At 57.5% G+C, this 113,905-nt stretch carries 106 protein-coding genes, 1 tRNA gene, 1 other RNA gene and 1 pseudogene (1 of these 109 cut by a window edge); 67 read left to right on the forward strand and 42 right to left on the reverse strand.

Annotation, left to right across the window (positions count from 1 at the left end; translation table 11 throughout):
* From ASB66_RS04785 to ASB66_RS04795, 3 genes and pseudogenes are all read right to left on the reverse strand, one after another.
* Positions 1–372, reverse strand: a pseudogene (locus tag ASB66_RS04785) (recombinase family protein); the annotation flags it as partial.
* Positions 353–1,735 (reverse strand): MFS transporter, encoded by a 1,383-nt coding sequence (locus ASB66_RS04790; protein ID WP_060719464.1) that lies wholly within the window; start codon positions 1,733–1,735, stop codon positions 353–355. The pseudogene ASB66_RS04785 and the gene ASB66_RS04790, both read right to left, overlap by 20 nt.
* Positions 1,736–2,053: 318 nt before the next feature.
* Positions 2,054–3,001: a dihydrodipicolinate synthase family protein gene (locus ASB66_RS04795; protein ID WP_012654554.1), complete on the reverse strand. Its 948-nt coding sequence runs from the start codon at positions 2,999–3,001 to the stop codon at positions 2,054–2,056.
* A gap of 162 nt (positions 3,002–3,163) precedes the next feature.
* Here ASB66_RS04795 and ASB66_RS04800 point away from each other — a divergent pair, with 162 nt between their 5' ends.
* Positions 3,164–4,195, forward strand: coding sequence for a LacI family DNA-binding transcriptional regulator (locus ASB66_RS04800; RefSeq protein ID WP_060719463.1), 1,032 nt, complete (start codon positions 3,164–3,166; stop codon positions 4,193–4,195).
* An 81-nt stretch (positions 4,196–4,276) separates the two neighbouring features.
* On the opposite strand, the gene ASB66_RS04805 is transcribed toward ASB66_RS04800, so the two are convergent.
* Positions 4,277–5,281 (reverse strand): hypothetical protein, encoded by a 1,005-nt coding sequence (locus ASB66_RS04805; protein ID WP_081089147.1) that lies wholly within the window; start codon positions 5,279–5,281, stop codon positions 4,277–4,279.
* 307 nt (positions 5,282–5,588) lie between these two features.
* Positions 5,589–6,578, reverse strand: a complete 990-nt coding sequence (gene iolG / locus ASB66_RS04810; RefSeq protein WP_060719461.1) for an inositol 2-dehydrogenase — start codon at positions 6,576–6,578, stop codon at positions 5,589–5,591.
* A gap of 229 nt (positions 6,579–6,807) precedes the next feature.
* On the opposite strand from iolG, the gene ASB66_RS04815 reads away from it, so the two are divergent.
* The 6 genes from ASB66_RS04815 (at position 6,808) to iolB (ending at position 13,675) form a co-directional block, all read left to right on the forward strand.
* Positions 6,808–7,656, forward strand: coding sequence for a MurR/RpiR family transcriptional regulator (locus ASB66_RS04815; RefSeq protein WP_234613438.1), 849 nt, complete (start codon positions 6,808–6,810; stop codon positions 7,654–7,656).
* 127 nt (positions 7,657–7,783) lie between these two features.
* Entirely contained in the window at positions 7,784–9,688 is a 1,905-nt protein-coding gene (locus ASB66_RS04820) for a bifunctional 5-dehydro-2-deoxygluconokinase/5-dehydro-2-deoxyphosphogluconate aldolase (protein ID WP_060719496.1), read from the forward strand.
* A 131-nt stretch (positions 9,689–9,819) separates the two neighbouring features.
* Positions 9,820–11,643 carry a 3D-(3,5/4)-trihydroxycyclohexane-1,2-dione acylhydrolase (decyclizing) gene (gene iolD / locus ASB66_RS04825; RefSeq protein ID WP_060719459.1) on the forward strand — a complete coding sequence of 608 codons (1,824 nt, stop codon included), beginning with the start codon at positions 9,820–9,822 and terminating at the stop codon, positions 11,641–11,643.
* 1 nt (position 11,644) lies between these two features.
* On the forward strand, positions 11,645–12,547 hold the full coding sequence (iolE, locus tag ASB66_RS04830) for a myo-inosose-2 dehydratase (RefSeq protein WP_060719458.1): 903 nt from the start codon (positions 11,645–11,647) through the stop codon (positions 12,545–12,547).
* 106 nt (positions 12,548–12,653) lie between these two features.
* Entirely contained in the window at positions 12,654–12,860 is a 207-nt protein-coding gene (locus ASB66_RS04835; protein WP_060719457.1) for a hypothetical protein, read from the forward strand.
* Complete coding sequence (iolB, locus tag ASB66_RS04840; RefSeq protein ID WP_060719456.1) at positions 12,857–13,675, forward strand: 5-deoxy-glucuronate isomerase; 819 nt, start codon at positions 12,857–12,859, stop codon at positions 13,673–13,675. The genes ASB66_RS04835 and iolB overlap by 4 nt, the downstream gene beginning before the upstream one ends.
* Here the strand turns inward: iolB and ASB66_RS04845 are convergent.
* The gene (locus ASB66_RS04845; protein WP_060719455.1) at positions 13,672–14,151 is read right to left on the reverse strand and encodes a hypothetical protein; all 480 of its coding nucleotides are present in this window, start codon (positions 14,149–14,151) and stop codon (positions 13,672–13,674) included. The two genes, iolB and ASB66_RS04845, sit on opposite strands and share 4 nt — an antisense overlap.
* 13 nt (positions 14,152–14,164) lie before the next feature.
* Positions 14,165–14,566: a hypothetical protein gene (locus tag ASB66_RS04850; RefSeq protein ID WP_060719454.1), complete on the reverse strand. Its 402-nt coding sequence runs from the start codon at positions 14,564–14,566 to the stop codon at positions 14,165–14,167.
* Between the two features lie 112 nt (positions 14,567–14,678).
* Here ASB66_RS04850 and ASB66_RS04855 point away from each other — a divergent pair, with 112 nt between their 5' ends.
* The 3 genes from ASB66_RS04855 to ASB66_RS04865 all read left to right on the forward strand — a co-directional run bounded on the left by ASB66_RS04855 (position 14,679) and on the right by ASB66_RS04865 (position 16,787).
* On the forward strand, positions 14,679–15,395 hold the full coding sequence (locus ASB66_RS04855; protein ID WP_234613436.1) for an SDR family NAD(P)-dependent oxidoreductase: 717 nt from the start codon (positions 14,679–14,681) through the stop codon (positions 15,393–15,395).
* 67 nt (positions 15,396–15,462) lie between these two features.
* Positions 15,463–16,017, forward strand: coding sequence for a DUF3833 family protein (locus ASB66_RS04860; protein ID WP_060719452.1), 555 nt, complete (start codon positions 15,463–15,465; stop codon positions 16,015–16,017).
* Positions 16,017–16,787, forward strand: coding sequence for an SDR family NAD(P)-dependent oxidoreductase (locus ASB66_RS04865; RefSeq protein WP_060719451.1), 771 nt, complete (start codon positions 16,017–16,019; stop codon positions 16,785–16,787). The genes ASB66_RS04860 and ASB66_RS04865 overlap by 1 nt, the downstream gene beginning before the upstream one ends.
* A gap of 69 nt (positions 16,788–16,856) precedes the next feature.
* Here the strand turns inward: ASB66_RS04865 and ASB66_RS04870 are convergent, their stop codons facing one another.
* Genes ASB66_RS04870 through ASB66_RS04880 form a run of 3 tightly spaced genes read right to left on the reverse strand, consistent with a single transcriptional unit; the run spans position 16,857 to position 20,226 of the window.
* On the reverse strand, positions 16,857–18,071 hold the full coding sequence (locus ASB66_RS04870; RefSeq protein ID WP_060719450.1) for an SAM-dependent methyltransferase: 1,215 nt from the start codon (positions 18,069–18,071) through the stop codon (positions 16,857–16,859).
* The gene (locus tag ASB66_RS04875; protein ID WP_060719449.1) at positions 18,068–18,871 is read right to left on the reverse strand and encodes a DUF1365 domain-containing protein; all 804 of its coding nucleotides are present in this window, start codon (positions 18,869–18,871) and stop codon (positions 18,068–18,070) included. The genes ASB66_RS04870 and ASB66_RS04875 overlap by 4 nt, the downstream gene beginning before the upstream one ends.
* Positions 18,868–20,226 (reverse strand): NAD(P)/FAD-dependent oxidoreductase, encoded by a 1,359-nt coding sequence (locus ASB66_RS04880; protein ID WP_060719448.1) that lies wholly within the window; start codon positions 20,224–20,226, stop codon positions 18,868–18,870. Before ASB66_RS04880 ends, ASB66_RS04875 begins: the two co-directional genes overlap by 4 nt.
* Before the next feature lie 247 nt (positions 20,227–20,473).
* On the opposite strand from ASB66_RS04880, the gene ASB66_RS04885 reads away from it, so the two are divergent.
* The 11 genes from ASB66_RS04885 (at position 20,474) to ASB66_RS04935 (ending at position 30,739) form a co-directional block, all read left to right on the forward strand.
* Complete coding sequence (locus ASB66_RS04885) at positions 20,474–21,040, forward strand: sigma-70 family RNA polymerase sigma factor (RefSeq protein WP_234613425.1); 567 nt, start codon at positions 20,474–20,476, stop codon at positions 21,038–21,040.
* On the forward strand, positions 21,040–21,732 hold the full coding sequence (locus tag ASB66_RS04890; RefSeq protein WP_060719447.1) for a ChrR family anti-sigma-E factor: 693 nt from the start codon (positions 21,040–21,042) through the stop codon (positions 21,730–21,732). Before ASB66_RS04885 ends, ASB66_RS04890 begins: the two co-directional genes overlap by 1 nt.
* A 28-nt stretch (positions 21,733–21,760) precedes the next feature.
* Entirely contained in the window at positions 21,761–22,162 is a 402-nt protein-coding gene (locus ASB66_RS04895; RefSeq protein ID WP_060719446.1) for a DUF2177 family protein, read from the forward strand.
* A gap of 83 nt (positions 22,163–22,245) precedes the next feature.
* Positions 22,246–23,016 carry a DeoR/GlpR family DNA-binding transcription regulator gene (locus tag ASB66_RS04900; protein WP_060719445.1) on the forward strand — a complete coding sequence of 257 codons (771 nt, stop codon included), beginning with the start codon at positions 22,246–22,248 and terminating at the stop codon, positions 23,014–23,016.
* Positions 23,017–23,104: 88 nt separating this feature from the next.
* Positions 23,105–24,643, forward strand: a complete 1,539-nt coding sequence (locus ASB66_RS04905) for a glycerol-3-phosphate dehydrogenase (RefSeq protein WP_060719444.1) — start codon at positions 23,105–23,107, stop codon at positions 24,641–24,643.
* Positions 24,644–24,799: 156 nt separating this feature from the next.
* Positions 24,800–25,879, forward strand: coding sequence for an ABC transporter ATP-binding protein (locus ASB66_RS04910; RefSeq protein WP_060719443.1), 1,080 nt, complete (start codon positions 24,800–24,802; stop codon positions 25,877–25,879).
* Between the two features lie 3 nt (positions 25,880–25,882).
* Positions 25,883–26,977, forward strand: coding sequence for an ABC transporter ATP-binding protein (locus ASB66_RS04915; protein WP_060719442.1), 1,095 nt, complete (start codon positions 25,883–25,885; stop codon positions 26,975–26,977).
* Positions 26,974–27,861, forward strand: coding sequence for a carbohydrate ABC transporter permease (locus ASB66_RS04920; protein ID WP_060719441.1), 888 nt, complete (start codon positions 26,974–26,976; stop codon positions 27,859–27,861). Before ASB66_RS04915 ends, ASB66_RS04920 begins: the two co-directional genes overlap by 4 nt.
* A gap of 3 nt (positions 27,862–27,864) precedes the next feature.
* Positions 27,865–28,677 carry a carbohydrate ABC transporter permease gene (locus ASB66_RS04925; protein WP_081089146.1) on the forward strand — a complete coding sequence of 271 codons (813 nt, stop codon included), beginning with the start codon at positions 27,865–27,867 and terminating at the stop codon, positions 28,675–28,677.
* A gap of 13 nt (positions 28,678–28,690) precedes the next feature.
* The gene (locus ASB66_RS04930; RefSeq protein WP_060719440.1) at positions 28,691–28,972 is read left to right on the forward strand and encodes a DUF2160 domain-containing protein; all 282 of its coding nucleotides are present in this window, start codon (positions 28,691–28,693) and stop codon (positions 28,970–28,972) included.
* A gap of 45 nt (positions 28,973–29,017) precedes the next feature.
* Positions 29,018–30,739, forward strand: a complete 1,722-nt coding sequence (locus ASB66_RS04935; RefSeq protein ID WP_060719439.1) for an ABC transporter substrate-binding protein — start codon at positions 29,018–29,020, stop codon at positions 30,737–30,739.
* A gap of 153 nt (positions 30,740–30,892) precedes the next feature.
* Here the strand turns inward: ASB66_RS04935 and ASB66_RS04940 are convergent, their stop codons facing one another.
* Positions 30,893–31,450 carry a c-type cytochrome gene (locus ASB66_RS04940; protein WP_060719438.1) on the reverse strand — a complete coding sequence of 186 codons (558 nt, stop codon included), beginning with the start codon at positions 31,448–31,450 and terminating at the stop codon, positions 30,893–30,895.
* 169 nt (positions 31,451–31,619) lie between these two features.
* Here ASB66_RS04940 and ASB66_RS04945 point away from each other — a divergent pair, with 169 nt between their 5' ends.
* Positions 31,620–32,369 (forward strand): 3-deoxy-manno-octulosonate cytidylyltransferase, encoded by a 750-nt coding sequence (locus ASB66_RS04945; protein WP_060719437.1) that lies wholly within the window; start codon positions 31,620–31,622, stop codon positions 32,367–32,369.
* 10 nt (positions 32,370–32,379) lie between these two features.
* A complete protein-coding gene (locus tag ASB66_RS04950) occupies positions 32,380–33,234 on the forward strand; it encodes a prephenate dehydratase (protein ID WP_081089145.1) in 855 nt (284 codons plus the stop codon).
* 48 nt (positions 33,235–33,282) lie between these two features.
* On the opposite strand, the gene ASB66_RS04955 is transcribed toward ASB66_RS04950, so the two are convergent.
* From ASB66_RS04955 to ASB66_RS04965, 3 genes are all read right to left on the reverse strand, one after another.
* Positions 33,283–35,253 carry a glycoside hydrolase family 3 protein gene (locus ASB66_RS04955; RefSeq protein ID WP_060719436.1) on the reverse strand — a complete coding sequence of 657 codons (1,971 nt, stop codon included), beginning with the start codon at positions 35,251–35,253 and terminating at the stop codon, positions 33,283–33,285.
* Positions 35,254–35,547: 294 nt separating this feature from the next.
* Positions 35,548–36,513: an NAD(+) diphosphatase gene (gene nudC, locus ASB66_RS04960; RefSeq protein WP_060719435.1), complete on the reverse strand. Its 966-nt coding sequence runs from the start codon at positions 36,511–36,513 to the stop codon at positions 35,548–35,550.
* The gene (locus ASB66_RS04965) at positions 36,510–36,917 is read right to left on the reverse strand and encodes an HIT family protein (RefSeq protein WP_060719434.1); all 408 of its coding nucleotides are present in this window, start codon (positions 36,915–36,917) and stop codon (positions 36,510–36,512) included. Before ASB66_RS04965 ends, nudC begins: the two co-directional genes overlap by 4 nt.
* Positions 36,918–37,063: 146 nt before the next feature.
* Here ASB66_RS04965 and ffs point away from each other — a divergent pair.
* The 3 genes from ffs (at position 37,064) to ASB66_RS04980 (ending at position 39,551) form a co-directional block, all read left to right on the forward strand.
* Positions 37,064–37,160, forward strand: an RNA gene (gene ffs / locus ASB66_RS04970) — signal recognition particle sRNA small type.
* A 71-nt stretch (positions 37,161–37,231) separates the two neighbouring features.
* Positions 37,232–39,130 (forward strand): DNA polymerase III subunit gamma/tau, encoded by a 1,899-nt coding sequence (locus ASB66_RS04975; protein WP_114386295.1) that lies wholly within the window; start codon positions 37,232–37,234, stop codon positions 39,128–39,130.
* A 97-nt stretch (positions 39,131–39,227) separates the two neighbouring features.
* Complete coding sequence (locus ASB66_RS04980; RefSeq protein WP_012654590.1) at positions 39,228–39,551, forward strand: YbaB/EbfC family nucleoid-associated protein; 324 nt, start codon at positions 39,228–39,230, stop codon at positions 39,549–39,551.
* 36 nt (positions 39,552–39,587) lie between these two features.
* On the opposite strand, the gene ASB66_RS04985 is transcribed toward ASB66_RS04980, so the two are convergent.
* Complete coding sequence (locus ASB66_RS04985) at positions 39,588–39,911, reverse strand: Rdx family protein (RefSeq protein WP_060719432.1); 324 nt, start codon at positions 39,909–39,911, stop codon at positions 39,588–39,590.
* A gap of 168 nt (positions 39,912–40,079) precedes the next feature.
* Between ASB66_RS04985 and ASB66_RS04990 the strand changes: the two genes are divergently transcribed.
* The gene (locus tag ASB66_RS04990; RefSeq protein ID WP_060719431.1) at positions 40,080–40,268 is read left to right on the forward strand and encodes a YegP family protein; all 189 of its coding nucleotides are present in this window, start codon (positions 40,080–40,082) and stop codon (positions 40,266–40,268) included.
* Positions 40,269–40,317: 49 nt separating this feature from the next.
* On the opposite strand, the gene ASB66_RS04995 is transcribed toward ASB66_RS04990, so the two are convergent.
* Both ASB66_RS04995 and ASB66_RS05000 read right to left on the reverse strand, forming a co-directional pair.
* On the reverse strand, positions 40,318–40,842 hold the full coding sequence (locus tag ASB66_RS04995) for a GNAT family N-acetyltransferase (RefSeq protein ID WP_060719492.1): 525 nt from the start codon (positions 40,840–40,842) through the stop codon (positions 40,318–40,320).
* Between the two features lie 16 nt (positions 40,843–40,858).
* Positions 40,859–41,443, reverse strand: a complete 585-nt coding sequence (locus tag ASB66_RS05000) for a helix-turn-helix domain-containing protein (RefSeq protein WP_060719430.1) — start codon at positions 41,441–41,443, stop codon at positions 40,859–40,861.
* A gap of 184 nt (positions 41,444–41,627) precedes the next feature.
* Here ASB66_RS05000 and ftsZ point away from each other — a divergent pair, with 184 nt between their 5' ends.
* Both ftsZ and lepA read left to right on the forward strand, forming a co-directional pair.
* Positions 41,628–42,614 carry a cell division protein FtsZ gene (gene ftsZ / locus ASB66_RS05005; protein WP_049777113.1) on the forward strand — a complete coding sequence of 329 codons (987 nt, stop codon included), beginning with the start codon at positions 41,628–41,630 and terminating at the stop codon, positions 42,612–42,614.
* An 86-nt stretch (positions 42,615–42,700) separates the two neighbouring features.
* Positions 42,701–44,524, forward strand: a complete 1,824-nt coding sequence (lepA, locus tag ASB66_RS05010) for a translation elongation factor 4 (protein ID WP_060719491.1) — start codon at positions 42,701–42,703, stop codon at positions 44,522–44,524.
* A 79-nt stretch (positions 44,525–44,603) separates the two neighbouring features.
* Here lepA and ASB66_RS05015 read toward each other — a convergent pair whose 3' ends face one another.
* Both ASB66_RS05015 and ASB66_RS05020 read right to left on the reverse strand, forming a co-directional pair.
* A complete protein-coding gene (locus tag ASB66_RS05015) occupies positions 44,604–45,230 on the reverse strand; it encodes a ribonuclease D (RefSeq protein WP_060719429.1) in 627 nt (208 codons plus the stop codon).
* A gap of 203 nt (positions 45,231–45,433) precedes the next feature.
* Positions 45,434–46,960: an alkaline phosphatase family protein gene (locus ASB66_RS05020; protein ID WP_060719428.1), complete on the reverse strand. Its 1,527-nt coding sequence runs from the start codon at positions 46,958–46,960 to the stop codon at positions 45,434–45,436.
* 721 nt (positions 46,961–47,681) lie between these two features.
* Here ASB66_RS05020 and ASB66_RS05025 point away from each other — a divergent pair.
* The 3 genes from ASB66_RS05025 (at position 47,682) to ASB66_RS05035 (ending at position 50,824) form a co-directional block, all read left to right on the forward strand.
* The gene (locus ASB66_RS05025) at positions 47,682–49,106 is read left to right on the forward strand and encodes a phosphomannomutase (RefSeq protein ID WP_060719427.1); all 1,425 of its coding nucleotides are present in this window, start codon (positions 47,682–47,684) and stop codon (positions 49,104–49,106) included.
* A gap of 163 nt (positions 49,107–49,269) precedes the next feature.
* Positions 49,270–49,764 carry an acyl-CoA thioesterase gene (locus ASB66_RS05030; protein WP_060719426.1) on the forward strand — a complete coding sequence of 165 codons (495 nt, stop codon included), beginning with the start codon at positions 49,270–49,272 and terminating at the stop codon, positions 49,762–49,764.
* Positions 49,765–49,876: 112 nt separating this feature from the next.
* Positions 49,877–50,824 (forward strand): AEC family transporter, encoded by a 948-nt coding sequence (locus ASB66_RS05035; protein ID WP_060719425.1) that lies wholly within the window; start codon positions 49,877–49,879, stop codon positions 50,822–50,824.
* Positions 50,825–50,870: 46 nt separating this feature from the next.
* Here ASB66_RS05035 and ASB66_RS05040 read toward each other — a convergent pair whose 3' ends face one another.
* On the reverse strand, positions 50,871–53,048 hold the full coding sequence (locus ASB66_RS05040) for a hypothetical protein (RefSeq protein WP_060719424.1): 2,178 nt from the start codon (positions 53,046–53,048) through the stop codon (positions 50,871–50,873).
* Between the two features lie 403 nt (positions 53,049–53,451).
* Between ASB66_RS05040 and ASB66_RS05045 the strand changes: the two genes are divergently transcribed.
* The gene (locus ASB66_RS05045; RefSeq protein ID WP_234613423.1) at positions 53,452–54,855 is read left to right on the forward strand and encodes a nicotinate phosphoribosyltransferase; all 1,404 of its coding nucleotides are present in this window, start codon (positions 53,452–53,454) and stop codon (positions 54,853–54,855) included.
* A 53-nt stretch (positions 54,856–54,908) separates the two neighbouring features.
* Here the strand turns inward: ASB66_RS05045 and ASB66_RS05050 are convergent, their stop codons facing one another.
* Positions 54,909–55,277 carry a hypothetical protein gene (locus ASB66_RS05050; RefSeq protein WP_147274010.1) on the reverse strand — a complete coding sequence of 123 codons (369 nt, stop codon included), beginning with the start codon at positions 55,275–55,277 and terminating at the stop codon, positions 54,909–54,911.
* Between the two features lie 346 nt (positions 55,278–55,623).
* Between ASB66_RS05050 and ASB66_RS05055 the strand changes: the two genes are divergently transcribed.
* From ASB66_RS05055 to ASB66_RS05065, 3 genes are all read left to right on the forward strand, one after another.
* Positions 55,624–55,983 (forward strand): ArsC family reductase, encoded by a 360-nt coding sequence (locus ASB66_RS05055; RefSeq protein WP_060719421.1) that lies wholly within the window; start codon positions 55,624–55,626, stop codon positions 55,981–55,983.
* A 48-nt stretch (positions 55,984–56,031) separates the two neighbouring features.
* On the forward strand, positions 56,032–56,505 hold the full coding sequence (gene ybaK / locus ASB66_RS05060; RefSeq protein WP_060719420.1) for a Cys-tRNA(Pro) deacylase: 474 nt from the start codon (positions 56,032–56,034) through the stop codon (positions 56,503–56,505).
* Between the two features lie 194 nt (positions 56,506–56,699).
* The gene (locus ASB66_RS05065; protein ID WP_060719419.1) at positions 56,700–57,950 is read left to right on the forward strand and encodes an aminopeptidase; all 1,251 of its coding nucleotides are present in this window, start codon (positions 56,700–56,702) and stop codon (positions 57,948–57,950) included.
* A gap of 159 nt (positions 57,951–58,109) precedes the next feature.
* Here ASB66_RS05065 and ASB66_RS05070 read toward each other — a convergent pair whose 3' ends face one another.
* The 4 genes from ASB66_RS05070 to xseA all read right to left on the reverse strand — a co-directional run bounded on the left by ASB66_RS05070 (position 58,110) and on the right by xseA (position 61,342).
* Positions 58,110–58,490 carry a DUF6481 family protein gene (locus ASB66_RS05070; RefSeq protein ID WP_060719418.1) on the reverse strand — a complete coding sequence of 127 codons (381 nt, stop codon included), beginning with the start codon at positions 58,488–58,490 and terminating at the stop codon, positions 58,110–58,112.
* 33 nt (positions 58,491–58,523) lie between these two features.
* Positions 58,524–58,748 (reverse strand): hypothetical protein, encoded by a 225-nt coding sequence (locus ASB66_RS05075; protein WP_041697321.1) that lies wholly within the window; start codon positions 58,746–58,748, stop codon positions 58,524–58,526.
* A gap of 428 nt (positions 58,749–59,176) precedes the next feature.
* Positions 59,177–59,386 carry a cold-shock protein gene (locus ASB66_RS05080; RefSeq protein ID WP_025427963.1) on the reverse strand — a complete coding sequence of 70 codons (210 nt, stop codon included), beginning with the start codon at positions 59,384–59,386 and terminating at the stop codon, positions 59,177–59,179.
* Between the two features lie 324 nt (positions 59,387–59,710).
* Positions 59,711–61,342 carry an exodeoxyribonuclease VII large subunit gene (xseA, locus tag ASB66_RS05085; RefSeq protein WP_060719417.1) on the reverse strand — a complete coding sequence of 544 codons (1,632 nt, stop codon included), beginning with the start codon at positions 61,340–61,342 and terminating at the stop codon, positions 59,711–59,713.
* 153 nt (positions 61,343–61,495) lie between these two features.
* Here xseA and ASB66_RS05090 point away from each other — a divergent pair, with 153 nt between their 5' ends.
* The gene (locus tag ASB66_RS05090; protein WP_147274011.1) at positions 61,496–61,723 is read left to right on the forward strand and encodes a hypothetical protein; all 228 of its coding nucleotides are present in this window, start codon (positions 61,496–61,498) and stop codon (positions 61,721–61,723) included.
* Between the two features lie 47 nt (positions 61,724–61,770).
* On the opposite strand, the gene ASB66_RS05095 is transcribed toward ASB66_RS05090, so the two are convergent.
* Positions 61,771–63,636: a hypothetical protein gene (locus tag ASB66_RS05095; protein WP_060719415.1), complete on the reverse strand. Its 1,866-nt coding sequence runs from the start codon at positions 63,634–63,636 to the stop codon at positions 61,771–61,773.
* A 160-nt stretch (positions 63,637–63,796) separates the two neighbouring features.
* On the opposite strand from ASB66_RS05095, the gene ASB66_RS05100 reads away from it, so the two are divergent.
* Positions 63,797–64,801 (forward strand): glycosyltransferase, encoded by a 1,005-nt coding sequence (locus ASB66_RS05100; RefSeq protein WP_060719414.1) that lies wholly within the window; start codon positions 63,797–63,799, stop codon positions 64,799–64,801.
* Positions 64,798–65,172 (forward strand): GtrA family protein, encoded by a 375-nt coding sequence (locus ASB66_RS05105; protein ID WP_060719413.1) that lies wholly within the window; start codon positions 64,798–64,800, stop codon positions 65,170–65,172. Before ASB66_RS05100 ends, ASB66_RS05105 begins: the two co-directional genes overlap by 4 nt.
* A gap of 19 nt (positions 65,173–65,191) precedes the next feature.
* On the opposite strand, the gene ASB66_RS05110 is transcribed toward ASB66_RS05105, so the two are convergent.
* Positions 65,192–66,178, reverse strand: a complete 987-nt coding sequence (locus tag ASB66_RS05110) for a Gfo/Idh/MocA family protein (protein ID WP_060719412.1) — start codon at positions 66,176–66,178, stop codon at positions 65,192–65,194.
* Positions 66,179–66,320: 142 nt separating this feature from the next.
* Here ASB66_RS05110 and ASB66_RS05115 point away from each other — a divergent pair, with 142 nt between their 5' ends.
* Positions 66,321–67,274 carry an aldo/keto reductase gene (locus ASB66_RS05115; RefSeq protein ID WP_060719411.1) on the forward strand — a complete coding sequence of 318 codons (954 nt, stop codon included), beginning with the start codon at positions 66,321–66,323 and terminating at the stop codon, positions 67,272–67,274.
* 47 nt (positions 67,275–67,321) lie between these two features.
* Here ASB66_RS05115 and ASB66_RS05120 read toward each other — a convergent pair whose 3' ends face one another.
* A complete protein-coding gene (locus tag ASB66_RS05120) occupies positions 67,322–68,212 on the reverse strand; it encodes a LysR family transcriptional regulator (RefSeq protein ID WP_060719410.1) in 891 nt (296 codons plus the stop codon).
* Positions 68,213–68,314: 102 nt separating this feature from the next.
* Here ASB66_RS05120 and ASB66_RS05125 point away from each other — a divergent pair, with 102 nt between their 5' ends.
* On the forward strand, positions 68,315–69,316 hold the full coding sequence (locus ASB66_RS05125; RefSeq protein WP_060719490.1) for an aldo/keto reductase: 1,002 nt from the start codon (positions 68,315–68,317) through the stop codon (positions 69,314–69,316).
* Between the two features lie 77 nt (positions 69,317–69,393).
* Here the strand turns inward: ASB66_RS05125 and ASB66_RS05130 are convergent, their stop codons facing one another.
* Both ASB66_RS05130 and ASB66_RS05135 read right to left on the reverse strand, forming a co-directional pair.
* A complete protein-coding gene (locus ASB66_RS05130) occupies positions 69,394–69,951 on the reverse strand; it encodes a DUF992 domain-containing protein (protein WP_234613420.1) in 558 nt (185 codons plus the stop codon).
* 180 nt (positions 69,952–70,131) lie between these two features.
* On the reverse strand, positions 70,132–70,749 hold the full coding sequence (locus ASB66_RS05135) for an MOSC domain-containing protein (protein ID WP_060719408.1): 618 nt from the start codon (positions 70,747–70,749) through the stop codon (positions 70,132–70,134).
* A 56-nt stretch (positions 70,750–70,805) separates the two neighbouring features.
* Between ASB66_RS05135 and recR the strand changes: the two genes are divergently transcribed.
* Both recR and ASB66_RS05145 read left to right on the forward strand, forming a co-directional pair.
* Entirely contained in the window at positions 70,806–71,411 is a 606-nt protein-coding gene (gene recR / locus ASB66_RS05140; RefSeq protein WP_012654622.1) for a recombination mediator RecR, read from the forward strand.
* A gap of 33 nt (positions 71,412–71,444) precedes the next feature.
* Positions 71,445–72,704 (forward strand): lytic murein transglycosylase, encoded by a 1,260-nt coding sequence (locus ASB66_RS05145; RefSeq protein ID WP_060719407.1) that lies wholly within the window; start codon positions 71,445–71,447, stop codon positions 72,702–72,704.
* 42 nt (positions 72,705–72,746) lie between these two features.
* On the opposite strand, the gene ASB66_RS05150 is transcribed toward ASB66_RS05145, so the two are convergent.
* Complete coding sequence (locus ASB66_RS05150; protein ID WP_114386297.1) at positions 72,747–75,728, reverse strand: beta strand repeat-containing protein; 2,982 nt, start codon at positions 75,726–75,728, stop codon at positions 72,747–72,749.
* Positions 75,729–76,054: 326 nt separating this feature from the next.
* Between ASB66_RS05150 and ASB66_RS05155 the strand changes: the two genes are divergently transcribed.
* Positions 76,055–77,101, forward strand: coding sequence for a glycosyltransferase family 61 protein (locus ASB66_RS05155; RefSeq protein WP_060719405.1), 1,047 nt, complete (start codon positions 76,055–76,057; stop codon positions 77,099–77,101).
* Between the two features lie 72 nt (positions 77,102–77,173).
* Here the strand turns inward: ASB66_RS05155 and ASB66_RS05160 are convergent, their stop codons facing one another.
* Both ASB66_RS05160 and ASB66_RS05165 read right to left on the reverse strand, forming a co-directional pair.
* Complete coding sequence (locus ASB66_RS05160) at positions 77,174–79,678, reverse strand: calcium-binding protein (protein WP_060719404.1); 2,505 nt, start codon at positions 79,676–79,678, stop codon at positions 77,174–77,176.
* An 83-nt stretch (positions 79,679–79,761) separates the two neighbouring features.
* Positions 79,762–81,390 carry an MFS transporter gene (locus ASB66_RS05165; RefSeq protein ID WP_012654628.1) on the reverse strand — a complete coding sequence of 543 codons (1,629 nt, stop codon included), beginning with the start codon at positions 81,388–81,390 and terminating at the stop codon, positions 79,762–79,764.
* A 302-nt stretch (positions 81,391–81,692) separates the two neighbouring features.
* On the opposite strand from ASB66_RS05165, the gene rimP reads away from it, so the two are divergent.
* From rimP to ASB66_RS05210, 9 genes are all read left to right on the forward strand, one after another.
* Complete coding sequence (gene rimP / locus ASB66_RS05170; RefSeq protein ID WP_060719402.1) at positions 81,693–82,307, forward strand: ribosome maturation factor RimP; 615 nt, start codon at positions 81,693–81,695, stop codon at positions 82,305–82,307.
* A 58-nt stretch (positions 82,308–82,365) separates the two neighbouring features.
* Positions 82,366–83,982, forward strand: a complete 1,617-nt coding sequence (nusA, locus tag ASB66_RS05175; RefSeq protein ID WP_060719401.1) for a transcription termination factor NusA — start codon at positions 82,366–82,368, stop codon at positions 83,980–83,982.
* On the forward strand, positions 83,982–84,677 hold the full coding sequence (locus tag ASB66_RS05180; protein ID WP_234613418.1) for an RNA-binding protein: 696 nt from the start codon (positions 83,982–83,984) through the stop codon (positions 84,675–84,677). Before nusA ends, ASB66_RS05180 begins: the two co-directional genes overlap by 1 nt.
* 103 nt (positions 84,678–84,780) lie before the next feature.
* Positions 84,781–87,564, forward strand: a complete 2,784-nt coding sequence (gene infB, locus ASB66_RS05185) for a translation initiation factor IF-2 (protein ID WP_060719400.1) — start codon at positions 84,781–84,783, stop codon at positions 87,562–87,564.
* 165 nt (positions 87,565–87,729) lie between these two features.
* Entirely contained in the window at positions 87,730–88,143 is a 414-nt protein-coding gene (rbfA, locus tag ASB66_RS05190; RefSeq protein WP_012654633.1) for a 30S ribosome-binding factor RbfA, read from the forward strand.
* A 4-nt stretch (positions 88,144–88,147) separates the two neighbouring features.
* Entirely contained in the window at positions 88,148–89,077 is a 930-nt protein-coding gene (gene truB, locus ASB66_RS05195) for a tRNA pseudouridine(55) synthase TruB (RefSeq protein WP_060719399.1), read from the forward strand.
* A 203-nt stretch (positions 89,078–89,280) separates the two neighbouring features.
* On the forward strand, positions 89,281–89,550 hold the full coding sequence (gene rpsO, locus ASB66_RS05200; protein ID WP_060719398.1) for a 30S ribosomal protein S15: 270 nt from the start codon (positions 89,281–89,283) through the stop codon (positions 89,548–89,550).
* 434 nt (positions 89,551–89,984) lie between these two features.
* Positions 89,985–92,129, forward strand: a complete 2,145-nt coding sequence (gene pnp, locus ASB66_RS05205) for a polyribonucleotide nucleotidyltransferase (protein ID WP_060719488.1) — start codon at positions 89,985–89,987, stop codon at positions 92,127–92,129.
* A gap of 173 nt (positions 92,130–92,302) precedes the next feature.
* The gene (locus tag ASB66_RS05210; protein WP_060719397.1) at positions 92,303–93,319 is read left to right on the forward strand and encodes a class I SAM-dependent methyltransferase; all 1,017 of its coding nucleotides are present in this window, start codon (positions 92,303–92,305) and stop codon (positions 93,317–93,319) included.
* 72 nt (positions 93,320–93,391) lie between these two features.
* Here the strand turns inward: ASB66_RS05210 and fabI are convergent, their stop codons facing one another.
* Genes fabI through fabA form a run of 3 tightly spaced genes read right to left on the reverse strand, consistent with a single transcriptional unit; the run spans position 93,392 to position 95,977 of the window.
* Positions 93,392–94,198 (reverse strand): enoyl-ACP reductase FabI, encoded by an 807-nt coding sequence (gene fabI / locus ASB66_RS05215; protein WP_041697335.1) that lies wholly within the window; start codon positions 94,196–94,198, stop codon positions 93,392–93,394.
* A 5-nt stretch (positions 94,199–94,203) separates the two neighbouring features.
* The gene (fabB, locus tag ASB66_RS05220; RefSeq protein ID WP_060719396.1) at positions 94,204–95,427 is read right to left on the reverse strand and encodes a beta-ketoacyl-ACP synthase I; all 1,224 of its coding nucleotides are present in this window, start codon (positions 95,425–95,427) and stop codon (positions 94,204–94,206) included.
* Between the two features lie 34 nt (positions 95,428–95,461).
* Complete coding sequence (gene fabA / locus ASB66_RS05225) at positions 95,462–95,977, reverse strand: 3-hydroxyacyl-[acyl-carrier-protein] dehydratase FabA (protein ID WP_012654640.1); 516 nt, start codon at positions 95,975–95,977, stop codon at positions 95,462–95,464.
* A 307-nt stretch (positions 95,978–96,284) separates the two neighbouring features.
* On the opposite strand from fabA, the gene irrA reads away from it, so the two are divergent.
* Positions 96,285–96,701, forward strand: a complete 417-nt coding sequence (gene irrA, locus ASB66_RS05230; protein WP_060719395.1) for an iron response transcriptional regulator IrrA — start codon at positions 96,285–96,287, stop codon at positions 96,699–96,701.
* A gap of 30 nt (positions 96,702–96,731) precedes the next feature.
* Here the strand turns inward: irrA and ASB66_RS05235 are convergent, their stop codons facing one another.
* A complete protein-coding gene (locus tag ASB66_RS05235) occupies positions 96,732–97,367 on the reverse strand; it encodes a trimeric intracellular cation channel family protein (protein ID WP_060719394.1) in 636 nt (211 codons plus the stop codon).
* Between the two features lie 300 nt (positions 97,368–97,667).
* Here ASB66_RS05235 and ASB66_RS05240 point away from each other — a divergent pair, with 300 nt between their 5' ends.
* A complete protein-coding gene (locus ASB66_RS05240) occupies positions 97,668–98,138 on the forward strand; it encodes a hypothetical protein (protein WP_081089142.1) in 471 nt (156 codons plus the stop codon).
* Positions 98,139–98,219: 81 nt separating this feature from the next.
* Here ASB66_RS05240 and ASB66_RS05245 read toward each other — a convergent pair whose 3' ends face one another.
* Positions 98,220–99,599: an MFS transporter gene (locus tag ASB66_RS05245; protein ID WP_060719393.1), complete on the reverse strand. Its 1,380-nt coding sequence runs from the start codon at positions 99,597–99,599 to the stop codon at positions 98,220–98,222.
* A 910-nt stretch (positions 99,600–100,509) separates the two neighbouring features.
* Here ASB66_RS05245 and ASB66_RS05255 point away from each other — a divergent pair.
* Both ASB66_RS05255 and ASB66_RS05260 read left to right on the forward strand, forming a co-directional pair.
* Positions 100,510–100,797 carry a helix-turn-helix transcriptional regulator gene (locus tag ASB66_RS05255; protein WP_060719391.1) on the forward strand — a complete coding sequence of 96 codons (288 nt, stop codon included), beginning with the start codon at positions 100,510–100,512 and terminating at the stop codon, positions 100,795–100,797.
* The gene (locus ASB66_RS05260) at positions 100,798–101,706 is read left to right on the forward strand and encodes a reverse transcriptase family protein (RefSeq protein ID WP_081089141.1); all 909 of its coding nucleotides are present in this window, start codon (positions 100,798–100,800) and stop codon (positions 101,704–101,706) included.
* Positions 101,707–101,814: 108 nt separating this feature from the next.
* On the opposite strand, the gene ASB66_RS05265 is transcribed toward ASB66_RS05260, so the two are convergent.
* Positions 101,815–101,890, reverse strand: a tRNA-Ala gene (locus tag ASB66_RS05265).
* Positions 101,891–102,041: 151 nt separating this feature from the next.
* Positions 102,042–102,428 carry a TIGR02300 family protein gene (locus tag ASB66_RS05270; RefSeq protein ID WP_060719389.1) on the reverse strand — a complete coding sequence of 129 codons (387 nt, stop codon included), beginning with the start codon at positions 102,426–102,428 and terminating at the stop codon, positions 102,042–102,044.
* A 278-nt stretch (positions 102,429–102,706) separates the two neighbouring features.
* On the opposite strand from ASB66_RS05270, the gene cmk reads away from it, so the two are divergent.
* From cmk to mbfA, 3 genes are all read left to right on the forward strand, one after another.
* Entirely contained in the window at positions 102,707–103,342 is a 636-nt protein-coding gene (gene cmk / locus ASB66_RS05280) for a (d)CMP kinase (protein ID WP_060719486.1), read from the forward strand.
* A 166-nt stretch (positions 103,343–103,508) separates the two neighbouring features.
* Positions 103,509–105,212 (forward strand): 30S ribosomal protein S1, encoded by a 1,704-nt coding sequence (gene rpsA, locus ASB66_RS05285; RefSeq protein ID WP_060719485.1) that lies wholly within the window; start codon positions 103,509–103,511, stop codon positions 105,210–105,212.
* Between the two features lie 160 nt (positions 105,213–105,372).
* Positions 105,373–106,356, forward strand: a complete 984-nt coding sequence (gene mbfA / locus ASB66_RS05290; protein WP_060719387.1) for an iron exporter MbfA — start codon at positions 105,373–105,375, stop codon at positions 106,354–106,356.
* 65 nt (positions 106,357–106,421) lie between these two features.
* Here the strand turns inward: mbfA and ASB66_RS05295 are convergent, their stop codons facing one another.
* Together ASB66_RS05295 and ASB66_RS05300 are read right to left on the reverse strand one after the other, a co-directional pair.
* Positions 106,422–107,036 (reverse strand): transglutaminase-like cysteine peptidase, encoded by a 615-nt coding sequence (locus tag ASB66_RS05295; protein WP_060719386.1) that lies wholly within the window; start codon positions 107,034–107,036, stop codon positions 106,422–106,424.
* Between the two features lie 161 nt (positions 107,037–107,197).
* Positions 107,198–108,007: an alpha/beta hydrolase gene (locus ASB66_RS05300; RefSeq protein WP_060719385.1), complete on the reverse strand. Its 810-nt coding sequence runs from the start codon at positions 108,005–108,007 to the stop codon at positions 107,198–107,200.
* A 312-nt stretch (positions 108,008–108,319) separates the two neighbouring features.
* Here ASB66_RS05300 and infC point away from each other — a divergent pair, with 312 nt between their 5' ends.
* The 7 genes from infC to pheS all read left to right on the forward strand — a co-directional run.
* Positions 108,320–108,856, forward strand: a complete 537-nt coding sequence (gene infC / locus ASB66_RS05305; protein ID WP_041696081.1) for a translation initiation factor IF-3 — start codon at positions 108,320–108,322, stop codon at positions 108,854–108,856.
* Between the two features lie 825 nt (positions 108,857–109,681).
* Positions 109,682–110,155, forward strand: a complete 474-nt coding sequence (locus ASB66_RS05310) for a PepSY domain-containing protein (protein ID WP_081089140.1) — start codon at positions 109,682–109,684, stop codon at positions 110,153–110,155.
* Between the two features lie 156 nt (positions 110,156–110,311).
* Positions 110,312–110,980: a response regulator transcription factor gene (locus ASB66_RS05315; RefSeq protein WP_060719384.1), complete on the forward strand. Its 669-nt coding sequence runs from the start codon at positions 110,312–110,314 to the stop codon at positions 110,978–110,980.
* Entirely contained in the window at positions 110,974–112,329 is a 1,356-nt protein-coding gene (locus tag ASB66_RS05320) for a sensor histidine kinase (protein WP_060719383.1), read from the forward strand. The genes ASB66_RS05315 and ASB66_RS05320 overlap by 7 nt, the downstream gene beginning before the upstream one ends.
* 227 nt (positions 112,330–112,556) lie before the next feature.
* Complete coding sequence (gene rpmI, locus ASB66_RS05325) at positions 112,557–112,760, forward strand: 50S ribosomal protein L35 (protein ID WP_012654654.1); 204 nt, start codon at positions 112,557–112,559, stop codon at positions 112,758–112,760.
* Between the two features lie 39 nt (positions 112,761–112,799).
* Entirely contained in the window at positions 112,800–113,204 is a 405-nt protein-coding gene (gene rplT / locus ASB66_RS05330; RefSeq protein WP_060719382.1) for a 50S ribosomal protein L20, read from the forward strand.
* Between the two features lie 223 nt (positions 113,205–113,427).
* Positions 113,428–113,905 carry the start of a phenylalanine--tRNA ligase subunit alpha gene (gene pheS / locus ASB66_RS05335; RefSeq protein WP_060719381.1) on the forward strand. The gene runs 608 nt beyond the window's last position, so the window shows 478 of its 1,086 coding nt (coding positions 1–478); the start codon lies at positions 113,428–113,430; its stop codon lies beyond the right edge, outside the window.

The following is a 113,905-nucleotide window of genomic DNA, read 5'->3' on the forward strand; positions in this document are numbered from 1 at the left end:
GCTAGCGCGGCCGATCAAATCGTCTAGGATTGCCCGCTCGTTGAGAAACTCGGGCTTCCTCTTGCCAGATGCAAAGGTCAGGACCGCCGCAAGATCGCCCCGCAGCACGTTCACCAGTTCCGCCCCATCGGGCACGAGATCGATGCGGCTGACCAGCGTGCGGAGTTTGTCTGCGGCCAGTGCTCGCGTTTCTTCATTGTCCAACTGGTCGTGGAGAGCCGCGATCTCCTCATGATAATACTTGGACAGATTGGGATGGAGCAGGGGAGGCGGTTCCTCCGCGCTATCGAGGAAGGCGAAACATTTGCCAGATGGCTTGGCGGTGGTCGCCAAGCCATCCAGAGTCGTATTGTCAGGGTGAGAGTTCCTCAAGAACGCGGTCTTTGGTCTCCACTGCGAAGAGAGCCGTTACGAGAGCGCCAATTAGCAGAATTACCGCGAAAGCCCCGAAAACATATTGGATGCCCATTGAGGACATCACCCAGCCGACAGCGATTGGGCCAGCTGATGATCCGAGCCGTAACCAGGCGCTACCTGTGCCCGTGCCAATGGCACGCAAGCGTGTCGGGTAGATTTCCGAGGAATAAAGATAGAGCGAGAACGTGACAGTCTGGACGATCGCATAGGCAAGTCCGGCAAGCACCAGGACCTGAACGGCTGACGTCGCTCCTAGCAAGGCGAGAATGACCAGTGGGATCGGTGCGATTAGAAGGGCACCGGTGTACCAGCGTTTACGGCCCACTTTGTCGATGAGAAATGCGCAGATAATGGCAGCGATTACACCGCCGACCGAGGTGATAAAGCCGTAGAAGATACTTGTTTCAAGCGGCAGATTGAATGTTTGGCGATAAAGGGTCGGCAGCCAGGTGATCGTGCCATTGGCCACCATATAAGCGCAGAACCACATGGCCCATATCGATAAAGTGCGCTTAAGATAAATGCCCTGAAATAGCTCACGCCAGTCGGATTTGCGACGGATCGGGGCCGCGACGATTTTTGGTTCCGGTAGTTCGTTGCCAGCGGCTCGGGCACTGTTTTCCAACTTGGTGACGATACGGTCAGCTTCTTCATACCGACCGTTGGCGACCAGCCAGCGAGGCGATTCATGCAGGAACCAGCGTAGCGGGATCATCAGCATCGCAGGAACCAGGCCGACGACGAACATCGCTTTCCACCCATAGAGCGGAACCATGAAGTATCCGATCAAGCCTGCGCCCACCAGCCCAAGCAGAAACATGACCTCGTACAATAGAAAGAACCGGCCGCGCCCTTTAGAGCCGATCAGTTCATTGATATAAGCGCTGGCGACCGGCACTTCACCGCCGGTTCCAATGCCTTGTACGAAGCGGAATGCCATCATCATGCCGGCGCCTGCGGCAAACAAGCACGCAATATCCATGCTGACAAAAAGCAGAATAGTGAACAGCAGGACTTTCAAGCGACCAATCTTCTCAGCCATCCAACCGAAGCAGACCGCGCCAATCAACTGCCCGAGATAGCCCATGGACAGGATCATGCCGGTTTGTCCCGGGGTCAGGTTCCACTCGCGAACCAGAACCGGCATGGCATAGGCGATTGCGATGACGGTGTAGCCGTCAAAGAAGGTTGCAGCGCCGACAATGTTCCGCGCCCAGAAAACCTCCCTGGTGACCGGCAGCCTTTCAAGGCGCGCACTGATTTCAGCTTGCGGGTCAACAAGCGGCGACGCCGCTGTGATCCGTTGTTCAATATTCATGATATCCTCCCTCTGCCTGGCTCATTCTCCCAGCCGGCGTCGAACCTACGCGTTGATCGTCTCGACTTCTGGATTTGGACACAGGATGACCGAGAATCCGGAAGACGTGGCTCTTCACGGTGAGGTACGCACCAAGCATAGCAGTCGGTGCGGATGCGGTGCATCACTCCCAGATGCGGCCGCAATGTCCTCTCCTTTGGAATGCCCCCGCCTGATACGAACGATCATTGAAATGACCGTTCGTATTCTTTTTTTGCCCTCAAGGCGAAGATGCGAGAGCATCGTCACACCTTTTTGCGAGAAGCGGGGAGTTGCGGACTATTCAGCCGCCATCAGTTGCTCAACGCGGCCGATACCGGCAGCATCGAAGGCCGCAAAGATTTCAGCTTCGGCCTTCTCACCGAGATTCTTCAGGGGCTCGCGGATCGTGGCGTGCTCCAGAACACCACGATGGACGAGACCGAGCTTGAGAGCCACGGTGCCTTCCATGTGAGAACCCCGATGGTACACGGCTCGGGTAACCGGAAGAAGTTGCTCGAAAAGCTTGCGTGCTTCCGGATAGTTCTGTGCCTTGCCCGCCTTGATCAGGTCGATCAGGAGTTCAGGGGCGATATTTCCGTAGCCGACGAGTAGCCCGTCAACATCGAACATGGTCGGCAGCAACCATTCGTCGTGGCAGCTCAGGATTTGAAGGTTGGGATTGGCCTTTTTGAGTTCGGGGATCTCAACGTACCAGCGCTTCATGTTGCGCACACCATTCTTGGTGGCAACGACGCCATCCTGGGTCGCGATTGCGAGCTGGGTGTCCAGATCATAAGACGCTTTGGTCGCATCCGGATACTGGAAGAGAATGCATTGCAGACCGGATTCCTGCCAGATCGCCTTGTAGCGATCCTGCGGGGCGCCCTTCTGGAAGCCGAACCGGAGCCAACCATGGTTAGGATAGACCAGTGCGCCAGTTGCCCCGGCTGCCTTGCACTTCTTGGCTTCTTCAGCGGCGACCCGGGTGCCTTCACCGGTGATACCAGCAATGATCGGAATCCGACCGTCGACGGCCTCTACATAGGTGCGGATGAGCTTCAATCGCTCTTCTTCCGTCAGGAAAGTGCCTTCGCCGGCATGACCAAGAATGACAAGGCTTTTTACGCCGTCCATTCCTGCAAGCCACTTGGCGATGCGGGTATTGGCAGCATAATCCACCTCACCATCGCGGGTGAAGGCGGTGACTGGTGCCGGGCTGAGCCCTCTCATATCCATTGGTTGCATCGGGTATCTCCTCCTCAGATAGCCGCCGCCCGCTTTAGCGACCGGCGATAGGATCGTTAATGGGAACGTTCCCACTATCGGTTCTGATTTTACTGGAGTCAATATTTTTTTTAATGCATGGTTGAAACTGCAATTGCGCAGGGCTTCAGCGGAGAATGTGGAATGAACGTAAGGACCGAAGATGCCGGGCGTCTGGGACGTGTGACAATTCTCGATGTCGCGTCGGCTGCCGGTGTCTCAAAATCGACGGTATCGCGCATTCTCGATGAGCGTCTTCCCCGTTCCGATAACGATACGGCTCGCCGCGTCCGCAAGATTGCAGAAGAGATGGGGTATGTGCGGGATATATCGGCGGCGAGCTTGAGGCGTGGCAGCACGATGACGGTCGGCATCATCGTGCCCCGCTTGACCGATACGGTCATGGCCATGCTTTACGAGTCTCTGGCCAAGGCCTGTAGCAGAAGCGGCCGCTTTGCAATTGTCGCGACCACCGATGACAAGCCAAGGGCCGACAGGCTTGCTGCCGAATCACTTTTGAATCGCGGAGTGGATGGGCTCATCCTGTCGACAGCGCGGCTGGATGATGATTTTCCTGATGACCTCATCGCTCGGGGAGTACCCCATGTCTTCGCTCTGCGCACGGCTGGGGCAAGCCTCTGTTCCGTTGGCGATGACAGGTTGGGGGGATACTTGGCAACACGCCACCTGATAGACCTGGGGCATCGTCATATTGGGGTGATTGCAGGGCCATCCTATGCTTCCAGCGCGGTCGGGAGGGTGGAGGGTTACAGGCAAGCAATGCAAGAAGCAGGACTTCCGGTCTCTCCAGAGGCAATCGTTCCATCGACCTTCGGGATCGACGCCGGCGCGGAAGCCGCTGAATATCTCATGCGGCTGGACAATCGGCCGACAGCAATCTTTGCCGTCAACGACAATACGGCTATCGGTGCGCTCTCGGGCCTTTCGCGCCTTGGAATTTCCGTACCCAAAGAGGTTTCAGTGGTCGGGTATAATGATATTCCGATTGTCAATCATCTCCCCACTCCGCTGACAACGGTTCGGGTTCCCTTCGACCAGATCGCATCGCATGCTTTGGATCTCCTGTTGAGCGAGGCTGTTGCGGCTGAAGACAGGATACGGATCTCGGCCCCAACGCTTATCCCGCGCAAATCGACGTCGAAGCCGGCGCTGTAGCACGTTATATCCGTTGCATAATTTTCTCTTTCAACCGATGGAGGGAATGATACGAAGATTCATTGAAAATGACTCTTCGTATCAGTGAGACGGCACGTCGCAGATCGGAATGGGACGGGGTGGAGGTGCGGGGTGATCCATCTTGTATTGAGCGATAATCGGCTCGAGCTTTTCCTTGGGCCAGAATGTCGGGGCGCCAATTTCCTTCAGGCAGGCATTATTCCAATAGGTCTTATTCGCTGAAGAGGATCGGCCTGCCGCCAAGTCCCGGGACACTGCGTTGATGTCTCGCGACTCAGGATAGATGTAGAGGGTGGTGGGGTTATCCTTGACCAGCGACAGGACTTGAGGCGCGTCGTCAGGCGACCAACTTGTGCAGCCGTCACTGCGACCAGCGGGGTAAGTGACGAGATTACCGCGCGGGACATAGCCGTCTCGATTGGCATAGGTGCTCTCAGGCTTTTTCAGCATGCAAATCCCGGAGACCAATGCCGCCGCATGCCCGCCAATAGCCCGCTGGCGGGCATTGGCGGTCTCACCGGTGCCATCGAACTGGACGAAAGAACGCGTCAGGAAAGATTCCTGGTTGGCGGAGGTGCGGTAGTAGCCTTTGAAGGACGTCTTGATCTCGCTCGTCATGTAAGCGCCGCCCGCCGTCAGGTTTGAATCCAGAGCGTTACCAAAGTTCTTGGCGCATTCCCGCCCGTTTGAAAAATTGGCGGCGCCTCCGAGATTGCGCCCGCCGCCGTGTCCCGCTGAGATGACCCGAAAGGATCGCTCTGCTTCACAGATGACATAGAAGCGGCCTCCGGAGGCACCGTCAGTACGGTCGTTTGGCCGTGTGGCATCCATCGCGAAATAACATGCGTTCCTGACTTTTCCTTCCGCCACTCTCTCCAGATAAAGTGCCCGCGCCCGATCCAAGACCACAGGGGCGATCTGGCCGGTTCCTTCCCCCACGTGGTCTTTCAGCCAGTCTGGAAGGCGTGATGGTCCTTCTGCGGCCATAGCCAGGGAAGAGGCCGATGATAAAGCGAAGAGGGAGAGAAGCCTGATGAATTTGAAAAAATTGGGAGTGAATGTCATGCACATCTTCCTGAAACATCCGTTGCTTTGCAAATCTTACCCAGGATGAAACCCACTGGCAGGATGCGGTAGCACTTTAAATTTGCTGCATAATTCTCTCCTCAAATCGGGTCAGATTTAAGGAATGACGCAGTCAAGAATGTTCAGGCATTGATGATTGGCAACATGCCTTGCATAGGCCGCGTATAACGAGATTGTTGCAAATAACCGGATTTTTTCAAAACCCGGTTCTCAACCTTTGATCCGATGCTATTGGCCCCAGAGTTTGCATGGGGGCGCCATCGCAAACTCTGGGGTAAAATCTCGATTATAGCGTCACAACGATCTTTTCTTTCGCAGCCTTGACTGCCGCATCCGCCAGTTTCAGCGCGATCAACCCGTCTTCGATGGATGGCGATGGTGCCTTGCCGCTCTCGATGAAATCGAGAAACGCCGAGATTTCCGCCGCATAAGCCGCCGTGTAGCGGGTCATGAAGAAATCATGCAGCGGCGGGCGGGTGTAGCCGTCCTTGGTGGCGATCTCAATCGAGACCGGGCGCTGGTTTTCTGCCGCCACCGAGCCTTCCGAACCATGCACTTCAATGCGCTGGTCATAGCCATAAGTGGCGCGGCGGGAGTTGGAGATAATCGCCTGACGGCCAGACGCCGTGGTCAGCACCAAGCTGGCGCTGTCATAATCGCCCAACTCACCAATCTTCGGGTCTACCAGCACGGCAGCCGATGCCATGACGGAGGTGATTTCTTCGCCCAGCAGGAAGCGGGCAATGTCGAAATCATGGATGGTCATATCGCGGAAAATACCGCCGGAGACCTTGATATATTCTGGCGGTGGCGCGCCGGGGTCGCGACTGGTGATGGTGACCATTTCGACCTTGCCGATCTTGCCATCATCAATCGCCTTGCGAACCGCCTGAAAATGCGGATCGAAACGGCGGTTAAAGCCGAGCATCACCTTGCCGCCGTTGGCGCGCACCACTTCGGCGCAGGCTTCTGCCCGCTTCACATCCAGATCAATCGGCTTTTCGCAGAACACCGCCTTGCCGGCGGCGGTGAACCGTTCGATCAGGTCTGAATGGGTGTTGGTGGGGGTGCAGATCAATACGGCATCAATCGAGGCATCAGCCTCAATCTCTTCAATGGTCTTGACCTCGGCACCGTAGGCATCGGCAATCGCCTTGGCAGCCTCGGGGAAAGCATCCGCCACAGCGGCCAATTGGGCGCGCTTATCCTCGCCAATGGCCTTGGCATGTACTTTGCCGATACGGCCTGCGCCCAGAAGGGCCAGTTTCTTTACCATCGTTCTTCTCCTCCCTGGCCTGCACCCGATGGGGCGCAAAGCACACGACACGTTAAAATCTCGAACCAAACGACACGAGCGATGACAATTCGTCAGCTCTTGTGTCACTCCTCGTTTGGAATATACGTTCTATTTTGCTAGATTGGGATCGTGTTTATGTCAAGGCGGGCTGTGATGCCACCGAGACAGGTTTCACCCCCGCGCCAACAATTAAGGCCCTATATCCGCCATGTCAGACACAATGCCGCAGGACATCAATACCGACAGCATCAAGGCCCCAGACAGCGTCAAGGCGTTTGAAGAGCGGCTGGTGCAGGTGTCTGACACCTTGCCCAAGCGGCTGAAGCAATGCGCGGACTATGTGGCCGCCAATAAGGACCGAATCGCCGTCTCGACTGTGGCCGAAATGGCGGAAGGGGCGGGCGTGCAGCCCTCTGCCTTTATGCGATTTTGTCAAATCTTTGGTTTTTCTGGTTTTTCCGAGATGCAAAAGCTGTTTCGGGATTCCTTCGTCGGCGGCTGGCCGGATTATTCCACCCGCCTGCACCATTTGCGGGAAACCGCATCCGGCAGCCCATCGGCGCTTTTGGCGGAATTTGTCGAGGCGGGGCGTGTATCGCTGGAAGGGTTGCTGCAAACGGTCGATCCGCACCTGCTGGAACAGGCCGTGGAATGCCTCAGCACGGCTGGCATGATCCATATTGTCGGCTTACGCCGCTCTTTTCCGGTGGCAAGCTATATTGCCTATGCCTTTGAAAAAATGGCAGTTCCGGCCATGTTGCACAGTGGGGTTGGCAAGCTGGAGAGCCAGCACGCCATCCGCGATGGCGATGTGGTGCTGGCCATTACCTTTGCGCCCTATTCGACCGAGACACTGGATCTGGTCGAGCAGGTCTCAGCGCGTGGTATTTCCGTGGTGGCGATTACCGATACGGTGGTCAATCCCTTACGCAAACTGGGGGCGATAACTCTGTCGGTTGCCGAGGTCGATTTTGGCGCATTCCGCTCACTCTCTGCCACGCTCTGTCTGGCCATTGCGCTCTCGGTTGCGGTGGGAACGGCCCGGCAACAGGACTGAACATTTGTGTTGATGGGTTTAAAAATAGAATATATAGTCCATTTTTAAGCGATAATAGAATGACCTTCCGGGAGTGAGGTCATTGACGGCAGGCAAAGCAAGCCCTGTCGCGTCCAAGGAGGAAAGCGTGCCAAAACTTGACCTGATCACCATCGGCCGTTCGTCCGTTGATCTTTACGGCGCGCAAGTGGGTGGCCGCTTAGAGGACATGGCCTCCTTCAACAAATATATCGGCGGTTCCCCCACCAACATTGCGGCTGGCACTGCCCGGCTGGGTTTGAAGTCGGCTCTCATCACCCGCGTGGGCGATGAGCATATGGGCCGCTTTATCCGCGAACAGCTGGTGCGCGAAGGCGTGGATGTACGCGGCGTCAAGACAGACCCCAAACGACTGACAGCGCTGGTTTTGCTCGGCATTCGCGATGAGCATCAGTTTCCCTTGATTTTCTACAGAGAAAACTGCGCCGATATGGCGCTGTGCGAGGATGATATTGATCCGGCTTTTGTGGCCGAATCCGGGTGTGTTTGCGTCACGGGTACGCATTTGTCGCATCCCAATACCGAAGCTGCGGTGCTGAAGGCACTGCGATTGGCGCGCGAGAATGGTGCAAAGATGGCGCTGGATATTGATTACCGCCCCAACCTCTGGGGCTTGGCGGGTCATGGCGATGGTGAAAGCCGCTTTATCGAATCACAGGCAGTTACCGCCAAACTCCAATCGACCCTGCATTGGTTTGATCTGATTGTCGGCACGGAAGAAGAATTCCACATTGCGGGCGGCTCTACCAACACGGTGGAAGCGCTGCGGGCTGTGCGCAACGTGTCTGCGGCAACATTGGTGTGCAAGCGCGGCGCGTTGGGCGCTGTGGTGTTTGATGGTGCAATCCCTGATAGCCTTGACGATGGCCAGACCGGGGAAGGCTTCCCCATCGAGGTTTTCAACGTGCTGGGCGCTGGTGATGGTTTTATGTCGGGCCTTCTCAAGGGCTGGCTGACGGGCGAGGATTGGCCCACGGCCTTGAAATATGCCAATGCCTGCGGTGCCTTTGCTGTGTCGCGCCACGGCTGCACGCCTGCCTATCCCAGCCTTGAAGAGCTGGATTATTTCTTCAAAACCGGCATTCGCAACAAGGCACTGCGCAAGGATGCGGCGCTGGAGCAGGTGCATTGGTCTACTAACCGCGATGGAGAATGGCCGCAAATGCGGGTGTTTGCCTTCGATCACCGTATGCAGCTGGAAGCCATGTGTGATGAGGCGGGCGTTTCCCATGAGCGGATCGGTGCTTTCAAGCAGCTTTGCCTGAAAGCGGCGCAGCAGGTGGCCAATGGTCAACCCGGCTATGGCATTTTGTGTGATAGCCGTTTGGGTCGTGATGCGCTGTATCAAGCCTCCGGGTCTGGTCTTTGGATTGGCCGCCCCGTGGAATGGCCCGGCTCTCGCCCGCTGACCTTGGAGCCGGAACTGGGTGAGGATTTCGGTGGCCTCACCGAATGGCCCGTGGAAAATGTGGTCAAGGTTTTGTGCTTTTATCATCCCGATGATGATGCCTCCTTGAAGGAACAACAAGAAAATACGGTAAAACGGCTTTTCACGGCTGCACGCCGTAACCGGCTTGAAATGCTGTTGGAGATTATTCCGTCCAAGGTTGGCTCCACCGATGATGACACGGCGGCCACAATTATCCAGCGCTTCTACGACATTGGCGTCTACCCCGATTGGTGGAAGCTGGAGCCTATGAAAACCTCAGGTGCCTGGGCCAAGGCCGTTGATGCCATTTCCCGCAACGATCCCTATACGCGGGGCGTTGTGGTGCTGGGTCTGGATGCGCCCGCCGCAGAGCTGGAGGAGAGCTTTAAGACGGCAGCCAGCTTTGATCTGGTCAAGGGCTTTGCCGTTGGCCGCACGATTTTTGGCGATGCGGCCCGCAAGTGGTTGGCTGGCACACTGTCGGATGACGATGCGATTGCTGACATGGTGGGTAAATACGCATCGCTGTGTCAGGTCTGGGATAAGGCGCGCGCAAGCGCCTGATCCTCCTGCATCGATCCAAACGGAGGCGACAGCCGAGTTTGGAAAAATCGATGCATAAACAAAAGGCTAATGCACTATAGCATGAACGAAGTGAATGCGTCAGTGCACTAGGATTTCAGGGAGAGAGACACATGAAAACGGTGCGTTTGACAGCCGCTCAGGCTCTGGTGCGCTACCTTGCCAATCAGATGACGCCGGAAGGCGTGCCGTTTATTGCAGGCGTCTGGGCCATTTTTGGCCACGGTAATGTGGCGGGTCTGGGCGAGGCCTTGCAGGGTGCCAAGGACAGCATCACCACATGGCGCGGGCAGAATGAGCAATCCATGGCCCATGCCGCCATTGCCTATGCCAAACAGCTTGGCCGCCGCCGCGCCATGGCTGTCACCTCCTCCATTGGCCCCGGTGCGCTCAATATGGTCACGGCTGCGGCTTTGGCGCATGTTAACCGCCTGCCGGTTTTGCTTCTGCCCGGTGACGTGTTTGCCAATCGCGGACCTGATCCGGTGTTGCAGCAGGTGGAAGATTTCAATGATGGCGTGATGTCGGCCAATGATTGCTTCCGCCCCGTCAGCCGTTATTTCGACCGCATTTCCCGGCCTGAACATTTGTTGACCGCCCTTCCCCGCGCCTTTCGCACCATGACCGATCCCGCCGATTGCGGCCCGGTGACGCTGGCCTTTTGTCAGGATACACAGGCAGAAGCCTACGATTATCCTGAGAGCTTCTTTGCTCCAAAAATCTGGCACATCCGCCGTCCGCAGCCAGATGCGTTTGAGCTGGAAAGCGCGATTGCCGCCATCAAATCCGCAAAGAATCCGGTAATTGTCGCAGGCGGCGGCGTGCATTTTTCCGGCGCCACCCAAACCTTGCTGGATTTTGCGACAAAGCATCAGATTCCGGTGGTGGAAACACAGGCCGGAAAATCGGCTCTGCCATGGGATGATACGCTGAATTTCGGACCCGTTGGAGTGACGGGTGCGGCCAGTGCCAACACGATTTGCGAGGGTGCGGATCTCGTGATCGGTGTTGGCACACGGTTTCAGGATTTTACCACCGGGTCGTGGGCGCTGTTCAAGAACCCCAACCGCAAGATTCTGGCGCTGAATGTGCAGCCCTACGATAGTGCCAAGCATGATGCGCTGCCACTGGTGGCGGATGCTAAAATCGGTCTGGAATTGATCTCTTCCGCTTTGGGTGATCATCGTTTTGCGGCACCGGAAGCGGGTTTGAAGGCTGACTGGTTTGCCAAAGCCGATGCCGTCACCGCCCCGCCGAAGGATGGCAACAGCCTGCCCACAGACATGCAGGTGATTGGTGCCGTTCAGCGCACTTCCCGCGACAATACGGTGGTAATGTGCGCCGCTGGCACCATGCCGGGCGAATTGCACCAGCTTTGGAAATCCAAACTGCCGCTCTCCTACCATATGGAATATGGCTTTTCCTGCATGGGCTATGAGATTGCCGGCGGCATGGGCATCAAGATGGCCGAGCCGGAGCGTGACGTGATCGTCATGGTCGGCGATGGCTCCTATATGATGATGAATTCCGAGCTGGTCACCGCCTGCGCTCTGGGCGTGAAAATCACCGTGGTGATCACCGATAACCGGGGTTACGGCTGCATCAATCGTCTGCAAATGGGCACCGGCGGGGCCGAGTTTAACAATCTCTACGCCCATACCTCGCATATCCACGCGCCGCAGATCGATTTTGCCGCCCACGCTCGCGCCATGGGGGCAGATAGCCGCAAGGTCACCACCATTGCCGAGCTGGAAGCCGCGCTCAATAGCGCCCGCGAGGCCACAAGACCCACCGTCATTGTCATCGACACCGATCCTTATCCGACGCCAGAGGCTGGTGGCTATTGGTGGGATGTGGCGGTGCCAGAAGTATCAGACCGCAATGAAGTGCAACAGGCTCGCGCCCGCTACGAGGCAGCGCTCAAGGAAAGACATTAAGATGATTCTCTACGGAACCAACCCGATTGCCTGGTCCAATGACGATGACCGCACGCTGGGTGCCCATATCAGCCTCGACCAATGCCTTGATGAAACGTCGAAAATTGGTTTCGACGGCATTGAAAAGGGCCACAAATTCCCGCAGGAACCAGAAGCCCTGAAGGCTGTGTTGGAGCCACGCGGCCTTCGTTACGTCTCCGGCTGGCATTCGCTGAACCTGCTGACCAATTCCGTTGAAGACGAAAAGGCGGCGATGCAGCCTGCCCTCGATCTGCTGAAGGCCATGGGCAGCAAGGTGATCATTGTCTGCGAAACATCGAATGCTATTCATGGTGATGATAGCAAGCCGGTGAATGATCGCCCGAAACTGGCCGATTCTGAGTGGGCCAGCTTTGGCGCAGGCGTGGAAGCTTTGGCCGAATTTGCGGCGGCTCAAGGCATTGCTCTGGTGTATCACCACCACATGGGCACGATTGTCGAGAGTGAAGAGGAAATCGACAAGCTGATGGCCAACACCGGCCCACACGCCAAGCTGTTGCTGGATACCGGCCATTGCCTGTTTGGCGGCGGCAACCCGGAGCGCGTGGCAACCAATTATATGAGCCGCGTTGGTCACATCCATGCCAAGAACATCCGCCCCGTGATTGCCAAGCAGGTGCGCGATGAAAAGCTCTCCTTCCTTGAGGGCGTGCGTCGTGGGGTGTTCACGGTTCCGGGCGATAGCGAAGGTGGCGTGAATTTCCCACCGGTGCTGAAAATTGCTGGTGAACATGGCTATGAGGGCTGGTTGGTGATTGAGGCCGAGCAAGACCCGGATGTGCGCAATCCTTACGATTACCAGAGCTTGGGCCTTGCTTCGTTGAAGGCCATGGCTAAGGCTGCGGGTTTGGATAAGGCGGCTTGAGGAGAGATCGGTGGGGGCGAACTGGCGCAAACCTATGCTATATCCCTCCCACCACAGCCTCCAACGGTAAAGGGCCAGCCCTGATCCGAACACACAAGGTAAGCCCATGCAATTTCTCGATCCCCATCACCCGTTTTTCAAGCCGCTCTGGGTGCGCATTCTGGTGACACTGGTGCCGCTGATCTGGGCGGGGATCGAACTTTATAACGGGTCTCAAACCTGGTCGATGATTTCGCTGGCACTTGGGTTTTATGCCGGTCTGCAACTGTTCTGGGTGTTTTACAAAACACCGGGAAAGGGAGATGAAAAATGACCAATCTATTGCGCAAGCCCGTAGCCACCACTGGCAAAGTGCATGACATCACCCCGGAAAGCGCCAATTGGGGCTATGTCGGCTTTGGCCTTTATAAGCTGAAAGCAGGCGAGAAAGCCGCTGAACAGACGGGCGAGACGGAAGTGATTCTGGTGCTGGTCGAGGGCAAGGCCGAGATTAGCAGCTCTGGCAAAAGCTTCGGCGAGCTTGGCGACCGCATGAATGTGTTTGAGAAAAAGCCGCCCCATTGCATATACATCCCGGCAGGCAGTGACTGGAGCGCCACCGCCACCACGGATGTGACGCTGGCAGTCTGCACCGCCCCCGCAAAGCCCGGTCGCGAAGCACAAGTGATTGGCCCGGCAGGTGTGGCGCTGACCGAGCGCGGCAAGGGCGCCAACACCCGCTATATCTTCCCCATCGCCATGGAAGAGCGCGATGTGGCCGATAGTCTGCTGGTAACAGAAGTGTTTACCCCGCAGGGCAATTGGTCATCCTATCCGCCGCATCGGCATGATGAGGATAATTTTCCAGATATGACCTATCTGGAAGAGACCTATTATCACCGCCTCAATCCGGCTCAAGGCTTTGGCTTCCAGCGGGTGTTTACCGAAGACGGCGCGCTCGACGAAACCATGGCCGTCTCGGATGGAGATGTTGTTCTGGTGCCCAAGGGCCACCATCCCTGTGGCGCTCCCTATGGCTATGAGATGTATTATCTCAATGTCATGGCCGGGCCGATGCGCAAGTGGCGCTTTCAGAACCACCCGGATCACGACTGGATTTTCAAACGCGACAATCCACCCAAAACTTAATGGTCCTTCTCCCAAAACCTCCACCAGGGCCGGGGAGGTTTGAAAGATATTTCCCTGTATCCGGTGCCTGCAATATGATGCTGGTAGGCACCGGACGGCAAATTCTTGTTGGCTTCGAGCATAGGGAACGGTGAATGTCTGGAGAGGAGAATATTGTCTATTAAAAAGGACAATATTGCCGCATCATAAGCGTTATTGTCTCTTTGACAGACAGACGCGTCGACATAAGCATGTTTGACATTAAACGTGTTCGATTTTTCAGAAAAATCCACGCGATAGACAGCCGCTCCCGTCCAGCTCCGATGGAGAAACAGTGAGTGAGCGGCGAAGAAAATAACCCACTTATCCTCCATGCAATTTGGAATGAAGCCTTTCTTGATCGTTTCATATTCCGCCAGTGAAAACCGTGCGGTATAGGGAATCGGCTTCAATTTTCCAAACGGTTGAATGTCCCATTGATCGAAGGGCTCCACCATTTATCACCTCAGATCACAGGGATTGCCCGATCCGGGCTGTTCCCTTCTGGCCGTTGTCTCTGATCCAGTTGAGGCTTTTATCGCCGGTTTTATAGAGTTCGAAACACATCGGCGTGCCTTTGTACCAGGTGGTAAAGCGTTGGCAGAGGCGGTCGCCATTGATCCACCATTTGCCGGTGTCATTGGGTTTCACGAAGCGACCGAGCCCCAGAGCCTCTCCCGAGCCATCAACGACCCCACTTGTGCGATAGTTCAGCGGAAACTCCCCGCCCATCGGCGTGGCGAGATAAATGCGCTTGCCGATGATGTCGCTTTTGATGTCGGTGGAGGTGTAGCGGCTTTCATTGGCGGCCTGCACGGTGCCGGCGGCACAGGCGAGCAGGGCGATACTGATCAATAAACGTCGAAACGGCATGATTCCAATTCCTCCTGTGATCCATCGTTCTGAATAGAATCGTAGAGGTGTTACGCAGCCCATCAGCATTCGGATGACTGGCAGCATTATAAATGTCGCAAAGAGGTGGAAAATGCGTCGTTTTATATCAATGACATCGCTTCAGGCGGGCTATAGAGCACTCGTTATCGGCGCATCCGGCGGTATTGGTTCGGCTCTTTGCGAGGTTTTGAGGCAGGATAGTGCCTGCCAGGATGTGGTGACGCTGTCGCGCCGCGAGGACGGCTTTGATCTGACGGATGAGGCGAGCATCGCCGCTTGTGCGGAGCGTCTGGCTGGCCAGCAACACAGATTCGATCTGATCCTATGTGCAACGGGCGCTTTGGCCATTAACGGCGTTGGACCAGAAAAAGCTATCAAAGCCGTAACTTCTGAAGCAATGGCGGCCCAATTTGCTCTGAATGCCATTGGTCCAGCGCTGGTGCTCAAATATTTCACGCCGCTTCTGGCGAAAAATAGCCGATCGCTGATGGGTTTTCTGTCGGCCCGGGTCGGTTCGATTGGTGATAATCGGCTTGGCGGCTGGATTTCCTATCGTGCATCCAAGGCAGCACTCAACCAGATCGTCCACACTGCCGCCATCGAGATTGGCCGGACACGTCCGCAAGCGGTGGTAGTCAGCCTGCATCCCGGCAGTGTCGATACCGGGCTTTCTGCCAATTTCGCCGTGGGTCATGAGCGGTTTGCCCCGGATCATAGCGCGGGCCTGTTGCTGTCGGTGCTGGATAGTCTTTCGCCCGCCCAGACTGGTGGGTTTTTCGCCTATGATGGTTCTGTGATCGAGTGGTAGCAACCAATCCGGCAGCCCGTTTGGCGCGTAGTTTAGGGTACGATAGCAATGAACCGGAGATTTGATCATGTCGGGACTGAAATCTGCGCTTTTTGGCCTGGGCGTCGGGCTATTTTCTTCCGTTGGCGCCACAGCGGCAGCTGATTTTACCTTCGAGGACTATTTCGTCGGCAAGACCGTGGCCGAGGGACACTTCGCCGCCATCAATGGGGTCAGCCGCAAATTCACCGTCGATCTCACCGGAAAATGGGATGGTCATGTTCTGACGCTGCGGGAGGATTTCCGCTTCGAGGATGGCACGCGCGACCGTAAAACCTGGCGCTTCGTCAAGACCGGGCCGACGACTTACACCGGAACCCGTGAGGATGTGGTCGGCAATGCGCTGGTGCGACTGAGCGGTGATACCGCCCGTTTCAACTATCTCGTCTATCTCTCGCCCGAGACCCAGTCCAACAAGGTCAGGTTCTACGACAAGATGGTGTTGAAGCCGGATGGCACGGTGCTCAACACTGCCTGGGTCACGAAATTCGGTTTCCCGGTCGCCAAGACCACCGTGTCCTTCCATAAGGTCGGCCATGCCACCAAGATAAAGACGCAAAAGCGCGAAAGGATTGCGCAGTGATGGTCATGTCATCCTCTTCGCGCGCCAGGGTCGCCTGGATCACCGGCGCCAGTTCCGGCATCGGTCGCGCGCTTGCGCTGAAACTGGCGCGCCAAGGCTATGTCGTTGGCGTCAGCGCCCGGCGAACCGAGGATCTGCTGGCGCTGGCGGCTGAAAATCCGGATCGCATCCATGCTTTTCCGCTGGATATCACCGATGGGAATGCTGTGAAACAGGTGGTGGAAGACATCGAATCCAGGCTTGGCCCGATTGATATGGCGGTGTTTTCCGCAGGCTCCTATATCCGCGAAACTGCGGAGCGTTTCGAGGCCGAGCAGTTGCGCCGGATGGTCGATCTCAATCTTATTGGCACCGGCCATTGCCTGGAAGCGGTGATCGCCGTGATGGTAGCCCGCGGCAAAGGCCGGATCGGCCTTGTCGGGTCGGTCTCCGGCTATAGCGGCCTGCCGGGCGGTGGTATCTACGGCGCAACCAAATCAGCGGTGATCACCCTGGCCGAGGCCTTGCGTCCGGCTCTTGCCGAAAAGGGCGTGGCGATCAGCATCATCAATCCGGGCTTTGTCAAAACCCCGCTGACCGACAAGAATGACTTTCCCATGCCCTTCCTGGTGACGGCTGAACAGGCTGCCGATCACATCGAAAAAGGGATGGAGGCCGGAAAGTTTGAAATCGCCTTTCCCTGGCAAATGGTGTTGTCGCTCAAGCTGTTGAGGCTTTTGCCCTATCCGTTGTATTTCGCGTTGACGCGCAAAATGCTGCGGAAGACCTGAAATATGTCCACAGTGTCATGACGTGAAAAAGGGGGCCTTTGCCCCCTTTTTTGAATGATGATCGACCGTCTACTTCTCGAGTTCGAACTGCACCACATCGAGCCGTCCGGTTCGAAAGCCGGCGGCGCAGTAATGCAGATAATAGCGCCACATGCGGAAGAAGCGCTCGTCAAACCCCAGTGGTGTAATTTTCGACCAATGGGCAGTAAAGCTCTTGTCCCAGGTGAGCAGAGTGCGCTCATAATCAAGGCCAAAGCGGAAGGTGTCCCGGGTTTTTAGTCCGGCCTTCATCGCCGAGATTTCGAATCGCTCGACGGACGGAAGCATACCGCCTGGAAAAATATAGGTCTGGATGAAATCCGCTTCGCGCTGATATTGCTCAAAGCGGCCCTCATCCAGGGTGATGACCTGAACCACGGCCTTGCCGCCGTCTGCCAGCAGATCGCGTACCCGGTTGAAATAGACCGGCCAGTTTTCCTCACCGACCGCCTCGAACATTTCGATGGAAACGATCTTGGTGAACCGGCCCTGCACATCCCGGTAATCTTCCAGCCTTATATCGCACCGGTCGGCATATCCCGCGGCCTGCATTCGCTGACGCGCATAGGCGGCCTGTTCGGTGGAGAGGGTCAGGCCCGTTACCCGGCACCCGCTGGCGCGAATGGCATGTTCAGCAAAGCCACCCCAGCCGCAGCCGATTTCCAGCACATGATCCTCTGGCCCCAGGGCCAATTGCTCGACGATGCGCTGGTATTTGGCGGCCTGCGCCTCGCCAAGCGGTTGATGGGCGTGCGAGTAGAGCGCCGATGAATAGGTCATCGTCTCATCCAGCCAATGGCGATAGAAGGTGTTGCCGAGATCGTAATGGAAGGCGATGTTGCGACGGCTACCGGCCTTGGAATTGCGCCTCAGCTTATGGCGCAGCAAGGCGAGCTTGCCCAGCAGCGCGGAGGGGGACATCAGCCCATGCCAATTGCCCTCGTTGACAATGGCAAGTTCCAGAAATCCGGCAATATCGGGACTATCCCAGTCGCCGTCCATATAGCACCTGGAAAAGCCGAGCGTTCCCCCCGACATCACCCGCCAGACCGGACGGGCATTGTTCAACTTCAGGACGGCGGAGGGTCCGGCTTCGCGGCCGGTAACGTGATGTTCCTTGCCGTCAGGAAACAGCAGCGTCAGATGGCCATGGGTCAGGCGGCCCGCCCAGCCGCACAGCACCCTTTGCCACAGCGGCGCGGAGGTGAGAGAAAGTGTCGCGGTTTGCTGGTCGGCATGGGTCATGACGGGCTCCTTGCGTTTGCAGCCTCAGGCGGAATGATGGAACTGGCGATTGGGTTCTGCGCCTTGCGATGCCGATGCAATGGCACGCCTTTCACCCAGAGTTTAAGCGCTTCCCAATGGATGGCGCCCATGACTTTCAGTGTCATCAGTGGATAACGCACCAGAACCTTTGCCAAGGCCCGATCATCCAGGGTGCGGCGCTTTCCGCAAAACGATGCATAGAGCAATGGCCCCTGTTCATCGGCTTCGTTGATAGTGACGGTTACAGTGTCGCCCGGCGGCACGATTTTGAACCGGTAGAGGCATTCCATCGGCATGAAGGGTGAAACATACATTTGCTTGGCGCAGGCGTGGCGGATCGAGCCATCCTCTTCCACGCTGGCCGGAATGACATAGGTATGCCGCTCGTGAAACGTATTTTCAACCTCGTAAAGCAGGGCAAGCAGGGTACCGGACGGCTCATAGCAATAATAAAGCGTCAAGGGATTGAAAACATAGCCGAACATGCGCGGATAGCAGAGCATGGTCACTTTCATGCCCTCGGTGTTAAGACCGGCCCGCTCGACATGGTTGGCAACCCAGGCCTTCAAGCCTCCAGGAATGCCCAGGCCATGATCGCGGTCGTCAATCCTCAAGACCGCCCGGCGGTTATATCCGAGAAGCCAAAGCGATTTGTCTATAGCTGGCAGTTCATCGAGATCAACCAGCAGGCAGAACACCTGATATCGTAGGCTATGTTTTTTAGGCCGATGGCGTTGATGCACAACCGCACCGGTGAATATTGCCGATGACCAGCTCATTGCGCAGCCGCCAGGGCCGGTTCGACAAAAATCCGGCCTGATTGGTTTTCCACCGACCACGGACGGGCAATTCCAGACAGTTGTTCGGCAACAGCCAGACCGGACTGAAGGCCGTCCTCATGGAAGCCGCTGCCGAAATGCGCACCGCAGAACCAGGTCCTGTTGCGACCCTGCAATTGCCAGAGCTGGCGCTGGGCGGCGATTGCCTTGGCATCGAAAAGCGGATGGGCGTAGTTGAAGACCTGATGCACCTTGGACTCGTCGATGTCGCGCGAAGGATTGAGGGTTACGAACAGCGGAAGCGAGGCTTTGAGGCCCTGTAACCGGTTCATCCAATAGGTTACGCACAGCGGGCCTTCGCCAGCCTTGCGCTTTTCACCCATATAATTCCAGCTGGCCCAGACCTGTTTGCGTTTTGGCATCAGTCTGGTGTCGGAATGCAGAACGGCAACATTTTTGGTATAATCGAAGCAGCCAAGCAGCGCCCGTTCCAGCCCTTGCGCATCGTCCAGCAGCGCCAATGCTTCATCCGCATGGGTGGCGATAACAACCTGGTCGAAACGATCCTGATAGCCGCTTTGCGTGACGATCTTCACCCCCAGTGCACTGCGGATAATGGCCTTGACCGGATCGTTTGCCCGGAAGTCGGCCTTGGTCGCCTGCTTGATGCGCAGGACATATTCACGGCTGCCGCCCGTCACCGTGCGCCATTGCGGCCGGTTCTTCAACGTGACGAGACCGTGATTGATGAAGAACCGAACAAAGGCATGCAGCGGATAGGCCCGCATGTCGGCAGCCGTCGTTGACCAGATGGCAGCACCCATCGGCAGGAGGTGATCCTCGATAAAGGCACTGCTATAAGCTTCCAGATCGAGATAATCGCCAAGCGTTGCCACTGCCAGGTCTTGGCGCTCGAGCAACAAAGGCGCTTCCCGGTAAAAACGCATGATATCCACCACCATGCGCCAGAAGCGGGGACGAAACGCATTGCTGCGCTGGCCAAGCAGACCCGCCAGCCCGCAGCCGGAATATTCGAACCGTCCCGCATCCAGCGAGGCTGCGAAGGACATGTCCGAGGGTTGGTTTGGCACGCCAAGATGGTCGAACAGGGCAACCAGATTTGGGTAATTGCGGTCGTTATAGACGATAAACCCGGTATCAACAGCCACTGGCCCGTTTGGTCCTGCGACATTGACAGTATTGGCATGACCACCAAACCGGTTTTCAGCCTCGAACACCGTGACATCGAAACCCTTGGACAACAGCCATGCGCAGGACAAACCGGAGATTCCCGATCCCACAACCGCAATGCGCTTTGTGCCTGTGGTCAATTCGCTGTCTAATCCGATCTTCATAAGAGCGGTCGCCTCCCGGTTGTTTGTTTACAGCATTTACGAATGCCAGCGGAGGCTGGATTGCCGGAAGTGGATTTTTTTTCGGGCGGTGATCCAGTTTTCGCAAGAAGGCGTAGAAAGCGCCATGACAATAATCATTTCCCAAGCGGCTCTGGAATGCCACAATAGGACAGTGACGGCCCCGCGCCTTTTCAGGCGCAGCCGGTTGGGTGGGAGATCCGTGCCTTCTGGCGCAAACGGGATGATTATGAAGGCTGAAACTGAAGATATGTCTTCCATGCTCGCGGCAGTTGCTCGCGACCGGAATGTGGAAGCATTCGAAACATTGTTCCGCCATTACGGCCCGCGCGTGAAGGCCTATATGGCTCGTCAGGCGCGTGACCAGCAGGCGGCAGAGGAATTGATGCAGGAAACCATGATGGTGGTCTGGAACAAGGCCGCATTATTCGATCCGGCGCGGGGCAATGTCTCCGCCTGGATTTTTACCATCGCCAGAAATCTGCGGGTTTCGGCCTATCGCAAGCAGAACCGGCCGGAATTCGATCCAAACGATCCGGCCTTCGTGCCTGACGATGTGATGCCTGCCGATCAGGATCTGGAAAGCCGCCAGGACGCAGAAAGGCTGCACAAGGCCATGGGACAATTGCCGCAGGAGCAGTTGGAGCTGTTGCAACGGTCGTTCTTTCACGAAATTCCGCACAGTGCGCTTGCCAAGGAATTTAACCTGCCGCTCGGCACGGTGAAGTCGAGAATCCGCATGGCCTTTGCCAAACTTCGTACCGCGCTTGAAGACCGCTCAGAGGAGGATCGCTGATGACTGTTCACCATCATGTCAGCGATGAATTGCTGCTCGATTACGCCAATGGCAGTCTTGCCGAAGGCTGGAGTATTGCCATTGCCACCCATCTCGCCTTGTGTCCTAATTGTCGCCAGCGCCTTTCGACCATGGAGGCCACTGCCGGGGCGTTGTTGGAGACGGAAAAGCCAGTTGATGCCGATCGTAGCGTCGACCGCTCCTGGCAAGATATGCGAGCAAGGCTGACGGCCTCCGGCGAGCGGACCAGAGAAAGCACCGTAAGCAGGGTTGAGGCGTCGCCGGACGCCACCCACCGGCAGCGCGATGCGATCCTGCCGGAACCGCTTCGCTCCTATCTGGGGCAGGATATCGATGGTTTGAAATGGAAGTCGCTCGGGCGGGGTGCCTATCACATTCCGATCAAGACCCGCGATGGAGAAACCAGCGTGCGACTGCTGCGCATTCCGGCCGGAAAGCCGGTGCCGGAACATAGCCACGGCGGGCGCGAGTTGACGCTGGTGCTGAAAGGCAGCTTCCACGATGGACAGGGGCGGTTTGCCCGTGGCGACCTGGAGGAAGCCGACGAGCAGTTGGAACATCAGCCTATTGCTGAAGACGGCGAAGACTGCATTTGCCTAGCCGTGACCGACGCTCCTCTGCGGTTTAAAAGCCGCCTTGTCCGGCTGTTTCAGCCGATCCTCGGTATATAGCCGACACTCTAAAGGAAATGAAAATCATATGCGCAGCTATGCGATTGCCTATTTTGCCACGGCTGCGGTGTTTTTCACCTTGGATTTCCTATGGCTCAGCAAGATTGCTCTGGGTTTTTACAAGTCCCGCATCGGCGATATGATGCGGGATCAGCCCAATTTTACCGCTGCGGGTCTGTTCTATCTATTTTATATCGTCGGCATTGTTTATTTTGCGGTCGGTCCCGCCCTGCAAAGCGGCAGCCTGGTTACGGCTGTGGTCAGCGGCGCGCTTCTGGGGCTGATCGCCTATGGCACCTATGACATGACCAATCTGGCCACCTTGAAATCTTGGTCCCTGTCGCTCAGTCTGGTCGACATGGCCTGGGGCACGGTGCTGACGGCCACCGCAGCCGGGATTGGCTATCTGATTACCAGCCGGTTCGTCTAAACGTTTCACGTGAGACGTCAGGCGCATTGCACCGCTTTCGTTTTGGATTATGATGAAAGAAAAACGAAAACGGGGAGGGGTGCATGTTTTTGTCTGCCCGGCAATCCGACATTCTCGACATCGCCAAGGCGGAGGGCCGGGTGCAAGTGGATGACCTTGCGCTGCGCTTTTCGGTGACGCCGCAAACCATCCGCAAGGATCTCAACGATCTCTGCGAGACGCGCCGGCTTACGCGGGTCCATGGAGGAGCAATCTTTCCAAGCGGTGCCGAAAACGTTCGCTATGAAGCCCGCCGCTCGATGGCCGCGCCGGAAAAGCAGGCGATTGGCCGGGCTGCTGCCGAATTGATCCCCAGCAATGCATCACTGTTCATCAATATCGGCACGACGACCGAGGCGGTGGGCGAGGCATTGCTTGATCACAAGGACCTGATGGTCATTACCAATAATATCAATGTTGCCAATCGCTTGCGGGTCTTTCCAGGCATCGAGGTGGTAATCGCCGGCGGCGTCGTGCGTGGTTCCGATGGCGGGGTCGTTGGGGAGGCGGCGGTGGATTTCATCCGCCAGTTCAAGGTGGATTATGCGGTGATCGGCGCCTCGGCCATCGATCCTGACGGCGCCTTGCTGGACTACGATTACCGGGAGGTGAAGGTGGCGCAGGCGATTATCGCCAATGCCCGGCATGTGATTCTCGTGGCCGATTCCTCCAAATTCGAGCGCGCCGCCCCGGTGCGCATTGGCCATCTCAGCCAGGTTCACACCTTCATCACTGATGTCTGCGATATCGAGGGTCTTGCTGCTATTTGCCGTGAGCATGACGTGCGGTTGATCGAAGCATTCCGGGGCCCATAGCCGCCTGATCAATAGAGATTGCTAAACTTTCGTTTGACATTCGTTTTAAGTTCGTTTTAGCTATATCCAGTTTCGCATACGCACTATAATGCTGCATTGCGAAAGGGAGAGAAACGTGTCCGGCGATCCTGTCTTCGACATATTTGTTATTGGTGGTGGTATTAACGGCTGCGGCATTGCCCGTGACGCCGTCGGGCGTGGCTATAGTGTTGCGCTGGCGGAAATGAACGATTTCGCCTCTGGCACATCTTCCGGCGCCACCAAGCTGATTCACGGCGGGTTGCGCTATCTTGAACATTATGAATTTCGGCTGGTGCGCGAAGCGCTGATGGAGCGCGAAGTGCTCTGGGCCATGGCGCCGCACATCATCTGGCCGATGCGTTTCGTGCTGCCGTTCCACAAGGGCGGTATTCGTCCCGCCTGGTTGATCCGGCTGGGCCTGTTTCTCTACGATCATCTGGGTGGCCGCAAATTGCTGCCCGCCACCAAGACCTTAAACATGCGCAAGGACAAGGCGGGCAAACCGCTGAAGCCATTGTTTACTCGCGCCTTTGAATATTCGGATGGCTGGGTCGATGATGCCCGTTTTGTCGTGCTGAATGCCCGCGACGCTGCGGATCGTGGTGCCACGATCCTCAGCCGCAACCGCGTTATCGGCGCGCACCGGGATGGCGATCTCTGGATCATCGAGGTCGAAGACCGCGCCAGCCGCGCGCGCAGCACCTACAAGGCGCGGATGCTGGTCAATGCGGGCGGGCCATGGGTCGATAGCGTGCTATCCAATGCGGTCGGCAGAAATAATGTTCACAACGTGCGGCTGGTGCAGGGCAGCCATATCGTGGTAAAGAAGAAATTCGATGATCCTCGTGCCTATTTCTTCCAAAATCCGGACAATCGCATCATCTTCGCCATTCCCTATGAAACGGATTTCACCCTGATCGGCACCACCGATCAGGATTATCAGGGCGATCCGAAGGATGTGAAGATTTCGAAAGGCGAGGTCTCCTATCTTTGCGATGCCGCCAGCGAATATTTTGCCGAGCCGGTCCGGCCCGAGGACATTGTCTGGTCCTATTCGGCTGTGCGGCCGCTCTATGATGACGGCGCTTCCAAAGCGCAGGAGGCCACCCGAGATTACGTGCTGAAACTGGAAACGCCGGAAAAGGCAGCGCCGCTGCTCAACGTGTTCGGCGGCAAGCTCACCACCTATCGGCGTCTGGGTGAGCATGCACTGGAAAAAATTGGCGAGGCGATCGGCGTTAAGGGCAAGCCTTGGACGGCGACCAGCCATTTGCCGGGCGGTGATTTTCCAGCAACCGGCTATCTGACGGAAGTGGAGAGGCTGCAAAAGGCCTTTCCGTTCCTGGAGGATCGGTGCGCGCGCCGGCTTGTAAGGTGCTATGGAACCTTTGCCACGACGATCATCAATGGCGCCAAAAGCCTGGAGGGGCTGGGGCGCTATTTCGGGGGAACCCTGTATCAGGTTGAAGTCGATTGGCTGATTGCCCGTGAATGGGCGGCAACAGCGGAGGATATTCTCTGGCGCCGCACCAAACAGGGCCTGTTCCTGAGTGCCGAACAGGCACAGGTGCTGGAAGACTATATCGAGGAGGCGCGGGCGGCCTGACAGGCCAAGCGCGCAAGAGGGAGAGCTGCATGAGGACCTGGACCGTATCGGTCGAAGGGTTCGAAGGCGGCAAATACAAAAATGATAGCGGATGGATGTGTCGGTTCCGACGCAGACCGTTGTCATTGTCGGCGGGCGGAGGAGGCCTGACGCACAATGCTGGAATTGCGAAACCTGTCCAAGGTGGTGGCGGGGGATGTTCACATTCATCCCGTCAACCTGACCCTGCAACGCGGGTCGCTGAACGTTCTGCTTGGGCCGACCCTGTCGGGCAAGACATCCTTGATGCGGCTGATGGCCGGGCTGGACAAGCCGACATCCGGTTCCCTGCTGTTTGATGGCAAGGACGTCACCGGTGTGCGGGTGCAGGACCGGTCGGTTGCCATGGTCTACCAGCAGTTCATCAATTATCCGGCCCTCAGCGTCTACGAAAACATCGCCTCGCCGCTCAGGGTGCGCAAGGTCGATAGGGCCACCATTGATCGCGAAGTGAAAAAAGCCGCCGAGCTTTTGAAGCTGACGCCCTATCTGGAGCGCACGCCGCTCAATCTCTCCGGCGGCCAGCAGCAGCGCACGGCGCTGGCCCGCGCCATCGTCAAGCAGGCAAGCCTGGTACTGCTGGATGAGCCGCTGGCCAATCTGGATTACAAGCTGCGTGAGGAATTGCGCGAGGAATTGCCGAAGATCTTTGCCGAACTGGGGGCGATTTTCGTCTATGCGACGACCGAGCCGTCGGAAGCCCTGCTTCTGGGTGGATACACCGCAACGCTGTCGGAAGGCCGCGTCACGCAATACGGCCCGACCATTGACGTCTATCGCCGCCCGGCAGACCTGAAAACTGCCCGAACCTTTGCCGATCCGCCGTTGAACACTGTTCAGGCCATCCGCCGCGAGGGCCATTTCATGATCGGCGGCATTCCGGTTCTGACAGTGCCGAGGCACCTTTCGCATGTGCCGGAGGAGCCGTTGACGCTGGGCTTTCACCCGCATCACTTGTCGCTGGCGAGCGATGGTACAGGTGCTCTCACGGCCCGCTCGATGATCTCGGAAATTTCCGGCTCGGAAAGCTACATTCATCTCGACTATGCCGGGGAGCGCTGGGTGATGCTGGAGCATGGTATTCACGATATCGAACCGGGCCGCGACGTGCAGGTTCATCTCGATACCCGCCACCTGATGGCCTTCGATGCCAATGGCCGGGCGCTTGCTGGAAAGCTTGAAGGACAGGGGGAATAGACGATGGCCCGAATTTCCCTCGATCATATCCGCCACGCCTATGGCCCGAAGGGGCTGGCCAATCCGCTCTATGCGCTGAAGGAAGTGCATCACGAGTTTGACGATGGCGGTGCCTATGCCTTGCTCGGTCCCTCCGGCTGCGGCAAGACCACCCTGCTCAACATCATGTCCGGCCTGTTGCAGCCTTCGGATGGGCGCATTCTGTTCGGCGATAAGGATGTGACGCAACTGTCCACCGAGGCGCGCAACATTGCCCAGGTGTTCCAGTTTCCCGTCGTCTACGACACCATGACGGTTTACGACAATCTGGCCTTTCCGCTCAGAAATCGGCGTGTGCCGGAGGCGGAAGTCGATGCCAGGGTGCGCACCATTCTGAAGATGATCGATCTCGAAGCCTGGGCCAAGCGCAAGGCGCAGGGTCTGACCGCCGACCAGAAGCAGAAGATCTCGCTTGGTCGCGGATTGGTGCGCTCCGATGTCAATGCCATCCTGTTTGACGAGCCGTTGACGGTGATCGATCCGCATATGAAATGGATGCTGCGCGCCCAGCTCAAGCAATTGCATCGGGAATTCGCCTATACCATGGTCTATGTCACCCATGACCAGACGGAGGCCCTGACCTTCGCCGACAAGGTGGTGGTGATGTATGATGGACAGATTGTCCAGATCGGTACGCCAGCCGAATTGTTCGACCGCCCGAAACATACATTCGTCGGCTATTTCATCGGCTCGCCGGGCATGAATGTGCTAGCCGCCGGCATTGATGGCGATACTGCGATGATCGGTGGAGAGCGGGTCGCTCTGCCGGGCCGTCCGGTCATTCCCGGAGAAGCGCTCACCGAGCTTGGCATTCGCCCGGAATTCATTCGCCTTGGCCGCGAGGGCATGCCGGTGCAGATTTCCAAAGTCGAGGATATCGGTCGCCAGAAAATCGTGCGCGCCCGTTTTGCCGAACAGCCGATTTCTATCGTGCTGCGGGAGGATGCCGATATTCCCACTGAGCCGAAGGTGAGCTTCGATCCGGCCGCCATCAATATCTACGCAAATTCCTGGCGGGTCGATTTCGCCGGTGCCGGATTGGGAGGGGTACGGCCATGAACAAGACCTGGAACAACAAGGCCTGGTTTCTGGTGTTGCCGGTTCTGCTGCTGGTGGCTTTTTCCGCTGTCATTCCGCTGATGACGGTGGTGAATTATTCGGTGCAGGACACGTTTGGCAATAACGACTTCTTCTGGGCCGGTTCGGACTGGTTCACCCAGACCCTGCAATCGGAACGGTTCTGGGATGCGCTGTGGCGCAACCTGATCTTCTCGATGATCATTCTCGCCATCGAAGTGCCGCTTGGTATCCTGATCGCGCTGAACATGCCGAAGACCGGACTTGGTGTGCCGGTCTGCCTGGTGCTGATGGCTTTGCCGCTGCTGATCCCGTGGAATGTGGTCGGCACCATCTGGCAGGTGTTCGGACGCAGCGATATCGGCCTGCTCGGCTATACCCTCAACGCCATCGGTCTCGATTATAATTACGTGGCCAATCCATTCGATGCCTGGGCGACAATTGTCGTCATGGATGTCTGGCATTGGACCAGCCTTGTCGTGCTGCTGTGCTATGCCGGTTTGGTGTCGATCCCGGATGCCTATTACCAGGCGGCGCGGATTGATGGCGCCTCGCGCTGGTCGGTGTTTCGCTACATCCAACTGCCGAAGATGAAGCAGGTGCTGCTAATTGCCGTGCTGCTGCGCTTCATGGACAGTTTTATGATCTATACCGAACCTTTCGTCGTCACCGGCGGCGGGCCGGGCAATTCCACCACTTTCCTGTCGATCGATCTGGTGAAAATGGCACTCGGCCAGTTCGACCTCGGACCCGCAGCGGCCATGTCGATCATCTACTTCCTGATCATTCTGCTGCTGTCCTGGGTCTTCTACACTGTCATGACCCATAGCGACGCCCAGAACGCGTCAGCACCGAAGGGAGACTAAGCCATGAACAACAGCCGATCCCTTCGCCCGGTGCTGATTGTCAGTCTCTACATTTTGTTTTTGTTGCTGCCGATCTACTGGCTCGTCAACATGAGCTTCAAGACCAACCAGGAAATCCTGAGCTCCCTGACGCTCTATCCGCATGAGCCGACGCTGAAGAATTACATCACCATTTTCACCGACCGGTCCTGGTATTCGGGCTATATCAACTCGATCATCTATGTGGTGCAAAACATGGTGATTTCGGTCGTCTGCGCTCTACCGGCTGCCTATGCCTTCTCGCGCTACCGGTTTTTGGGCGACAAGCACCTGTTTTTCTGGCTGTTGACCAACCGCATGGCGCCGCCTGCGGTGTTTGCCCTGCCGTTCTTCCAGCTCTATTCGGCCTTTGACATGATCGACACGCATATTGCGGTGGCGCTGGCCCATTGCCTGTTCAACGTGCCGCTGGCGGTGTGGATTCTGGAAGGTTTCATGTCCGGTATCCCCAAGGAGATCGATGAAACGGCTTATATCGATGGCTATTCATTTCCCCGCTTTTTCGTGAAGATCTTCATACCGCTGATTGCCTCCGGCATCGGGGTCGCGGCCTTCTTCTGCTTCATGTTTTCATGGGTGGAACTGCTGATCGCCCGCACGCTGACCACGGTTGATGCCAAGCCGATTGCCGCTGTGATGACCCGCACTGTGTCTGCCTCTGGTGTGGATTGGGGTCTGCTGGCCGCCGCCGGTGTGCTGACGCTGATCCCCGGTGCGGTGGTGATCTATTTCGTCCGCAATTATATCGCCAAGGGCTTTGCCCTCGGTCGCGTCTGAGGAGGAGGACACGATGAACCTGTCATGGATGGCCTGGACCACGCCCACGGCGCTGTTCTTCATCACCATTCTGGCGTTGCTGATCGCCCTGTCGGTCTGGGAATATTTTTCGCCCGGCGGCAATCCCCGCGTCGGCATACTGCGGTTCGAGACGACACGCGGCGACAGGCTATTTGTGTCGCTGCTCGGCTCCGCCTTCATTCATCTCGCATGGTTGGGGCTATCCAGTCTCAGCCTGTGGTGGGCTCTTGGTCTTTCGGTCATCTACGCCATCGGCGTGTTCCGGACGGTTTAAAAGCTCAGTAAATACGCCTGCAATCGCAAACTCTGGGAGGACATGATGCGAAAGCACTTAATGACGACAACAGCGGCGATGCTGTTGGCCATGACCGGCGCCGCCTATGCCGGGATGGATGAGGCCAAGCAATTTCTCGATCAGGAGATCAAGGGGGAATCCTCGCTGTCGCGGGCGGATCAGGAAAAGCAGATGCAATGGTATGTGGATGCGGCCAAGCCCTTTGCGGGCATGGAAATCCATGTCGTCTCCGAATCGCTGACTACCCATGCCTACGAATCCAAGGTCCTGGCGCCGTGGTTCAGCAAGATCACCGGCATCAAGCTTATTCACGACGTCATTCAGGAGGGTGATGTCGTCGAGAAGATCCAGACCCAGATGCAGACCGGTCAGAACCTGTATGACGGCTGGGTCAACGATTCTGACTTCATCGGCACCCATTGGCGCTATGGCCAGGTTCGCAACCTGACCGACTGGATGACGGGCGAGGGCAAGGATGTCACCGATCCGATGCTGGACCTCAAGGATTATATCGGCCTGTCCTTCACGACAGCGCCGGATGGCAAGCTCTACCAGCTTCCCGACCAGCAGTTCGCCAACCTCTATTGGTTCCGCTACGATTGGTTCAACGATCCGAAGATCAAGGAAGAGTTCAAGAAGGAATACGGCTACGAGCTGGGTGTGCCGGTCAATTGGTCGGCCTATGAGGACATCGCCAAATTCTTCACCGGCCGCGAGATTGGCGGCAAGAAAGTCTATGGCAGCATGGACTATGGCAAGAAAGACCCCTCGCTCGGCTGGCGCTTTACCGATGCTTGGCTGTCGATGGCCGGCAATGGCGACAAGGGCCTGCCGAATGGCAAGCCCGTCGATGAATGGGGCATTCGCGTCAATGACAAGGACCAGCCGACCGGTTCCTGCGTCGATCGTGGTGGTGACACCAACGGGGCGGCCTCGGTCTATGCCGTTACCAAATATCTGGAATGGTTGAAGAAATATACACCGCCAGAAGCGCAGGGCATGACCTTCTCCGAATCCGGCCCGGTTCCCGCCCAGGGCAATATCGCCCAGCAGATCTTCTGGTACACGGCCTTTACCGCCGATATGGCCAAGCCCGGTCTGCCTGTTGTCAATGACGATGGTACGCCGAAATGGCGCGTCGCACCGTCGCCGCATGGTTCCTACTGGCATGAAGGCCAGAAACTCGGCTATCAGGATGTCGGCTCCTGGACATTGATGAAGTCCACGCCAACGGACCGGGCCAAAGCTGCCTGGCTCTATGCCCAGTTCGTTACCTCGAAAACTGTTGACGTGAAGAAAAGCCAGACCGGTCTGACTTTCATCCGCCAATCCTCAATCATGGACAAGACCTTCACCGACCGCGCGCCGAAACTCGGCGGTCTGGTGGAATTCTACCGATCACCGGCTCGCGTCCAATGGACGCCAACCGGAACCAATGTGCCTGATTATCCGAAGCTGGCGCAATTGTGGTGGCAGAATATTGGCGATGCGGCAGCCGGTGCCAAGACCCCGCAGGAAGCCATGGATGCCCTGTGCAAGGCCCAGGAGGGCATTCTCTCCCGTCTGGAACGCGCCAAGGTGCAGGGCGAATTCGGCCCCAAGCTGAACGAGCCGAAGGACGCAGCCTATTGGGAAAAATATGCCAAGGACCACGGCAGCTTGGCGCCGCAGCCCAAGCTGGCCAACGAAAAGGAAAAGCCGATCACCATCAATTACGACGAACTGGTGAAGAGCTGGCAGAAGTAAGAAACATCAATGATCGATGCCGCGCATAATGACGCGCGGCATCGAAAACTTTCTTCACAGCAGCAAAATACGGTACAAAAAACGCCCGGCAATGTTGCCGGGCGTTTTATCTAAATCATGCTTTTCCCCTGCCGCGTTTACGACAGCGGGCGATCAATTGGTCGGCAGCGCGACCGGATTGTCTGACTGGTTGTGCAGATACACCAACAGGTTGGCGCGGTCCTGTTCCTTGGGAAGTCCTGCAAAGCCCATCGCTGTGCCTGCCACGAATTTCTTTGGCGCGGTCAGGAAGTGGTTGAGGTTTTCAAAGGTCCAGTGTTCCGAACTGCCCTTGGAGAAATCCTTCATGCCGGCCGAATAGGCAAAACCTTCATGACTGGCGACAGGCCGGTCGACAACGCCCCAAAGGTTTGGTCCGACCTTGTTGGCTCCGCCCTTGTCGACGCTATGACAGGCTGTGCATTTCTTGAAAATCGCTTCGCCAGCCTTGACGTCTGCCGATGCCAGCAGTTCGGCAATCGGCTTGTCGGCTGCGGCTGGTGCCGCACCTTCGCCGCCGCCAGCGGCAGGCGCTTCGGCAGCCACGATGGCATAGCCTTCCTTTTCGGGGTTCGGCGCGTGGAAAATCCCCTCCGACGCAATGGACACTGACATCAGTACGAAGATTGTACCAAGCAATGCGCCTGCTCCCATATTCATGTAGGAATTCATTGGTTATCGCTCCCCATGCAGTCCGCGCAGTAGAAATCGGACAAGCCTCCATCTAAGAAAAGGCTAAGACTTTTGCTTGACAGTTGCAACCCGATTATGCTCCCCCGCCCTGAGACGTTTTGCCACTTACCTCGTTGCTTTCCCCCGCTGCTTTCAAAGGCGAATACCGATGTCTGACCATACACGCTTCAAGACCCTGGTTCTCATTCCTGCCCGCATGGCCTCCACCAGGCTCCCTGGCAAGCCGCTGGCCGATATTGCTGGTCTGCCGATGATCGTCCAGGTGGCAAAGCGTGCAGCGGAAGCCAATGTCGGACGTATCGTCGTGGCGGTGGATCATCCTGACGTGTTCGCCACGGTGACGGCAGCCGGTTTTGAAGCCGTGATGACCGGCGAGCAGCATCAATCCGGTTCGGACCGCATCCATGAAGCGCTGATGACGGTCGATCCGAAGGGCGAGGCCGAGATCATCATCAACGTGCAGGGCGACCTGCCCACCATTGACCCGGAGACGATCCGTGCCGCCCTTCGGCCCCTGGAAGATCCCGCAGTTGATATCGCCACGCTGACGGTGGAGATCGAGGATGAGGCGGAAAAGACCAATCCCAACGTGGTGAAGGTCGTCGGTTCGCCGCTGTCGGACAATCGCCTGCGGGCGCTCTATTTTACCCGCGCCACCGCCCCCCATGGCAAGGGGCCGCTTTATCATCATATCGGCCTCTACGCCTATCGCCGTGCCGCGCTGGAACGGTTCGTGGCGCTGTCTCCCTCGGTGCTGGAAAAGCGCGAATCGCTGGAACAGCTACGGGCGCTGGAAGCAGGCATGCGCATTGATGTCGAGATTGTCGATACTGTGCCGCTTGGCGTCGATACAGCGGCGGATCTCGAAAAAGCCCGCGCCATTCTGGCTGCAAAATAAGGATAAACTCGTGGTCACGCTCACCAACAAGATCTCTTTTCAGGGCGATTATGGCGCCAATTCCGACATGGCCTGCCGTGACATGTTCCCGGATATGGAGCCGCTGCCATGCCCGACGTTTGAGGACGCTTTCATGGCGTTGGAAAATGGCGAGGCGGATCTGGCGATGATCCCGATTGAAAACACGCTGGCTGGGCGGGTCGCCGATATTCACTATCTGCTGCCGCTGTCACGTTTGAAGATCATCGGTGAATATTTCATGCCGATCCGTTTCCAGCTCATGGTGCTGCCGGGCGTCAAGGCTGAGGAGATCCGCACGGTTCACAGCCACATCCATGCGCTCGGCCAATGCCGCAAGATCATCCGCAGCCATGGCTGGAAGGCCGTGGTGGCGGGCGATACGGCAGGGGCCGCCAAGCAGGTTGCGGAACTGGGCGACCGCTCCATGGCGGCATTGGCGCCGCGCCTTGCCGCCTCGCTCTATGGTCTGGATATTCTCGCCGAAAATGTCGAGGATTCAGAAAACAACATCACCCGTTTCGTCGTGCTGTCGCGCGATGAGGTGGCGTTGACGCGGACAGCTGAGGACGAGCGCTTCATCACCACCTTCGTTTTCAATGTCCGCAATATTCCGGCAGCGCTGTACAAAGCCATGGGTGGTTTTGCCACCAATGGGGTCAATATGACCAAGCTGGAAAGCTACCAGATTGGCGGCAAGTTCATTGCCACCCAGTTTTATGCCGATATCGAAGGCCATCCGGAGGATGCACCGGTCAAGCGGGCGCTGGAGGAATTACGCTTCTTCTCCGAGAAGGTTCACATTCTCGGCGTCTACAAGGCCCACGCCATGCGCGGAAAATTTTAATATGGAATGAAAGCAATGGCGGCGGGGTGCTGCCATTGCTCTGCGCACTCAATATTTCAGCGAATAGCCGATCTTGTAGAGCGGCTTTTTCGAATCATGCGGCGTGCTTGGCGCCTGTGCCTCGACGGCCTGCATGGAAGACGGCAGTTCAAACGGCAGCTTGCCCCGTGCCTTCTGCTTGCCCTCGATGACGTTGAACAGCGCTTCGTCACTTGCGCCGAAATTGCCGATCAACGCCTTTGTCTGGTCCTTCAGATCGGTGAGAATACTCGGGCGTGACAGAAACACCGTGGCAATAATCGGTGTCTTTCCGGCAATGGCGGTCACGGCGTCGTAATCGGGGTTGCCGGGCTTGAAGGACAGGTCGCCTTCCTCGTGCCGCGCTCCGAAGAAGTAATTCGGGTGCAGGCGCTCAAACGGTGCCATCAGACGGACAAGGGCAAAATCGGCCTCTTCCGGTCTTGTCACCACCTGATAACCGCGCTTCTGGGCGATAGCGGCATCGACATTGAAAAGATAGACCTTCTTTCCAGGCTTGACGGGAAGGATTTTCCCCTTGTTTTGCAGAACAACCATGGCGCGGGCCTGGGCCTTTTCGCCCTCGGCGACAAAATCCGCATTGCCAACGATGTCTTTGGCTTTTTGCGGGTCGGCATAGGGGTTTTCGAACAAGCCCTGCTCGAATTTCTGGATCAGCAACCCCTTGGCAGACTGATCGATCCTGATTTCGCTGACTTTCTTGTCTTCGACGGCTTTCACCAGGATATCGGAATTGGCGACGCCGCCGAATTGGTCGATACCGGCGTTAACCGCCTTGGCAAAACGGTCCTCGCGGCTGAGATCCTCAACGCCCCAGGGCATGCCGAATGTGTCAGGCCGGATGATCGGGGTGTCGCCTGGCTTTTCGCCATTCAGGCATTCATCCTTGCAGTCATTGGTAATCAGCCAGTCGCTGACCACGACGCCATCGAACTTGTAGCGCTTGCGCAGCAGATCCGTCAGCAATTGCTTGCTATAGCCTGCCGCCACGGGCTCCAGGGGTTTGCCATCAAGCTTGACGCCATCGACAATCGAATAGGTCGGCATGATGCCCGCCACCTTGGCGGCAAAGGCACCCTTGAAGGGTATGACATGCTTTTCAAAGTCCTTGGCCTTAAAAACCACATGGCGGCCATAGGAGTTATGGCCATCAAAGCCTTGCGGTGCTGCGCCATAGCCCACCCAATGCTTGGCGACGGCGCTGACGCTGCCGGGTTTCAGACCCTTGGTGCCGTTCTGGAAACCTGCGACATAGGCTTCCGCCATGCGCCTGGAAATCTGCGGATCTTCCCCGAATGTGCCGGTCGAGCGTGGCCAGCGTGGTTCCGTGGCAAGATCGATTTGCGGTGACAGGGCCTGCTGGATGCCGACGGCGAGATATTCCTGCCGTGCGATATCGCCGAACCGGCGCGTCAGTTTCGCATCGTCGAGCGCGCCAAAACCTAGGCTTTCCGGCCATTTGGAGAAACCACCGCTCTGGGCCGAAGCGCCCAGCACATATTGGAAATGGTTACGCGGGTCGGTGCTGATCGTCAGCGGAATGCCAAGCCGGCTTGCCTCGGCAATCTCTTGGAGCTTGTTGTTTTCTGCGGCCAGCTGTTCGGGCGGTAGGGATAGCCGGGTAATATAGGTGGCAACCTTGGCATCGTTGATCAGGGGCTTGATCCGCTCCAGATCATACCCGCTGCCGCGTCCCTGTCCGGCCTCCGATCCGGACGCCAAAGCCGGTGCCGTCCCATGCATCATCAACCCGGCCTTTTCGATCAAACTCATCTGGCTGACCAGGTCGCTTGCCCGCTCTGCCGGAGAGCGACGCCAGTCCTCATAAGGGTCGAGGCGGCCGTTGCGGTTAAGGTCCTTGAAGGTCTTTCCATCGACCGTGAGGATCGCGGCGGAACGGGCGACGACGATAGGATGGTTTTGCGCGATGGCAACAGACGCCATCAGAATGGCGCAGGACGCCAAGCTAAACATTTTCATCGATGATTTCCTGAATTGATGAATTTTCGCCGAAAAACGGGCCAAAAACGGATTGCTGAAAGGCCGAGTGGAACGCCTATCGAGGCACAGCTCGCCGTTTCACCGTGGCGTTGGGTTTTGAAAGCAAAGATATATCCTCCCTCGAAATAGGCTAATTCTATCGCGTGTGATGTTTTGCTTCATCGTCCGTTGACCCCTCCCATCGGACGATGACATCACATTCGCTTACCATAGCCTCACACGTTTTCCGCGTAAATGGTGTTGAAGGCCGTTCCAGGCGCTGTGTCCGCGACCTTAACCAGCCTTGCCCCAGTCAAGCCAGTCGCTCATCAGGCGATGGGCAATGGTGCCACTGACGGGGGCCTTTACCGTTTCAGTCTCAAGATCGATCATCGCCTGCACCTCGGCCCGGCTGAACCAGCGGCAATCGGCCAGTTCGTTCTCGTCACGGGAAATCTCGAAGCTCAGGGCCTGCGCATAGCAGCCGATCATCAACTGGTGCGGCATCGGCCAAGGCTGTGAGGCGTGGTAGCGCACACGCCCGATGGTGATGGCGGCCTCCTCATAGGTCTCGCGCCGCACGGCGTTTTCAATGGTTTCCGCTGGTTCGACAAAGCCGGCGAGGCAGGAATACATGCCTTCTGGAAAATGCGCTCCGCGCCCGAGCAGGCAGCGGTCGTTGTCCTCATCCACGGTCATCATGATCACCACCGGATCGGTGCGTGGAAAGGCCATGCGCCCGCAGGCCGGACATTCGCGCTTGTAGCCGCCAAGCCGCGGCTCCATCGGTTTGCCGCAGGTGCCGCAGAAGCGGTTCTCACTGTTCCAGTGCAACAGGCTGAAACCCTGCGCGGCTTCGCCGACCAATTCGGCTTCAAGATTGGGATCACGAAACAGTTCGCGCGCCGTTAAAGCCTTGTACCCACTTGCAAGCTGCTCCTCGCTGATTGTCACGGGTACGGCGATGCGCGGCTCGCCGCTGGGTCGGCGACCCAAAAGCACGGCATTGTCGAGGTCCGGTTGCAGGGCGGTCAGCTCATAGGGTGCAAATAGCGGGTCCAGCACCAGTCCTTCATGCTTGAACACCAGCCGGTTGCCAGCAAAAGCCAGCACATGCATGCCCTCGGCCTTGAAGGCTTCCGAGAGGCTCTCTTCCGAGCGATGCTCTGTGTAGCGCTCCAGTCCGTTGCCGGCAAAAGCGGTGAGGGCGCTTGCCTCGGGATGGGGTGTGTCGGTCTCAAACAGGGAAATTGGGGTCATGTCAGCGCATCCAGAATTGTCGTTGTCATCGCCGCAAGGGCTGTGTCCGAGTAAGGCTCTGCCACCCCATGTCCCCAGATCGGCCCCGGCCAGTTCGGGTCGTTTTCAAAGCGGGCGACGACATGAACATGGAGCTGTCGAACCATATTGCCAATGGCGGCGATGTTGATCTTGGTGGCGCCGGTCGCGGTTTTTAAGGCGGCGCCCACTTGCACCTGTTCGTGCAGCAGCTGGATCTGGTCGTCCTTGGAAAGCTCGAAAATCTCAGCGACATCATTGCGGCGCGGCACCAGGATCAGCCAGGGCCAGCGGCTATCCCTGGACAGGCGCAGATCGCTCAACGGCAGCTGCAAGATCGACTGGCTGTCGCGCGCCAGCCGTTCATCGAGACGGAAAGGCTCCAAGATCGGTCTCCTGATTGTTTCCTCGAGGTCATTTTGTTTTTACGCATGCCTGACCGTAAAGCCGATATCCACTTTTACCGGAAAGGCGAATAGTTTTTTTGGTCCTCGGCTTGCAATTGCCTCAGGAATTGCCGATATGTCGCTCGGGAGGTTGGTGGTGGACGAGCCACTCGCCAACCGGGTCAGGTCCGGAAGGAAGCAGCCCTAACGAGCGCGGCACGGGTCATCGTGCCAGCCTCCCACCCTTCATGTTTATGGCCAGTCCTTTTCAAGCGTGGCCGTATCCCGCCCGAAACGGGGAGACTGGCAGCGCGATGTCCGATCTGGAACCCACAGCACAAGCTGCTCCCGCGTCCGGCCAAGCCTCCGGTGCTTACCGGGTTCTGGCGCGCAAATATCGCCCCAAGGATTTTACGGACCTGATGGTCGGCCAGGAGCCGATGGTCCGCACGCTCACCAATGCCTTCGAAACAGGCCGGATTGCCCAAGCCTATATGCTGACCGGCGTACGCGGGGTCGGCAAGACCACGACCGCCCGCATTCTCGCCCGTGCCTTGAACTACAAGACCACTGAGATCGACCGCCCGACCATCGACCTGAAAATCCCCGGCGAGCATTGTCAGGCGATCATGGAAGGCCGACATGTCGATGTGATCGAGATGGATGCGGCCTCCCATACCGGTATCGACGACATCAGGGAAATTATCGAGCAGGTGCGCTACCGCCCGGTATCGGCCCGTTACAAGGTCTATATTATCGACGAAGTGCATATGCTCTCCACCGCTGCCTTCAACGGTTTGTTGAAGACGCTGGAAGAGCCGCCGGAACATGTGAAGTTTATCTTCGCCACCACTGAAATCCGCAAGGTGCCGATCACGGTGCTGTCACGCTGTCAGCGCTTCGATCTGCGCCGCATCAGCGCCGGGGATCTCGTCGGGCTGTTTTCCACCATTCTCTCCAAGGAAAATATCGAGGCGGAAGACGAGGCGCTGGCGATGATCGCCCGTGCCGCCGAAGGCTCGGCCCGCGACGGACTTTCCTTGCTCGATCAGGCCATTGCCCATGGGGCAGGGCGGGTCGAAGCAGATGCCGTGCGTGGGATGCTGGGTCTGGCAGACCGCGCCCGTGTCGTCGATCTGTTTGGCCATATCGTGCTTGGCGATGTCGCCGCGGCTCTTTCGGAATTCAACAGCCAGTATGAAGCGGGTGCCAGCCCGAGCGTGGTGCTGACCGATCTTGCCGATTTCACCCATCTGGTGACACGGCTAAAATATGTGCCCAATGGCGCCAATGACCCATCGCTGAGTGAAGTCGAGCGGGTGCGAGGGGGGGATTACGCCGAAAGCGTTGCTGTCACCACGCTGTCGCGCATCTGGCAAATGTTGCTCAAGGGCATTCCCGAGGTGGAAAACGCCTCCCGCCAGGCCGGTGCAGCCGAAATGGTGCTGATCCGGCTGGCCCATGCCGCCCATCTGCCGTCGCCGGAAGAAGCGGCGCGCCGCCTGCTGGACATGGCACATGATGGCGGTGGTGCGCCGCAGGGGACCAGTCCCAGAGGCGGTAATGGTGGCGGGGGCGCATCGGCCAGCTATGGCGGGCAGGCGGTGGCGCGGGCATCAGGCGATCCGGCCCCACGTGCATTAGGCCAACCACAGCCGACCGCGCATTTGCAGGTGGTTCCCAAGGCATCGCCGTCGCCGGACATTGCCGCTCGCCCGGACGTAAAGCCTGACATTCAGCCGGATGTACCAGAGCCCAAGGTTCCCGTTCGGTCGCTGGATGACATCGTCAATCTCTGTACCGCAAACCGCGATCCGAAGCTGAAAGCCTTGACCCGCGCCTATGTGCGGCTGGTCAAGCTGGAAAATGGCCGGCTGGAAATCAACCTGCCGCCGGAGGCGCCGAAATCGCTGGTGGGCGATCTGCAAAAGCGGCTGGAGGAATGGACTGATATCCGCTGGATGGTGATCCTCAGCCGAGAGCCGGGGGCAAAGACCCTGGCCGAGCAGGAAAAGAGTGATCACGAAGCGCGGATGACCGATGCAGCCGCCGATCCGGATGTGATGGCGATCCTGTCGCGCTTTCCCGGCGCGAAAATCACCGACGTGCGCATCCGCACCGTCGCCGAGGAAGAAGACGAGGCCCTGCCGCCGCCAGCGGCGGCTGAATCCGCCGAGGGCGATATCCTTCCCGGAGATGATATCGAGTTTTAGAGTTTAGCCGGCTTATGATTTGTCGAGGAGGCGTGAAATCGCGGCCGTCTGACAATTGAAGCCAAGAACAACGGACAATATAAAGGAGGCAGGTCATATGCGCGACATCATGGGCATGATGGGCAAGGTCAAGGAAATGCAGGCCAAGATGGAGAAGATGCAGGAGGAGATTGCATCGCTTCAGGTCGAAGGCAAATCCGGTGGCGGATTGGTGACTGTGACGATGACCGGCAAGGGTGAGTTGAAGGGCTTGAAGATCGATCCGTCGCTTTTCAAGGAAGACGACGTGGAAATCCTCGAAGACCTGATCGTCGCCGCTCATAAGGACGCCAAGGACAAGGCCGAGGCCATCGCTGCTGAAAAGACCAAGGACATGACCGCCGGTCTGCCGATCCCGCCCGGTTTCAAGCTACCGTTTTAATCCGCTCGAAAAACTGTACTGAGAAAAGGGGCGGGGTCATTCCTCGCCTTTTTCCGTCTTGCCATGAACGCGGTCTGTATGGCCGAGATCTCTGCCGGGTTCGATGATATCGCGGACCCGCTGTTTCAGTTCCTTCGGCCCTGGAAAACCGCCATCGCGCTTGCGCTCCCAGATCAGGTCGCCATTGACGCGGATCTCGAAATTGCCGCCGGTGCCGGGAATCAGACCCACTTCGCCCAAGCTGTCAGCAAAGGTTTGCAAGAGCTCCTGCGCCATCCAGGCAGCGCGCAGCAGCCAATTGCATTGCGTGCAGTAGAGAATGGTGATTTTCGGCTTATTGGTCTCAGATTCAATGGTCATGGGGCAAAGTCTCAGTTTTCGGCACAGGTCGGGAGTGTATAAGATCAATATAAGCGAAATTGAATTTGGACGTTTATCGGTGTAGGCTAGGCTGTGACAGTCCTAGAGTTTGTATTAACAAGAGTGGAAGCCCTAGGGGAATGTGCAGCACTGGCTTGGGAGGGCAGAATGTACAAATTTGAAGTCTATAAAGACAAGGCAGGCGAATTCCGGTTTCGGTTCAAGGCGTCGAATGGCGAAACAATGTTCAGTTCTGAAGGCTACAAGGCCAAAGCCTCGGTGATGAACGCGATTGCCTCCATTCAGAAAAATGCGCCTGAGGCAAAGATCGAAGACCAGACCACGGCAACTGTCTGATAAGGCATGATCGGCGTGGCCAAATTGCCTCGCCGATTTGCCCAGGCTTTTATAGAGAGCCCACGCGCTTGTAGAAGATCGTCGTATCGCAGAAACGACCGTCGGGAAACAATGCATAATCCGGCAGGACACCGGCCCGCGTCCAGCCGAGCTTCTCGTAAATAGCTTCTGCCGGTTCGCCGGTCGCTGTATCCAGTACAATCAATGTCTTACCTGCACGGGTGGCCTGAAGCTGTGCCGCCTCCATCAGTTGGCGCGCGAGACCAAGTCCACGGGCGCTGCGATGCACCAGCAATTTCTTGAGATCGGCGCGATGTGGCTGGTTGGGCGGCTGTTTGAGGCCGATCTGTACCGTGCCCACCAGACGGCCCTGATGTTCTGCCACCAGCAGCAGGATCTCCCCTGCCTCGACCGCTTTGGCAACGCCTTCCCAGAAAGGCCGGGCGCTCTCAAGGTCGAAGGGCAACATGAAGCCCACCGATGCGCCGCCATTGACGCAATCGCAGAGAATTTCACAGAGGTCGGGTATCGCTTCACGGGCGTCAGAGGCGTTCAGCAGCCGAATTGCAGACATGGTCATTTCCTTTGAATCAGTGGCCAAGATCGATGATCACGCCGTAGCGGGCAGGGCGGTCCGTGGGGTTATGGAAGGCGTGAACCTCGCCGATATCCATATAAAGACAGTCGCCCGGCTCCAGCCGATGCACGGTATCGCAGACGGTCAACTCGATGCTGCCTTCGAACAGCCAGACATGTTGCCATTGCCTGCCGCTGGGATGGGGGCTGGGGGGTTGGGCTGAAAATTGGACAAGCGCGCCCGGCGGCAGTTCCACCTCCACCACATCGACCCGCGCACCGGTGCCGGGTGCTGAAACGGCGCGGCGGATATAGCCGGTTTCGGGGTCGCGCCACACCGGCTGGTCGGCGCGGCGCATCAGCGGTGAGCCATGATCTGGTTCGGCAAAAAACACTGAAAGCGATTGACCCAGCGCCGAGCATAGCCGGGCCAACAGGGTGGCGGTCGGGCTGGCTTCGGCGCGCTCGATACGGGAAATCATGGCCCGGCTGACGCCGGAGACATCCGCTAACTGGTCGAGCGTCAGACCGCGTTCGGTGCGGATCGCTTTCAGCCTTGCGGCAATGGAGAGAGTGAGACTATCGGGTGTATTTTCCATGATATAAGAAATATAGTATCTTATAGTGGAGTCAATAGCCTTTCTGGCACAGCTCTCGTCAGCAAAATCACCTTTTATCAACAAGCCTCTTGCATGTCGCCCAACTCCCGGCCTTTTTCGCGTGCCAAGAGAGCGTATGATTCGCACGACAGGACGAGTCGAGCACAACCCCAAGGAGACAGACGTGATTGAGATCAGAAAACCGCAAATCGAGGAAATGCGGCCGAAGATTACCGTCATCGGGGTTGGTGGTGGGGGCGGCAATGCCGTCAACAACATGATCAACGAAGGCCTGCAAGGCGTCGATTTCATTGCCGCCAATACCGATGCCCAGGCGCTGACCATGTCGAGAGCCCCGCGCCTCATTCAGCTTGGTGCTGAAATGACCGAGGGTCTCGGCGCCGGTTCGGTGCCGGAAACCGGACGGATGGCTGCCGAAGAATCCCTGCATGAAGTGATGGATCACCTGGCTGGCACCCATATGTGCTTCGTCACCGCCGGTATGGGCGGCGGCACGGGGACAGGTGCAGCGCCGGTGATTGCGCGTGCGGCCCGCGAGGCCGGTATTCTGACAGTCGGCGTTGTCACCAAGCCTTTCAGCTTTGAAGGCCGCCGCCGGATGCAGGCTGCCGAAGAAGGCATCGAGCGGCTGCGCGAAGCCGCCGATACCGTGATCGTCATCCCCAACCAGAACCTGTTTCGCATTGCCGATGCCAAGACCACCTTTGCCGACGCTTTTGTGATTGCCGATAAGGTGCTGTTTTCGGGCGTGTCCTGCATTACCGATCTGATCGTCAAGGAAGGCCTGATCAATCTGGACTTCGCCGACGTGAAATCCGTCATGAAGGGCATGGGCCGGGCGATGATGGGCACCGGCGAGGCGACCGGCGACAGCCGCGCCATGAAGGCGGCGGAGGCGGCGATTGCCAATCCGCTGCTGGATGAAGTGTCGATGCGCGGCGCACGCGGCGTGCTGATCTCGATTTCCGGCGGCATGGACATGACGCTGTTCGAGGTCGACGAAGCCGCCACCCGCATCCGCGACGAGGTCTATGACGAGGCCGATATCGTCGTCGGCGCGATCTTCGACAAGGAACTGGACGGCACGTTCAGAGTGTCGGTGGTCGCAACCGGGCTTGGCGAAGAGGGCGACCATCAGCAAGCACGCTGATTTAGCCCGGCTTTGTCAAAATTATCCTTCAAATGCCCCGCATTTCCGCTTTGCGGCATGCGGGCGCGCTGCTATATGCGCAGGCCATGAGCACACAGAACCGCACGCCTCTCGACCATATCCGCAACTTTTCCATCGTCGCCCATATCGACCATGGAAAATCGACGCTGGCCGACCGCCTGATCCAGACCACCGGTGGCCTGGCGGAGCGTGATATGTCGGAGCAGGTGCTCGATAGCATGGACATCGAACGTGAACGCGGTATCACCATCAAGGCGCAGACCGTGCGCCTGCACTACAAGGCTAATGATGGTGAAACCTATGTGCTGAACCTGATCGACACCCCCGGCCATGTCGACTTCGCCTATGAAGTTTCGCGGTCGCTGTCGGCCTGCGAAGGTTCGCTGCTGGTGGTGGATGCGTCCCAGGGCGTCGAGGCGCAGACGCTGGCCAATGTCTATCAGGCCATCGACAATAATCATGAGATCGTCACCGTTCTCAACAAGATCGACCTGCCTGCCGCCGAACCGGACCGCATCAAGGAACAGATCGAGGAAGTCATCGGCATTGATGCCTCCGAGGCCGTGCTGATTTCCGCCAAGACCGGGCTTGGCATTCCCGATGTGCTGGAAGCCATTGTCAAACATTTGCCAGCGCCGAAAAGTGAGCTTGGCGACAAAGGCCCGCTGAAAGCACTACTGGTCGATAGCTGGTATGATACCTATCTGGGCGTTATGGTTCTGGTGCGCGTCATCGACGGTGTTTTGACCAAGGGTCAGACTATCAGGATGATGGGCACGGACGCGAAATATCAGGTGGAGCGTGTCGGCGTTTTGACGCCGAAAATGCTGGCCGTCGACAGTCTTGGTCCCGGCGAAATCGGGTTTTTCACCGGTTCGATCAAGGAAGTGGCCGATACCCGCGTCGGCGATACCATCACGGAAGACAAGCGCCCGACAGCCACCATGCTGCCCGGTTTCAAGCCTGCCCAGCCTGTGGTGTTCTGTGGGCTCTTTCCAGTCGATGCAGCAGATTTTGAAGATCTGCGTTCAGCGATGGGCAAACTTCGTCTCAATGACGCGAGCTTTTCGTTTGAAATGGAAAGTTCGGCAGCGCTGGGCTTCGGTTTCCGCTGCGGCTTCCTGGGCTTGCTGCATCTGGAAATCATTCAGGAGCGGCTGGAGCGTGAGTTCGACCTTGACCTGATCGCCACGGCGCCTTCGGTTGTCTACAAGCTGTTCATGACCGATGGCAGCGAGCGTGAATTGCACAACCCGGCGGACATGCCGGATGTGGTGCGAATCTCGGAAATACACGAACCGTGGATCAAGGCGACGATCTTGACGCCGGATGACTATCTCGGCGGCATCCTCAAGCTCTGCCAGGACCGTCGTGGTGTGCAAACCGAGCTGACCTATGTCGGCAAACGCGCCATGCTGACCTATGAACTGCCGCTCAATGAAGTGGTGTTTGATTTCTACGACCGATTGAAGTCGATCTCCAAGGGCTATGCCTCGTTCGACTATCACCTGGACGCTTATCGCGAAGGCAACTTGGTCAAGATGTCGATCATGGTCAACGGCGAGCCTGTCGATGCTCTGTCGATGCTGGTGCATCGCTCGGCAGCGGAAAAGCGCGGTCGCGACATGTGCGAAAAGCTGAAGGATCTTATCCCGCGGCACATGTTCAAGATCCCGATCCAGGCTGCCATCGGCGGCAATGTGATCGCGCGCGAGACCATTTCAGCAATGCGCAAGGACGTGACCGCCAAGTGCTACGGCGGCGATGCCAGCCGCAAGCGCAAGCTGCTGGACAAGCAGAAAGCCGGTAAGAAGCGGATGCGCCAGTTCGGCAAGGTCGAAATCCCGCAGGAAGCCTTTATCGCTGCCCTGAAGATGAGCGACGAATAACCGGTCAAATAGACAGGGTTCAATAAAAAGGCGGAAAACCGGGAGGTTTTCCGCCTTTTTCGATCACGATGATGCCAGTTCAGCTATGGGCGAAAATATCGGTCTCTTCCCAGCCGAGCAGGTCGAGCTTGGCGCGGGTGGGCAGGAACTCGAAGCAGGCGGTGGCGTGGTCCATGCGGCCATCACGCACCAGACGGGCGGTCAGCTTGTCACGCAGCGCATGCAGATAGAGCACGTCGGAAGCGGCATATTCGAGCTGCGCCGGAGAAAGCGTTTCCGCTGCCCAGTCCGAGGATTGCTGGGCCTTGGACACATCCACATCCAGCATTTCCTTGAGATTGTCCTTCAGTCCGTGCCGGTCGGTATAGGTGCGCGACAGGCGCGAGGCGATCTTGGTGCAGAACACCGGCGTTGTGGTCACGCCAAACGTATGAAACAGCACGGCGATGTCGAACCGGCCATAATGGAAGATTTTTTCCCGGGTCGGGTCTTCCAGCAGGGCGGTCAGATTGGGGGCCTGGCGCTGGCCCGCTGCAATCCGGATGACGTCGGCAGTGCCGTCACCCGGCGAAAGCTGCACCACGCAGAGCCGGTCTCGGCGGGGGATAAGCCCCAGCGTTTCGGTGTCGATGGCGATGGCGCGGGTGTAGCGCGCCGCATCTTCGCTGCTGATATCGCCTTCATGGTAGCGAATGGTGGAAGCCATGCCTGTCTCCTGCTGTCTCTTTGGTCTTTGTGCGGCCTACTGCATAATTCCTTAAATCGGAATCGATTTAAGGAGAAAATTATGCAGCAGATATAAAGCGCTACAGCGAACCTTTGTGCGCCATATATGGCGCACGGCGCTGTATAGCGGAAACAGCCGTGCAGCGATACCGAATATCAAGCACGGTTCTTGAAATCATGATTTCACAGTTTCGGATTGCTCACCGGTCCGTCTTCGCAAAGCTCGGTATAGGCCAGGGTCTGGTCCAGATGCTCGGCGCGAAGCGACAACAGCTTTTCGGCATAATGCAGCCTTACCGCACCATATGCGGCGTCTTCGGCCAGATTGGTCAACTCGCCCGGATCGGCCTGAAGGTCGAACAGCAGCGGTGGCATTGCGGCAAAATGCACATATTTGAACTTTTCGTCACGAATCACGGCGAGATTGCACTGGCTGGATTTCAGACCGAGGGCATTTTCCGTGGAATTTGTCACCACCTCCCGGAAATCGAACTCCCAGAACGCATGGTCGCGCCAGTCATCGGGTTGGATGCCGGCAAGAAATGGCAGCAGGGAACCGCCGTCCTGATGATTGAGCGGGCTGACGCCCATCCGGTCCAGCAGCGTCGGCATCAGGTCGGCGGCACTGGTGAAGGCCTCCACCACCTGCCCATGAGTGCCGGGTCGGCCAGGATCGCGGATCACCAGCGGAATATGATAGCTGCCGTCATAGGCGCCGCCCTTGCCCAGCATCCAGTGGTCGCCCAGCATTTCGGCGTGGTCGGAGGTGAAGACGATGATTGTGTTGTCCCAGGTGCCGCTGTCTTTCAGAGCATCGACGATCCGGCCAAACTGGGCATCGACCTCGGCGATCATGCCGTAATAGGTGGCGCGGATCACGTCGATCTGTTCTGAACTCCAGTCACAGACGCGGCCTTCTGCACCGGCAATGAAAGAGGATTGCGACAGGTGCGGCAGCATCAGCTCTGCCAGCGGATGCACGGCCATTTCCGCTTCCAACGTGGCATGGCGCACCGGTTTCGGGCCGAGGCCGGGGGTAAACATCCGGTTATACGGCTCAGGGACGCAGAAGGGTGGATGTGGGCGCAGGAAGGAGATATGTGCAAACCAGGGCTGCGTTTGCTCCTCGCGCCAGTTCAGGAAAGCTTCAGTCAGAAACGCGGTCGGGGTTTCCTCGTCACTATAAGCCGGTGGCTCCTGATTGGGCTGGACTGGCCGATCCTGTCCGGTTTGATGGAGTTCGCGTCCGGGCCGCACGCCGCCACGCCGGTTTTTCAGCCAGCTCAGCCATTGCCGGTCGTCTTCCAGCAGCAATTGTCCAACCGTAAAGCCCGGCAACACACCTTCGTAACTGGTCAGATGCGGGTCGGCGGGCGCCAGACGTCGTGGATCGGGCGAAACATCCGTGTAACCGAATAGCGTCGGATCGTAACCGCCCCGACGTGCCGCCAGCGCCACCGTGTCGAAACGGGCATCGAGCGGCGAGCCGTTGCGACAGACCCGGTTGTTCATCTGATAAAGCCCGGTATAGATCGCTGCCCGCGCTGGCGAGCAAGGGGCGGCTGCGGCAAAATGCCGGTGAAACAACAGGCCTTCTGCCGCCAACCGATCGACATTGGGGGTCTGCACCACAGGATGGCCGACCGCTGACAGGCAGTCGCCCCGCCATTGGTCTGCAGTGATCAGCAGGATATTCGGCTTTTTCTGCATGGATGAGGTCTTTGCTTGTTTTGCCACAGACGGGATGTGCAAAATTTATATCGGCGAGGATCTGGTTTTCCTAGGACGGTTTTTGGGTCTTTCTAAGGTCCATGCGGGCTTGGTTTGCGAGCCTGGCTTGCAGCAGGGGGCTTTGTCTCTCAGCCCATTGCGCCGCTAGGGCTCGTGGGCAATCTTCCAGCTCTGCCCGCGCTTGATCCGGGGGCTATGCAATCGTCTCGATTGGAAGTGCGCAAATTCTACTCACTCGCCAGCGGATGAGCGGTGATGGAGGGTGAAAAGCCACCGTTTCTTGATTGATTTCGCAAAACGCCGGTATTTTCATGCTTTCGCTATGCGCTGGATACATTGCTGCAATGCGGTATTAACGATATTCATCTCCGGGAAATCCTCTATATTGAAATCATCGAAGCGACGCACTCCTCCTCCCAGTGTCGCTTTGAAGGGATCGGCGATACTCCTCCTCCCAATTGCCGATCAAGTTCAAGAGCCCGACGCATCCTCCTCCCGCGTCGGGCTCTTTTGCGTTCTGGCTCCGGCCTCTTCTCTCTTCAATCCCGTTTTATCCGGTTCCCCGTTTTATCCGGTTCGATGCATAAACGATGCTTTCGTCTGCCTTGAATTGGTTTAAACAGTCTTGATCGAACCACCTCAGTGCGATGACCGCGCAGAGAATGTGGGCGATCATCTGATGACAGCGAGGCTTGACCCTATGGCGGTAAAATTCGGCACCAGCGGACTGCGCGGTCTCTCGACAGAACTGGTCGGTAGCATTTCGGCGCTGCACGCAACGGCATTTGCCAGAATGCTGCTTGCCAAAGGCTATGCCAAGTCGGGCGCGACCGTGCTGATCGGCCAGGATTTTCGCCCCTCCAGCCCGGAAATCGCTGCCACCTGCATGGGTGCGCTGCAACGGGAAGGGTTGGTGCCGGTCGATTGTGGAGCTATTCCCACCCCAGCGCTGGCCTTTTACGGCAGCAGGATCGGGGCTGCCTCGCTGATGGTGACAGGCTCTCACATTCCTGCCGACCGCAATGGCATCAAGTTCTATCGGCCGGATGGAGAAATCGACAAGGCTGACGAAGAGGCCATCACAGCACTTGCCGCTGAGTTGGTGGCTGATGAGGCCGCTAACCGTGTTGAGCATGGCGCAGGCGAAGACCGATACGCGGTTGCCGTCGACCTGTTTCTGAAACGCAATATGGCTGTCTTGCCCCCTGCCGCCTTTAAGGGCATGAAAATCGGCGTCTATCAGCATAGCAGCGTGGGGCGTGACATGCTGGTGACCCTGCTTGAGGGCTATGGCGCATCCGTCCTGCCGCTGGGGCGCTCGGAGATCTTCGTTCCTGTGGATACCGAGGCGGTATCGCCGGACACAATCGGCAAGCTTGCCGCCTGGGCACGCGAGCATGGCCTGGATGCCATCGTCTCCACCGATGGCGATGCCGACCGTCCGCTGGTGGCCGATGAAAAAGGCGTGCCCTTGCGCGGCGATCTGCTCGGCCTGATCACGGCAAACCTGCTGGGTGCCACGGTGATTGCTACACCCGTTACCTCCAATTCCGGCATTGAAGCGGCAAGCGGGTTTTCGGTCCTACGCACCCGCGTCGGCTCTCCTTATGTGATTTCCGCCATGAATGCGGCGCTCTCAGTGGGTGAAAGCGGTGTGATCGGCTTTGAGGCGAATGGCGGCGTGATGCTGGCCTCCGATTTCACCGTCCATGATGGAAGGCTTGCCGCTCTGCCGACCCGCGATTGTGTTATACCTATTCTGGCAGCGCTCTATGCAGCGGCGAGCACCGAACGCGCACTCTCCGCCGTGGTGTCAGACTATCGCCTGCCGATTGCTCTTTCTGACCGTCTTGAACACTACGCCTTGGACAAAAGCAGCGCGCTGATGGCATTTCTGCGCGTGTTGGACGAAAACCTGAACACCTTTCTGGCACCAATAGGGACCGTGCGGGAAACCAGCGATATCGATGGTTTACGGGTAACGCTCGACGATAACAGGGTCATCCATTTCCGCCCCTCCGGCAATGCCCCGGAAATGCGCTGCTATGTCGAGGCAAGCGACCAGGCATCGGCGGCCAGCCTGCTGGCCCAAGGTCTCGGCTTGCTGGCAAAATGGTCAGATTGACAAACCCAAAACCCTATAAAAAGGCCAATAAACAACGTGATGCAGTTCCCGGCGGGGTGCTGTCCGTGGAGCGCGAGTGACGATTATGCGCTTTTCTCTTCCGCCGCGTGCCTACTGCGGCTACACCATTTCCAGGATGATTTTATTGCAAAAAGGATGACTGATGGACCGCGGCCACGACCCCAGCGAACTTGAAATGGTGGTATTGATGACGCCGGATATGGCGAATTTTTCCGGCAAGGTGCATGGCGGCGCGCTGCTGAACATTCTCGACCGGGTCGCCTATTCCTGTGCCTCGCGCTTTTCGCAGCAATATGCGGTGACGCTGTCGGTGGATCAGGTGGTGTTTCGTCAGCCGATCCATGTCGGTGAACTGGTGACGTTCCGCGCCTCCGTCAATTATGCTGGGCGCACATCGATGGAAATCGGCATTCGGGTCGAGGCGGAGGAAATCCGCACCGGTGAACGTCGCCACACCAATTCCTGTTATTTCACTATGGTTGCCGTGGATGCCGAGGGCAAGCCAACCACCGTTCCGTCCTTCTGTCCCGAGACGCCGGCGAAAATTCGGCGGGAAAAGGCGGCCCGTGAGCGTCGCGCCCTGCGTCAGGAATTCGAGCATCGTTTCAAGCAGGTCAAGTTGTCCGGTCAGGACTAAAACATCATGCTTTGGGATTTGATCGTTTAACCCTAACCGGCGCCTTTTTGCGTTATGACCTGCGGCTCTCTGCGGCCCCATAGATGCTCTCCCGCCGGAACAGATCGATGACATGACCGAAATCACCCTGAATGTCCTGCCGATTTTCCTGCTGATCTTTTCCGGCTGGGCGCTGGTGCGCAGCCGGTTCCTGAACGTGGATATCGGTGACGCCTTGAGCGAATTTGTTTTCAAGGTCGCGGTGCCAGTTCTGCTGTTGCATACGATTACCCAGGCTGACTTTCAGGGCGCATCGCCTTTTCGGTTGTGGATTGCCTATTTTGCCGGAGTGGGCGTCACCTGGACCATCGGTCATCTCGTGGCGACACGGGTTTTTGGCCGCGACCAGCGGATTGGCGTGCTGGCCGGAGTGTCCTCAGCCTTTGCCAATAATGTCTTCATCGGCCTGCCCCTGGTCAGCCGCATGCTTGGCAATGACGGTGTCGTTGCTTTGTCCATTCTGCTGGCCGTCCATCTGCCTTTGATGATGGTGATCGGCACGGTCTTGATGGAACATGCCGAGCGCCGGGAAAGCGGGGTACAATTGCGGGGAATGCTCGCCGTCTTGCGCCAGGTTGGGCGAAATCTTGTCACCAATCCGCTGGTGATTGGCCTTGCCATCGGACTTATGGTGCATGTAATCGGCCTGCCAATCCCTGCAACAATCGAGACCGTGCTCAGTCAGATCTCCGCCATGGCCGGGCCAGCGGCGCTGATTTCGTTGGGCATGGCGCTTACCAAATATCGTGTCACCGGCAATGTCGGTATTGCCAGCGTTACCTCGGGCCTGAAATTGGTCCTGATGCCCGCATCCGTGTGGATGGCCTGCCACCTTCTGCATTTGCCGCATGAATGGACCATGGCGCTGGTGCTGACGTCTTCCGTGCCGACGGGCGTCAACGCCTGGCTGATCGCCAATCGTTTTGGCGTTGGCCATGCGCTGGCCGCCTCGACCATCACCATTACAACAGCGCTTGGGGTGTTTTCCGTCACGTTCTGGGCATGGCTGCTGGGCGCGTGATATGAAGGCTTTGCGTACAAAGCCAGAATGGGAGCGCTATAAAAGCTCAGGCCAGATCGGCGATCCGCCAATAAAGCGCTTCTGCGGGTAGGGCGTCTTCGTGCGGCGCCGCTAGCGCCAAGGTCGGGGCAGCATAATCCTCCGGTTCAAGCTCCAGAACGTCGGTGTGGTCGACTGTTTCAAGTGTGACATCGTCGCTCAGGGCATAAGGCTGGTTTTCGGATAGGGTTTCGTCGGCGCTTCCGCCATCTTCTTCCGCCGTTTCCTCATCCTCGGCAGAGCCGTCCCGCTGGTGCTGGCCATTGTTGTCCTGATGCGCGTCGTCGTCGCCCAGGGCCTCGATGGCATCCACACTCTCAGTCTTGCCGCGGCCGGGTTCATCCTGAACCGCGAGATAGCTTACCACTGGAAACGGCACGAAGGGCGGTACATGCAAAACCGATGCATGCACTATGGCCTGTGCCCCGGCGAGGGAGAGAATGGCCTGCTCACGGGTAATCTCTTCTTGCCGTACGGAAACCAATGCCGCCTGCGCTTCGTTGGCTGGTGTCTGGTTTGCCGAGGAATGTGCCTGCATCTGGCCGGCTTGCATCTGGCTTAAACGCCTTTGGTTTATCTCCAGCAATGTAGCCTGGTTGGCGCGGGCATCAGCATTGATCGCAGGGTGCAGATCGTTCTGTTCATTCTCCTGCATATCCTCCGTCTGGAAAAACATTTGGCGCAGCAAATCCGTGTCGGCATCCTCCTCCGGCGTCGTTGGGGGGTGGAGTGATGCTCCGGTTACATCCATCCAGCCCTTCAAAGACAGCACGGTGGCGACCATTGAATCGACGCCAGTGTCATCATCGCTGCGGCGCGGGATCGCATCCTGGCGATTATCCTGCAATGGAGCAGATGTGGTGAAAGCTCCATAGGCTCGGTTCGTCGCTTGTGTCTCCAAGCCATCCATCGCGGCTTCCCGCCCTGTCTGTGCAAGGCCTGTGGCAAGAGGCGGTGCTGCGCTATTCCCCATCGCCACGGCTACGGGCGTTCCGGTTGTTCCTGGCATTCCGGTCATTCCAGAGGTTCCAGTCTGGCCATTGCGGTCGAAAGCAGGCGCTTTCAAGCCTGTCTCCGTGGCAGCTTTGGCCGCAAGTCCCGTGCTTGTTTCCTCCGGCAGGTCATCCATGCGGGTCATAACCGTTTCGGATTCTACCATATTGCCAGCAATTGACCTGTTGTCCGTGGCTGGTGCTGCGCCTGTCGTTGTCGTTGTCGTTGTCGTTGTCGTTTCGTTTGTCACCAGCGCCATTGCGGCAGCAAGCGCTTCAGGGCGGACAGCTTGCAAAGGCGTCTGGCGCCCTGCCACTTCAGGGTTTGCGGGCGCTTGCGCCGAAGGGCTGCGAGCGACCGGAGTTTCCTCCCCCTGCGTACCATCAAGCATTGGTGTGGATGGCGTGCGGTTCGTGGTGACGTCTTCTGGTTGTGGCACAATCTGCGCGGTTTGAGCAACGACTGCCGCCTGCTCGGCTTGTGGTTGCGCGGTAGAGACCGCCGCGCCTTGCGCTGCGAGTGCCGTGGTTACGGGTTTTTCCGCAACCGGGCCTGGAGACTGTTCGCTTAACCCGGCAGCTGGCACGGGTTGCGCTGTTGCCGGATTTACCATTTGCGGTGCCGCTGTCTGGCCCGATGCTGGCGGGGCCCCGGCGGATTGAGGCGGTGGAGGGCTGGAGGGGCCCGCGCCATTTTGGCTATAGGACGAAACAACACTCAGCGCCTTCAGATCACCGCTATTGTTGCGTTTGATTTCCATATAGGCGGATAGCAAGGCTGCTTCCGGACCATCGGTATTTTGGAGAACCCTTAACAGGACCTCGATCTGCAATCCTTTCAGGGCTTGGGTCAACTGCGTTTGAAGCCGTGCTCTTTGGCCGTCGTCCAGATTGGCAAGGGCTGTCGCGAAGCGCTGGGCAAAGGCTGCGTCGGTTTCGCCGGGATCACGCTTCAGCCCGATCGATTGGCCAACCAGATCGGCAATTTGCGCCAGATCCGTTTGCACACTTTCCCGGCTGTTGAGCAAGAGGTTATTGATGCGTCCGGCAATCGCCGAACCGCCCTCCCGGTCGACCCGGATCAGGCTATCGCTCGTCAAGCCGCTCATGGCCGTGTCGGACAGGGCGGCCTCGGTGGCGCTGTCGTGAAAATTTGGCGCAGTGCGCGATAAAGCTTGAACGGGAGGCAACATAGCATATCCCTTTTTGCAGAAGGACCTGGTCAACCAAGGCCCGGCCGTGCAATCCGGAGTTTAAGGGCAGAGTGTGCTGGAAAGCCGCTCATGCGGCTTTGATATCGGCTGCCCCGGCCCAGAACCTTATGCACCGGATCTGAAAACCCATGCACCCCAGCTACGCGGGATTGCGTCGGACGCCGTGCAAGGCAGTTGCGAATCACCTTATCAGGATAGAATGGTCGCACATGGTTAACAATATGTTAAAGCTCTGATCTGCTCATCTCGGAGAGAGCGTTTCACCGTAATCCGTTCTATCTGCTGGTTAATTTTCTCCTTAAATCGATTCCGGTTTCGGGAATTATGAAGTAGCATACACCACACCATAACCCTGCCCGATTGCAACATGCCGGTGAGCCTGATGAGCCGTATCAATCTGATCCTGAACACCGATAGCTACAAACTGGGGCATTTCCTGCAATATCCTCCCGGAACCCGGGCTGTGAGCGGTTATGTGACAACACGTGGTGCATCCCTGCGACCCGAAGTGGTGTTTTTCGGCCTGCAGATGTTCCTCAAGGAATATCTGTCGCAGCCCATTACCCAGGCCGATATTGATGAGGCGCGGGAGCTGGCCGCCCTGCACGGCCAGCCTTTCGACCAGGCTGGCTGGCACTATATTCTCTCTGCCCATGGCGGTTTCCTGCCCTTGCGCATCGAGGCGCTGCCAGAGGGCAGCTTCCTGCATCGCGGCGTGCCGATGGTGCAGGTGGTCAATACCGATCCGGCCTGTTTCTGGTTGCCCTCCTATATTGAGACGGCGCTGTTACGGGCGGTGTGGTATCCGTCCACGGTCGCCAGCTCGCTTCGCCATGTGAAGCAGACTTTGAAGCCCTTTCTCGATAAAAGCTGTGATGACCCGGCGGGCGTTATTGGTTCGCGGCTGTTTGAATACGGCGCGCGCGGTGCAGCCAGCCTGGAGCAGGCCGGGCTGGGCGGTGTGGCCAATCTGCTGCATTTCGATCACACCGACACGCTGGAAGCCGTGCTGTATGCCCGCCGCTATTATGGCGCTGAGATGGCCGGTCTCTCGATTCCGGCCTCGGAACATACGACCATGATCGCCTGGGGCCAGGACCAGGAAGTGCAGTCCTTCGCCAATATGATCGACCGGTTCGGCGATTATCCGGCCTATTCAGTGGTATCGGACAGCTATGACATTCACAATGCGGTGTCGGAAATCTGGGGCAAAACGTTGCAACAGAAAGTGCGCTCCAAGCCCGGCAGGCTGATCGTGCGGCCCGATAGTGGTGATCCGATCGATGTTCCGGTCCAGACGGTGGCCCAGCTCGCCTATCAGTTCGGCACGCGCTTGAATGCCAAAGGCTATAAGGTTCTGGATGACAAGGTGCGGGTCTTGCAGGCGGACGGCGTGTCATTGCGCGATATCACTATGATCCTCGGTCGGCTGGAAGCCATGGGCTTTTCGGCGGAAAATATTTCCTTCGGCATCGGCGCATCGCAATTGCAGAAGGTCAGCCGCTCGACCTATTCCTTCACGATGAAATGCAGTGCCATCATGGACGGGCAGGAGCGTTGGCGTCCCATTTCCCGCCGTCCGGTCACCATGCAGGAACGCATGCCGGAACCTGGGCGTCGTGCCGTCGTCGTGGAGGGAGACGAGTTCGCCTCCATTGCATTGGAGGATCTAGGCCGTCGCACCAATCATTTGCAGCCGGTTTGGGAAAATGGCCGCCTGCTGAAAGAGTGGAGCTTTGACGAAATCAAAGCAAAAGCCCGGACGCCGCATCGCATGGATATGTGATGCGATGGCGTGAATCGGCGGTCAATTCTGAAGTGCTGTTTGGGGTTTCTGCTTCAAACGGTGTCGGGCAGGAACATGCGATAGAGACCATTGTCGTCGGCAAGGAAGCCCGAAGGACGCTCGATGACTGGTGATCCGTCCTCCTCGCTTGAGGACATGGCATCGAGCCAATTGGCCGGTAGTCGCTCTTCTTCCTTGACGTCGTCTGCCTTGATCTCGGCAATTTCCTCGATCATTTCCGCAGACAGTGGTGGAATTTCCTCCCTCGGCAGCTGGCGTTGAGGGGTGGAGAACAGGAACCCGATCTGCTGGCTGTCGTCATGTGCCGCTCCGAGCCGCACAGTCCGTTCCACAGGATAGGCCTGGGCGGAAGATGCCGAGGAAAGCAAAACACCGTCTCTCGCAATTGATGCAGTATCCATCATGGTCACACAGGTCAGGCGCACATGGCTTCATCCATGGTCGCTATGGCTTCAGCTTGAACGGGCAATGGCTTGAGTGTGCACACATCGTTGCGCCCAGCCTGTCCCATCGATGTTTGGCAATCGGCTCGAGCTTTCGTCCGTTTTGCTGCCAGGGCAAAAGCTAGGCCGAAATCTTTAAGGAAATACTGATGAAACCGACATTACCGGAAAGATATATTTTACCTTGACGGACGTCAGCTTTGGTGGAGATCGCACCCTTTGAGTGATGAAATCCAGGTGCTGCGGAGCTTGCAACAGCGCCCGTTTTTGATAGGCATGGGCCAACAAGGATGAGGTGGCACCCATGACGATCACGTTGTATGGCATCAAGAATTGCGACACGATGAAAAAGGCGCGGACCTGGCTGGAGACGGCGGGTATCGATTATGTCTTCCACGATTACAAGGCCAAGGGCATCGACTACGCCAGCCTTCAGGCCTGGAGTGCCAAGCTTGGCTGGGAGGTATTGCTGAACCGGGCGGGCACCACGTTCAAAAAGCTTCCCGAGGAAGCCAAGGCCGATATGACCGAGGAAAAGGCTCTGGAGCTGATGCTCGCCCAACCGTCTATGATCAAGCGCCCGGTTCTGGACAAGGACGGGGCGCTGACGGTGGGCTTCAAACCGGAGCAATATCAGGTTGTTTTCGCAGGTGCCGGGTCTTAAATTTCGGCCCGATGCTCCAGGGTCTACATCGCTGTAACGAGGCAAACAATGTCGAAATCGACCCGCGCCACACTGGCAATGGAAAAGGCTGGTCTTGCCTTTACCGTGCATCACTACGATTACGATCCGAACGCCGAGCGGATTGGTTTGCAGGCGGCGGAAGCGATTGGCGAGGAGCCGCGCCGGGTGCTGAAAACCCTGATGGCGGAGGTGGATGGCAAACCTGTCTGCGTCGTCCTGCCCTCCGACCAGGAGGTGAGCATGAAGAAACTGGCCGCCGCCATCGGCGGAAAGCATGCCGCGATGATGAAGCCCGCCGCGGCCGAAAAGCTGACCGGCTTTGTCGTCGGTGGCATCAGCCCTTTCGGCCAGAAAAAATTGGTGCCGACCGTGATCGAATTGTCGGCACTCGACGAGCCGCATGTCTATCTCAATGGTGGCCAGCGCGGCTTGCAGGTGCGTTTGGAGCCAAAGGCGGCGCAAGTCGCGCTCAACGCCATTGCCGCGCCTGTGATCGCCTGACGTTTGATTGGTTGGCGGTGTTTTTGCCTTCAATTCTGTATGAAATGACCTATCTCTGTCTCGTGATCACGTGGGTCTTCAGCTCACCGCTGATCCGGTACCGATGGGGACCGGATGGCGCAACCGGAAGCCCGCCGCCTCTGCGTGATAGAAAAGCGCAGGTGCTTTCGTTTCGAAAACCAGGAAAAAAATGTATGACCCTGCCTGATGTCTCAAATTCCATCGATCCGGTAAAGCTCGACAAACTGGCCGAAGTGGCCGTCAAGGTTGGCCTACGGCTGGTGCCGGGCCAGGATCTGGTGATCACCGCGCCGCTGAACGCGCTGCCGCTGGTGCGCAACATTACTCGCCATGCCTATATGGCCGGTGCCGGTCTTGTGACGACCTTCTATTCGGATGAAGAGACGACGCTGGCCCGCTATGCGCATGGCACGGATGCAAGTTTCGACCGGGCTTCCGGTTGGCTTTACGAGGGCATGGCCAAGGCTTATGCGGGGGGTGCTGCGCGGTTGGCGATTTCCGGTGACAATCCCATGCTGCTCGCCAGCCAGGACCCGGCCAAGGTGGCGCGGGCCAACAAGGCCAATTCAATTGCCTATAAGCCTGCCTTGGAGCCGATTTCCAATTTCGACATCAACTGGAATATCTCGTCCTATCCCAATCCATCTTGGGCCGCTCAGGTGTTTCCGGATCTGCCCCTGGATGAGGCGGTGAAAAAGCTGGCGGATGCGATTTTTGCCGCGTCCCGGGTCGATCAACCCGATCCGGTCGCTGCCTGGGCGGCTCATAATGGCGAGTTGGCCAAACGGTCGGCCTGGTTGAATGGCGAGCGGTTCTCCAGTTTGCATTTCACCGGCCCCGGCACGGATCTGCGGGTTGGCCTGGCCGATGGCCACGAATGGCACGGGGGCGCCTCCACGGCCAAGAATGGCATTACCTGCAATCCGAATATCCCGACGGAAGAGGTATTCACCACGCCGCACGCGCTAAAAGTGGAGGGTGTGGTCTCTTCCACCAAGCCCTTGTCGCATCAGGGGACGCTGATCGACAATATCCAGGTGCGGTTTGAAGCGGGCCGGATCGTCGAGGCCAAGGCTTCGCGCGGGGAAGAAGTGCTCAATAAGGTCTTGGACACCGACGAGGGCGCCCGGCGTCTGGGAGAAGTGGCCCTGGTACCGCATTCATCGCCGATTTCGGCGTCCGGCATCCTGTTCTACAACACGCTGTTTGACGAAAACGCCTCGTGCCATATCGCGCTTGGCCAGTGCTATTCCAAATGCTTCCTGGACGGAGCGTCGCTGACGCCGGAGCAGATCAAAGCTCAGGGCGGCAATTCGTCGTTGATTCATATCGACTGGATGATCGGTTCCGATAAGGTCGATATCGACGGGGTGAAAGCGGATGGCACAACGGTGCCCGTGATGCGCAAGGGCGAATGGGCCTGAACATGCACACGGCCCGCGTTTGATAAACGCAGGCCGATTTCATCGAATAGAGACCCGCGCACCAAATGTGGTGCGCGAAAGTCGTCATAATTTTTGAATTTGTTGCATGATTTTCTCTTCAAGCCGATTCCGGTCTAAAGAATTATGCAGTAAGGCCGATCAGCCCTGTCTGGCCTTACGGTTGGCATAACGCTGATCGCGTTGCGCCTTGCGGGTGGCTTCGTCTTCAAGCAAACGGGAAATTCGGGCTTTTTCAGCGGCTTCGCGCGCATCGGCTTCGGCCGTTGCTTCTGCGGCAAGTGCGGCTTCACGTGCAGCTGTCTCGGCTGCAAGCTGTTGCTGTTCCTGCAGTTTTGTCTGTTCGCGCTCGGCGCGCCGTGCTTCTCTGGCCTCGGCTATTGCCTGGCGCTCTGCCTGGCGGGCGAGACGGGTTGGTTCCGACGCTTCCTGTGCGGCCTTATAGGCCTGAAGGAGGGCGGCCTTTGCGTCGGCAGCGGTGGTACGGCGGTCGACGACTTCATTTTTCCGGCTATTTTTCAAAGAGATGTTCCAGTTGTAGATAGGGCCTGCAAATCAGGCTTTTCGGGTCGTTTTGGCAGCAGTTGCGGCGTCAGCCATCTGCTGGTCCTGCAATTCCTTGGCAAGTCGCGCTTCACGCAGCCTGAGGGTTTTTTCTTCACGGGCAAGCACGAGCGAATCCTGTTCTTCCACGGCACGACCGCGCGCGAAGAACTGCGACTGCTCCTTGTCAAAAGCGATTTCCGCCTGCTGACGTGATTTACTATAATTTTCTGCCATGGGGTCGCGCCTTTCTGGGTGGCAGCGCCGCGTGCCGGGCATGGCGCGCAAAAAACGCTACGACATTCTGCGCCGTGTACATTCAGGTGTACGTGAGGCCGCTGTGACACTTATTACGAAGGCTCAAAGATGTGGTTCACATCCTCGCCCTGAAGACATGCAGATATCTCAAAGACAACAAGGACTTGAGATGTTTGCAAACGGCATAGAAATTGCCATCTTCACGGTCTCTTCGCATACCATCTGCTGCATATTTCATGTGCGACCCAAACCGGGCGCAAGATGGTATGCAACAGGAAATCGTGTGAGCGCGGTCTGCGACGGCGCGGCAGGCAATAAAAAAGGCCAGGCAAACTGCCTGACCTTGGTTGGATCATGCTCTCAACAATGCCAGTACATCCGTGGTCAAAGGAAAGCCGAACCCTATATTAAGCAGCCTGGAGATTGCAGGCCGACATTTTGCCGGACTTGTTGTCGCGTTCCATGTCGTAGGCGATCTTCTGGCCTTCGACGATTTCACGCATACCAGCGCGTTCAACAGCAGAGATATGCACGAATGCATCTGGGCCGCCGTTGTCAGGCTGAATGAAGCCGAAGCCCTTAGTGGAATTAAACCATTTAACTGTGCCAGTGGTCATGATGAACCCTTTCATAGCATATTGAGTGACCACAGCGCAAAACGCCGTGGATGAGGATAGCGATTTTTGAAAGGAAGGTTCGTTCAGGGCGCGGTGCTAATTGCGCGGTAACCAAAGCTCAGCAAGCAAATATCGATGACCAATAGATACCCCCTCAAGGCATGCATGTCAACCAAAGCTTTGAATTTATTATGATCCGCCTTTATTCCGGGCTATGGTGAAGGGGTCCAAAGCCTTGTATCCGCACCGTAATCTCTGTCTGTGCGGCACCGCGTTCAAACGTCCATTCTGTCGCTCGTCACGGTGCCGTTTGCACTCTTTTGGTTAGAAAAGACTACCCTGTCCGGCGGGTGGCTCCGATTTTTTCGGCGATTTGGGCAAGGGATTCGGTTTTACCGGGACTGGGGTTGTCGTGGCAGGAGCGGCTTGCGGTGAAGGTGACGCTTTATCGCCATCGCCGGTCACGGCGGAAACCCGGCCATCGGCAAATTCGATGGCGATGGCGCGCCCATCCTCAAGACCTGCCGCACGCGAAAGGGGCCGGTCGTCCTCCCCACGGATCACGGCATAGCCGCGCATCAGGACATTCTTGTAGGACAGCGATTGCAGCATCCGGTCGTGGGCCGACACCGTGGAGCGGGCGCGGCGAAGATCGTTGATAACAGCACTGTCGGCCCGGCGCGAAAAGCTGTCCAGCCGGTCTCTCGAGCGTCCCGTTTGGGCCTTCAGCCGGGCCGGAACCGCCGTCAATGTTGCATCGATCCGGCCAAGATTGGCTTTCTGCCGCTCGATCAGCCGTTCGATAATCCGGTCGGCAAGGGCGGCGCGCTCGCTGACCCGCTGCCGACGCTCCACCAACCGGCGCACCAGCATATCCGGCGACAATTTGGCGGCGGCCCGCTCGAAGCTTTGCCGCTTGGTCATGGTATTGAGTTCCAGGCTGCGGCCAAGACCGCTGGCCGCTTCGTCGAAACGGCGGCGCGGCAGCGCCAGCAATTGATCTAGGGAGGGTAGGGCGCGGGCCAGCGCCCGCAGGTTCTGGCGACGATGATCCATCTGGCGGTTGACGGCACCTGCCAGTCGGGCAGCAAGCCCGGCCAGTTGCGCTTCCAGATCCGCCTTGACCGGCACGGCCATTTCAGCCGCCCCTGTCGGCGTCGGCGCCCTGACATCGGCTGCATAATCGATCAGTGTCCAGTCTGTTTCATGGCCAACCGCCGAAATCAGCGGAATGGCGCTGGCGGCGGCGGCGCGTACCACGGCTTCGTCGTTGAAGCTCCACAAGTCTTCCAGGCTGCCGCCACCGCGCGCGACGATCAGCACGTCCGGCCTCGGAATGGCACCATCAGGCTGAAAGGCATTGAAGCCGTTGATTGCGTTAGCAACGTCGTCGCCGGAGCCTTCGCCTTGCACTTTGACGGGCCAGACCAGGACATGCACGGGAAAGCGGTCTGAAATCCGGTGAAGAATGTCGCGGATTACAGCACCGGTGGGCGAGGTGACGACGCCGATCACCTTCGGCAGGAATGGCAGCAATTGCTTGGTAGCCGGATCGAACAGGCCTTCTGCGGTAAACCGGCGCTTGCGCTCCTCAATCAGCGCCATCAGGGCACCAGCACCGGCTGGTTCCATCTGCTCAATGACGATCTGGTATTTGGACGAGCCAGGGAAGGTGGTGATACGGCCAGTGGCGATCACTTCCATGCCTTCTTCTGGCCGGTATTTCAGCTTGGAAAACGATCCCTTCCAGACCACCGCGTCGATCCGCGCCTTGTCGTCCTTCAGCGAAAAATAGGCATGACCGGAGGAATGCTGGCCTCGAAAACCGGAAATTTCGCCGCGCACCCGTACCTGGTCGAAGGCGGTTTCGATGGTGCGCTTGATCGATCCGGAAAGCTCCGAGACGGAAAATTCGGTCAGATTGCTGGGCTGGTCGTCGTCAAAGAAAGAGGCCATGACAGTGTTTTATCCAAGCTTCCAAAAAAACGCATCTTTTTTTGGAAAGAAGTAAACAGGCTTTGTTCGGGCCGTTTTCGTGGGGCCAATCGTTAACTCTCGGGTGGCAATATGCCTGATATCACGATTTGTCTGTCATACGGGATCGCATCCATGACCTTTCTCATCGCCATGGCAATTGGCATCGCCACCGCAACGACCAGAAGCATCCTGGCAATTGTTGCGGTTTCGCTGATGCTTTTGACGGCGGGGCTGGTCATGCTGGCTCTTTCGCCTGCGATGACGGCGATGGATCTGCTGACGGCGCTGATCGCCTATAATGTCGGGCTGATCGATTGCCTGGTGGTCTCGCTTGCCCTGTCGCAGCGCAAGATTGCCTGATTTCACTATTCGCCTGATCTCAATATTCGTTTTTAAACTCTATCCGTTCACGGCTGCGGCTTTACCAAAAAGATCCGCAGGCCGGACCGGCTGTCGGCTGCAAGCGGCTCAAGATAATCAGGCACGATGTTGCGGTTCAGATCCGCATAAAGCCCATCTGGCTTCAAGGCGATCAACTGGCGGGTTTGCGCATCGGAGGGGCAGAAGGCGAGAATGCCGACATGGGCGCCCACCAGAAAAGCATGGGCGTCCGGTGGTGTCGACAGGCCGATATGCAGTTCTGTCAACATGCCTGCCTGATTGCGATGATAGGGTGCCGTCAATATCCGATGTGGGGTGAATCGCAGGATGGACGTGCCGCTATCCGATGGTGCGACAACTGTCGTTGGTGCCAAGCCTGACAATTGCGAAAGCGCTTTTTCGGATGAGCAATCGCGGCTGGCATCTTTGGATGCGGCGCCTGGCCGAAACTGTGGTTTCAATCGCGCCGTTCCTTCCACAGCAAGTGTGCCTGCAACCGCCCACACGGAAGGGACTGACAGAAGAATGGCGGCGATATAGGCGAGGCTTGAGAGAATGCGGGCTGGTCGCAGCATCGCACGCCCGCGCAGATCGGCAACCAGCAGCGCGAGCGGCAGGATCGGGATCAGGTTGGAAAACATTGCGCCGCGCACCTGGATCAGCGCGACACCGAGGCTGACCGCCAGCAAGAGCGCCAGCGCCAGATGCGCCTCCACCTGGTTTTTTCGCCAGACCTGGGTAAGACAGAACAGCAGCCCGAACAGGCCAACAGCGTAAAAGCCGCCGAGAGTTCCCGGCTCCTGCTGCGCCATGGCAAAGACCGAGCGAGCCTCGCCAACATTGTTCAGCCATAGCGTCACCAGCATCGGATCGAGGCTGGCGAGAGGATTGCCGAGGCATTGTGGCGCGACGATCAGGGCTGAGAAACCGACGCTGGCGCCGATCATCAGCAGCAGGAACAGCCGAACACCGGCAGGAAACCGGCTGGCAAAGGCGGCAGCGGAAAACAGCAATCCGCCGCCAATCGCCGTCAGGGCGTAAAAGCCGAAGGAGAGGTTGTCGCAAGTGACCGTGCGATAGGATTGCGCAGGCACGGTTGCGGCAAACAGCAGCGTGACCGACAGCGCCAGGCTAAGAGAATAGGCCATGGCACAGGCCCGCATTGCTTTACCATGCCAGGCCCAGAGCAGGGCGACGGTAGCGCAGGCCGTGGCAATCAGCGGCGTGGTTTCTGCGCCGATGGCCAGCGCCAGAGCCGCTGCCGCACCGGCCAGCGTAAACCATATCGATGAGCGAGCCCCAGTCTGAGCGCTTGGCCCGGCGGTGGAAAGCACGGCGGTTAGGAAAGCGATCAGGGCGATCTGGACATTGTGATGATCGATTGCACCGGGCAGGAAACGGTTGGATGTCAGAAGATAAAGGGCGCTCAGGCAAAGCGCCAGATGCATGGTCACTTTGCCGCCCAGCGCCCATCCGGCAGCACCGAGCGACAGCATGACCGGCACGGTCCAGAGGAGCGGCCAGATGGCAAGGGCCACGGCCTCGGCTGTACGCGGCGCAAACCAGACACCGGCCAGCCGGATCAAGGTGGCAATCGGCCAGTCGATCAACCGCGACCAATGCATCAGCGTTCCGGGTGCCAGGCCCAGCCGGTATTGCATCATGTCGAACCAGCTCTGACCGGCAAGATAATCCCTGACTTCGACCAGCCGCATGGCATCGTCATTGTCAGCGCCGACATAATCCTTGGCAAAAGGCAGCGTCGTCGCACAGATGACGACGATGACGAGAAGGCAATAGCCCAGTATCACCGGCAGGAGGCGCGGGACGGTCTCATGAGCCGTCACCAGAGAAGATGTAGAGGATGCGGGAAGGGAAGACTTGGGCGTCATCGGTATTTCCGGTTGTTCGGGGCCTCCCGTTTCGGGGAGATGCGACCAAGATTCTTCGATTGTTCGGCTTATCCGAAACCTAGCCTTAACCTTCTCAAGAAATAGTAAAATCTCAAGGAGCCGCATTTCGGCTGCCCGAACATCTGTATCGAGTAAGTTCATGGGCCAGACACCAGTACCGGACGTGGCGGTCCTTATTCCCTGCTATAATGAGGCTGGCACCATTGCCTCGGTGGTGCGCGGTTTCCGTACCGCCCTGCCGCAGGCGCGGGTCTATGTCTATGACAACAATTCCACCGATGGTACGGCGTTGGCCGCCATGCTGGCCGGTGCCGAGGTGTTGTACGAGCGGCGGCAGGGCAAGGGCCATGTGGTGCGCCGGATGTTTGCCGATATCGATGCCGATATCTATCTGATGGCCGATGGCGATGGCACCTATGCGCCGCAGGACGCGAATGCGTTGATCAACCTGCTGATGCAAGAGCGCGCCGACATGGTGGTCGCCACGCGCCGCAATGTCCACAATGATGCCGGACGCCAGGGGCATGCGCTTGGCAATCGTCTGTTTAACGAGCTGTACCGCTTTCTGTTTGGCCCGGGCTTTACCGATATCTTCTCCGGCTACCGTGCCTTTTCGCGCCGCTATGTCAAAACCTTTCCGGCGGTATCGGCAGGCTTTGAAATCGAGACGGAAATGTCCGTCCATGCCTCGCGGCTGAAATTGCCGGTGGTGGAACTGGAGCTAGACTATGGGCGCCGGCCCGAGGGCTCCCATTCCAAGCTATCGACCCTGCGCGACGGCGCAAAAATCCTCTGGATGTTCGCCATGCTGTCCAAAGAGACGCGGCCATTCGCGACGTTTTCGGCGCTGGCCGGGCTGGTCCTGGCAATAAGCCTCGGTTTTATGGCCCCGGTTCTCGGCGAATATTTCACCACTGGCCTCGTCTCGCGGCTTCCGACCTGGGTTCTATCGGTGGTTCTGCTGTTGATGAGCCAACTATTGTTTACGGCGGGGCTGATCCTGGATTCGCTGTCGCGGGCGCGGGCCGAGCATTTACGGCTTTCCTATATTGCTCTGCCCGCCTTTATCGCTCCTGAAAACGCTGCCTTGTCAGCGGCTGATCCCGCCATCGATCCGGCTCGGTCGGCTGCGGATGCGGCATGAAAAAGCTGGTCCGTTTTGCTCTGGTCGGCAGTGCGGGTTTTGCCGTGGATGCCGGGCTTTTATGGCTGCTTCTGTCTTTCAGCGCTCTCGGCCCCTTGCCGGCCCGCGCTTTTGCTATCCTGGCGGCCCTGCTCGTCACTTGGTGGCTCAACCGGGCCTTCACCTTCGGTGCGTCCCGGCGAAGCCTCGCCGTCGAGGGCTTTCGCTATGGCTCGGTCGGGGTGGTTTCGGCGCTGGTCAATTACGGTCTTTATGCCGGGTTGTTGATCGCCATCCCGGCACTCAATCCTTTCGCAGCGCTGGTTTTCGCATCGCTTGCCGCGATGGCTTTCAGCTTTTTCGGCTATTCGCGGTTTGTGTTTCGCCGTTGAAGCGTTGAGATCGGTTGGATCAAACCGGCTCCCAACCATCCTTTTCGCTGGCCCGGTAAATCGCATCAATGAAACGCTGGTTGGCGCGGGAGTTTTCCAGCGTCACAACGTTGCTTTCCTCACCTCGGGCTGCCTTGGCAAAGGCCTCAGCCTCCAGACGATATTGGCGGCTGTCGGGAAAGCGGAAGATTTGCGATTCGCTGTGGTTGCGGTTGGTCAGTTCCAGCTCTTCCGCCCCCCAGCGGTCGGCATTGAAAGGTGATTTCACCTCGATAAACCCTTCATTCCCATGAAACACCATGGTCTGGCGTGCGGCCATCTGGGTGGCGATGTAAAAGCTCATGTCGAAACTGCCAAAATCGGCTTTGACGCTAGAATAGATGTCGGTGCCGAATTCTGGATCGCGTTCTGTCACCGCCTGCACCCGCACCGGCTCAAGGCCTGTCACGAAGCGGGTGGTGATGGTCGGATAGACACCAATATCCGGGAGCGCACCACCGCCGAGTTCCGGGATATTGCGCATATTGCCGGGATCGCGGTTGAAGTAAGTGAAAGAGCCCTGCACATGCCGCAACTTGCCAATGGCACCATCGGCCAGAAGGGCGCGGACCTTGTGCCAGACGGGCGCATAGGTGACCATGAAGGCTTCCGAAATCAGCACCTTGTTACGGTCGCGCGCGGCGATCAGGCTATCGATCTCTGCCGCTTTCAGGGCAATCGGCTTTTCGCACAACACATGCTTGCCCGCATCGGCGGCCTTGATCGTCCATTCCACATGCTGGGCGGTCGGCAGGGGGATATAAACGGCATCGATCAGGTCCGAGGCCAGCATCTCTTCATAGGACCCGAAGGCATGCGGAACGGAAAAGCGGTCGGCCATCGCCCGGGCCTTGGCAAGGTCGCGGCTGGCAACGGCGCTGACCACGGCCCCTTCCGCATCCTGAATGGCCGGTACGACCAGTTCACGGCCGATTTTCGCCGTCGATAAAATTCCAAACCGCAGCATGATTTTTCCTCCACAAACCGTATTTCTGTAGACGACACATAACGCCTATGCCCGGATTGTGAACAGGCCTTGGTTGCCATCGACGCAGTAAGCTTTACTTTCCTGTCGAATTTTCCCTCTCGGACTTTCATGGAGACCTGTCATGCAGAAACGAAATCTCGGACGTTCCGGTCTGGCGATCGCCCCCGTCGTGTTCGGCGGCAATGTGTTCGGCTGGACGGCAGACGAGCAAACCTCGTTCAAACTGCTCGATGCGTTTTTCGATGCCGGCTACAATGCCATCGATACTGCGGATGTGTATTCGCGCTGGATAGACGGTCATTCCGGCGGTGAATCGGAAACCGTGATTGGCAAATGGCTGAAACAGGGACATGTCGTGCGCGACAAGGCGGTGATCGTCACCAAGGTCGGCATGGATATGGGCCAGGGCAAACCCGCGCTTTCGGCCAAATGGATTGTCGAGGCGGTTGAAAACTCCCTGAGGCGGCTTCAGACCGATTATATCGATCTCTATCTGTCCCATACGTTCGATCCCGATACCCCGCATGAGGAAACATTGGGTGCCTATGCCAAGCTGAAGGATGCGGGCAAGATCCGCGCCTTCGGCTGCTCGAATTTCGATGCCGCTCAATTGCAGGTATCCTTTGATGCGGCGGCCAAAGCGGGCCTGCCGCGCTATGATGTGATCCAGCCCGAATATAACCTCTACACCCGCGAGAAATTCGAGGGGTCGCTGGCAGAGCTTTGCATCCGTGAAGAGATCGGCGTGATCAGCTATTACGCCCTGGCGGCAGGCTTTCTCACCGGAAAATATCGCCAAGTGGAAGATGCCGAAGGCAAGGCGCGCTCCTACCGCGTCACCAACTATCTGAACGACAAGGGCCACCGCATCCTCGACGCCCTGGACGCGATCGCCGCCGAAACCGGCACGACCCCTGCCACGGTGGCCATTGCCTGGGTCGCGGCTCGCCCCGGCATTACCGCGCCCATCGCCTCAGCCACCAGCCTGTCGCAGCTTGAAGCGATGGTCAGGGCTGGAACATTGGAACTGTCGTCGGCGCAGATGCAAAGCCTGAACGAAGCTGCATCAGCCTAATAGGGCATGCGAGATCAATAAGGGGAAGGTTCTGTAGCCTTCCCTGCTCAACTCCGGTGCCGGAAGAAATCGACGAAGGCGCGCAGGGCAGGGCGCATCTGGCGGCGGGTTGGGTAATAGATGTAAAACCCGTCGAAGGGTGGACACCAGTCTTCGAGGACGCGGATGAGCTTGCCCTCGGCGATATCCTCTTTCACCCGCTGGTCGAAGACGAAGGCCAGCCCCGCGCCGCCCAGTGCTGCCAACCGGATCAGCCGTTGATCGGCGAGTGTGAGGATGCCGGGAACATCGACCACCACCGGTCTGCCGTCCTTTTCCAGTTCCCATCGATAGATCCGACCGCTGGAAAAGCGGCGGCGAATACAGCGGTGTTCCATCAGATCGTGGGGATGCCGGGGTAGGGGATATCGATCGAAGTAATTCGGCGATCCGACAATGGTGCCGCGGATCGGGTCGCTGGCCTTGACTGCCACCATGTCCGCTTCCAGATGTTCGCCCAGCCGTAATCCGGCATCGAAACCTTTCTCGACGATATCCTCGAATACGTCGTTGGTGCTCAGTTCCAGCTGAATATCGGGATATAACCGTAGAAAGTCACCAAGCCTCGGTACAAACAGGTCTTCTGCCGCCAGATGCGGCATGGTGATCCTGAGCGGTCCGGCCGGATGGGTTTTGTGTTCTGCCAGCCCTTCCAGTGCCGTGTCGATCTCGGCCAGCGCCGGGGCCAGTTTTTGCAGCAATTGCCGTCCCTCCTCGGTCGGAGCGACGCTGCGGGTGGTGCGCGCCAGTAGCCGGACGCCAAGGCTTGCCTCCAGTGCCGACACCGCATGGCTGACAGCGGAAGGCGCAATGCCCAGTTCTTCTGCCGCTTTTCTGAAGCTCGATGTTTCGGCCACCGTTGCCAGCACCGCCAGTTGGGATAATTGAATTCTGTTCATTGTTCTATTTGTTAGAACAGTGCCTGCGCATTTGCATCCATTATCTTTCGCGGCAAAGGCGGTATCTTGCTGGTATTGATCCTGATTGAGAAGGTGAAGACCATGAAAACCCGAAAACTCGGCTCCGACCTGTCCGTCTCCGCCATTGGCCTTGGCTGCATGGGGATGAGCCATGGCTATAGTCCGTCTGCTGATGAAAATGCTTCGCTTGCCACGTTGGCGCGGGCCGTCAAGCTTGGTGTGACGTTCTTCGATACGGCGGAAGTCTACGGGCCGTTCACAAATGAAATCTTGGTCGGAAAGGGGTTGAAGCCCTATCGTGACCAGGTGGTGATCGCCACCAAGTTCGGCTTCAAGATCGATCCGGCGCAATCCTCACAGAATGCCATGGTTGGGCTCGATAGTCGGCCTGAACACTTGAAAGCGGTGGCCGAAGCCTCGTTGCAACGCCTCGGCATCGATGTCATCGACCTTTTCTACCAGCATCGCGTCGATCCCGATGTGCCGATTGAAGAGACGGTCGGGGCAATGGCCGATCTGGTGAAACAGGGCAAGGTGCGCGCCCTTGGTCTGTCGGAAGCCAGCGCCGAGACCTTGCGCCGTGCCCATTCCGTCCATCCGATCGCTGCCATTCAGAGCGAATATTCCCTCTGGACCCGTGACCCGGAGGAAAACGGCGTGCTGGACACCTGCCGTGAACTGGGTATCGGCTTCGTACCCTTCAGCCCTCTGGGACGCGGCGCGTTGACCGGTGCATTGAAGAACCTCGATGGCCTCTCCGACACCGATTTCCGCCGGGGTCTGCCACGCTTCCAGCAGGAAAATTTCGACGCCAATCTGGCGCTGATCAATGCGCTGGAAGATATGGCCAAGACAAAGGGCGTGTCAGCCGCTCAATTGGCACTCGCCTGGGTGTTGGCCCAAGGTGATTTCATCGTGCCTATCCCGGGGACCACGAAAATTGCCAATCTGGAAAAGAATATCGGTGCCGTCGATATCGTCCTCAGTGAGGAAGAGGTGCGCACCTTGGGTGATCTGTTGTCACCGCAGAAAGTGGCTGGCGGACGCTATCCCGAAAAAATGGCGGCGATGGCCAATAAGTAATTCAATCAGATCGTGATATAAAAAATCTCCCCGGCATGGTGGTTTTGCCGGGGAGATAAAGACCGCAAAAGGGCTGATCAGCCCTTGTAATGCTTGCCGTGACGGATCGGCGGGCCATTATCCAGCGACTTAGGCGTGGACGGTGGCATATAGGCGAGCTTCAGCGATGCAAGTGTCGCACCGAGATTGACGCCTAGCGTGCTTTCCAGCGCGATAGGCTGTAAGGCCACCGAGCCTTGGAAGCCGCCCATCAGCAGGTTGACAGCACCGCCAAAGCCAACTGCGGCATTGGCGCTGGTGCCGCCATAGCTACCTTGCAAGGCGCCTTCCACCAGACGACCCGGCGCATAGACGGCCCACGCCATTTTGCCGCCCTGCACATAGCCAAGGTCGATGCCGATCTTGCTGAGCGTGCCCTGATAATATTCGACTGGTGCCGATGTGGTCGGCTTGAATTCGCAGGTCAGATCGCGGCTGGAGCCGACGACCGCGCTGATCCCGGGGCTCATTTCGCAGGTGAGCATGCCAACCTGCACCGCAGCTTTGGCGCCCGTGGCGCCCAGCGGAAGCGCGAGGGCGGTGATAAGCGCCACCGCAGACAGCTTTGCGAGCGATGATTGAGCGAGCGATGACATGAGTTTCTCCTTCATGGATAAATGCTGTGATCGAGCCTAATCGTATAATTCAGGCAGGATCGTGCTGCCGTTAGAAGTCTTTCCGTAAATTTTTGTTCCCGTTTGGCGTTCGTCAAGGCCGTCACTGATTTTTGACTGAGGCCGGTTTTTGTCCAAGGAAAGCAAGACAACGATATCGAGTTAAGGTGTCGCGGTAATTTCAGCCCTGATCCGTGCTGCGATAGGGAAGGTGAGATAGCGGGCCCTTTGTTGCGGATCGAGAGATTTGAAGGATTTGCCGATCATCTGTGCCAGCATCAACCTGTCGCCTTCGCTCGCTGCCCACTCGGCAATCATACCTGCCTCTACCAAGCCGCTTTGTAACACCCGGCAATAGGCTCCGGGTCGCGCGGCTTTCGTATAGCGCTTCACGAAACCGGAATCCTCCATACGGGCCGAGAATGTCGCGCAGGGCGTACGCGGCGCAGTCACTTCCAACAGCACGTCACCGATGGAAAGCCTGTCACCAACGGCCAGATCACGGTTGTCGAGACCGTCGATAACCAGATTTTCGCCAAACAGGCCGGGCGTAATTTGCCGGTTCAGTTGTGCTTCCCACCATTGCAAGGTCAGTGCGCCTTCCAGATAAATCGCTTGGTCCGGCCCGCCATGATACTTGCGATTCAGCACCGCATCGCCGACGAGACCGTGTTCATCGACCATCACCGGACCTGTCCGCGCCGATTTGAAAATCCCTGTCCTGTAGCTTTTACCGGGCAAGGTTTGTGGTTGGCTAAGGCAGACCGCGAGGATTTTCATGGGGCCGTTCTCCTTCGACGATTCCGTTTCCGATAGATATGGGCTAAGAACGCGCCATGGCAAAGCGAGTCACTGGTCCCGAAATCGAAAAACTGATCCAGCTCCTGGCGAAAGTGCCGGGGCTCGGCCCCCGCTCGGCCCGAAGGGCAGCGCTGCATCTGATCAAGAAGCGAGAGCAATTGATGGGGCCGTTGGCGCTGGCTATGGGCGAGGCCCACGCGAAGGTGAAAATCTGCTCCTGTTGCGGCAATGTCGACACGATTGATCCCTGCACTGTCTGTACCGACGAGCGGCGCGACCAGTCGATGATCATCGTTGTGGAGGATGTATCTGATCTCTGGGCGCTGGAACGGGCAGGTGCGATGAATGTCGCCTATCATGTGCTCGGTGGCACGCTATCGCCGCTCGACGGCGTCGGGCCTGACGATCTTAACATCAAGGGCCTGATCGACCGGGTGGCAAAAGGTGGCGTGCGGGAAATCATCATTGCCGTCAATGCCACGGTGGAAGGCCAGACCACCGCCCATTACATTACCGATCACCTGGCCGGGCTCGGGGTGAAAACCACCCGGCTTGCCCATGGCGTGCCAGTGGGCGGCGAATTGGATTATCTGGACGAGGGTACGCTCTCGGCGGCACTTCGCGCCCGCACATTGATATAGACACTTGATCGCGCATTTTGACAGGGAGACGACATGACCCATTTTCGCCGCCCCCTTATGGCTGCGCTTGCTGCGGCGACCATGTGCTTTTTGACGGCCAACACCGTTATGGCAGCACCATCGAAAACACAGGTGGAAAGCCAGTTCCAGTCGTGGATCAGCCGGGATCTCTGGCCGCAAGCCAAAAAGGCCGGAATTTCGCAAGCGACCTTTACCTCGGTGATGAAGACGGTGAAGCTCGACTGGTCGCTTCCCGATCTGGCGCCACCCGGTTTCCCGCCACCAAAGCAGCGCCCCCAGAGCCAGGCGGAATTTTCCTCTCCCGGCCCCTATTTCCGTGAGGCCCGCATGCAGGCGCTGGCCGCGAGCGGCAGGGCGCTGGCTAACCAATATGCCTCGACCCTAAAGAAGATAGAGGCCAAATACGGCGTTCCCGGTCCAATTCTTCTGGCGCTTTGGGGCCGGGAAACCGGCTATGGCCGGGCAAAGCTGCCCTATGAAGCGGTTAATGTTCTTGCCACCAGCGCCTTTATGTCCACACGGCAAGAGCTTTTCACCCGCGAACTGATCGATGCACTGCGTATCATCGAGGGTAAGGATATCGCTGCCGACGCCATGCTGAGTTCGAGTGCGGGGGCGCTGGGCCAGCCGCAATTCATGCCCTCCAGCTTCCTGCAATATGCGGTGGATTTTGACGGTGACGGTCATCGCAATATCTGGACCTCGGTGCCGGATAGCCTGGCGTCCATGGCCAATTTCCTGGTGCAAAAAGGCTGGCAGCGTGGCCGCGACTGGGGGTTCGAAGTGACGATACCATCCGGCGTCTCCTGCGCCCAGGAAGGGCCGGATCTGGCAAAGCCGATGTCGGCCTGGGCGGCAACCGGCATCAGCCGCATTGGCGGCAAAGCCTTCCCGAAACAGGATCTTTCCGCCCCGACGATGATGCTGGTTCCCGCTGGAACCCATGGGCCGGAATTTCTGGTGACGCCGAATTTCTATGTGCTGAAGGAATATAACAATTCCGACCTCTATGCCCTGTTCATCGGCAATCTCGCCGACCGGATCGCTTATGGTTCAGGCAGCTTTTCGGCACCATGGGGCGATGTCGGTCATATGCTGCGCTCCGATGTGCAGTCCATGCAGCAGACACTGGTCAAAAAGGGTTATGATGTCGGCAAGGCCGATGGTCTCGCAGGCTTCAAGACCCGACGGTCGCTGGGCGACTGGCAGACGAAAAACGGGCTGAAACCGACCTGCTTTCCCGATGAGGGCCTGAAAGTGAAATTGAAGTAAGAAAATGCCGCCGAGACAGGGATCTCGGCGGCATTTCGAGCGTTACATTAATGTGTCGCTGCTTGTCAGGCTTGCATAACTCAAGCCATGCACCGTCAGCGTATCGCCGTTGCCGAAGTTGAACAGCACGCCGTCTTCGATCTCGGTTGCATAGGCGGCGGCGTCGCTGACGGTGGCAAAGCCCATGCCGGTCAGATCGATTGTGTCTGACGAGGATTGGAAGTCGAAAACGACATCATTGCCATAGCTGGTGTTGAACACGAACACATCGCTGCCTTCACCACCGTAGAGGGCGTCATTGCCGGTGCTGCCATCCAGCACATCATCGCCAGCGCCGCCGGTCAGCACATTATCGGCGCTGTTGCCGGAGCCGGTGAAGTTGGCGGTGCCGGTATAGGTGAGGTTTTCGAGGTTATCGCCTAGTGTATAGCTGGCACTGCTGGTCTTGACGAGATCGACCCCCCCATCGGCATTTTCCGTAATCGTGCTTGCCGAACTGCCGATATCATAAGTGTCATCGCCAAGGCCGCCGAGCAGGGTCTTGTCGGCGTTGGTCGTGAACGTGTCGCTATAGTCTGAACCGGCAACGACCTCAATGCTGCTATACTGGTCGCCCTCGGCGTAACCGCCACTGCCAGCATTCGTCACCAGGTTGACGGAAACGCCCGCTGTGGACAGTGCATAGCTTGCGGTATCCGTCCCCGTGCCACCATTGATTTTCTCGGCGCCGGAGCCTGCCAACACAGTGTCATTGCCAGCACCGATATTATATTCGGCAACATAGGTGCTCCCGGTATAGGTGTCACCATAAGCGCTACCGGTGAAGGCCTCGATCCCGGTAAATGTATCGCCCGCCGCGTAGCCGGAGCCGGTTCCTGTCGTCAGATCCAGCACCACTGCCGATGTTGCGGCAGAGTAGTTGAGCGTGTCGTAATTCCCCGCGCCGCCATCGAGAACATCGGCGCCCTCTCCACCGTTCAGGACGTCATTGCCACCGCCGCCGATCAGAATATCGTCGCCAGCGCCGCCGGTTAACATTTCCGCCGCGCTGCTTCCAATCAGCGTATCATTGAAACTGGAGCCGATGACCCGTTCGATGCTGCTGAATTTATCGCCTTGCGCATCGCCACCTGTTGCAGTTCCAGTGCTGAGATCAACCTTGACAGCCGCAGACGAGGCTTCATAGGTGATCTTGTCTTGGCCTGCGCCGCCATTCAGCGTGTCAGCCCCCGCGCCGCCGATCAATAGGTCATCGCCCGCTCCACCCGATAGCACGTTGGCACCTGTATCGCCTGTCAGCGTATCGGCATAGGCCGATCCTTCAACGTTTTCGATGCTGGTGAACACGTCGCCTGTTGCGTAACCGCCGGAGATCGTTTTCGTGAGGAGATTAATGGTCACCGCGGCGGTCGAGTCGCTGTAGCTGGCGGTATCGCTTCCATCGCCACCATCAATGGTATCGCCACCACTGCCGCCGCGGATTGTATCGTTGCCGGCATAGCCGTAGAGCTTATCGACACCGCCCTGACTGACAATGACATTGTCGGCACTATTGCCGTAACCGAGAAAATTGGTCGAGTCGGTGTGGGTGAGGTTTTCGAAATTGGTTTTCAGCGTGTAGCTGGTCAAGGTTGTTTCAACCGTATCCGTGCCAGCGCTGGCCTCTTCGACCAGAACCGTCGTACTGGCACTCTGGCTGACAACATAGGTGTCATTGCCGCTGCCGCCGGAAAGCGTTCCTGCTGATGCCGAGGTGAACCGATCATCATATTGAGAACCGATCACACCTTCGATGCTGCTGAGTGTGTCATCCGCGGCGTCACCGCCCGTATGTGTGCCGGTGACGAGATTGATCTGGATGGCTGCAAAGGAATTGGCGTAGTTTGCGGTGTCGGAGCCGTTACCGCCGTTCAGCGTGTCAGCGCCTTTGCCACCTGCCAGCGTATCATTGCCATCGCCACCATTGAGAACGTTGTTGTTGTCATTACCTGTTAGCGTATCGGCGTTGCTCGACCCCGTCAGGTTCTCGACACTGGAGAATATATCCCCTTCCGCTTCGCCGCCGGTCGCAAGATTGGTCTTGAGATTGACATTGACCGCCGCACTTCCGGCATAGCTCGCTGTGTCGGAGCCCGACCCGCCAATCAAAGCATCGGCACCCGCCTTGCCGATCAGCGTGTCGTTGCCGGAGCCGCCGATGATGGTGTTGGCTTGGGCGCTACCTGTGCCGGTGAAGTCACCGGTTCCCGTATATTTCAGCGTTTCGACATAGTCCGACAGCGTGTAATTCACTGACGCGAGGACTGTGTCATTGCCTGCGTTCTGTGCTTCGGTGACAGTGATGGTAGCCGTAGCGATCTCATATGTATCGTTGCCCAGGCCTCCGGCAAAATCATATGCCGAACCCTTTCCAGAGAAGCGATCATCATATTGAGATCCAACCACATAGGCTATATCCAGATAAGTGTCCCCCTGAGCATCACCCCCACTGCCGGACCCAGTGGTGTGGCTATCGACAACTGAAAGGCTGACGTTAACCGCAGCATCCGAATTGACGTAGGTCACGGTGTCAGAGCCGCCTCCCGCCTGCAAAGTATCTGCACCTTTGCCGCCGTCCAGGGTATCGTTTCCTCCACCACCATTGATAACATTGTCCCCATCGTCACCGGTCAGCTTGTCGGCATTGCTCGATCCTGTCAGGTTTTCGATACTGTCGAACGTATCGTCAACGGCGTCTCCACCGGATGTTACACCGGTCTTGAGGTTGACATTGACTGCGGCACTTCCGGAATAACTTGCTGTGTCGGAGCCTTCGCCCCCCTTTAGAACGTCCGCGCCCGCCCCACCGATCAGCGTATCATCACCACTGTCGCCATTCAGGGTATCGATACCTGCCCCACCTTTTAGCGTATCATTCCCATCGCCACCGTTTAGGATATCATTGCCAGCCAAGCCTGAAATCGTATCAGCCGAAGATGTTCCTGTTAAAGTGTTGTTTCCAGAGTCGCCCGTTAAAGTCGCCATGTAATCTACCCCCGATTGCGTGCTATTCTATAGCTCGCATATCTAAATATAATCGCATAGAGGGAATTTATTTGGCTAATTTAGAAATATAAAATTATAAGTTGAAAGTTTGGAGCTTGAACTGTCATAAGCGCAGTAGTGCGTTCAAAAAACGCAGCCGTGAGCGTCAATCGGCTTGGCATTTGCTACGATAAACCTGTTCATTTGCCTCTTTGTTTGGCTATCCTAAAGCGTTATCACTTTCTAGCTAGCCGGGTTGTGGACTATGCTCGGTTGTCTTCCATTGGAGCTTTCCGACATTTTTTGAGTAAAGAGATGTAAAAACAATGCTGAACATCGCAGCTGTTGAAGTGTGCGCCTGGACACCTGAAATCTATGTTGCCGCCGATGCTGAGGGTGAGGACGAGCTGGATGCATTTCGCCAAGAAATTCCGCTCGGCTACCGTAGCCCGGAAATCACCTTTCGCAGGCTTGGCGAATCCTTCGTTCTGGGCTGGTGCGGTGCGATAAAATCGAAAAATTTCGGGGATATCAAGGACACGCTCTATGGCGTATATCCAGATATAGTCGATGAATTGGTTCCTAAAAATGCGAAAATATCTCAAATAGAGGGGATATCTCCACTTGTCATTGGTAATGGTTGGTACAAAAACTATTATCATTGGACGTTCCAGGCCATCGGCTGTCTGTTGATTTATAAAAGACACCGTGATGATGGTAATATTCTATTGGCAATGCCGCGTCTGAACGGGTGGAGGAATGAAGCTCTTTCTCTCACCGGATTCAGTGGGCAAGTGCTCGAGATGGACAGTCACCATGTTTTGCATGTCGATGACTGCATCACGAGTAATCTGACAGGCGGCGACTTTGCTCACGCGCCACACCCCGCCGTAATGGCTGAATTTGAAGCGCTTGCGGCACGTGTCACGATTGAGCGCCGGTTCAGCCGCAAGATCTATGTTTCGCGCCTGGATGCTGGCGATGTGCGTCGGGTTGTCAATGAGAAGGCCGTCTGCACGTTGCTTGAAAGCCGTGGATTTGAAATCATCACACCTGGTGAGCTTTCCGTAAAGGAACAGGTCGTGGCTTTCCGCGATGCCGAGATCATTGTTGCTCCGCATGGCGCGGGCCTGGCAAATCTTGTCTATTGCCAGCCTGGTGTCAAAACCAGAGTTATCGAACTGTTCCAGGCGAGGTGCGTCAATGCCTGCTATGCCAGAATTTGTCAGGCGAAAGGGCTGGATTATACGGCAATCGTCAATCCAGACATGCCCGGCCAGAATGCAGACGGAACAGCAAAAGAGGTCAAGGTCAGAAATGACATGTGGCAGATCGTCGATCTTGCCCTGTTGCAAAAAGTCTTGGCTGCATGATCGGCCAATGAAATCAAAATTGACGCAGGAGTATGTGGCCGGGGTGAAAGCACCCCGGCAACAAGTCGATTTTTACATCAATGTGTCGTATGTCAGGCTTGCATAGTTCAAGCCATGCACTGTCAGCGTATCCAAGTTACCGAAGGTGAACAGCACGCCGTCTTCGATTTCGCTTGCATAGGCGGCGGCGTCGATGACGTTGGCAAAGCCCATGTCGGTCAGATCGATCGTGTCCGCCGACGAGTCGAAGTCGAAAATCACATCATTGCCATAGTTTGAGCAGTACACGAACACATCGCTGCCTTCACCGCCGTAGAGGGCATCGTCGCCTTCACCACCGGCAAGCGTGTCATCGCCAGCGTCCGCATAAAGGACGTCATCGCCGCCATCGCCGTAAAGCGAATCGTTACCATCAAGACCAAAGAGCGTATCAGCGTCCTCGCCACCCTTAAGAACGTTAGCATATCTGCTTCCCGTGAGAGTGTCGGCGTAAAAGGAACCTTCCAACGCTTCTATCGAGATCAGCACATCACCTTCTGCCGTACCGCCGACGCCAGCGTCTCCGGAGAGGCTTGCGCTGATACCAACGGAAGAGTCAGCGTAACTTGCGGTATCGTTACCGTCGCCGCCATCCAGAATGTCCGTGCCGCTGCCTGCGTTCAGCAGATCGTCGCCGCCGCCACCGATCAGATGGTCATCGCCTTCTCCACCTGAAAGCACATTGCTACCATCATTGCCCGTCAGGTGATCCGATTCGCCGGAACCCGTGACGTTCTCTATCGAGACGAGGACGTCGCCCTCTGCCGAGCCACCGGCTGTTTGGCTAGTTACGAGATTGACGATTACACCTGTGGTGGAGTCGCTATAGTTTGCCGTATCAGAACCGGCTCCGCCATCCAGAAGGTCTGTACCCGTTCCGCCGGTTAGAACGTTAGCCTGATCGTCTCCCGTCAGGCTGTCAGCATAGGTTGAGCCTTCCAGATTTTCGATGGAGATGATGGTATCTCCATTCGCATATCCGCCGGATAGCGTGCGGGTTTGAAGATTAACTGTGACCGCACTGGTCGAATCCAGGTAACTCGCCGTATCGCTGCCCGCCGCGCCGTCCAATACATCGCCGCCATCGCCGCCGCGCAGTGTATTGTCTTCTCTGTCGCCGGTCAGTGTATCGTTGTATGCAGAACCTTCCAGGCTTTCTATAGAGATAAACGTATCTCCTTGTGCAAATCCACCTTGCGCAAGCTCCGTAGTCAGATTGACAGTAACCGCTGACGTCGAGTCACGATAGCTGGATGTATCATTGTCACCGCCACCGCTTAACTTGTCTGCGCCGGCCCCACCGATCAGCGTATCATTACCGTTGTTTCCATGCAGGTAATCCGCGCCGGCCCCGCTGATCATCACGTTATCAGCCACCGTTCCAAATCCAGTGAAATTGGCCGTACCGGTGTAAGTGAGGTTTTCAAAATTCGCGCGCAGATCATAGCTGGTTAACCCGGTCGTCACGGTGTCTATGCCCTCGCCCTCCTGTTCGGTCAGATTAACGGAGGAATTGTTGACAATGTAGTGATCATCACCCAGGCCGCCTGCAAATCGGGCATCTTTCGAGGCGGTGAATGTGTCATTGAAAGCAGAGCCATAGACCTGAAGTATTCTATCGAAAACATCACCTTCGGCATAACCGCCGGTGTTAATGCCGGTGTCGATGTTGATCTGCACAGCTTCGTTCGAGTAGGTGTAGACTGCGGCGCCGCCGCCGCCGCCCTCCCCACCTTTGAGTGTGTCGGCGCCCAAGCCGCCATCCAAAAGGTCCCAACCGTAATATCCGTCGATAACGTTATCGCCGTCGTCACCGGTAAGGGTGTCGTCATAGTAGGAGCCCATGAGGTTTTCGATGTCGATCAGGACATCACCTTGGGCATCGCCTCTCATCTCGCCGGTTTTGAGATTGACGACCACAGCCATGTTGTCGATGAAACTTGCGGTATCGGAGCCGTTCCCGCCATTGATCACATCCGCATCGAAGCCGCCGGCTAACGTGTCATCGCCATCGCCACCACTAATGGTATCACTGCCATCGCCGCCCTTGAAGACATTGTCGTCATCGTCGCCGACAAGAACATCGTCTTGGCTCGATGCACTGATGACCTCAATGCTGACAAAGGTATCGCCTTGCGCATCGCCTCCACTCGCCACTCCCGTCGCGAGGTTTATATTGATCGCATCGCTTGACGTATAGTTGACAGTATCCGTGCCATCGCCGCCGTTCAGAATATCGGCCCCGGCTCCCCCATTCAGAACATCGTTACCGGCATCGCCGGAAAGGCTGTCATTACCGGCTTCGCCATAAAGAGTATCAACTCCATCGCCGCCGGAGAGGCTGTCGTTGCCTGAGCCTCCCATCATGAAATCGGAGCCGTCTTCTCCTGAAATCACATCATTTCCCTCATCCCCGGAGAGCGTATCGTAATCTGCGCCACCATTGATGGTGTCGTCGCCCAGGCCTCCGCTCAGGTAGTCATAGTCAGACGTGCCTGTGATTGTATCGTTGCCACTTCCACCAAAAATAGATACCATTTAAACCGCCCCTGATTGAAACAGAAGTAGTTTGCACGTTTAAATTTGGTTGTGTAGTGTGAGAATTACATACTAAAAATAATTCAATGATGATCGATATGCGGTTTGTGGAATATGTCGTCGGCAGGCGGAATGGTCTGGCGTTCGATCATCCGGTGGACATGCGGTGGTTTTGAGCCTTTGTGCAGGTCTCCCAGCCGGTCGGTGATTTCGGCGTCGGCCTTGGTGCGGCGGTGGTTGTGGCGGACGTAATCGACCCAGGTCGGGGTGTGGTAGGTTTCCGTCCAGATATCCGGATTTTCCAGGTCGCGCATCAGCGCCCAGTTCTGCGCGCCATCTCGCAGACGGATGCGGCGTCGCTCGACCATAACCTCTAAAAATTCCGGCACGTCCTTGTCGTCGATCTCGAAATCGATCTGGATAACGATCGGGCCGCTGCGCGGGCGGATATCCAGCCGCAGGGGCGGTTCGTTGAAACGGTTCAGCGGGTTGAGATCGAGTGTCGCAAAGGCGGGCATCGGCAAGGCGAGACCAATGCCGACACCGAGAGCCATCAGCCCCGCCGCCATCACCAGGGCATGGCCTGCGCTGCCGGATTCGGCCAGCAGGCCCCAGATCCAGGCACCGCCTGCCATGCCGCCGAAGGTGGCGGTCTGGTAGAGCGACAGCGCCCGGCCAACCACCCAGCGTGGTGTGGAAAGTTGCACCACCGTGTTGAACAGCGACAGGGACAGCACCCAGCAGGCTCCGGCCAGAACCAGGGCAGGGGCCGTCAGCCAGAAATGATGACTGATGCCGGTCAGAACGGAGGCCAGCGCGAAGCCGGCGAAGGAACAGCTGACGATCTGTTCGCTGCTGAGTTTTTCCCGGATACGGGCATTGGAAATCGCACCGGCAATGGCACCGATTCCGAAAGCGCCCAGCAATCCGCCATAGGCCAGCGGGCCGCCGCCGAGATTGTCCTTTACCACCAGCGGCAGCAGGGACAGAATTGCGGTTGCGCAAAAACCGAAGAAAAAGCCACGAAACAGCACTTTCATCAGGTTTGGAGACATGGCCATGTAGCGCAGGCCTGCGGCGATGGCGTGGCCGAGATTTTCGCGCGGCAGGGTGTTTTTCGGATAGACCGGCTTCCAGCGAAACAAGGCATAGATCATCGCCAGGTAGCTCACAGCGTTGATGGCAAAGGCCGTCGCCGCGCCCGCCACGGCGACGATCAGGCCGCCAATGGCGGGGCCGACGCTGCGGGTGATGTTGAAGCCCATGCTGTTGAGCGAGACGGCGGAGGGCAGGTCTTCGCGCCCGACGATATCGCCGACCGAGGCTTGCCAGGCCGGGCTGTTCAAGGCCGTTCCGCAGCCGATCAAAAAGGTGAAGGCCAGAAGCGACCATGGTGTCAGCAGGCCAAACCACGTGAAGAGCGACAAAAGTGCCGAGACAGTCAGCAGAAAGACCTGCGCAAACAGCATGACCCGGCGGCGGTCGAACCCATCGGCCAGCGCCCCAGCCACCAGCGAAAACAGCATGATCGGCGCGGTATTGGAGGCCTGGACCAGCGCCACCATGCTTTCCGAAGAGGAGATCGATGTCATCATCCAGGCGGCCCCGACATCCTGGATCAGGCCGCCGAAGTTGGAGGTGATGCTGGCCAGCCAGATCGTCAGAAAGATCTGGTTCTTGAAAGGCGCCAATGATGATTTTCTGTCCGGCACGGTTTTCCGCTCGATCGGTTGCAGGCTGGGATGGGCGATGAAAGGCAGCTGGCCGAAAGGCTAGTCGCCCGTTGCACAACCTAATCTCTTGAAGCCAAGAAAACAGTCCTTATTTGGGCAAAATCAGCTCACGTCTGCGTTTGAGGGCGATTGGATCGTCTTTTCTGAAATGCTTGCATTGTTGGTGGTAAGGGCGTATACGGCGTTCAAATTCTTGATCGCCAGATGAAGAGTGGGCCCGCAAGGACCCGCTCTTTTTTGTTGGCGATGGACCATGAAGCTCCATACCGAGGAGGACAGGTTTGTCCGAACACGTGCCAGCCGATGAGGCGCCCGAGCCACGTCTGATTACCGAAACCGGCCTCGACCGGCGCATCGCCGATATTATCGAGCCTGTTATTGTCGAACTTGGTTTCAAGCTCGTTCGCGTGCGGATCCTCAACCAGAACGGCATGACGCTGCAAATCATGGCCGAGCGCAAGGACGGTACGATGACCGTCGAAGATTGCGAAGAGCTGTCGATGGCGATTTCTCCGGTTCTGGATGTGGAAGATCCGGTCGATAAGGAGTATCATTTGGAAGTCTCATCGCCCGGTATCGACCGTCCGATGGTGCGCGCATCCGATTTCACGCGCTGGCAGGGCAACCTGCTGAAATGCGAAACGTCCATTTTGATCGACAACCGCAAGCGCTTTCGTGGCAAGATTGCGGATGTCACCCAGGACGGTTTCATTCTGGAACGCGATCAGGTCGCCTACGGGGAGGAGCCACGGCTCACCATCCCGTTTACGGCCTTGGCCGAGGCCAAGCTGATCCTGACGGATGATCTGGTGCGCGATGCGCTGCGCGCCGACAAGCAGGCAAAGGCCGCGGCTGAAGCTGCAAACCAGAATGACGAAACCGGCGAAGACCAATAACCGATAACGCGCCTGGCAGGCGAACATGCCCCAGGCAGGAAGACGGAGACTTTAAACAATGGCAGTCAGTGCTAATCGGCTCGAGCTGTTGCAGATCGCGGATGCGGTCGCACGCGAAAAAGTCATCGACCGCGAAATCGTGCTTGCTGCGATGGCTGACGCCATCCAGAAGGCCGCGCGTTCGCGTTACGGTTCCGAGACCAATATTCGCGCCGACATCAACTCCAAGACCGGCGAAATCCGTCTGCAGCGCCTGCTCGAAGTGGTCGAAAAGGTCGAGGATTACGGCACTCAGATCGCACTCGAACTGGCGCGTGACCGCAATGTCGACGCCAAGCTGGGCGATTACATTGCCGATCCGCTGCCGCCGATGGATTTTGGCCGTATCGCCGCCCAGTCCGCCAAGCAGGTCATCGTGCAGAAAGTGCGCGAAGCCGAGCGTGATCGGCAGTTTGACGAGTTCAAGGATCGCGTCGGCGAAATCATCAATGGCACGGTCAAGCGTGTCGAATATGGCAATGTCATCGTCGACCTCGGTCGTGGTGAAGGCATTATCCGCCGCGATGAAATGATCCCGCGCGAAACCATGCGTTACGGTGACCGCGTTCGCGCCTATGTCTATGACGTGCGCCGCGAACAGCGCGGTCCGCAGATTTTCCTGTCGCGCACCCATCCGCAATTCATGGTGAAGCTGTTCACCATGGAAGTGCCGGAAATTTACGATGGTGTCATCCAGATCAAGTCGGTGGCTCGTGATCCGGGTTCGCGCGCCAAGATCGCGGTGATTTCCAACGATAGCTCGATCGATCCGGTCGGTGCCTGCGTCGGTATGCGCGGTTCGCGCGTTCAGGCCGTGGTCGGCGAATTGCAGGGCGAAAAGATCGACATCATTCCGTGGTCGGCAGACCCGGCATCCTTCATCGTCAACGCGCTTCAACCGGCAGAAGTTGCCAAGGTGGTGCTGGACGAAGATGCCGAGCGCATCGAAGTCGTGGTTCCCGATGAGCAGCTGTCGCTGGCCATCGGTCGCCGCGGCCAGAATGTCCGTTTGGCGTCGCAGCTGACCGGCTGGGATATCGACATCATGACGGAAGCGGAAGAGTCCGAGCGCCGCCAGAAGGAATTCAACGAACGTACCAATCTGTTCATGGATGCGCTCGATGTTGATGAAATGGTTGGCCAGGTTCTGGCGTCGGAAGGCTTTGCCCAGGTTGAAGAGCTGGCCTATGTCGATCTGGAGGAAATCGCCTCCATCGATGGCTTTGATGGCGATACCGCAGAAGAAATCCAGACCCGCGCCCGCGAATATCTCGAAAAGCTGGAAGCCGAACTGGATGCCAAGCGCAAGGCGCTGGGCGTGTCCGACGAGCTGCGCAGCATTGATGGCATGACAACGCAAATGTTGGTTGCGCTCGGCGGAGACGGCATCAAGACGGTCGAGGATTTCGCCGGCTGTGCTGCCGACGATCTGATCGGCTGGAGCGAACGCAAGGACGGCGAGACCAAGAAATTCGAGGGCCTGTTCTCGAAAATCGACATTTCGCGCACCGAGGCGGAACAGATGATTGTTCAGGCTCGTCTGGCGGCTGGCTGGATCACCGAAGCGGATATCGCTGCCGAGGCTGAGGCCGAATTGGTCGAAGATGAGGCGCAAGAGGCTGAGCAGGGCTCGTGATGGCCTCCGATCCATCTTTGGAGGAAGGGCGTCCGGCAAAGCCTGTGAAGGCGGTAAAGGATGGTCAGAACGACCGGACTTGCATCGTCACCCGGCAGCCGGGAACGCCAGACACACTGATCCGGTTCGTGGCAGGCCCCGATGGGACGCTCGTGCCGGATCTGAAACGGGAATTGCCCGGCCGTGGCTGCTGGGTGTCCGTTTCCCGCGAGGCCGTGGACAAGGCTGTGGCGAAAAAGCTTTTCGCCCGTGCCTTGAAGACGGATGTCACTGTCGATCCCGAGATGGGAGCGCGTGTGGACAGGCTGCTTGTCCAGCAGGTGGCGGGAATGATGAACCTGGCGCGCAAGGCGGGCCAGTTTGTAACTGGGTCGGCCAAGGTCGATCTCGCGATCCGCAGCGGTGCCGCGCTTGGCGTGTTTCACGCCACCGATGCCGCCGCAGATGGCGTTCGAAAACTGGACCAGGCCCGCAAGGCCTGGCATCTCGGAATGGAAACGGACGAGGAAATTGCCTCTTATCGGCTCTTTTCCGAGGCGGAAATGCAAGAACTGATGGGCCAGAACGCTTTTATCCATGCCTGCGCGCTTGCAGGACAGGCGGGTGAAGGTGTAGTGAGACGCGCAACTCTGCTTGAAACCTATCGTGGCCTTTCGCCGCGGATGGCGAGTAGCGCTGGCCGTAAACCACAATGACGCGGTCACCGGTGAAAACCGGCCTCCGTGGTGTAGGACAGTATGTGAACGGCGTGGTCTGATGCGGTAGTCATCCGGCCTCGCTCGAAGGAACGGGAACGGAATGACCGACAGCAAAGACGACAAGACACTCAGCGTTACGGGCAAGAAGACACTCACGCTCAAGCCGACGGGAGTGAACCAGGGTACCGTGCGCCAAGATATGGGTCGCGGTCGCACGAAGGCCGTTGTGGTCGAGACGCGCAAGCGCCGCCCGACCCGTCCTGAAGACGAACGTGCAGGCCAGCCACAGGGTCGCGTTGGCGACGATGCACCGGCAACAACAGCTGCTGCTGCCCCCGTGCAGACGCCAGCACCTGTGCAGGCTCCGGCGCCCGTCGCCGCCGCACCGCAGGCACCGCGCCAAGCCGTTCCGCCGCAGCGTGTTCAACAGACAAATCAATATTCTCAGCAGCGCCACCCTGGCCAGCAGAACCGTCCGCAGGCGTCGAGCCAGCCGAGCCGCCAGCCCGACCGGCCGCGTGGCGCGGTACTGCACGATCTGTCCGCCAGCGAAATGGATGCTCGCCGCCGCGCTCTGGCAGAAGCCCAGGTCCGCGAAGTCGAAGACGCGAAGCGTCGCGCCGAGGAAGAAGTTCGCCGTCAGGCTGAAGAGGTCGAGCGTCAGCGTCTTGCCGCTTTGGAAGCCATTCGCCAGGCCGAAGAGGACAAGGCCCGCGCGCTTGAAGCCAAGAATGCGCCTGAGCCTGTCGCAGAGCCAGTCGCGCCTGTCGCTGAAACCCCGCGTCCTGCCGAGCCTGCTGCCCGTGCGCCGTCACCTGCTGGTGCCAGACCGGCTGCCAGTGCGCCTGCTCCGAGCTTTGTGCGCGGTCGCAAGCCTGAAGGCGAAGACGATGAAAATCGCGGTCCAGCCCGTGGCGGTCCGGTGCGCGGCAAGGTCGTGCGTCCCGAGCCTGCCAAGGTGCCGGCTCGCCCCAAAACCGAAGATGAGCGCCGCCGTGGCAAGCTGACCGTCACCACCGCCGCTGTCGATGAAGACGGCAATGCGCGTGGCCGGTCGCTGTCGGCCATGCGCCGTCGTCAGGAGAAATTCCGCCGCAGCCAGATGCAGGAACCGCGTGAAAAGGTCATGCGCGAAGTGGTTCTGCCGGAAACCATCACCATTCAGGAATTGTCGCAGCGCATGTCCGAACGGGCCGTCGATGTGATCAAGTACCTGATGAAGGAAGGTCAGATGATGAAGCCGGGCGACGTCATCGACGCCGATCTGGCCGAACTGATCGCCACTGAATTCGGCCATACCGTCAAGCGCGTTTCCGAATCCGACGTTGAAGAAGGCATTTTCGACGTCAAGGACGACGCCGGCGAAATGGTGTCGCGTCCGCCGGTCGTGACTATCATGGGTCACGTCGACCACGGCAAGACCTCGCTGCTCGACGCCATCCGCCAGACGAGTGTTGTTTCGGGTGAAGCCGGTGGTATTACCCAGCATATCGGCGCTTATCAGGTGGAGCAGAACGGCCACAAGATCACCTTCATCGACACCCCCGGCCACGCTGCCTTCACGGCGATGCGTGCCCGTGGTGCCCAGGCGACCGACATTGCCATCCTGGTGGTTGCCGCCGATGACAGCGTCATGCCGCAGACGATCGAGTCGATCCACCACGCCAAGGCGGCCAATGTGCCGATCATCGTGGCGATCAACAAGATCGACAAGCATGAGGCCAACCCGGAAAAAGTGCGCCAGCAATTGCTGCAGCACGAGGTTTTCGTCGAATCCATGGGCGGTGAAGTGCTCGATGTCGAAGTATCGGCAAAGAACAAGCTCAATCTCGACAAGCTGCTGGAAGCCGTGCTTCTTCAGGCCGAAATTCTCGACCTGAAGGCCGATCCAAGCCGGACTGCCGAAGGCCTGGTCATTGAAGCCCAGCTCGATCGGGGCCGTGGTGCCGTTGCCACGGTTCTGATTCAGAAGGGTACTCTGCGTCCGGGTCAGATCATCGTTGCTGGCGACCAGTGGGGCCGCGTGCGCGCCCTCGTCAATGACAAGGGCGGTCACGTCAAGGAAGCAGGACCTGCTATGCCGGTCGAGGTTCTCGGTCTGTCGGGTACGCCTGCCGCTGGTGACAAGTTCGCCGTGGTTGAAAGCGAAGCCCGGGCCCGTGAAATCTCGGAATACCGTCAGCGTCTGGCCCGTGACAAGGCCGCTGCCCGCCAGTCCGGTCAGCGTGGTTCGCTCGAGCAGATGATGAGCAAACTGCAAGATACTGGCTTCAAGGAATTCCCGTTGGTCATCAAGGCCGACGTTCAGGGTTCTGTCGAAGCCATCGTCGCAGCGCTCGACAAGCTCGGAACCGACGAAGTGCGGGCTCGGATCGTCCATTCGGGCGCCGGTGCCATCACGGAATCGGATATTTCGCTTGCCGAAGCCTCCAACGCCGCGATCATCGGCTTCAACGTTCGTGCAAACGTTCAGGCTCGGGCCTTGGCCGAGCGCACAGGCACCGAAATCCGTTACTACAACATCATCTACGATCTGGTGGATGACGTGAAGGCAGCGATGTCGGGTCTGTTGTCGCCGGAACGGCGCGAAACCTTCCTCGGCAATGCCGAGATCCTCGAAGTGTTCAACATCACGAAAACGGGCAAGGTTGCCGGTTGCCGTGTTGTCGAGGGCAAGGTCGAGCGTGGTGCAGGTGTGCGTCTGGTGCGCGACAACGTCGTCATCCACGAAGGCAAGCTCAAGACGCTCAAGCGCTTCAAGGACGAAGTGGCAGATGTGCCGATGGGCCAGGAATGTGGCATGGCCTTCGAAAACTACGAAGACATCCGCGCTGGCGACACCATCGAGTGCTTCCGCGTCGAGCATATCACCCGTACGCTGTAATCAGCGGTTACCATCCAGAAAGGCCGCTTTTTTCGAGCGGCCTTTCTGTTCACATGCGTGAAAACGAAAGCTGCTTGAACCTCGTGTCTTCTTCAAGAAGATGAGGTTGATCAGTCCCAGGGTTCGATCCCCACCCGCCTGTTTGAAGGCAAATGAGAAACGATAATGAGCAAACCAACAAATTCCGCGCCATCGCAGCGCATGTTGCGCGTTGGCGAACAGGTCCGCGCCGCCATTACCCAGGTTCTGCAACGCGGCGAAGTGCGTGACGACCTGATTGAGAAGACCGTCATCTCGATTTCCGAAGTGCGGATGTCGACCGATTTGAAGGTCGCCACCGCCTATGTCTCGCCGCTCGGCGTCAGCGACCATGACACGGTGATCGCTGCGTTGAACCGCCACGCGAAATATATTCGCGGTCGGATCGGTGGCCAGTTGCGGCAGATGAAATACATGCCGGAAGTGCGGTTCCGCGACGATACCAGCTTCGACAATTACCAGAAAATCGATGCGCTGCTGCGCTCGCCAGAAGTGGCGCGCGACCTGGGGCCAGACGAAGACAAGCAAGAAGACGAATAAAACGATGTCCAAACCCAGAAAACCCAAGGGCCGTCCGGTTTCCGGCTGGCTGATCCTCGACAAGCCGGTGGATTACGGCTCGACCGAGGCCGTCGGCAAGATCAAATGGCTGTTCAACGCCCAGAAGGCCGGTCACGCCGGAACGCTCGATCCGCTGGCCTCCGGCATGTTGCCGATTGCGCTGGGCGATGCCACCAAGACGGTTCCCTACGTCATGGATGGCCGCAAGATCTACGAATTCACCGTCACCTGGGGCGAAGAGCGCTCGACCGACGATCTGGAAGGCGAGGCAACCCAAACCTCCGACCAGCGTCCGAGCGAAGAACAGATCCGCGCCGTGCTGCCGGATTATACCGGAGTGATCAACCAGATCCCGCCGCAGTTTTCGGCTATCAAGATTGCTGGTGAGCGCGCTTATGATCTGGCCCGTGAAGGCGAAGTCGTCGATATTCCCTCCCGCGAGGTGGAAATCCATCGGCTGACCCTGCTGAGGGCGGATCGCGACTGCGCCTATTTCGAGGTCGAATGCGGCAAGGGCACCTATGTGCGCTCGCTGGCGCGTGATATGGGCCGGGATCTTGGCTGCTACGGTCATATTTCCGAGCTGCGACGCTCATTCGTCGCGCCGTTTGCCGAGGATATGATGGTGCCGCTCGAAGATCTGGTGGAACTGGAAAAGATCGAGGATCGAGACGAGCGGCTGGCAGCCCTCGATGCCTTCTTGTTCGATACCGGCGAGGCGCTGATGGCCCTGCCGCAGATCTGGATCAGCGACGATCAGGCCCATCGGTTGCGGATGGGCAATCCGATTATCCTGCGGGGCCGGGATGCGCCGGTAACCGAACCAGAAGCAGTGGCACTGGCCGGTGGCAAGCTGGTGGCGATCGGCGAGATCGGCGAAGGCGAGTTCCGCCCGAAGCGAGTTTTCGCCTGAAATTCAGCTTTTCCCTCCGTTTTTGGACGGGAAAGCCCATGCTTGCGGCGCGGTCAGCTGGCTGAGCGCGCCTCTTCCCTTGGCTGCCGGAATAGTATATAGGCGGCCCCAGCATTGCAGAACTATGCGTGCATTCATGGCCTCCGCTGGACGACATCCCGGCCGCAGGCGTCCGAATCCTCCCTTTTAAGAAAGGACATACGATGTCGATTACCGCAGAGCGCAAGGCAGCCCTCATCAAGGAATACGCAACCAACGAAGGCGACACTGGTTCGCCGGAAGTCCAGGTTGCTATCCTGACCGAGCGGATCACCAACCTGACCGAGCATTTCAAGGGCCACAAGAAGGACAACCACTCCCGTCGTGGCCTTCTGACGCTGGTATCCACCCGCCGTTCGCTTCTTGATTATCTGAAGAAGAAGGACGAAGGCCGTTACAGCAAGCTGATTGCGAGCCTCGGCATTCGCCGCTAAAGACTGGACCGGCGGGCTTCCGATAAGGAAGGACCCGCCGGTACTTTTTCCGGGGCGCTGAAAAGGCTCCGGCTTGAAAGGTTTGCGCGGCAATTCTGCCCGCCGACAGACTGAATGAAACCTGGGTCATATGGACCCGGGAAAAGCCATGCAGTGCATGGAGATGTTGCAGCTTCCCTGGGCTTTGAAAAGCGCAAGGCGTTGCAAACCAGGCAGTCCGGATGGGCCGGTACTGCCGACGACAACCGATGGCCTGTCATGGGGCAGGATTGTTGGATGCTTACGCCGCAAGGCTGATCTCTGGCCGGATGTTTCCGGCAGGGATCATTGCGAAGCCTCCCACTGTCTTGCCCGTGATGGTTCAGCACGATGCGTCTGACTGCGGCTTTGATGTCTTTGGCAGAAAAGCCGCCAGCGCATATGAAGGACAAGATATGTTTAATGTTCACAGCGTTGAAATCGAGTGGGCCGGCCGGCCGCTGAAGCTGGAAACCGGCAAGATCGCCCGTCAGGCTGACGGCGCCGTTCTCGCCAGCTACGGCGAAACCGTTGTTCTGGCCACCGTCGTTTCCGCCAAGTCGCCGAAGCCGGGTCAGGATTTCTTCCCGCTCACCGTCAACTATCAGGAAAAGACCTATGCCGCCGGTAAGATCCCGGGCGGCTATTTCAAGCGCGAAGGCCGTCCGAGCGAAAAGGAAACCCTGGTTTCCCGCCTGATCGACCGCCCGATCCGCCCGCTTTTCCCGGAAGGCTACAAGAACGACACCCAGGTTGTCGTGACCGTAATCCAGCACGACCTTGAAAACGATCCGGACGTCTTGTCGATGGTTGCCGCTTCGGCTGCCCTGACACTGTCTGGCGTACCGTTCATGGGTCCGGTCGGCGGCGCGCGCGTCGGCTATATCAATGGCGAATACGTTCTCAACCCGCATCTCGACGAGATGGATGAGTCCGTTCTCGACCTCGTGGTTGCCGGTACGCAGGACGCCGTCCTGATGGTCGAATCCGAAGCCAAGGAACTGAACGAAGACATCATGCTCGGCGCTGTGATGTTCGGTCACCGTGGCTTCCAGCCAGTCATCGACGCGATCATCAAGCTCGCTGAAGTGGCTGCCAAGGAACCGCGCGAATTCGAACCGGAAGATCATTCCGCTCTCGAAGCCGAAATGCTCTCGATTGCCGAAGCCGAATTGCGCGACGCCTACAAGATCACCCAGAAGGCTGATCGTTATGCTGCCGTCGATTCGGTGAAGGCCAAGGTCAAGGCACACTTCTTCCCAGAGGGTGCAGAGCCTAAATACACCAATGAAGTGATCGGCGCGGTCTTCAAGCACCTGCAAGCCAAGATCGTTCGCTGGAACATTCTCGACACCAAGAGCCGCATCGATGGCCGTGACCTCGAAACGGTCCGTGCGATTGTCTCGGAAGTCGGTATCCTGCCGCGCACCCACGGTTCGGCGCTGTTTACCCGCGGCGAAACCCAGGCCATCGTGGTTGCCACGCTTGGCACCGGTGAAGACGAACAGTATGTCGATAGTCTGACGGGCATGTACAAGGAACGCTTCCTTCTGCATTACAACTTCCCTCCCTATTCGGTTGGTGAAACTGGCCGCATGGGCTCCCCGGGCCGCCGCGAAATCGGCCATGGCAAGCTGGCATGGCGCGCCATTCGCCCGATGTTGCCTTCGCCTGAACAGTTCCCCTACACGCTGCGCGTCGTCTCCGAGATCACCGAATCCAACGGCTCGTCTTCGATGGCGACCGTTTGCGGCACCTCGCTGGCGCTGATGGATGCGGGCGTTCCGCTGGCCAAGCCGGTGGCTGGTATCGCTATGGGCCTGATCCTGGAAGGCGAACGTTTTGCCGTTCTGTCCGACATTCTCGGCGATGAAGACCATCTCGGTGACATGGACTTCAAGGTGGCTGGTACGGAAGCCGGTATCACCTCGCTCCAGATGGACATCAAGATCGCCGGTATTACCGAAGAGATCATGAAGGTTGCCCTCGCGCAGGCCCAGAACGGCCGCAAGCACATTCTTGGCGAAATGGCCAATGCCATCACCGAAGGTCGCTCGCAGCTTGGCGAATTTGCACCGCGCATCGAAGTCATGACCATCCCTGTCGACAAGATCCGTGAAGTCATCGGCTCCGGCGGCAAGGTTATCCGCGAAATCGTCGAAAAGACCGGTGCCAAGATCAACATCGAAGACGATGGTACGATCAAGATCGCATCTGCTTCCGGCAAGGAAATCGAAGCTGCCCGCAAGTGGATTCACTCGATCGTTGCTGAACCGGAAATCGGCGTTGTCTATGAAGGCACGGTCGTCAAGACTGCTGACTTCGGCGCTTTCGTCAATTTCTTCGGTTCGCGTGACGGCCTCGTCCACATCAGCCAGCTGGCTGTGGACCGCGTTGCCAAGACCCAGGATGTGGTCAAGGAAGGCGACAAGGTTTGGGTCAAGCTGATGGGCTTTGATGAGCGCGGCAAAGTGCGCCTGTCCATGAAGGTTGTCGATCAGGCAACCGGCAAGGAAATCGTTGGCGACAAGAAGGCCGAAGGCGACGCTGCCGCTGAATAAGCGGGTTTGATTATATGACGAGGCGCGGGAGATTTTCCGCGCCTTTTTTTATCCGGGAGTTTGTCAGAAAACGTGGAAACTGGGTTTCCCGAAGACAAACGAAAACAAAAGAAAATAGAGACTGTCTGTTTCGCCGCGAAACCGAGAGATTCTAATCACGAGATTGCCGAGCCATGAGCCGCGAAACCCTGAAGACCATTTTTCATCCCTTTGTCACCGAAGCTGTTGCTCTTCCGGGCGAAGACGAACGCTTCCTGTTTCTCGGCGCCGAGGCTGGCTTTGTGAAGCCGGAAGGCTTTGGTGCCGAATTGACCGTGGTCCAAGGTTTCCGACCCGATTTTCGCCGCCTGGAGGCAGCCCGTCAGTCGCCGGTTGCTGTTGTTGCTGGTGAGGATTATGATGGCGCGCTGGTTCTGGCTGGCAAGCACAAGGGTCTCAACGAAAACCGCGTTGCGGAAGCGCTGGCGCGTGTCCGGGCCGGTGGCGTCATCATTGTGGCAGGTGCCAAGGAAGACGGTATTCAGCCGCTGCGCAAGCAGATCGACCGCCTTGGCCTCGAGCCGCAATCCCTGCCGAAATATCACGGCATTGCCGTGTGGTTCACCGTGCCTGACGATAAGGTTGCCGCGATTGCCGCGCTCGCTTCCAAGCCGGTCATGGTCGACGGCCGGTTTGAAACTTATGCCGGGCAGTTTTCCCATATGCATGCCGATCCCGGCTCTGAACTGCTCGTCAGCCGGTTGCCGGAGGATTTCGACGGCAATGCCGCCGATTTTGGCGCTGGTTGGGGCTATCTGTCGGTGATGCTGGCTGAGAAGGCGCGGCGCACCAACCGTATCGACCTGTTCGAGGCCAACTACGATTCACTGGAACAGGCAAAGAAGAACCTAGCCCGAAACTGCCCTAACCTGACGGCGCGCTTCTTCTGGCAGGATCTGGGCGCTGAGCCGCCCAAGGAAAAATATGATCTGGTCATCATGAACCCTCCCTTCCACGAAGGCCATGCAACGGAGCCATCGATTGGCGAGGCAATGATCAAGGCCGCCAGTGATGCCCTGCGCGGCGGCGGAGACCTGCTGATGGTGGCCAATCGCGGTCTGGCCTATGAGCCGGTTCTGGCCGCTAATTTTCGTCAGCATGGCGAGACCTGCCGCAATGCCCGCTACAAGGTGCTGTGGGCAAAGAAATAAGCCGAACGAACAAAAAAAGGCGCCGGGAGAGATCCTGGCGCCTTTTTTATTTGAACGTGAATTTCACAGTGCCTATTCTGCGTCATTGCTGCGCAGGACACCCAAAGCCGGCAGTGACGTGATGTTATAGCCACCATCGACGTAATGGATTTCGCCCGTCACGCATCTGGACAGATCCGACAGCAGATAGAGCGCTGATCCGCCGATGTCCTCGATTGTGGGCGTGCGGCGCAGCGGCGCATTCTTTTGGTTCCAGCTGAAAATGGCGCGGGCATCGGAAATGCCTGCACCGGCCAGGGTGCGCACTGGGCCAGCCGAAAGGGCGTTGACGCGAATGCCACGCGGGCCGTAATCGCTGGCCAGGTAACGCATCGAGGATTCCAGAGCCGCCTTGGCAACGCCCATGACGTTGTAATTGGGAATGACCCGTGTGGAGCCGCCATAGGTGAGCGTCAGCAGCGATCCGCCGTCTGGCATGAGGTCAGCAGCGCGCCGGGCGATTTCTGTGAAGGAGAAGCAGGAAATCACCATGGTGCGGGTGAAATTTTCCCTCGATGTGTCGGCATAGAGGCCTTTCAGCTCGTTCTTGTCGGAAAAGCCGATGGCATGAACGACAAAATCAAGCTTGCCCCAGCGCTCTTTCAGCGCGGCGAAGGTCGCATCAACAGAGGCAAGGTCCTCGACATCACACGGGAGAACAAAATCTGAGCCGAGCTGGGCGGCCAGCGGCTTGACGCGCTTGCCAAGCGCTTCGCCCTGATAGGTGAAGGCCAGTTCGGCACCAGCAGAGGCGAGAGCCTGGGAAATGCCCCAGGCAATCGAGTGATTGTTCGCAACGCCCATGATGAGCCCGCGTTTACCTTGCATGGAAGCGATCATCGCTGTCATCCATTATGACGCTGGAACACCAGCGTCGCATTCGTTCCACCAAAACCAAAGGAATTGGACAGCACTGTGTCGATCTTGGCATTGTCGATCCGTTTGCGCACGACCGGCACGCCTTCGAATTCTGGATCGAGTTCGGTAATATGGGCGCTTTCGCCAATAAAGCCTTCCTGCATCATCAGCAGGCCGTAGATCGATTCCTGTACGCCTGCCGCTCCCAGCGAATGGCCGGTTAGAGACTTGGTGGACTGGATCGGCGGGATTTTGTCGCCAAATACGGTGCGGATCGCGCCGATTTCCTTGCTGTCGCCCACCGGTGTCGATGTGCCGTGGGTATTGATGTAATCCACGTCGCCCTTCACCGTTGCCAGTGCCTGACGCATGCAGCGGATGGCGCCTTCGCCCGAAGGTGCCACCATGTCGTAACCATCTGAGGTCGCGCCATAGCCGGTGAGTTCGGCATAAATCTTGGCACCACGCGCCTTGGCGTGTTCCAGTTCTTCCAGAACCAGCACACCGGCACCGCCGGCGATCACGAAGCCATCGCGGTTGACGTCATAGGCGCGCGAAGCCAGAGCTGGCGTCTCGTTGTATTTGGTAGACATTGCGCCCATGGCATCGAACAGGTCGGACATCGACCAATCGAGATCTTCATGCCCGCCCGCGAACATGATGTCTTGCTTGCCCCATTGAATCATTTCAGCGGCATTGCCGATGCAATGGGCCGAGGTCGAGCAGGCCGACGAGATCGAGTAGTTGACGCCGTGGATCTTGAACCAGGTGGCAAGCGTTGCAGATGCCGTCGATGACATGGCTTTCGGCACGGCGAACGGCCCGATGCGCTTCGGGCTTTTGTTCTGGCGGGTAATATCGGCCGCTTCGACGATCTGCCGGGTGGAAGGACCGCCCGATCCCATGATGATGCCGGTGCGCTCGTTGGCGGAATAATCCTTTTCCTCCAATCCCGAATCGGCAATCGCCTGTTTCATCGCCACATGGTTCCACGCACCGCCCTGTGACAGGAAGCGCATGGCACGACGGTCAACGAGGTCGGTCGTATCCAGCGTAGGCTGACCCCAGACCTGGCATTTGAAGCCATGCTCGGCAAAATCGGGAGAAAATGAAATGCCGGACCTGGCGTCGCGGAGAGATGCTGTCACTTCCGCGGCATTATTGCCGATAGAGGACACAATGCCCAGACCCGTAACTACTACCCGTCTCATGTAATCGACCTTTTGCTTGATAGGTGTGATGCGCTCAGTCGGCCTTTTCCTTGAAAAGCCCGACACGCAGATCGGTTGCCTTGTAGATGACCTCGCCATCGGCCTTCATCCAGCCGTCGGCAATGCCCAGCACCAGACGTCCGCGCATGACGCGCTTGAAGTCGATGCCATATTCCACCAGCTTGGTGGAGGGCGTAACCATGCCGGTGAATTTCACTTCACCGGTCGAAATCGCCCGGCCTTTACCGGGTTCGCCCAGCCAGCCGAGGTAAAAGCCGGTCAATTGCCACATGGCATCCAGACCAAGGCATCCCGGCATGACCGGATCGCCCTGGAAATGGCAGGGAAAGAACCAGAGGTCGGAGGTGATGTCGAACTCGGCGCGGATATAGCCCTTGTCATGCGGGCCGCCGGTTTCCGAAATATCGGTGATGCGATTGAACATCAGCATGGGCGGCAACGGCAGTTGCGCATTGCCCTGGCCGAACAGTTCACCCCGACCGCAGGCGAGAATCTCGTCGTAATTGTAGCTTGTTTGTTTTTCGTTCATCGGTCTTTCAATTCCCCCCTTCAGGCGTTCCGCTTAGGAGACTTAAAGCAAGATGGCGACGAATTGAAGCCGATGCCAATTCATTCCAACGCTTTACGCAGTGTCGTATGGCCTCTGTCCTGGCCGCTTTCCGCCGACCGAATACAGGAAGCGCCCATACTCCACCAGTGCTAAAATCGGTCAACTGCCTCAATATAAGGGCTTTCACTGGATTTACCCGCCGCCAAACTATTGAAAGCAGGCTCGTCAGCAGGTATATCAGTACGATGACAGTGAGATTTCAAGGGACAATGCGGAGATCGCCGGTATGATGGCGCAAGCCTCTAGGGACGTGGAAGCAAAACTGCGTCGGTCGGGCCTGAGGCCGACACGGCAGAGGGTTGCCTTGGCTTCGCTGTTGTTTGCCAAGGGAGACCGGCATCTGACCGTCGAGGAACTGCACGAAGAAGCGGTTGCCGCCGACGTGCCTGTGTCGCTCGCCACCGTCTACAACACGCTTCATCAGTTTACCGAGGCCGGCATGATCCGGGTTCTGGCGGTTGAGAGCAACAAGACCTATTTCGATACCAATGTGTCGGATCACCACCACTTTTTTGTGGAAGGCCGCAACGAGGTTTTGGATATTCCGGTCAGCAATATCGAAATCGGTAACCTGCCTGCCCCGCCTGAAGGCATGGAAATTTCTCATGTTGACGTGGTGATCCGGCTGCGTCCCAAGACCTGATCTCAAAACCTGTTACCGACCATATCGGGTTCACATCACGTCATCGGGATGGCGTCCAGCCTGATGGCCATATCTTGGAAATGTCCAGCCGAAATACAATGCGCCGCCGCGCACCATAAATGCTGCCAGCACCCCACCTGCGGATGCCCAGTATAAGGGCACGGCCAGCATGAAAGCTCCGGTAAACACACAGGCGCCGATCAAGGCTGCGGTGATGTAAATTTCCGGACGCAGCAGCACCGAATGCTCATTGGCCAGCAGATCGCGCAACACGCCGCCCAGCGTGGCTGTCATCATGCCGGTGACGACGGCGATGGTGGGCGAGCCTGTTGCTGCCATTCCCTTGGCCGCTCCCATCACGCAATAGGCGGAAAGCCCGATGGCATCCAGCCAGATCAGCAGCTTGTAGCGTGATTCCACCAGATGCGCGGTGAAGAACACCAGCACGCCGACAGCGCAGCAGATCAGAATATAGCTCGGGTTGACCACCCAAAACACCGGTAGGCGCCCAAGAATGATGTCGCGCACCGTGCCGCCGCCTGTGCCGGTGACGGTGGCAAAAAACAGAAAGCCGATCAGATCCAGCTGTTTGCGCGAGGCGGCCAAAGCCCCCGTGGCGGCAAATAGCGCAACGCCTGCATAATCCAGATAAAGAAGAAGCGACATAGTGGCCCTGACGTTGCGATGATCTGCCGATGAATGGACGCGAAATGTGTGGCGCTGGGGTGGATGCGGGCCATTTTACAATATCATGCGTTACCCAAGACATAAGGATTCCGGTTTCAAATAAGCAGCCGCTCTTTGCATACCCCAACCAACCACCGCCAGCCGGGCCGCCAATCGGATTGATGGCAAGGGCGGCGCAAGCTGATTGCGCTATCGGGATCTTTGGTGCTGCGGGTGGTCCGTACTGTGCCAGATATTCGTTCTCGCCATAGGGCTGCAATCCTATCGAAGGTTCATGCCGTGAAATTGCTTCTTCGCCTGCTCCTGTGCCTGTTGTTGCCCCTGTCTGCCTCGCTCGCCCTGGCGCAACAGCAATTGGTCAGTGACCCGGAAATCTACGAGAAGGATCATTTCCGTAAGGTCTGCAAGACAGCTGAGTTCGATGACAACTACGTCACCCGGTTGGATATCAACAATGATGGCATTGTCGATGCGATCGTCAACGAAGGCGCGCTGACCTGCGATGGCAAGCGCGGCCCCGACTGCGATGCTGAAGGCTGCCCGTATAATTTCTATGTGCAGGTCAAGGAAGGCGGCTATCTGATGATCGCCACCGCCAAGATCTTTGGCTATGACTTCATCCAGCGATACGGCAACAAGGTTTTCGTGCTGAAAATGCCGCCGCATTTCTGCGACCGCACCGATGGTCCGCAATGCGAAATGACGGTGCGGGTGCGCGGCGTGATGTTCGTGACGATCGTCAAGAAATAATCTGAAACGGCGACAGCATGATGCATTCGGAAGGGTGCATCATGCTGTAGCAACGGTTGTTTGAGCGCGATTGCGCTTAGACTAGGCCTTCGCCATGGATTGTGCACGCATACGATTATACTCGTCCTTGGTGATCGGCTTTGCCGTCTTGTTGCCGAGCTCATCGATACTGATTCGGTAGGTTTCCCGGGCCGAGAGTGCGGCCAGCGCTGAAATCACGGTAATCGCCAGCGTCCAGCAGCCGATGACAACAGGGATATTCAGCGAGCCGGGCGGTGCAACGGCGGTGAACAGGGCCGGGAACAGAGCCGTGATTGCCGTGCCGACATTCTGGGCGATGGCCATTGAGGAGACGCGGATGCGGCTCTGGAACAATTCCGGATAGAATGACGGGAAGACTGCGTTATATCCCTGATAAATCACGCCCCACATCAACAGCGACATGACGATGGCCATCGGGACATTGTGAATGCTGATCGCATAGAGATAGCCAAACGACAAAGCGCCAGACAGCAATGAACCGATGATAATCGGTGGCTTGCGGCCAATACGGTCAGACAGTCCGCCGATAAAGGGAATGACCAGAACGGCAACAATATTGCCTAGCACCGGAATCCACAGATAGACGTCCTTGCTGAAACCCACACCGTAAGCGGGCTGCACGGCATAGGCCGCGCCGAACACTGTTGTTACGGTCGGAATGACGTTCATGAGCGACATGCACATGACGCGGATGATATCGGCCCAGCCATGACGGAAGGCCTCGACAATGGGCGCTTTCGAGACCGCACCGCTTTCGCTGGCGTTGACGAAGGTCGGTGTTTCCTCAACCAGACGGCGGATGATAAAGCCGACGATTACCACGAAGATCGACAGGAGGAAGGGAATACGCCAGCCCCAGCTGTTGAATGCCGCCGGTTCCATATAGTGGGCGAGCGGCAGAAACACGGCGGCAGCCAAAATTTGTCCGGCCTGTACGCCCTGAAGTGCGAAAGAGGCAAAAAAGCCCCGTCGGCCGGTTGGTGCATGTTCCAGAATCATTGACGACGCACCCGAAATTTCACCCGCGACAGCAAAGCCCTGGATCAGGCGCAGCACGACCAGAAAAATCGGAGCCCAGATGCCAATTTGCGCATACGTGGGCAACAGGCCGACCATCAGTGTGGAAAAGCCCATGAGAAACAGGCAGGTCAGCATCATTTTCTTGCGACCGTAAACGTCGCCCATATGCCCCAGAACAAACGCACCGATTGGGCGGCTGACATAGCCCACGCCGTAGGTTGTCAATGATGCGACAATCGCTGTCGTCGGATCTACAGATGGAAAAAACAGCTGAGGAAAGACCAATGCCGCGGCTGTGGCGTAAATGAAGAAATCATAATATTCCAGCGCGGAGCCAATCCAGCCGCTGGCCGTGGCGACACGAGATTGTCTGTGCGCCTTTTCAAGATCTAAGGACATATCTGTTCCCTCCCAACAAGCATGTCATTGGTGGAGAAAGGAAAAGCAAACACCATGTTGCCAATCCTCCGGTGACAAACCAAGGAACGCATTTTATTCCACCAGTGATAGTGCAGAAATTAATTACAATCAAAAATCAGTCCGACCATAATAATGTCAGGCCTGATGTACAACCCAAAAGCGTCGATGTCCTTCGGGAGAATATCGAGCCTCACGTCGAATGCACTTTACCGAACGAAGCGGGACGAAGCCGCCAAGCGCTGCGTGGACTTCTGCAGGTCGCTCGTTACCGACGTCCTGGTCGGTGGTGACAGAATTGTCGATGGTTGGCGCGTCCAGTAAGTCGGGCGGAACTCTTGAGGTTCCCAGTTTCCTATTCACAAGAGGGAAATTAAAACGAAATAAGTTCGCCAATAGAGAACTTTTTTCATTGACTCACGTGTGTGTGATGATTATCTTCGTCAATGTTAGTTGAGCGGAATGAAGTTCATCACACCTTGAACTCTTCGGAGTTCGCGGAGGGGTAGCCCTCTACTGCTTATCCGGCCCACGGCCCCGGACCCCCGGAGGACGATGGCGGGCGAAGCGAGACCCAGGATGACCTTGGGTCTCTTGGTATATTGGTTAAGTCGTCGTGTTCCGCGCCGATCTGTCGAGATGACCCCAAGCCACAATCCCGTGGGGAGGGCGACAGAGAGGAGGCCAACATGGTCTTAGAAACTAACGAACGACGACAGCGACTGAAAAGGAAGCAAAGCTTTCCCAAGTGGGTTCGCGGCGCTGCCCTGCTAAAATGGACTTTCCGATTGGGGACGTTCCTGTATCGCCTTTGGCGTGTTTGGAACTGGTTCAACGGTGATCCCGACAGCTAAGTCGCTTCCAATGTATCCCCACTGGAAAGGACCGTATCATGTTATCCGAGGCGTTGCGGCTTATCCGCGTCTACCACGATCTCAAGCAGCAGGATCTTGCCGAGAAGCTTGAGATATCGAAATCGTATCTCTCCGAGATCGAGAGCGGCAAGAAAACTCCGACAATCGAATTGATCGAGAAGTATGCCTCCCAATTTGGCATACCTGCGTCGTCCATCCTGTTCTTCTCTGAGAACCTTGAGGACCCGAGTAAGGCATCAAGAGTAAAGGGAGCCATAGCCGGTAAGGTTTTGCAGTTCCTCCAATTCGTAGAGGCTCGTACGTAATTGACGGATCGACGCAAGTACTCTCTTCGCGACAGCCCCTTTTTCCGCCTTCGGTCGAAAGCGAAGCTCGCAAGCCTCTTGTACGTGTCGCGTGAAAAATTGCAGACCCTCTCTGAGGGCGAGCAGCGGTATTTCGAGTTTACCAAGCCTAAGAAATCGGGCGGCGTGCGGAAGATTAGTGCGCCTAACGCCCCGCTCAAGGCGGTTCAGTCGCGGATTGCCGATTTGTTGAGGCGAGTTACTCCACCTGACTATCTGTTTGCACCCGTGCCTGGCCGGTCATATGCAGATAATGCAGCCTTTCATGTTGGTGCGCGATCAGTCCGACTTCTCGATATTGAAGACTTCTTCCCCAGCTGCACCGTGAAAAAAGCCATCTGGTTCTTCCGCACTCGCATGGAATGCTCGGAAGACGTCGCGGCGATTTTGGCGAACATCGTAACCTTCAAGGGCGCTTTGCCCCAAGGAAGCCCTTGTAGCCCTATTCTCGCGTACCTCTGCTATCTCGACATGTGGGGAGAGATTGCCAAGCTTGTGGAGGATGGTGGGTGCAAACTCAGTGTCTACGCCGACGACCTTACCATTTCCGGTGTGTCGGTCCCAGAGGCTCAGATATGGGAGATAAAGAAAACCCTGTATCGTCACGGCCATCGGTACGCACGAAGCAAGGAGCGCTCAGTCCGCGACAAGTCAGTCGAGGTGACTGGCGTCGTCCTCTTGAGGGGCAGTGTGGTGGCGCCCAATCGTCAACATGCGAAGATCGCCAAGGTGCGTGATGAACTCACGCGTACGGCCTCTGCTGACCATAGGAAGGCACTTGAAAGCCAGCTTCGTGGCCGGTTGGCTCAAGTTGGGCAAATCAAGGCAGCCGATCAGCGGCGGAGAGCCTCTGAGGCGGCAAAAATATAAGCCTCAAAAAACTTGGTAGGAAATGTTGGTAGAAATTGGTCGGAGAGTTTTGCGGATCGCGTTCCTAAGGAATTGATATATCTGTCAAATCTGTAAGTCTGAGAAATTTGGTGGAGCTAAGCGGGATCGAACCGCTGACCTCTTGCATGCCATGCAAGCGCTCTCCCAGCTGAGCTATAGCCCCATAAGGGTCCGGCATTTGCCGGGTCCGGGAACCGTGTGAAGCAGTGCTTCGTTCGGTGTGGCGGCTTCATACGTGCTGCTTTTGCCCGTGACAAGCCAAAAAATGCGCACCCGGATGTTTTTTTGTCATCCGAGGGCGCAGAGCTGTTGAATCAGACTTCGTCGTCGTCGCCGGTCACGCCGATAATGCCGGACATGTCGTCGTCTTCGTCGTCTTCATCGGCTTCCAGGAACGTGTCGTCATCATCGTCGCCGATTTCGACATCGTCATCGCCGATATCTGGAATGTCGTCGCCACCGGCTGCATCATCCGCGTCTTCCAGCGAAACCAGTTCGACATCGGTGTTCTCGGTATCGACTTCCGCGACCTCTTCCTCTTCAGCCTTTTCCATGATGGCGGCTACCGAGGTCTCTTCAAAGTAAGAGAGCGGCCAGGATTTCTTCGTATAGGGGGATACGACCGGATCATTGTTCAGATCGTAGAATTTCTTGCCGGTGTCGGGGCAAGTGCGTTTGGTTCCAAGTTCTGCCTTCGCCACTGTCAAAGCCTCATGAAATCGTTGGAAAAGAGGGCATGCGCCAAGGACCCGGACCCGAAGGCCGGTCCAACTGTCGACGGTCCCTTAATCGTTGTGCTGGCGTCTGTCAAAGGCAATCTGGCCGGTCGATCCGCAGGCTTGCCGCTTTCGCGCCAGCTAAAAGCCGAAATGGAGAGCGTCGGAGCGGGGATGACCTTGGACGTCGGGTGTGCTACGGGGCCGTGCAACACGAGGTATGCAGACAGGAAGAGGACGGCTGTTTGACTGAGGGGACGGAAATCAGGTTTGTAATCGCCATCGATGGTCCTGCGGCTGCTGGCAAGGGAACGCTGTCGCGCCGTATCGCCGACAGTTACGGCTTTCATCATCTGGACACCGGTCTGACCTACCGGGCCACGGCCAAGGCGCTTCTGGAGAAAGACCTGCCGCTCGATAATGAGGCTGTGGCCGAGCAGGTGGCGCTGGGGCTCGATCTGTCCGGTCTGGACCGGGAGGTTCTGGCCAAGCACGATATCGGCGAGGCAGCCTCTAAGATCGCCGTCATGCCAGCCGTGCGCCGCGCTCTGGTTGAGGCGCAGCGGCGGTTTTCGCTGAAAGCCCCTGGTGTGGTGCTGGACGGGCGCGATATCGGCACGGTTGTTTGCCCGAATGCGGCGGTCAAGCTCTATGTGACGGCCTCTCCGCAAGTGCGCGCCCGGCGCCGCTATGACGAGATTGTCGCCCATGGCGGTGTGGCAGACTATCCGGCTGTGTTTGAGGATGTGAAGCGGCGCGACGACCGCGACATGGGCCGCGCCGACAGCCCGTTGAAACCTGCTGAAGACGCGCACTTGCTAGATACGTCCGAAATGAGTATAGAGGCGGCGTTTCAGGCTGCGCGTTCCTTGATCGATGCGGCATTGAAAAACAATTAGCATGCATTCAGCAGGCAGGACCGACCACCGGTTTTGTCTGGACCAGCCGAAACCAGCGTCCTTGCGCCGGGTTGTCCTTTTAAAGGGCGGACGCGGGATCGGCCGTTATCAACACCAACCCACCGGCGCACTGCGCATTCCCAAGGGGATGCGATTAGGAGATTTCATGTCTGTTTCTACCCCGACACGGGACGATTTCGCGGCCCTGCTGGAAGAATCCTTCGCAAAGACCGATCTGGCCGAAGGCTATGTTGCCAAGGGCATCGTGACGGCCATCGAGAAGGACGTCGCGATCGTTGACGTCGGCCTCAAGGTCGAAGGCCGCGTTCCGCTGAAGGAATTTGGCGCTCGCGCCAAGGATGGCCAGCTGAAGGTTGGCGACGAAGTTGAAGTTTACGTCGAGCGCATTGAAAACGCGCTGGGCGAAGCTGTTCTGTCGCGCGAAAAGGCCCGTCGCGAAGAAAGCTGGATCAAGCTCGAAGCCAAGTTCGAAGCTGGCGAGCGCGTTGAAGGCGTTATCTTCAATCAGGTCAAGGGTGGCTTTACCGTCGATCTGGATGGTGCCGTTGCCTTCCTGCCGCGCTCCCAGGTGGATATCCGCCCGATCCGCGACGTGACCCCGCTGATGCACAACCCGCAGCCCTTCGAAATCCTCAAGATGGACAAGCGTCGCGGCAACATCGTGGTTTCGCGCCGTACGGTTCTCGAAGAGTCCCGCGCCGAGCAGCGTTCTGAAATCGTTCAGAACCTCGAAGAAGGCCAGGTTGTTGAAGGCGTCGTCAAGAACATCACCGATTACGGTGCGTTCGTTGACCTCGGCGGCATCGACGGCCTGCTGCATGTCACCGACATGGCATGGCGTCGTGTGAACCATCCTTCGGAAATCCTGTCCATCGGCCAGTCGGTCAAGGTTCAGATCATCCGTATCAACCAGGAAACCCACCGCATCTCGCTCGGTATGAAGCAGCTTGAGTCGGATCCATGGGATGGCATTGCTGCCAAGTACCCAGTTGGCAAGAAGATCTCCGGTACCGTGACCAACATCACCGACTACGGTGCATTTGTTGAGCTGGAGCCGGGCATCGAAGGCCTGATCCACATTTCCGAAATGTCCTGGACCAAGAAGAACGTACACCCCGGCAAGATCCTGTCCACCAGCCAGGAAGTCGACGTGGTTGTTCTCGAAGTCGATCCGTCCAAGCGTCGTATCTCGCTTGGCCTGAAGCAGACCCTTGAAAACCCATGGCAGGCATTTGCCTACAGCCATCCGGCTGGCGCTGAAGTTGAAGGCGAAGTCAAGAACAAGACCGAATTCGGCCTGTTCATCGGCCTCGAAGGCGACGTTGACGGCATGGTTCACCTGTCGGATCTCGACTGGAACCGTCCGGGCGAGCAGGTCATCGAAGAATACAACAAGGGCGACGTCGTTCGCGCCGTTGTTCTCGATGTGGATGTCGAAAAGGAGCGTATCTCGCTCGGCATCAAGCAGCTCGGCAAGGACTCGGTCGGTGATGCCGCCGCTTCCGGCGATCTGCGTAAGAATGCTGTCGTGTCCTGCGAAGTGATCGCGGTCAATGACGGTGGCGTCGAAGTCAAGCTCGTCAACCATGAAGACATCGTGTCCTTCATCCGCCGCGCCGACCTCGCTCGTGACCGTGACGACCAGCGCCCTGAGCGTTTCTCCGTTGGCCAGGTTTTTGACGCTCGCGTCACCAACTTCTCCAAGAAGGATCGCAAGGTCATGCTGTCGATCAAGGCGCTGGAAATCGCTGAAGAGAAGGAAGCCGTTGCTCAGTTCGGTTCGTCCGATAGTGGCGCTTCGCTCGGCGACATCCTGGGCGCAGCCCTGAAGAACCGCAGCAACGACTAATCGTCGCGGTTTAGAAGATTAAAAACCCGCCGGGCAGCAATGTCCGGCGGGTTTTTTTATGGCTTGATGGTTGCGGGCGTGATGATTGCCAAAACGGCCCTTGCCGCCCATCAAGCAATGCTCTAAGTTTAGAATTATTCTAAATTGGAGATCGGCCATCATGTTTCGCACCTTATTCGCCCCTGCGAAGCGGCGTCTGGATAGTCTCACCGAACAGGAGGTTCTCGCGCTGGCAATTTCTTCCGAGGAAGACGATGCGCGGATCTACCTGGCCTATGCGGAGCGGTTGAAAGAGCAATATCCCCAGTCCGCCAAGGTTTTCGCTGATATGGCGGAGGTTGAACATGCTCACCGCAACATGCTGATCGACATGCATCGCCAGCGGTTTGGTGAGCATATTCCGCTGATTCGCCGGGAGCATGTTCAGGGGTTCATGACGCGAAAACCCGATTGGCTTCAGGCTCAGCTTTCCGTCGATCAGGTGCGCGAAGAGGCCGAGGCCATGGAGCGCTCTGCGTATAATTTTTATGTGGAGGCCCAGAAACATGTCTCGGATGCCCGCACAAGGACGCTTCTCGGCGATCTGGCCATGGCAGAGCAGGGGCACGAAGACGTGGCCCATATGCTGGGTGAAAAGCACCGGCCTGAGGATGTCCAGAAACTGGAACAGGAAACCGCCAAGCGGCAGTTCGTTCTCACCTATGTGCAGCCGGGTCTTGCCGGTTTGATGGATGGTTCGGTTTCGACCCTTGCGCCGATCTTTGCCGCAGCTTTCGCCACCGGCGATACCTGGCAGACCTTTCTGGTCGGCCTCTCTGCCTCGGTGGGGGCGGGCATTTCCATGGGCTTTACCGAAGCCTCCCATGACGATGGCAAGATTTCCGGCCGAGGTTCACCGATCAAGCGCGGCCTGGCCTGCGGTATCATGACAGCGCTGGGTGGCCTGGGTCATGCTCTGCCCTATCTCATTCCGCATTTCTGGACGGCGACGGCGACGGCGGGTGTGGTGGTGTTCATCGAATTATGGGCCATCGCCTTCATCCAGAACAAATATATGGAAACGCCGTTCTGGCGTGCGGCCATGCAGGTGGTGCTGGGTGGTTCGTTGGTGCTGGCCGCCGGTATCCTGATCGGCAGCGGTTGAAACAGCCTATAAAAAAGGCCTGGAGCGATTCCGCATCCAGGCCCTTTTTCAATTGTCTTGGTAACCTATTTCAACGCCGCGACCGGAACATCCTTGCCGCTTTCAATCGTGACCCAGCGACCGGTATCGAAGCTCGCCTGCCGTTTCAGATAGGTATAGGAGGTTTCGCTCCAGAGTTTTACATCGTCAACCAGGTTGTCGAGAATATAGTCGCCTGTGGATGTGCGCAGCGTCAAGACTGCATGGCCTTCACCATCGGGCTTGCGCACAACGGTAATCAGCAGATCCGATTCCGAAAATCCGGCCTGGAGCAGGCGCTTGCGCTTCAACAGAACAAAGTCTTCGCAATCGCCGGCGTCAACGGGATATTCCCACCATTCTTCACGACCGTAGACGTCCATATCGGTCATCGGAGTGATGGATTTGTTGACATCCATGTTGACGGCGCGAACGATATCCCAGCCGTGTTCGGTAACCTGACGCGCAGGGGCAGGCTTGCTGCGAACCTGGCATTCGGCTTTGTAGCGCAGGCAAAATTCGTAATGGCCAATGGGCTGCGATGTGATGCCGCCGGTGACCATCGAGGCTGGAACAGCCGATGTCATATCCGCAGCCGCATTGCCCGCGAAAAACAGCGGAATTGCCAGAAAAGCTGCCAGAGTTGAGAGCCTGAAGGTCATGAGACGTCCCTTGAATTCTTAACAAAGAGTTAAGATTACCAAGGGCAGAGAGTCAATCGGTTCAAGGCTGAGGGACGGGTCAATTGGCCAATATGGTTAAAATCCGTTAATGAGTGTGAAGTTTTGTCGCATTTTTGCCGAATGGCGCAAGAGGTTTAGCCTTATGGTCTTGGTTCGATCATGGCGCGAATGGCGTTGCGCATCCGGTCAATGTCCTGCGGACGCGATAGCCGATGATCGCCGTCACGCACCAAAGTTAATACAACATCGTCGGCGGGCAGGTGTTCAACCAGTTTCAGCGCATGTTGGTAGGGGACATCAGGATCGGCCATGCCTTGCAGGATATGGATGGGGCAGCCGGTGTTTATCATACCGGTCATCACCCGGTTGGTGCGCCCGTCTTCCATCAGCGCGCGGGTGAAGATATTCGGCTCCGGGCTGTACTCAGAGATTTCCTCGAAATAGCCTTTCTCGGCCAGGTCTTTCCGCTCATGGTCGCCAAGCATTGGCTCGATCAGGTCCGACGTGAAGTCGGGAGCCGGTGCGATCAACACCATTCCTGACACCTGGGTCGGATTGTTACGGCGCGCCTTCAACTCCTGGATCAATCGCAATGCAATCCAACCGCCCATGGAGGAACCGACCAGAACGAGTTTTTCCGGTTTGAAGTGATCGAGAACTGCAAGAGCCTCTTCCAGCCAGCGGGAAATGGTGCCGTCGCGAAAGGCTCCACCAGAGGCGCCATGCCCGGAATAATCGAATCGGATGGCGCCAATCCCAAGAGACGCGGCAAGGTCGTCCATTTCCAGCGCCTTGGTGCCTGTCATGTCGGACCGGTAGCCGCCAAGCCAGATGCAGGTGGGGCGATTCTCTCCTGTGGGTGCCCGGACCAGCGCGGCGATGCTGCGCGCATCGATCCCCTGTCCAACGGTGATAGCATGGGTTTCGATTGTTCGTCCGGCATCGGTCATCATTGTCTCCAGGTGCGGTCCAACTGCGATTGAAGAGAGCAGTTCGTATTCCGGTTTCGAATATTTCAATCCTTTGATGTATTCGAAATCGCTTGAAAGCGGGGATGCGTGAGCACCTTCCGGCCTTCGTATAAGGTATAAAACAGATTCTTCTCTTCACGACAGCTGGTGATTTTTTTAAAAAACTATGCTATCACCCTTTGAACAGCGGTCCGATAGAGAGCTCAGCCTTGCAAGGCGGGACAATCGGGCCTATCTGACGTTCCGAAATCACCTATATGACTATCCGAAATTATTGAGGAGAATACGACCATTCGCAGACCGTTCAAAGCCGATGCCCCCGTTAAGGACGGGCCGCGCTCCAACCGGGAAATCCGGGTTCCAAAGGTCCAGTTGATTGACGCAGAAGGCCAGAATCTCGGCGCCGTGCCGACGGACCAGGCGCTCCGCATGGCGGAAGAAGCCGGTCTCGATCTGGTCGAAATTTCGCCGAATGCTGAACCGCCCGTTTGCAAGATCCTGGACCTTGGTAAGCTGAAATACGCCAACCAGAAGAAGGCGGCAGAAGCGCGCAAGAAACAGAAAATCGTTGAAGTCAAAGAAATCAAGATGCGCCCGAACATCGACACCCATGACTATGAGGTGAAGATGAAGTCGATGTCGCGGTTCTTTGAAGACGGCGACAAGGTCAAAGTCACCCTGAAGTTCCGCGGCCGCGAAATGGCCCACCAGGAACTGGGCATGAAATTGCTCATGCAGGTGAAGGAAGACACAGTCGAAGTTGCCAAGGTTGAGGCTGAACCTAAGCTCGAAGGTCGTCAGATGATGATGGTGCTGGCCCCTAAATAAGCCAGCGACCTATCAGTCGGAGTCGACAGTATCTGCCAGTTTAAAGCGACATGCGTTTTATCGAACGCAGGTCGCTTTTTTGCAATAAAGCCGTTGTCGCGCTTCGAAAGTGTAGTCTGACAAAATACTGACAATGTCGTCAGCGCGATGTCAGCGGTGTTTTGGCATTGTCATTTTCAACAGACGGGATTTACCCCACGTCCCCACAACGTTCCCTGTCTGTTATGTCATCCTATGCCCCTGGGTGACAACCAAGGCTATTAGCCTATTGGAAACTCCGCCGTCTCTAAATGGAACGGCGGAGTTCCTTGTTGGGGAACGTGCAGACTTATGCACTTTTGTGGTCTATTCAAATAGATTATTTAATTTATATTTTTCAATGAGGGTTCAATTGGAAATAAAATTTGATTTTAATTGAGGTTTATCAAGTTTCCATCGGAGACATCTCAAAAAAGTCAAAAAATACTAGTGAAACCCTTTGTGTCGTTTGTCATTTAACTTTACAGCTGTTGGCGGCCTCTGTATTCAAATGGCGCTATGCGAATCAACCTAAGGATGCCGTCGAATAGCCTTGCGCATCACACGTCGCGTTGACTGGATAATTTATCTGAGGTCCAATGGGATTTTATGACTGAATACAGGCAATCGAGCGCCGATTAAAGTTTGTCAGCCAGTGCGCCCTGTGCCTATACCGGAATGGCCATGAGAAGCAGCTCAACGGAAGATGGAAAAATGGAGGTCGCCAGAGCAATCCGGCGCCAACGTTCGTGCCTGAGATGTTTTGCGAAAGAAGGGTCAGAGGGTGGCCGAGTTTACGGTCGCGGCGTGGCCGTAATTTTGTTTCTGGTATCCCTGTTCTTTACAAGTCTCGTCATGGCCTCTGACAATCGCGGTGGCCCTCCAGGCGGCGGCCCTCCAGGTGGCCCTCCAGGTAGCCCTCCAGGTGGAGGGCGAGGCGACGACCCGCCGAGCGGCGGCCCTCCCGGATTTTCAGGCGGTCCCGGGCCTTTTGGCAGCAGGCCCGGAGGGGGAGGTCCAGGCGGAACTCCGAACGGCTCGTATTCAGATGACGATCCGAGCATCGTCCGGCCACAGGTGCTGGACGGCGTCAAAAGTGGCCGCTATCGTTCGTTACGAGAGGTGCTTGGCAATCTCAAGCTGCCTGAAGGTTCGCGGTTGATCGATGTGGATTTACGCTATCTCTCCAACGGTGATTTTTACTTGCTGACCATAAAGGACATATCGGGCCGGTTTCGCACCTTGAAAGTGGATGCGCGAACCGGAAAACTGGCACGATAAAGCTGGCAGCGACTGCCTACACGGCATCGTACTGAAAATTGGAAACCGATTTTCGGGCAATATGATGCAAAAACAAAATCCTATAGCGCCATGCATGATATAGTCTTGCGCGGATTGTAACTTCTTCCACGGCGATCTTTTGGAGAGCATTGAATCTTGCGTATTTTACTGGCTGAAGACGACGCCAATATCGGTCGCCATGTGGCGGAGACGTTAAGGGGCGAGGGCTACGAGGTAACCTTGGTCAACAAGGGACCGGATGTCTGGGAAGCTGGAGAGGATACGTCCCTTGACGCCATTATTCTCGATCTCGGCCTGCCTGGGCTGGATGGCCTTTCGATTTTGAGACGATGGCGCAAGGATAGGATCCAGACACCCGTTCTGGTCCTGACGGCGCGGGGATCCTGGATGGAAAGGGTTGATGGTTTCGATGCCGGAGCGGATGACTATCTTCCGAAGCCGTTCCGGACAGAGGAATTGCTGGCCCGGCTTCGCGCATTGCTGCGGCGCGCTGGAAAAACCAGCCATACCCTATTTTCAGCCGGGCGTTTCCAGGTGGATGAGGCCGGTCGGACCGTCACTTTCAATGGCGCTCTGTTGGAGGTCAGCCCGCTGGAGTTTCGGTTGATCCAGATTCTCGTCCAAAACAAGGGGCGGGTCTTTTCAGCCTATGAGATCGCCACCCAGATCCAGGGGCGCGATGACGATGCTTCAAAAAATGCAGTCGAAGCCATGGTGGCGCGGATCCGTAAGAAAACGGATGCCAGTGCTATCGAAACACGGCGCGGCTTCGGTTACGTCGTGCCGGACGAGAATTCATGCTGAGATCGCTGCGCCTCAGGCTCGCGATTGGCTCCTTCCTGGCAATCGGGCTGGCGCTGATGGTCCTTTGGTTCTCTGTCGGTTATTTGTTCATCAACTATGTCGGTCAACAATTCAAAACCGAGATGAATGTCACTATCAATACCATTGCCTCCCGCCTCAAGGTGGAAAATGGCAAGATTGATATCGTCTCGCCACCCGCAGATCCGCGCTTTTCCACTGTCAGCGGCGGGCGTTACTGGCAGGTATGGACGCCTGATGGCCGCAGCCTGCGGTCGCGGTCGCTCTGGGATGTCGAACTGCCCAGAACTGGACTGCATCAGGAAGGTCCATTCGATTTCAGTCGCGCGCAGGGGCCAGATGGTGAGGATATTTTGCTGCTGCGCAGCGAAATCAAAATCTCGGATGAGGGCATAGACTATCCGGTTATCATCTATGCCGGCTTTCCTTTGGCTAATTTGATGGAGCCGCTCGATCAGCATCGGGAGCGCTCGCGTTCTGTCATGCTGATCACCGCCCTGGTTCTGTTGGGCGCGGCGTTGCTTCAGGCCCGGGTCGTTTTGCAGCCACTGACGCGTGTGCGAAACCAGGTGTCGATGGTTCGGGCCGGTCAGTTGCGGGTCATGGATGACGGCGTGCCAATTGAAGTGATGCCGCTCGTCGAGGAAATCAACCTTTTGCTCACCGAACGGCAATACGCGATCGAGAAGGCGCGCAGCAGGGCTAGTGATCTGGCGCATGGATTGAAAACACCGCTGACGGTGCTGGCGCAAATGGTGCAGCATCTGCCTCCAGCCGAGCGTGAAGCGGCTTTCGAGCAAATCAACCTGGTGCGCCAGCGGGCCGACCGGCAATTGCAGGCCGCGCGCCTTGGTGTCGAGCAGATGCAGGTCACGGACATGGAAAGCCTGATCGGAAAACTGGTCAAGGTTCTCGACCCGATTGCCCGGGCTCGGGATCTTGCCTGGGATGTCGACGTGGAGCCAGGCCTGGCGATTGAGGCCGACGCTGCCGATCTTGCCGAAGCAATCGGCAATATTCTCGACAATGCAACGAAATGGGCTTCCTCGATCATTCACCTCCGCGCTTTTGCGGATCGGGATATGGCGATGATCGTCATTGGCGATGATGGGCCGGGTGTGCGCCCGCAAGACCGGCAGCAGGTGCTGCGGCGTGGTGAATTTTTGGATTCAGACCAGGGCGGTTCCGGTCTGGGCCTTGCGATCTGCGCCGATATCATGACCGCTTATGGCGGCAATCTCAGCCTGGATCAGGCCGATATTGGCGGCTTGCTAGTCACCCTGCAATTTCCCCGCAATGGCGGTCGTCAGATTCCGGCTCATCCGATCTGACGGCAGGTCACTTGGCCTGGATAGCGCGCTTAAGTCGTCGATTTTCTGGCGTTGGCAGGCCGCAAAACCGATTTTTGTCTCGTGCGCTTGAATCCCGTTGCACTTTACCGGGCCTGCGGTTATAAGCGCCCGTCCGAACGGTCCGGCAGGGCATGCCGTGGCCGTTCTTTATGCTTGAAAACAGGCCTCGTCTGCCTGTTTCGATACAAGAACAATGGAGTAGCAAAATGCCCAAGATGAAGACGAAGTCCTCCGCCAAGAAGCGGTTCAAGATCACTGCCTCCGGCAAGGTCCTGGCTGCTGCCGCTGGCAAGCGTCACGGCATGATCAAGCGGTCCAACAAGTTCATCCGCAATGCACGCGGAACGATGGTACTTGCCGAAGCAGACGGCAAGAAAGTCATCAAGAACTACCTGCCTAACGGTCTCTGAGACCCTTTCGCTTTTTGGATCATTTAAGGAGATCATGACATGTCACGCGTAAAACGCGGCGTTGCCGCTCATGCCAAGCACAAGAAGGTTCTGAAAGCCGCCAAGGGCTTTTACGGCCGCCGCAAGAACACCATCCGCGCTGCAAAGGCTGCGGTGGATCGTTCCAAGCAGTTCGCTTACCGCGACCGCAAGGTCAACAAGCGCAATTTCCGCGCCCTGTGGATTCAGCGTATCAACGCAGCTGTCCGCGAATCCGGCCTGACCTATGGCCGCTTCATCGACGGCCTGAATAAGGCTGGCATTGAAGTTGACCGTAAGGTTTTGTCCGACATGGCCATCCATGAGCCGGCAGCTTTCGGCGCGCTGGTTGAAGCCTCCAAGAAGGCTCTGTCCTACCTCAAGGACACTGGCACGAAGAACGAGTTTGAGACCGCGGTTCGTTGAGCCGCGCGCATTCTTATGAATGCGCAAAGCTGGCTCAACCAACTTAGATGGCGCATGTGCCTTTCACGCGGGCTGCGCCCGCGTGGGACATGCGCTATCAGCGCGTCCCAAACTGAAATCTGGTATTGGGAAACCCGCGCTGGGAGAACTGGCGCGGGTTTTTTCTTTTTTATTTGATACTGGCGATACATCCGCTGGCCGAACATGGGCAGGAAAGACGACAATGTCCGATCTCGAGAGTTTGAAAACATCCCTTCTGGCCGATATTGCTGGCGCCTCTGACGAGGCGGGCATTGAAGCCGTGCGTCTGTCTGCCATGGGCAAAAAAGGCTCGGTCTCTGAGCTTTTGAAAACGCTGGGCTCGATGACGCCGGAAGAGCGCCAGACCCGTGGCGCCGCCATCAACGCGCTGAAAAACGAGATCACCGAACATCTGACCGCCAAGAAGACCGAGTTGAAGGATGCTGCCATCAATGCGCGCCTGAAGGCTGAAACGCTGGATGTGTCGCTGCCGGTGCGCTCTTCTCCGGCTGAGCGTGGGCGTATTCACCCGATCAGCCAGATCGTTGATGAAATTACGGCCATTTTCGCTGACATGGGTTTTTCCATTGCCGAAGGCCCGGATATCGAGACCGACTATTACAATTTCACGGCGCTGAACTTCCCCGAAGGCCACCCGGCCCGCGAAATGCACGACACAT

It is taken from the genome of Gillisella vitis, from assembly GCF_001541345.2.
Lineage (GTDB): Bacteria > Pseudomonadota > Alphaproteobacteria > Rhizobiales > Rhizobiaceae > Allorhizobium > Allorhizobium vitis.

Excerpts from the sequence above, each read along its gene's own strand:
- ASB66_RS04790 (WP_060719464.1), bottom strand. The coding sequence starts at position 1,735 with ATGAATATTGAACAACGGATCACAGCGGCGTCGCCGCTTGTTGACCCG.
- ASB66_RS04795 (WP_012654554.1), bottom strand. The coding sequence starts at position 3,001 with ATGCAACCAATGGATATGAGAGGGCTCAGCCCGGCACCAGTCACCGCC.
- ASB66_RS04800 (WP_060719463.1), top strand. The coding sequence starts at position 3,164 with ATGAACGTAAGGACCGAAGATGCCGGGCGTCTGGGACGTGTGACAATT.
- ASB66_RS04805 (WP_081089147.1), bottom strand. The coding sequence starts at position 5,281 with ATGACATTCACTCCCAATTTTTTCAAATTCATCAGGCTTCTCTCCCTC.
- iolG (WP_060719461.1), bottom strand. The coding sequence starts at position 6,578 with ATGGTAAAGAAACTGGCCCTTCTGGGCGCAGGCCGTATCGGCAAAGTA.
- ASB66_RS04815 (WP_234613438.1), top strand. The coding sequence starts at position 6,808 with ATGTCAGACACAATGCCGCAGGACATCAATACCGACAGCATCAAGGCC.
- iolD (WP_060719459.1), top strand. The coding sequence starts at position 9,820 with ATGAAAACGGTGCGTTTGACAGCCGCTCAGGCTCTGGTGCGCTACCTT.
- iolE (WP_060719458.1), top strand. The coding sequence starts at position 11,645 with ATGATTCTCTACGGAACCAACCCGATTGCCTGGTCCAATGACGATGAC.
- ASB66_RS04835 (WP_060719457.1), top strand. The coding sequence starts at position 12,654 with ATGCAATTTCTCGATCCCCATCACCCGTTTTTCAAGCCGCTCTGGGTG.
- iolB (WP_060719456.1), top strand. The coding sequence starts at position 12,857 with ATGACCAATCTATTGCGCAAGCCCGTAGCCACCACTGGCAAAGTGCAT.
- ASB66_RS04845 (WP_060719455.1), bottom strand. The coding sequence starts at position 14,151 with ATGGTGGAGCCCTTCGATCAATGGGACATTCAACCGTTTGGAAAATTG.
- ASB66_RS04850 (WP_060719454.1), bottom strand. The coding sequence starts at position 14,566 with ATGCCGTTTCGACGTTTATTGATCAGTATCGCCCTGCTCGCCTGTGCC.
- ASB66_RS04855 (WP_234613436.1), top strand. The coding sequence starts at position 14,679 with ATGCGTCGTTTTATATCAATGACATCGCTTCAGGCGGGCTATAGAGCA.
- ASB66_RS04860 (WP_060719452.1), top strand. The coding sequence starts at position 15,463 with ATGTCGGGACTGAAATCTGCGCTTTTTGGCCTGGGCGTCGGGCTATTT.
- ASB66_RS04865 (WP_060719451.1), top strand. The coding sequence starts at position 16,017 with ATGGTCATGTCATCCTCTTCGCGCGCCAGGGTCGCCTGGATCACCGGC.
- ASB66_RS04870 (WP_060719450.1), bottom strand. The coding sequence starts at position 18,071 with ATGACCCATGCCGACCAGCAAACCGCGACACTTTCTCTCACCTCCGCG.
- ASB66_RS04875 (WP_060719449.1), bottom strand. The coding sequence starts at position 18,871 with ATGAGCTGGTCATCGGCAATATTCACCGGTGCGGTTGTGCATCAACGC.
- ASB66_RS04880 (WP_060719448.1), bottom strand. The coding sequence starts at position 20,226 with ATGAAGATCGGATTAGACAGCGAATTGACCACAGGCACAAAGCGCATT.
- ASB66_RS04885 (WP_234613425.1), top strand. The coding sequence starts at position 20,474 with ATGAAGGCTGAAACTGAAGATATGTCTTCCATGCTCGCGGCAGTTGCT.
- ASB66_RS04890 (WP_060719447.1), top strand. The coding sequence starts at position 21,040 with ATGACTGTTCACCATCATGTCAGCGATGAATTGCTGCTCGATTACGCC.
- ASB66_RS04895 (WP_060719446.1), top strand. The coding sequence starts at position 21,761 with ATGCGCAGCTATGCGATTGCCTATTTTGCCACGGCTGCGGTGTTTTTC.
- ASB66_RS04900 (WP_060719445.1), top strand. The coding sequence starts at position 22,246 with ATGTTTTTGTCTGCCCGGCAATCCGACATTCTCGACATCGCCAAGGCG.
- ASB66_RS04905 (WP_060719444.1), top strand. The coding sequence starts at position 23,105 with ATGCTGCATTGCGAAAGGGAGAGAAACGTGTCCGGCGATCCTGTCTTC.
- ASB66_RS04910 (WP_060719443.1), top strand. The coding sequence starts at position 24,800 with ATGCTGGAATTGCGAAACCTGTCCAAGGTGGTGGCGGGGGATGTTCAC.
- ASB66_RS04915 (WP_060719442.1), top strand. The coding sequence starts at position 25,883 with ATGGCCCGAATTTCCCTCGATCATATCCGCCACGCCTATGGCCCGAAG.
- ASB66_RS04920 (WP_060719441.1), top strand. The coding sequence starts at position 26,974 with ATGAACAAGACCTGGAACAACAAGGCCTGGTTTCTGGTGTTGCCGGTT.
- ASB66_RS04925 (WP_081089146.1), top strand. The coding sequence starts at position 27,865 with ATGAACAACAGCCGATCCCTTCGCCCGGTGCTGATTGTCAGTCTCTAC.
- ASB66_RS04930 (WP_060719440.1), top strand. The coding sequence starts at position 28,691 with ATGAACCTGTCATGGATGGCCTGGACCACGCCCACGGCGCTGTTCTTC.
- ASB66_RS04935 (WP_060719439.1), top strand. The coding sequence starts at position 29,018 with ATGCGAAAGCACTTAATGACGACAACAGCGGCGATGCTGTTGGCCATG.
- ASB66_RS04940 (WP_060719438.1), bottom strand. The coding sequence starts at position 31,450 with ATGAATTCCTACATGAATATGGGAGCAGGCGCATTGCTTGGTACAATC.
- ASB66_RS04945 (WP_060719437.1), top strand. The coding sequence starts at position 31,620 with ATGTCTGACCATACACGCTTCAAGACCCTGGTTCTCATTCCTGCCCGC.
- ASB66_RS04955 (WP_060719436.1), bottom strand. The coding sequence starts at position 35,253 with ATGAAAATGTTTAGCTTGGCGTCCTGCGCCATTCTGATGGCGTCTGTT.
- nudC (WP_060719435.1), bottom strand. The coding sequence starts at position 36,513 with ATGACCCCAATTTCCCTGTTTGAGACCGACACACCCCATCCCGAGGCA.
- ASB66_RS04975 (WP_114386295.1), top strand. The coding sequence starts at position 37,232 with ATGTCCGATCTGGAACCCACAGCACAAGCTGCTCCCGCGTCCGGCCAA.
- ASB66_RS04980 (WP_012654590.1), top strand. The coding sequence starts at position 39,228 with ATGCGCGACATCATGGGCATGATGGGCAAGGTCAAGGAAATGCAGGCC.
- ASB66_RS04985 (WP_060719432.1), bottom strand. The coding sequence starts at position 39,911 with ATGACCATTGAATCTGAGACCAATAAGCCGAAAATCACCATTCTCTAC.
- ASB66_RS04990 (WP_060719431.1), top strand. The coding sequence starts at position 40,080 with ATGTACAAATTTGAAGTCTATAAAGACAAGGCAGGCGAATTCCGGTTT.
- ASB66_RS04995 (WP_060719492.1), bottom strand. The coding sequence starts at position 40,842 with ATGTCTGCAATTCGGCTGCTGAACGCCTCTGACGCCCGTGAAGCGATA.
- ASB66_RS05000 (WP_060719430.1), bottom strand. The coding sequence starts at position 41,443 with ATGGAAAATACACCCGATAGTCTCACTCTCTCCATTGCCGCAAGGCTG.
- lepA (WP_060719491.1), top strand. The coding sequence starts at position 42,701 with ATGAGCACACAGAACCGCACGCCTCTCGACCATATCCGCAACTTTTCC.
- ASB66_RS05015 (WP_060719429.1), bottom strand. The coding sequence starts at position 45,230 with ATGGCTTCCACCATTCGCTACCATGAAGGCGATATCAGCAGCGAAGAT.
- ASB66_RS05020 (WP_060719428.1), bottom strand. The coding sequence starts at position 46,960 with ATGCAGAAAAAGCCGAATATCCTGCTGATCACTGCAGACCAATGGCGG.
- ASB66_RS05025 (WP_060719427.1), top strand. The coding sequence starts at position 47,682 with ATGGCGGTAAAATTCGGCACCAGCGGACTGCGCGGTCTCTCGACAGAA.
- ASB66_RS05030 (WP_060719426.1), top strand. The coding sequence starts at position 49,270 with ATGGACCGCGGCCACGACCCCAGCGAACTTGAAATGGTGGTATTGATG.
- ASB66_RS05035 (WP_060719425.1), top strand. The coding sequence starts at position 49,877 with ATGACCGAAATCACCCTGAATGTCCTGCCGATTTTCCTGCTGATCTTT.
- ASB66_RS05040 (WP_060719424.1), bottom strand. The coding sequence starts at position 53,048 with ATGTTGCCTCCCGTTCAAGCTTTATCGCGCACTGCGCCAAATTTTCAC.
- ASB66_RS05045 (WP_234613423.1), top strand. The coding sequence starts at position 53,452 with ATGAGCCGTATCAATCTGATCCTGAACACCGATAGCTACAAACTGGGG.
- ASB66_RS05050 (WP_147274010.1), bottom strand. The coding sequence starts at position 55,277 with ATGGATACTGCATCAATTGCGAGAGACGGTGTTTTGCTTTCCTCGGCA.
- ASB66_RS05055 (WP_060719421.1), top strand. The coding sequence starts at position 55,624 with ATGACGATCACGTTGTATGGCATCAAGAATTGCGACACGATGAAAAAG.
- ybaK (WP_060719420.1), top strand. The coding sequence starts at position 56,032 with ATGTCGAAATCGACCCGCGCCACACTGGCAATGGAAAAGGCTGGTCTT.
- ASB66_RS05065 (WP_060719419.1), top strand. The coding sequence starts at position 56,700 with ATGACCCTGCCTGATGTCTCAAATTCCATCGATCCGGTAAAGCTCGAC.
- ASB66_RS05075 (WP_041697321.1), bottom strand. The coding sequence starts at position 58,748 with ATGGCAGAAAATTATAGTAAATCACGTCAGCAGGCGGAAATCGCTTTT.
- ASB66_RS05080 (WP_025427963.1), bottom strand. The coding sequence starts at position 59,386 with ATGACCACTGGCACAGTTAAATGGTTTAATTCCACTAAGGGCTTCGGC.
- xseA (WP_060719417.1), bottom strand. The coding sequence starts at position 61,342 with ATGGCCTCTTTCTTTGACGACGACCAGCCCAGCAATCTGACCGAATTT.
- ASB66_RS05090 (WP_147274011.1), top strand. The coding sequence starts at position 61,496 with ATGACCTTTCTCATCGCCATGGCAATTGGCATCGCCACCGCAACGACC.
- ASB66_RS05095 (WP_060719415.1), bottom strand. The coding sequence starts at position 63,636 with ATGACGCCCAAGTCTTCCCTTCCCGCATCCTCTACATCTTCTCTGGTG.
- ASB66_RS05100 (WP_060719414.1), top strand. The coding sequence starts at position 63,797 with ATGGGCCAGACACCAGTACCGGACGTGGCGGTCCTTATTCCCTGCTAT.
- ASB66_RS05105 (WP_060719413.1), top strand. The coding sequence starts at position 64,798 with ATGAAAAAGCTGGTCCGTTTTGCTCTGGTCGGCAGTGCGGGTTTTGCC.
- ASB66_RS05110 (WP_060719412.1), bottom strand. The coding sequence starts at position 66,178 with ATGCTGCGGTTTGGAATTTTATCGACGGCGAAAATCGGCCGTGAACTG.
- ASB66_RS05115 (WP_060719411.1), top strand. The coding sequence starts at position 66,321 with ATGCAGAAACGAAATCTCGGACGTTCCGGTCTGGCGATCGCCCCCGTC.
- ASB66_RS05120 (WP_060719410.1), bottom strand. The coding sequence starts at position 68,212 with ATGAACAGAATTCAATTATCCCAACTGGCGGTGCTGGCAACGGTGGCC.
- ASB66_RS05125 (WP_060719490.1), top strand. The coding sequence starts at position 68,315 with ATGAAAACCCGAAAACTCGGCTCCGACCTGTCCGTCTCCGCCATTGGC.
- ASB66_RS05130 (WP_234613420.1), bottom strand. The coding sequence starts at position 69,951 with ATGTCATCGCTCGCTCAATCATCGCTCGCAAAGCTGTCTGCGGTGGCG.
- ASB66_RS05135 (WP_060719408.1), bottom strand. The coding sequence starts at position 70,749 with ATGAAAATCCTCGCGGTCTGCCTTAGCCAACCACAAACCTTGCCCGGT.
- recR (WP_012654622.1), top strand. The coding sequence starts at position 70,806 with ATGGCAAAGCGAGTCACTGGTCCCGAAATCGAAAAACTGATCCAGCTC.
- ASB66_RS05145 (WP_060719407.1), top strand. The coding sequence starts at position 71,445 with ATGACCCATTTTCGCCGCCCCCTTATGGCTGCGCTTGCTGCGGCGACC.
- ASB66_RS05150 (WP_114386297.1), bottom strand. The coding sequence starts at position 75,728 with ATGGCGACTTTAACGGGCGACTCTGGAAACAACACTTTAACAGGAACA.
- ASB66_RS05155 (WP_060719405.1), top strand. The coding sequence starts at position 76,055 with ATGCTGAACATCGCAGCTGTTGAAGTGTGCGCCTGGACACCTGAAATC.
- ASB66_RS05160 (WP_060719404.1), bottom strand. The coding sequence starts at position 79,678 with ATGGTATCTATTTTTGGTGGAAGTGGCAACGATACAATCACAGGCACG.
- nusA (WP_060719401.1), top strand. The coding sequence starts at position 82,366 with ATGGCAGTCAGTGCTAATCGGCTCGAGCTGTTGCAGATCGCGGATGCG.
- ASB66_RS05180 (WP_234613418.1), top strand. The coding sequence starts at position 83,982 with ATGGCCTCCGATCCATCTTTGGAGGAAGGGCGTCCGGCAAAGCCTGTG.
- infB (WP_060719400.1), top strand. The coding sequence starts at position 84,781 with ATGACCGACAGCAAAGACGACAAGACACTCAGCGTTACGGGCAAGAAG.
- rbfA (WP_012654633.1), top strand. The coding sequence starts at position 87,730 with ATGAGCAAACCAACAAATTCCGCGCCATCGCAGCGCATGTTGCGCGTT.
- truB (WP_060719399.1), top strand. The coding sequence starts at position 88,148 with ATGTCCAAACCCAGAAAACCCAAGGGCCGTCCGGTTTCCGGCTGGCTG.
- rpsO (WP_060719398.1), top strand. The coding sequence starts at position 89,281 with ATGTCGATTACCGCAGAGCGCAAGGCAGCCCTCATCAAGGAATACGCA.
- pnp (WP_060719488.1), top strand. The coding sequence starts at position 89,985 with ATGTTTAATGTTCACAGCGTTGAAATCGAGTGGGCCGGCCGGCCGCTG.
- ASB66_RS05210 (WP_060719397.1), top strand. The coding sequence starts at position 92,303 with ATGAGCCGCGAAACCCTGAAGACCATTTTTCATCCCTTTGTCACCGAA.
- fabI (WP_041697335.1), bottom strand. The coding sequence starts at position 94,198 with ATGATCGCTTCCATGCAAGGTAAACGCGGGCTCATCATGGGCGTTGCG.
- fabB (WP_060719396.1), bottom strand. The coding sequence starts at position 95,427 with ATGAGACGGGTAGTAGTTACGGGTCTGGGCATTGTGTCCTCTATCGGC.
- fabA (WP_012654640.1), bottom strand. The coding sequence starts at position 95,977 with ATGAACGAAAAACAAACAAGCTACAATTACGACGAGATTCTCGCCTGC.
- irrA (WP_060719395.1), top strand. The coding sequence starts at position 96,285 with ATGATGGCGCAAGCCTCTAGGGACGTGGAAGCAAAACTGCGTCGGTCG.
- ASB66_RS05235 (WP_060719394.1), bottom strand. The coding sequence starts at position 97,367 with ATGTCGCTTCTTCTTTATCTGGATTATGCAGGCGTTGCGCTATTTGCC.
- ASB66_RS05245 (WP_060719393.1), bottom strand. The coding sequence starts at position 99,599 with ATGTCCTTAGATCTTGAAAAGGCGCACAGACAATCTCGTGTCGCCACG.
- ASB66_RS05255 (WP_060719391.1), top strand. The coding sequence starts at position 100,510 with ATGTTATCCGAGGCGTTGCGGCTTATCCGCGTCTACCACGATCTCAAG.
- rpsA (WP_060719485.1), top strand. The coding sequence starts at position 103,509 with ATGTCTGTTTCTACCCCGACACGGGACGATTTCGCGGCCCTGCTGGAA.
- mbfA (WP_060719387.1), top strand. The coding sequence starts at position 105,373 with ATGTTTCGCACCTTATTCGCCCCTGCGAAGCGGCGTCTGGATAGTCTC.
- ASB66_RS05295 (WP_060719386.1), bottom strand. The coding sequence starts at position 107,036 with ATGACCTTCAGGCTCTCAACTCTGGCAGCTTTTCTGGCAATTCCGCTG.
- ASB66_RS05300 (WP_060719385.1), bottom strand. The coding sequence starts at position 108,007 with ATGACCGATGCCGGACGAACAATCGAAACCCATGCTATCACCGTTGGA.
- ASB66_RS05320 (WP_060719383.1), top strand. The coding sequence starts at position 110,974 with ATGCTGAGATCGCTGCGCCTCAGGCTCGCGATTGGCTCCTTCCTGGCA.
- rpmI (WP_012654654.1), top strand. The coding sequence starts at position 112,557 with ATGCCCAAGATGAAGACGAAGTCCTCCGCCAAGAAGCGGTTCAAGATC.
- rplT (WP_060719382.1), top strand. The coding sequence starts at position 112,800 with ATGTCACGCGTAAAACGCGGCGTTGCCGCTCATGCCAAGCACAAGAAG.